Raw genomic sequence first — 106,711 nt, 5'->3', positions numbered from 1 at the left:
CCGGAGGCCATTTTGCACTCTGACCAAGGAATGCACTATACACACCCCAAATTCCGTCTTCTCGTCCGTAAAGCAGGATTTACACAGTCCATGTCCCGTAAAGGTAACTGCTGGGATAACGCCTCCATGGAGACATTCTTCGGCCATATGAAGGATGATTTAGAGTATAGGTCATGTATGACCCTCACGGAGTTACGAGCACAAGTCGATGACTATATCACTTACTATAACTCTGAACGATATCAATGGGCATTAAAAAAGATGACTCCTGATGAATTCAGAAGTCATCTGCTCACTGCCTAAGGAAGGTCTTCTTTTTCAAACTTTCCACAAATACGGTCACAGTTCATAATGGCTCTCGACGGTCGTTATATAGGATTATTCATTTCTACATCATGTCTTGAGACTCTACTATTAACTCAACCTCTGTTGAAGTATAACAGCCAGATCTTCAGCTGTTTCCCAAACAATTGGACGAATATCTTTGATTTGTACAAAAAGCTTATCGGAATCTCTGCTGTTCACGGTCCATATCACTGGGATCTTCAAACCGAGTGCATATCCCGCCGTAAAATACACCTCAGGGGATTGCCCGGTTAAATCTGCGATAATCAGTTTACTGTCCGCGATAAGCTCTAAGGAATACTTTTCGCGATTATGTGTATTCGTATGGGTAAGCAAACGAGGCTGATAACCGCACTGCTCGATTTTAGGCAACAACCTATCCAGCCATGCTGTGTGCAAGTCCTCCTCATCTGAGATGAGAACGACGCATGGTTTTAATTTTTTTCTTCCAGCGCTTGCGGCGGCTTCACGCCATCCCTTTTCCGTAAGCTTAAAGGTCATACCTTCTCTGATAAGAAACTTCTCAGTACTCAGCTTATCAATGATATATACCAGCTCTTGCAGATTGAGAGAATACGTCAGGTTATAGCTTCTAGAGAGTGGCTGAATAACAACCGGCTCCCCCGGTCCTTCGGAATGTCTATACAAATATTGCAGTAGACGGTTTCCTTTATCTTCAATGGTCGCAGGAATGTTCGGAGAATTTGTAATGGATTCCAAGTCGTCGACCGATAAAGTGACCATTTCATCACACTCTGTCAGCTCACGGATATATGCCGATACTAAATGAAGTATGCTGCGTTTCTTTTGGTGAGGGAACGAATTAATAGGTTCGTAGCTGTCTCTCAGTAGGCTATAGAACCCACCTGGTGAACAGGAACAGCCTATATATCTATCGTAATCGCCTTCCGGTTGAATGGAGACAATCTCATCGCAGAACAAACAGTGTTTCTTAATCATGACAACTCATCACCTCTTATCAATTGGTATCCTCTACCTTACCAAGATTTTTTTGAAAAGTAGACAAGAAAATATTTCCTTGAGTTTTCGTATAGATTCCGTCAATGGATTAAGTCTGCTCGCTTGTCATTGATGATTAACATGAATAAAAAGAAAACCCGCAATATTTGCGGGTTGCTGTCGAACATGACAATGCTATATGGCATTGTGATTCTGAAGGGACTGCTTTCGTGCGATGGTGCAGACCATAGTACAAACCAACTGAAAGTAGCGCAATGACTCCTGCGAAAAATACATCATTCGGTAATTCGTAAAGGATGCAATTAGTCCCATGAAGTAAGAACCAACGCCATAACCGAAGTCAAACAACAAGAAAAACGTCGCATTGGCGATCCCTCTGCGGTGTTCGGGAGGCTGTACGATCGCAAGCGCATGGAAACAAGAGAAAAGCGCCCCGTATCCCGCTCCCATAATGAAGCCGGCCACCAAAACTATCGTTCCTGAGTTCGCCTGACTTAATAGGTACATACCGATTGTGAACAACACAATCCCGGGATAGTATACGTAATGTTCGTTATGTTTATCGAATACTTTTCCAACAAGAGGTCGGAATAATACAATCATGATCGCAAACGCTACAAAAAAGATACCCCCCATTTGAGACTGATGGATCTCATTTGTATACGTGGCCATAAATCCAGCTAATGAGCTATAGGATACGGCAAGAAGAAACCCGACTAATGAAATAGGCAACGCCTTAGGCTCGATAAAGTCATTCCAATGCATACCTTTTTTTCGCTTAACAGGTTCGACGTTCAATTCCATCGTTGATTCACCTTGTTTGGGCTGACCTACCCGTATCCACATCGTAAACAGCAGAGAAAGCGCAGCAAGGACACTAACGCTCACAAGCAATAACGTGATATTCTTGTCTTGCCATAGATAAAGTCCACTCCATGATGCTGGCGAGTAAAGGCGCTCCTTATTTCCGTAATCGGTTCCTTATCTTTCTTCATGATGAGTTTAGGAATGAGGTGAATGTAACCCAAGGAATCAACCAAGGGTTAGATGAAGATGTTATCATTAGGTTTGTTGCATCAGCTTATGTAGGGGTAGTGGAATGGTGGTTCACGAATGAGAAGCCTGTACCACATCAAGTGTTCGCCGAACAATTGGGGACATTGTTGGAGAGGAATTTATAAGGAGGTGTAGCATATGGTTTTTGTATTTTTGTTAATTTTTGCTTTTTACGGAGCTACTAATTATTATATTTGCAACAAGATTTTCAAATGGTTACAACATTTATTTCCTAACATAAACAGAATCGTATTTGGAATTATTTATAGCTTATTTGCTTTAACAACAATCCTAAATTTTCTACTACCCTCTTCGACTATTATACTAAATTCAAATATCGTAAATGTAATTGGACAAATAGGGGAATATTGGATGGGAGTATATTTCTATATGCTCTTGCTTTTGATCATTACGAATATCATCTTATTCATAGGTAGAAGGATACACCTACTCCCTGCTCCAGTACCTCATTCTATTGTATTCCATACTAGGTCCTTAGTTATTATCACCGTAATAGGTTTGGTGTTATATGGAACTTATAATGCTAATCAGATAAAAGATGTCTCATATCAGGTTCAAATAGATAAAGATAACTCATTAGATAATCTGAATGTTGTACTGATAAGTGACTTACATTTAGGATACATAAATGATGTAACGTTTATTGCGGAGATCGTTGATCGCATTAATGCTCTACAGCCGGATGTTGTGTTGATGTCTGGTGATATATTTAATGGCAACTACTATGCCCTCTCTGATCCTTCCAAAGCAATCGAAGAATTGAATAGTATTAAGTCAACTTATGGTGTTTATGCTTCCTTAGGTAATCATGATGCAGGACGATCCTATGATAAGATAGTTAATTTTATTGAGAAAAGTAATATTCACCTACTAAATGATGAGCATATCATTATTGATAATAAATTTGTCTTAATTGGAAGAAAGGATTCATCACCCATTGGTGAGCAAGGAACATCAAGAGGAGATATTAGCGAAATATTTAAAAAGATAGATAAAAAGTTGCCAGTTATCGTGATGGATCATCAACCAGCTAATATGATTGAATATGGAAATGAAGTCGATTTGATCGTTAGCGGGCACACGCATCAAGGCCAAATATTCCCGGCCAATCTAATCACAAATGCTATGTTTACTGTAGATTATGGGTACTATCAGCAAGATAAAGATAGTCCTCAAGTGATTGTTACATCGGGTGTGGGTACTTGGGGACCTCCATTACGAATTGGTACACATAGTGAGATTGTGCAGATTACAATCGATTAATGAAATGATCCTTATTTGTTTCATGCTCTATGTGTCATAAATATAATAAACAGTGGCACAAATCCTTATACGGATTTGTGCCACTGTTCTACGTATTAATGTTGTTCTCTTGTTGGACCCATTACTCCAGGAACAGGTAAACCGGCTTGACGTAATAAGACAGTCATTTGACCGCGATGATGTGTCTGATGGTCAACAATTTTTCGCAAAATTTGACTGCGTGTTGTCGTCGTACCAAATGCAGGAACTTCTTCAAATAATGACTCATCGGATAAGCTATTTATCGCAGTTGATAAGTCCTTAGCCATTGTCTCATATGCCTCTACGATTGTCTTAACAGAAGTTGGTACTTCTGCTGGATTGCCAACTGGGGGTATTTCTAGACCCGCAAATTTAGATAAAAATACAGGAGCATTTGTTAAATGCCATGCTAACCAACCAAGTGTACTATGTCCCTCAACGATGGCTTGGTCTAACTTGTTATCTGACATGGCATTAAACACTTTAACAGTCCCAGCAACTGATTCATTCCAGTCTAGGATGAAATCTTCTACTTTACGATACATATTTGTGTATTCCTCCTTATTTTTCTACTTTAATATTACTAAATAATAATAATTTAAAAAGATAAAAAACGCTAATATCGGAGACCATCCCAACCGGGAACAGCACCAATCACCGGGAGTAATCCTAACAAGTTAGCGGACACACGCATCAAGGACAAATATTCCCGGCCAATCTAATCACAAATGCTATGTTTACTGTGGATTATGGGAACTATCAGCAAGATATAGATAGTCCTCAAGTGATCGTTACATCTGGTGTGGGTACTTGGAGACCTCCATTACGAATTGGTACACATAGTGAGATTGTTCAGATTATAATCGATTAATGAAATGATCTTGTTTGATAAAATGAAAGAAATGACCGGAGTAGCATAAGCTATTCCGGTCATTTTAATTAACACTATCAGTTATATTAAGCCATTCTTGCAACAAGGTGAAATCTGTAATTTCGCCCAATATGGCATTACGGATGTGACCCTCTCCATCAATAATAAACGTAGCGGGAAGCGCAGCAACACCATACAAATTGGAGATTCTACCTGTAACATCGATAGCAGCAGGTAACGAAAATTGGTGATCCTTCAGATAATCGGATACTGTTGCTTTAGATTCTCCGACATTTATAAACAAGGTTTCTACTTGAGAATTCGAAGACGTATGAAGGTTATTAAGCAGCGGCATCTCCCGCACGCAGGGTTTACACCAAGAAGCCCAGAAATTGATCAGAACACGCTGACCACGGTAATCCTTTAACTGAACCTTTTCACCAGTCAGGGTAGTGATCTCAAATTCTGGGGCAATAGCATCCACTTCAATCGTTCCAGTTGAGGTGCTGTTCTCATTGTGTATAGAATGGTATAGTACCCACGCCGCCGCAGCGACAGCAGCGATAATAATTAGGAATTCAAATAATCGGCGCATTTTTATTTCAAACCCAAACTATGATTAAAGGCAGCATACAGAGAACCGAATTCGGTACGAATATCTTCGGTAGGACCTGAGCCAACATTCTTTCCATGGCTAAGAAAAACGATCTGATCGGCTATCTTGTCTGCAACCTCCAGCTGATGTGTGGAGAAAACGACCGTGTGTCCTTCTTCCCTGATGCCTTGCAGTAGACTGACAAATTCATTCATCCAGAAAGGGTCAAGCCCGTTAGTAGGCTCGTCCATAATCAGAAGCGGCGGTTTGGCGAGCAACGCTTGACCGAACAAGATACGCTGGCGCATCCCTTTGGAAAAAGTGTTGACCAGATGTTTGCGTTTGTCCTCCAGACCTACTAAAGCAAGAACTTCGCTGACTCTTACCTTTCGCTTAGGAATCCTGCGTAGCGCTGCCCAAAATGTCAGCGCCTCCTCTGCCGTCAGTCCCTGATTGAACTGATAATCATCAGGCATATATCCAATCTGCTGCGAGAATTGTTTACGTGATTTGTTCCAATATAGACCATTCACTGAGATTTCCCCCAAACTGGGCTGGAGAATACCTGCAATCATCCGCAGAACGGTACTTTTCCCGGCTCCGTTGCCGCCGCATAGTGCAAGCACGCTTCCACGTGGAATCTTAAAGCTGATCTCTTCCACCAATATCTGCTTCCTTATGGCCTTGGAGACTCCATTTACATTCACTAATGGGTCATCCACGAGAGCGCCCCCTTTCCCATATTCGATATACAGCCAGAATTGAAATAAGAATCCAAGCCAGACAGACTAACATAAACAACAGACTTCCAGTGGATCTGCCAATCCACTCAACCCACTGATAATATTCAGGACCAAGCACTGAACCTCCTCCTAGCTTAATCACGACGAACAGGCGCACGAGCTCCGCCGGATTGAGGATCGTGAGTGCGACTAGCAAAGGTTTGATCCAAAGATACGGCATTAGACCTAAAATGGCGATTAAAAAGGTTGGCCAGCCAATTATGGTGAAAAACCAAACCGAAACGGAGACGGTCAGCGCTTGCCAGCGGTTACGCGACAACGAACCGATAAACAGAGCGACGGTCAAAAAGAGTAAAACAAGTCCGGCTGAGAAAGCCAAAAGGAGAAAATAAGTAGCGGAATCAAAAGCCATACCGATTAACCCACTTATCATTCCCATCAGACCATAGCCGGTAGCCACAATAATAAGTAGTACAACAGCCAGCCCTGTGTATTTGCCAAGAATAAATGACATGGTTCCTATCGGATAAGTAGATAAGAGTTGCCAGCTGCCCTCTTCCTTCTCAGAGGTCAAGGAGAACGATCCTAGAAATAAGGTCATCAGCGGCAGCAAGTACAGAATCAGACTTAACATAGAGCCTGTAACGGCACTATAGCCTTGAACCACATTTTGTGAATTAATCAGTAGCAGTCCTAGACTAAACGTGCATAACAGTGCCAAAAATGAATATGCCCATGGATTGCGGAACCCCATCTTGATTTCTCTGTGGGCTACTTGTAGCATGTCGGCCATTATCGCTTATCCATCTCTTTGTCTGAATTCATGCCTTCATGATCCTCAGACATATGCTCGTCCATATGACTGTCACCACCATTCATATCCATGTTCATCATATCTGTGTTTTGTTTCCAGTCATGGGAGGAGAGATTACTTGCTGTCAGGACGGTGCCGACACCCTGCTCTTTTATAAAGGCTTCTGTTGAAGCCTTGTCTTTGAAGCTGATGACTCCATAAGCCATAGGTGTACGTAGTGTCTCATCATAGACATAGCTGGCTTTATTGAATTCAATCCACTCTTTGTCGTTATAATCCCGCACATATTCCATCCCAATATTTTCGGTTCCATTCTTTTTCTTCCATTCGTTCATACAGCCAATATCATCAAACTTATAGTTTTTCCCTTCTTTAGTAATCAGCTGGGTGGCAAAAGCATCGTCTTTGACCTGCATGTTACAAATCACGCAAGTATCCACCGCTTCATTAACCGCCAAAGGCTCATACTTCTTCCCGCCACAAGCTGCCAGGACCAACACACTTATCATCAACAGTAACAGTGCAAACCATTTTTTCATAACCGTAATACCCCCATATATATTATTGTGATAACAGAGACAAATAACAGCAGTAAACCTACTAACATCACCAGTCCTTGGCCTCCGCTAGCTTGTCCCTGTGTTGCTTTGTCTAGCTGCAACTGCATAAGCGGCGTAGGATCTGTAGACCATTGCGCTTTTCCGTTCGTATACATATCGCTTAAAAATGTCATGCCTGGGGATTGAAAGAAGAGCTGATACGCAGCATTTTTTGTGATTAATTGCTGGTAGAACGGATTAATCGCATAAGGAAGATCGCTTATGCCATCACCTGTAATATCTAGCCCCTCAAATGAATCCCAATAGTTCCCATTCATCTGATTATTTTTGCTCCCTGTCGCATGCGCCTCAATGACATTCGCGATAAAGCCATTGCGTTGAAACTGGTTACCTCCCGCACCCTCAAATTGAATTCCGATATAATTCCGGAGTACAAGGTTATTCTGGAGGGTATTGTCTGAGGATTGCTGCATATAAATCCCTACCCTATTTCCTTCCACCAGGTTGTTAACAATACTTGAGGTACTTACGTCATAGAGCAGTATCCCTTGGGAATGGACATTCTGACTCTGCTTGCGAAAAGAATTGCCTGAAACCACAACATCCTTTACACCCATTACCATTGCACCTGTAATGTTGTATTCTCCAATGTTATTTGAGATGGAAGAGCCGTTGATATACATACAGTGAATAGCGTATCGCAAATAGTAGAGCCGATTTTGATCTACCTTTGTATTGCGACTGTTTTCCAAGTAGATGCCATCGCGGAGATAAGAGATTTCATTCGCTCTGATATTTGTACCCTGAGAGTTATAGAGATCGATACCGTTGCCTCTTGTTCCTGAAGCAGCGCCTTTGGGAGTAAACCAGCGGATCTTATTATTTGCTATAACACAGTCATTGGCCTCACGAAGCACAATGCCGAAGCCCGCAGTATGAATGGACAAGTCTTCTAAAGTCACCTGATCGGCTTCCACTCGAATCGCTGCAGCTTCTCCCCCGTTATCCTGCTGTATATTCAAACCTTTGAGCTTCGCGTCATCCGCACTGATCAGTACTGCGACCTCGGCATCTGGATAAGAGTTTAATAGTGTTGCCCTGCCCTCTCCGTTAATGGTTAGCCTTTTATCAATGTGGACCGGACCTAGGTAAGTTCCTGGAGCCAGCGTGATCGAATCTCCGTTGTTGGCCGCATCAATAATCGGCTGCAGCGAAATCACTTCCGGATTGGGATTGGCGCTGACAGTACCGCAAGAGGCGGGATACATCAAGAATAGGCTGAATAACATCAGGATTAGAATTCTTAATGTGCCGGTGTTATTGGTATTTATGGATGGAATCATAGTTCACCCCCTTGTGAGTGATTCATTCTCTAATTGTCATTCTTAATTTTGCATGGCTCTCCTTTTATGAATACTTTTTTAGTGTAAAGAAAAGGAAGTAACATGCCTATAGCTCAATGTAGCTATCACGACAAGTAGATGTGTCTGATTTGTGAGTTATATCATATTCATCTATGAATATACTTGGTAGCACACTTATGAAAGAAAAATAAGCAATCCGGTCATCGTAAATTCCCCTGAACTCAAAAAAAAGAACCCTCTTACGAACGATTATAATCGTCCGAAATAAGTCCTTTTTCCAGTGCATACCTTGTAAGCTGCACCCTATTCTGTACCTGTAGCTTTTGCAGGATGTTCTTGAGATGATTCTTCACCGTGTATTCGGAGATGCTATAATTATCTGCAATTTTTTTGTTAGTCCATCCGGTAGCCACCCCATTAAGAATATCCTGCTCTCTGGCAGTTATGCGAACCAGAGGCTCCTTTTTTTCAGTCAAGGATACATCTTTCAAAATCTGATAGGCGACTTCCCGGCTTAAAGGCGCTTCTTCATTGATAATGGAATGTAAATACTGAAGCCAAGTTGAAGGTGCAAGATTCTTTAAGAGATAACCTTGGGCACCGCGTTTTAAGGCTTCCAAGAGATAAATCAGGTCAACCGACACAGTGATCATTACTATTTTTACATAAGGGAACATCAGTTTGATCTTCTGAGTAGCTTCCAGACCATCCATCCCCGGCATTTTGATATCCATTAGGATCAAATCCGGCAGCCACTGTGCCGTGAATTCTATCGCTTCTAGCCCATTAGTCACTACCCCAACCACTTCAAAGCTCGTATCCATGGATAAAATATCACAAATGGCCTCACGGGCATGGGCGTGATCATCGACAACCAGTATACGTGTGTGTGTCATTTTAATTCACCCTCTTTAATTAATTCCACACTCGTATACAAGTGATCGCTATGAAGCTCCATGACCCAATACAATGCCTCTGCCCTTTCCTTCATAATTTTCAAACCATATCGGTCTTTATGCATAAAAGGGTTGTTCACAAATCCTTGCCCATTATCTTTAATCGTAACCTTCCAATTGTCCTTAACTCCTTCTCCCACTATCCAACCGTGTGTAGCATCAGCATGCTTCTCCATATTCATAACAGCCTCACGAATACAGGCTAGCAGCTCGATTTTTTCTTTTGGAGATAAAAAGTTATCTGGTATCGACCAATCCACACTAATAAATATGGGGACATCCTCCACCATTTTTTTCAGCTTAGATTCCATAGATTCATGGGACATCGCACTTTTATCTTCAACGGGTTCATACTTCAAATCTGCTATAGCTTGGCGGACATAACGGTTCACTTCATGGACCGTCTTGCGTATCTGATACACGTCTTGAAGATGCCTCTCTTGATCCACATCCTGTTCTTCCAGTCGGTCTGCCTTAACGGAGAGCAGAAACAATGATTGCGCAATTCCATCATGCAGTTCTTTAGCCAATTGTTCTCTGGCTTCAAGTGCTGCTGTTACGGCACGCTCTACCTCCAGCTCCGTCTGAATGCGTTCCAGCATATCGAACATCTTGTTGAGTAGGGTAATACTGACCAGATAAACGATCAAAGGAGTGAGCCAATTTCCTAAGTCCATTGAAATAAAGGACAGTAAAAACTGATGTCTAATATATTCCCATACGCCCACTGTCAATGTTGGTATGAAAAGAATCATCCATTTAATCTGTTTATAAGTCATTTGTGCTTTCTCCATTCTCTATAAATAGTTGATGCCTTACCGTTTGATAGGATATTTGTCTAAATTTAAGCATACGTTTTTTTTCAGATACTGAACATGACTCTATGGAGCTATGAATCTACGTATATCAAAACGAAATATATCCAATGTATGAACAAATCCAAATTCCCTTTAACCGATAATGCCCCCTAGTCCTACCAAATACAAAATACCGACCTGATCGCTCAGGTCGGTACTTCGATATTGTAAAAAGGATCAGTCAATCCGCGGCATTACAACTTTACCTTTCATGTACAATAACCCCATGAACGCACCAGTGTCTCGGTCTCGTTGCAATCCTGCAAGCAATAATCTATTTGAGAATGAGTTCAAAAGGACTTTCTTATACATCTCCCCACGTTCCTCGTATCATCTCTGCCTCTTTTACCATTCTTTCAATCAACTCGGCGACCGTTGGGATATCATGGATCATGCCAGTCACTTGCCCTGCCCACCCGAAGCCTTCTTCTTTGATACCATCGTGAATCCATCGCTTATTGGCCTCACCACTAATATAGTGTTCTAGTGCTTCATAAGTAGGTGTCACACGTTCAATTTCGAGAATGTTTTCGATGTAGTCACTTCGTAAAACTCTAGCAGGTGCATGAATTGAACGTTTGATCACAGCTGTATCTGATTCTGAACTCTCAATTAAGGCCATTTTATAGGAAGTGGAAGCGTCGACACATTCTTGTGTAGCGATAAAGCGCGTACCCATTTGGATGCCATCTGCTCCAAGTGCATGGGCAGCCATCCATCCTCTGCCATCTCCGATACCACCAGAGGCTATGACGGGAATATTAACGACATCGACCACCCGGGGTACGATCACCATGGTTCCAACATCATCACGTCCCAAGTGCCCGCCACCCTCTTGCCCAACAACAATCACAGCAGATGCACCTAGTTGTTCCGCTTTTTGTGCCTGTCTACATGAGGATACGAGCACCAATGATTTAATATCCGTGGGCTGCAACATCTCCATAACAAGCGTAGGATTCCCGCCAGTAATGCTCACAATGGGTATTTTCTCATCCATTGCGATCTGGACCCACTCCTTAAATTCAACACCGTGAATACCTATGGCAAAGTTAACTCCGAATGGCTTATCAGTTAGGGTACGTGCCCGCTGAATTTCTTGGCGAAGGGCATCTGCATTCGGGAGACTCATAGCTGTGATCTGACCTAGTCCACCAGCATTGGAAACAGCTGCAGCGAGATTAGCATAGCCTAAATATCCAAGCCCTCCTTGAATAATAGGGTACTTTATTTGTAATAATTCAGTGATACGTGTATTCCAATTCATCTTCACCACCCCTTTTTATTCTTCAATACCATGCTGTTCAAAATATATTGGATAATGCGCGGTACATCTATCATTAAAGATTGCCCCGCAATGTAGGCAACTAGTAGTATACATATATTGTTGAATCGTTAACTCCGTGTGACAGCTACCGCAAAGAATGGCCAATTCGTCAAAATACTCTTGCGGCCAACGCTCGATGCTGTGATCTGCATGCTCCTCATGGCATTTATAACATGGATAGTAACGGTTGCAGCATTTAAACTTAATAGCAATAATATCTTTTTCTGTATGATAATGAATACATCGTGTTTCGTTGTCCACGACAGACCCATAAATATCCATCTAAACTCCCCCAATATTTAATAGTATCAGGGACAGTGTGATTATTATGACTATGCCCCCTAATTGATAATCCATTTGCTGAAATTTTAATTGTTTAAAGGTGGTTCTCCCTTTCCCATTACCATACGCACGTGCATCAATCGCGTAAGTTAACTGTTCGGCACGTTGAATGATGGTGAAGAGTAAAGGAATGAGCATTGGAATATATGCAAAAATTCGCTTTGGTAGTGTTAAAGACGTAATATCATAACCTCTAGCTTTTTGTGCCAAGAGAATACGATTAAGCTCCTGTACGAAGGTCGGGATAAACCGAATCGCTATAACGATCATTAATGAAAACTGCTCTACGGGCACATTCAATTTGGATAAGGGTGCTAATAACTTTTCTAGCCCGTGGGCTAATGTTAGCGGTTGTGTGGTTAACGTTAGCATAGAGGACAGTAAGATGAGTAAAATAATTCGCCATACGATAAGTATCCCGTTATGTAGCCCCTCCATTGTTATCTCTATGAATGACCAGGACCAAATGACATTTCCTTTGGTGAATACAACGTGATATAGAAAGGTAAACATCAATACAAACAATACAGGCCTTAACCCGCTCCTGAAGATATGAAATGGGATTTTGGACATCAACACCATGCCTAATACCAAGATCGTAGCAACTACGTAACTGATGAATGTTTCTAGCATTAGGAAGCTCAGCATAATGATAATGATGCTTATAATCTTAGTTCGTGGGTCAAGTCGGTGGAATAATGAATTCGTCTCCCAATATTGTCCCAGAAGTACGGTATTAGCCATTTAGCAACTCCTTGCATGCCAGATTGGCCACACTTTTTCGAATATATCCCGCTCCCTACAACTTGCGACTTCAATCTTTTGGCCGGATAATTCCTCTACTACCTTTAATAGTTGCACGGGTTCTGGCAGAGACATTCCGAGTTTCGCAAGCCATTGTCCTTGTTCTAGAAATAACGTACTCGTATCATAATGCCCTATTAAGTGTCCTTCGTGAAAAGCAATCACCTCATCCGAGTATTCGGCAACATCGTTCATTTGGTGTGATACGTTGAGAATGGTACGATTATCTTGTTGTTGCCATTCTTTAAGTAGTCGCATCAGGCTCAGGCGGCTTACAGGATCTAGACCAGCTGTAGGTTCATCTAGAATTAGTAGTCTCGGATTCATCATCAATACTGAGGCGATAGCTAAGCGGCGTTTATAACCCCCACTTAATTGGAACGGTGCCAATGGAAGAATCTCCTCGGACAGACCCACCTGAGGCAATATGAGTTCAATAGCGTGAGTGATCTGTTGAGATGAATGACCCATCATTTTTGAGGCAAAGGCTAGTTCTTTATAAACGCTCGTTTCAAAACATTGATGCTCCGGATATTGAAAAACGTATCCTATATCAGGAATGACCTTTAGTTGACCTTTGCTATCTCTTTGAACTGGCTGTTGATCAATGCTATAGTCTCCATCAATGCTAGGAATCAACCCCTTCAGCACTTTGACAAATGTAGACTTGCCAGCGCCTGTTTGGCCAATGATGGATATCCATTTACCTTCTTCGATCGTGCAACTGACATTGTGCAATGCCACTCGATCGGTATAGTTCACGCTCACATTGTTTAGTTGATAGACCATTGTATCCGAATCATCTCCTTCCAATCTGCCATTAGTGACGTAGATTGATAGAGCATTTGATACAATCTCACAGCAAAGGGGAGCTCTAATTGATAGTCTTTAACGTCAACTGTTTCAAAAAAGGTCAGCGGATTTCCATCAAATTCAATCCGTCCTTCATGTATGACTAATATGCGCTCTGCAGATAACACTTCTTCCATATGATGAGTAATGTGAATGATGGTCATGCCCAAGCGGTGTAACTCATGCATAATAGAAAGCACATGCTCCCTCCCTAATGGATCAAGCATGGAAGTAGCCTCGTCAAAAATAATGAACTGAGGTCGCATAGCGACAATAGCCGCAATAGCTACACGTTGCTTCTGACCACCTGATAGCTGGTGGGGCATCGAATCTAAGTAATCCTCCATCTGAACAGCTCGGAGTGCATGATCCAATCGGCTTTGTATTTCTTCCCTAGGCACACGAATATTCTCCATTCCAAATACCACCTCATCCATAACGTTAGTAGTAATGAATTGGTCTTCTGGATTCTGGAATACAAAGCCTATATGCTCATGGATCATATCAAGATCCGTAGGTCTTGAAGTATCTAGATTATTAAATGTCACACTGCCTTTCTTGGGTAGCAGCAATCCATCCATCAACTTGGCAATTGTAGACTTGCCGCAACCATTAGATCCGACAATTGCCACAAACTCTCCTGTTCCAATAGTAAAACTCATATTATTGATGACAGGTTGTCCTTTTTTATAATAAAAATGAACGTGATCGAATGTAATCATTTAGTTACTTCCCTTCTGATGTTGCCAGGTTGTGAAGAATGCCTCTATGCTGTGTTCAGAAAAGGCAGGTGCAGGCTTGTGCCACTTCGTGACCCTCGAACCGTTCACACCCAATATTTCACCTGTTAAATCTGCATCCGGTTGTGCAAGTAATGCGAGCACGAAGCGGGCGATATCATCTGCTTCACCCACTCGCCAGAAATCTGGAAATGGTTCATTGCGGCTAGCATACTTTTCCTCAATATGTTCGATTACAGGTCTCGTCATATCCGTTAAGGCAGCTGGTGAAATGGCATTCACCCGAATACGATTGGCCTTAAGTTCTGCGGCTAGCGTCCACACGATACCAAGCATTCCAGCTTTGGCCGCACTGTAATTCATCTGTCCCACAGAACCCGCTAACCCAGCGGTTGAGGTCATTAAGAGAATGTCACCGCCATTTATCTGCATATGAGGCAGTACTCGCTGAATGCAATAAAAAGCCCCATTTAAATGCACATCCAATACAGATGTCCACGCTTCATCCGTCATATGCAGACAGTGTTGGTCATGCAAATTGCCAGCGTTATGGATCAATACATCAGTATGTCCATACTTAGCTATGACATCATCCACCATCGAAGTGACCGCGACTGGATCAGCCACATTGGCACAGTACCCGATAGCCTCACCGCCTGTATGATGAATCTCCTCCACTACTTCGTTGATTAACGCAGGCTTCGTACCATTGACAACCACTTGATAACCGGATTGTCCTAGATGTAAGGCGATGCTGCGTCCAATGCCTCTAGTCGCTCCTGTAATTAAGGCTACCTTTTTCATTTCGACCCCTCTTTCACTGAAAAAGTACCCGAAGCAATCACTTCGCTAAATTCGATTGCCACGATCACATGGATATTGCCATCACAGACCTCATACTCAAAAATCGCTACTGTATCTACTAATAGTGGATTGTGAAATTTCATACTATAGGTCGTGATCCATTGTGTTGGATGATCGGTTAAATACAAAGATTGTGCTAATCCCATAATATACATGCCATGCGCGACAGTCCTCTTATATCCAGCCTTTGCTGCGGCTTCAACATTCAGGTGAATGGCAGCCTTATCGTTAGAGGTAGCGGCATATTGCTGAATAGCTTCAGCGGTTATGTGTTTCTTCATTTTGATCACCTACTCGAATTAATACGGTATCTGCTGTGACGATGAGATCACCGTTACATTTGCAAACAAGGGTATGGGTATATAGAGTCAAATCTCCCTGACTTCCTACTTTTTTCTCCACCTTCGAAAGAGATAATTCACAATCTAAGATCATCTCCGCAATAATGGGTGCCTTGTATGAAAAGTGCTGTGAACCGTGAATAAAAGGGCCTTCCACATTCAACCAAGGAATATCGAATGATTGCCAGAAAATAATCGGCATCGTTGCGGGTGCGATGATATCGCCATGTATCCGTTGCAAGGGAGCTTCGATACTTTGAGCATAGTCCGTAATCCATTCAGCGGTGATATGAAGTCGATGTTGGACGCTGTTCATTCGATAGCCTCCACGAGGGTTGCAAGACCTATCCCGCCACCAATACCTAGGGTGGCAAGACCTCGCTTATAAGGTTTGTGCAGCATTTCCGCACATAAGCGCGTCATTAATATGGCTCCTGAAGCACCATAAGGATGTCCAATGGCTAGTGCGCCTCCTCCACGATTGACCTTTTCCTCTGGAATCTGAAGCTCCTTCAGCGAAGCCAATACTTGCGAGGCAAACGCTTCATTGAACTCCACGATATCCAAATCGGCGACCGTCAGACATTGACGATTTAGCACCTTCTGAACAGCTGGGACAGGACCGATACCTAAATAATTCGGATCTACACCTGCAGCTTGAGCATCAACCACTCGCAGAATAGGTTTTAGGTTAAGCTCCTTACATTTTTCATGGGACATGATGAGAACAAGAGATGCCCCATCATTAAGAGGACACGCATTGCCAGCGGTTACGGTTCCCTCTTCCAGAAAGATTGGTGATAGTCGTTGCAGCTTGTCCAGGCTCGTATCGGCTCTTGGACATTCATCGTGGATAATCCATTGGCCATTCACTTGAACAGGAACAATTTCTTGCAGAAAACGGCCTGTTTGCTGTGCGTGAATCGCTTTTTGATGACTTGTTAAAGAATAACGGTCCTGTTCGTCTCTAGAAATTGCATATTGTTTAGCGACATTCTCCGCTGCAATACCCATATCAGGGTCACCATAGGAACTTGGCGTGAAGTGAGCACGTGTGTATAGCTGCGGTACACCCATTAGAGTCTGTGGCTTGGCCATTTTCCATGGTGCGCGACTTGTGCTCTCAACTCCACCTGCTAAATAAATCTCACCCGCGCCGCTCTGAATTAACCGTGCCGCTATATTGATAGCCTCTAGACCAGAACCGCACTGTCGATCAACAGTGACACCTGGGACCGTGACTGGAAGTCCTGCTTCTAGAGCAGCAACTCGTGCAATATTGCCACCTAGACCTACGACATTACCAATGATGACATCATCGATTAAATCCTCTGGTAAATTCGTTACTGCTACCAGATGTCGAATAAGCGGTGCTAATAAACCTTCTGGCTCAAGAGTACTTAATCTGCCGCCCATCTTGCCGATAGGGGTACGTTTAGCCATTACAATTACAGCCTCAGTCATACCATCACTCTTTTCATGTCGTCTTTCATGGCCTGACGAGCCATTTTCCCACTACTTGTATAGATGAATTGATCTACTGTGATAATCTGCTTCGGGGATTTGTAGCTCGCTAAATGCTGACGGCAGTAATTCTTAATTTCTTCTGTAGACAAGCGCTGTTGACCACTCCATTTCACGAGTGCCGTCACCTGTTCACCCCAGTAGGCATCTGGCACGCCAAGCACCATCACTTCTTGAATTTCTGGAATCTGCTGTAGCACAGACTCTACTTCCTCTGGAAACACATTAAGGCCTCCGGTTACCATCATATTGTTAGAGCGACCAGCCATATATAAGTAGCCATACTGATCTATATACATAAAGTCTCCAGTAATGAGCCACCCATCTCGAAAAACGGAAGTCGTTTCCTCAAGTAATTGATAATAACCTTTAAACATCATTTCACTTCGAATGTATAGCTGCCCGATGCTATCGGTGGGTACTTCTTGAAAATGTTCGTCACGAATAGAGATCTCTACGCCATGGAAAGGCCTGCCTACTGAATTGAGCTTGTTTGCGGCATGAATATCCAAATAACTGATATAACTAGCTTCAGAGGATCCGTAAAATTCGTATAGTTTTACCCCACCAAATACCTCTTTGCACCTATTCTTCGATGTCTCAGTCCACTTCCCACCCGAACTAATCAAAGCTTGTATTTGCGTCGCGCGAGGTATCGTCTCCTGTATCATCGATTCAATCATCGTTGGTACGACATACAAAATCATCTCGGGGATTTGTTTACACAATTGCAGAACCTTACTTGCGTTGAAATCTTTTACAATATGAAAGGTAGCACCAGTGTATAGACTCTGCATGATAGCGAATAACGACAAAGAGTGTACAAATGGACCAGGGGCTAACACATGCGTCATGTTGTTCAGCTGGAAAGCTTCACTCGTAGACTTAAAACTGTTCAACCACGACAAATGTGTGCGCATATACCCCTTTGGTGTTCCTGTTGTGCCTGAAGTAAAACCGATAAATAATAGTTCATTGGTGTTATCTATTTCAGCCTCTGGCTGTAAAGTATCTATCCAGCTTTCATAAAAACCCGCTTCTTCAGCTGCTGAAAAGGTAAGAAGTTGGATTTGTTTGTCGTGTAAGACTAGCTTCTTAGCGAATGCAGTCTCTGCAAAAATCATTTTTGGTTGACACTGCTCTACTATGGCATTCACTTCTTTTGAACTCCATTTTGGATCCAACGGAATAGGCACACACCCTGCATAGATCGCTCCAAGAAAAACCTCCACAAATTCGATACGATTCGTAGATATAATAGCAATCCTGTCGTGGTTTAGACCATTTCGTTGTAAACCCAGTGCAATTTGTTTCATCCTCTGTACTAATGCAGAATAAGTACGGCACTTATTACCATCAGATAAAGCGATTTGGTCAGGTTGCTGCGTTGCATAGTGTAGTAATGGTTCTACTAGATTCATTGCTCATCACACCTATTCTAAATTTCAGTACTATGTGTTATTCACTTTTTCTTCTATCGGACTGACGGCTTTTAACTGTAGTGCAATGATGGCTACGATAATGGCTTTAAGACAATCTCCTGGTAGAAATGCGGTAGCACCCACAAGACCTGCCCACACCGATGTATGTGTAATGATAGCCATGACTGGCGCACCGATTAAACTTATAAGCACAACACCAAATACAAGATTAATGACGATAACTTTCCATGTTCTTAACGAGGACCACACCTTTTCGGTCATATAACCGATACAGAAAGCGGCGACTGGCCAGCTTAGAATGTAACCAACAGATGGTCCTACGAATACAGAGAGACCTCCACGTCCACCCGACAATAAAGGTAAACCTAAAGCGACTAATACGATAAATAAAATCAAACTAAGCGCACCCGTCTTCTTTCCTAAAAAGGATCCTGCTAGCATGACGCCAAGAGTTTGTGCGGTAATTGGAACTGGGATAAAACCCAGTGTAATGGGTGGAATCATGCCTAATACCCCTATGAATGCAGCGAATAATGCTGCAAATACCATCTCTTTTGTTTTCATTTGCGACCTCCATTATTATGATGAACAATTAAATTTCTACTAGAGTCGACATCTATGTATTAGGTAAATGATAACTTGATAGCTCACCATTGTAAACCATTAAATAATTTATGGTTAACAATATAGTTATGATGATACAATAACAACGGATTAGAGAGAATAAACCAATAAGATCGGCAGATATTATTCCGGGAACATATGAGTTAGAACTCTCTTATAATTAAAAGAAGCAGCTCAATTGAGCTGCTTCTTTTAATTATAAATGGGAGATTATCATCTTCATCTCGCTATACTTTATACAATAATCAACATCCATTAATCAGTTTTTTGGGGTTTACGAAAGAATGATGCTATGCTGACTGCGAGTCCAAGAATTATACCAATAGCTAAGAATAAGTAACCTATGGGAATGAGAAAGAATGGTTCCTTTAGTGTTCCATCAGGTGCGACTTCGGATCCGATGATACTATATGTGACAAAACAACCGATTCCTATAATAATTGACATTAAAGCTAGAATATTTTTTTTCATCATTACAACCTCCAAATAAATGATTAAATCCCGTTATTTCTTGTTATTCGTTTATAGCGCATCTTTTGAATACTCCAGTATATCACCTGGTTGACACTCAAGAACTTCGCATATTTTTTCTAAAGTCGAAAAGCGAACAGCCTTCGCCTTTCCATTTTTAAGTATGGATAGGTTCGCCATAGTTATTCCGACTTTTTCAGAAAGTTCAGTGACGCTCATTTTTCTTTTCGCCAACATAACATCGATATTGATTATTATCGCCATATGATCACCTCAGACTGTTAAATCATTTTCTGATTTTATTTCAAGTGCATTTATTAACAGTTCCTGGAGAACAGCTGCAAAAAGTGCTATTGCTAATGCGGCAAAAATAATTATTCCTCCTATAATTGCAATTGAAGGATGTAAGACGTTCTGGAATCCTAATAATGTGAGTCCAATTACATATAATATGATTATTGCAATGGCACAATATTTTAAATACTTCAATGATTCTACAGCTAATTCAGAAAAAGCATTTTTATTTTCAATATGATTTAATAGTTTTAAAGCGTGGTACAGAGCAATAAATAACGGTATCACTGTAGTATAAACACCTATAAGCACAGGATATTTCAAATAGCCATACTCAGGATTCATTTCTACAGTATTTCTAGCAAGCCATGGCAACCAGAATATACATAGACTAAGAAATATACAACCAATGATGACAACAGACAGTTTCAAAAAAGTTGTTTTTCCTCTTTTCATAGAACACCTCACAATTTTATGTTGGTCATATCATATCATATCATTTATCGTTTATCAATAAATTATTATTGTTTAACATCGTATATGTATTGTTAATCATGAAATTCACTGTTTTGATTGGTGAATAAATGCATTCATCCTCATTTCAAAAAAATAACCAATGCTCGATGGATACCGTTGTTGATTTTGAGCTTGGTCATAAAAATATATTAAAAAAGAACTCGAATTAATTATTTCGAGTCCTTGAAGATCACTGGAACCATGATTTCACGAGAATTGGTCATTCCTAACCGTAGTAACCTCCTAATCCTTCGAGTACAACTCTAAAGACTGTGTGTCCATAATCGGATTCGCATACCTCGCAATCGTTATTGTCAGCGGCTGAGGATAATCCTTGGCATTCTCCCCAAACCTATAACGAAGCTCGTTTACCACGGTATTATCCTTCGACGATTGTCCGCCGAAGTTCCCCCCCGAGGTGGTTTTATTCACTCTTACATTGTTATGCACTTGACCTTGCGCATCGGTGAAAGTATTGGAAAACCAAGGATACGTGATCGACATTTGGGCAGTCTCATTCTCAATCTTCTGCCTTAATAGAATTTCCCCCTCTTCTGCATAATTCTCAGGCTCAGGCTCGACAAGTTCAAGATCACTTCCCGGCGCACTAATAATCTGTTTCTGGTTAAGATCGACAACAATTTTCATCTGATCCTTATCGACAGCTGAAATTCCTAATGTTTTCAACGTAATGGAGTCTGGCTGGCTATAATCAAAGTTCTTGTATACTAGCGTGGCCTTGGAAGTATCTGTGTATACTTCTGAATTGAACGATGTAATTAGGTTGGGGTAATATAATTTTTCGGACTTCCCCCCTTTCGTAGCGATCAGAACAGGATTTATTAATTCGAAAATTTGTTTCTCGTTGTCCTTATCATACTCCAAATCCACATAGGTGCTCAGCGGTGTATAAAGCACTTGATGCACGTTAATTTTTTGTCCGTCAATGGTCAGAATACGTTCTACCTTCAACGTATGAGTCTTGTCTTTGAACATGTCAGGGTCAAGCTCGAAGGGAACATCCAGATCAGTCCGGTACTTGCTGTTTCTAGAACCACTAGAAGCGAGAGCCTTATCTGAAGTCTCGGTAAGAGCCATGTTGAATTTCACATCTTTCGGATATGAAACTGAAGGTGAAAGACTATTATTTGAATATACAAAGTATTTGATTTGACCTGGTCGGATCTGATTATCTTCACTCGTTATGTCTAACGATCCTCCTATAGAAGGAGCCTTGAAATCTCCGTAATCAAGAGAGAAATCTGCCGGGACCACTGTTTGATCCGTATTATTTTGTACACTATGTAAGACAAATACTTTCCGACCATCTGTTACAGCACCCATTACTTCAACCTTAAGCCCCCCTATTTCCACGCTTTGATAAACAGGCTTAATGAGGTTTCGTTCAAGTGCGCTCACAAATGACTTATCTTGTACAGATGAAGATCTAAATATTTCAGAATCGCTCCAATTCTTAGTGATGGAACTCCTCACCGCATCCTGAGCAAGTGCAGTCACCGGGACTTCTTTAAAGAATGAGAACGTAATTAGTACTGCAGCCGCTACGGTTACAACCGCACCTATTCCTAAGGAATAGATATGTTTCTTCTCGCGTTTTTTCCCACGCATAATTCCACCTCGCATAGCATTATAAATTTTCATTTCTTGTAAAGTTTCAACACGCTTGTTAACTTCATCAGCATCCTGATGAAGAATACGTTCTTCTCTTTCTATCATTTTCATTCGCCTCCCGTATCTCTACAGATATTTCCGAAGCTGCTTGAGTCCTTCTCGTAGCCAGGTTTTAATCGTCCCCTCTGGTTTTTCTAGCACTTTTGCAATTTCAACAGTTGTCATATCCTGATAGTATTTTAGCATCACAGCATGCCGATATTTGGGCTTCATCCGCACCATTGCCCGTTCCAAGTCGATCCGATCGTTGCTAGTCATTTCCAGAACCGCATTCTCTTCCAACGTTTCTGCTGGAAACACACGCTTTTTACGCCGGAGTTCATCCATGCAACAGTTGATCGTAATTCGGATTACCCAGGACGTAAAGGATTGCTCGTCCTTGAGTTTTTTGCGCTTCATCCATGCCCGACATGACGCTTCTTGCACTACTTCCAGGGCGTCCGTTTCCGTCCTCAGATAACTGAAAGCGATCGCGTACATTTTGCGGTGCTCGACGTACAGGCGTTCAAAAAAGATTTCTTCATCCATTAGCGCAAAGTCTGCTAATCTGACCTCTTCCAAAGTTCCCACTATCCACCACTCCCCTTTCTATTTCTTCGTGTTGGTATTGGGAAGAAGTCATCTAAATTATGTATACAAAGATAAGACGTAGTTGTCCTGAAAAACGATTGATTTTTTTTATACATTTCTCTTATTTCTATTTCTTAATGCCTATTTATCGTGAAACTAGTTGTACACTAGGCTAATGATTAGAGTACTATAACCACAAAAAAAAGACGCCTAAGCGTCTTTAATATCAACCAAGCTGCATTGTTGTGAGACAAGTATCGTCGGTCTCGAACGTTGATATTTCGGACTCCGCCGTCTTTCCGTCATGTTCAACTGTTATGCTATACTTTGTGTCACGTGGTAGCCACAGATCGATAAATCCGTTAGATTGGGATTTCATTTTTTCATCCACAATTACGCTACCATCCTCGTCTTTGATGTTTACGTTAAACTCTTTTTCCACCATTTCTCCTTGGCACCCAGTCAAGCTATGGGTTGCACAAGGGTGTGTTTGATCAACATACGGTGCAATGGAAAGAAAAAACTCATTGTCGGGTAAGTCATAGGTTGACGATTGTTCGTCATTTTCGGTTACGATGAGTTGCTTCGATGTGATTGAAGCGGACTTAGCTGTTAATATGTCTGTACTGTATCCATGCACCATTTTTTTAATACTTTGTGCATCAATTTCTGTAGGCGCATTTTTTTCGACACTTCCCATAAACATAAACGCGCCTATCCCTAACACAACAGCACCCAATCCAGTTGCCACTAAGATTTTTCTTCTCAACTTGTATCAACCCCTTCTCACTTTCAACAACTTCATAAATCTCCCATTCTCATTCTTTAGTATATCTTTTAAAACCAAGTTATCACATATTTAGACATGACGAAACAGTGAAATATATATGCATAAGGGTTGTTTTCTTGTCAATTCCGTCTATACTTCGTCTTGTCTTCTTCCGTAATTTCACGTAGTACTCTACAAGGATTACCTGCAGCTATTACGCCAGATGGAATATTCTTTGTCACAACGCTCCCTGCACCGATGATCGTATCGCCGCCGATTGTTACACCAGCAATAACGGTCACACCACCGCCAATCCAAACGTTATTTCCTACAGTGATTGGGGCTACAATTTCTAATCCCTCATTACGTTGCTCCACGTCAAACGGATGACCCGCTGTATAAAATCCGCAATTTGGCGCTACAAATACATTATCTCCAAATACTATTTTGGCTCCATCTAACATGACACTATTATGATTGCAATAAAAGTTTTCTCCGATTTCAATATTATATCCATAGTCACACACGAAAGGCTGCTCTATTAAGAAACGATCGGTTGTATTACCTAGCAGCGTTTTTATTATTGCTTCTCTTTCATTTACTTTTCCTGGATGGAGCTGATTATAATCGTAGCAAAGTCCTTTAGCATATGAACGTTCTTCAATTAACTCTTGATCATAATTTGCATTATAAAGTAGTCCTTGTTGAGATTTTTCTTTTTCTGTCATAACTTCATATTCCTCCAAATCTATAGTTCTCATGGTATTAACTCCTTTCCGTCGCTTCTCTACTTATCCTTACCAAGTGAGTTCCTTTGCAATCGAGGAATCAATACATAGGCGAACGTGAATAAAGGGCTTAACCATAAGAAAGGTGTATAAAGTGCATATTCTATCACCGGAACACCAAGTGTAGTTGCGAAAAATGCTCCACTCACGCCCCATGGAATCAAAGGATTAACGAGTGTTCCACAATCTTCAAGCGTACGGGATAACGTCTTCGCTGGAATACCTCTGCGGGTATATTCATCCTTGAACATTTGTCCAGATAAAAGGATAGAGAGATACTGTTCGCCGGTCATGCCATTTACCGCAATAGATGATGCACCGGTCATGATAACAATGCTGCTCTTACGTTTCAGTGGTTGAATAAGCTTCTGGAAGAAGGCTTCGATGACGCCACAATGCTGTAACAATCCTCCTAAGGATAGAGCAATTAAGATCAGAGATACGGACCACATCATCGATTGCAAACCGCCTCGGTTAACGATCGAAGCAACCGTTTCGTTAGCGATCGTACCTTTGTATCCGCTTTGCATCACACTAAACCAGACATCGATTGCTGTCTGATGCTGAACGAAAGCAGTCACTAGAAGGCCGCTGCCTATCCCAGTGACTAGCGTTGGAAGTATCGGAATCCGCTTGATAGAGCAAGCAATAACCGCGAGCGGTGATACCAACGTTAACCAGTGAATTTGGAACCCCTCATGCAATGCAAGCTTGATTTCTTGCAACGATGATAAGTCTATCGTATTGGTCTTTGGCGCTAATAGGAAAAATACAGTCGTTACGACTAGAGACGGTAGCGTTGTGTATAGCATGTTGCGAATATGTGTGAATAATGATATACCAGCCACTGCTGGGGCAAAGTTCGTTGTATCTGATAATGGCGACATTTTATCACCAAAACAAGCCCCACAGATAATTGCTCCCGCAGCTAAGGTTGGAGAAATACCCGTTGATAAAGCAATTCCCATCAAAGCGACACCAACCGTACTTACTGTAGTAAATGAGCTGCCAGTGAACATCGAGATGACGATCGTGATGTATAACGCGCTCACTGCAAAATATTGCGGATTAATATAATCCATACCATAGTATAAAATCGTTGGTACCGTACCGCTCATCATCCATACGGCTATCAGAATACCAATGAGTGAGAGGATAAGAATCGGCATAATAGCCGTTTGAATGCCTTTAATAATGGCAGATTCGAGTCTATCCCATGAAAATCCAAAAAAGCGCAATAAGGTGGCGGTGCCAACAGTAGTTGCGAGAAGTGGAATTTGCGGTTCCGCTTTTAATAGAAAGATCGATACAAATAGAAGTGCCAGGATAAAAACGATGATGATGATGCTTTTTGAGAAACTAAGTTGTCTGTTCATGATGTTAGAGCTCCTTATACATTGTTATCGGGAATAAGATTCATATTCCTATTCACTTTTTTACTTTTATGCTGTTTTGCTTTCTAGCATTGAAGTACTGAGGTACTATAAACGATAGATATAAGTAGAGTCAATGTTATATATATACAAAACCGGTTTGTCAGCTAACTGAACTAGATGTTCTTTCGATTGTTGTTTGCTCATTTCTCTTTAAACAATTAAAATTATACCCGTTCATATATTGATGTATGAGAAGGAGTGTACTTACATGATGAAGGCAGCAATATATTATGGTAAGAATGATATTCGCGTGGAAGAACGACCAATTCCTACTGTTGGAACCAAAGATGTCTTAGTACGCAACTTACGTAGTGGTATCTGTGGTACAGATATTAATATCGTGAAGGTTGGAGCAGGTAATATGGGTATCAGTATAGGTTCCGAGTTCGGACACGAAATGGTAGGCGAAATTGTTGAGGTAGGAACAGATGTATCTTCTGATATTGTAGTTGGGATGCGCGTTGGGATAAATCCTATCACAGCAAAGAAGGTTGGGCGTCGTAAATCGCTAGAATGCTCTGGATTTTCACAATTTGTCCTGATTGAAGATGCATCACTGAATCATAACTTATATGAAATGAATCCAAATATCCCTGTAGAAGTAGCGGCATTGATGGAACCGATGAGTGTTGGACGTCATGGTGCTTTTAGTGCAAATCCTGTGCCAACGGATAAAGTAGTTGTATTAGGTGCTGGTCCGATTGGTCTTTCAGCTGCTGCAAGTTTAATTGCGGAAGGAATTACTAATGTATGTGTAGTTGATATTGATGATTGGCGTTTAGAGAAAGCAATCGAACTAGGTGCTGTTACGGTAAATACAACGAAAGAAAGCCTTGAAGAAGGACTCACCAAACATTTTGGTGCAATAAACGTATACGGACAAAACGTGCCAGATGTGGATGTATTTATTGATGCAGCAGGAGCACCTATTCTATTTGATCAAGTCATGAAGATTACCAAACCTCATGCTAGAATTTCGATTATAGCCGTTTATAAAAATGAGGTCCCTATTAGTCTGGCACAAGTCATGTCAAAAGAAGTACAAATTAAAGGTGCTAGTGGTTATACTCACGAGGATATTGCGAAGGTCATTGAACACCTTACAAATATAACTAATCTTTCTACCATCGTTACACAAGTCTATAAACTTGATAATATTCAAGAAGCATTCAATAAAGCAATCGATGCTAAAGAAACAATTAAAGTTGTTATAGATTTAACATAATCATTCAACTAATGTATATTGTATCAGAGCTCATTTTGTTCTATTTCAGTTCAAAATGAGCTCGTTTATTTGATACCTTATTGATTTATCTGTAGATCGGATATGGCATATAATACAGCTGATCCACTGATTTTCACACGATCACCGACTAATTCGCAGTATAATGTTCCCCCACGTTTAGAACGCTGTCTCGCCACCAATTTATTCTTGCCTAGACGGTTAGTCCAAAATGGAATGAAGTTACAATGTGCAGAACCGCATACTGGATCTTCATTCACATTTAACTTTGGAAAAAAGCTTCTAGAAACGAAGTCGTACTTTTGACTCTTCGCTGTAATAGACACACCCAAGCCTGGTAGCTGTTTGAGCTTGGAGAAATCAGGCGATGCATGCTGAACATCTTCTTCATGTTCTAGTACAAACATTAAATCTCTACCCAGATAGGTTTCTACAGGTCTTACACCAAGAGCTTCAACCATTTGTTCGGTTAAGGTGCATTTTTCGGGCATTCTGCTAGGGAAATCCATTTCATAAAGATCCCCTTTCTTCACAACAACAAGTTCCCCGCTCATGGTCTGAAATGTAATCTGGTCGCAATTTATTTCGTAATAGTTAGCAATGACATACGCCGTTGCCAATGTAGCATGTCCGCATAGGTCAAACTCTTCTAATGGAGTAAACCATCTCAAACGATAGCCCTCTGCTTCTTTAACAGCAAACGCGGTTTCAGAAAGATTATTTTCTGCAGCAATGTTTAACATGGTATCATCTGAAATCCAATCATTCATAATACAGACTCCCGCAGGATTCCCTTCGAATAATTGTTCTGCAAATGCATCTACAACATAATATTTCATTGTATTAACCTCCTAAATAAGTTGATAATGAATCACATTTATAACTTTAGCACATTAATTGTATGGTTTAAATGATATAATTGTATGCAAGACAATTTTTCAGGAGGCTTAAGAATGCCCGTAAATTCATTTGAACAATATCCTATGACGTGGAAACCAGATAAAGATCAACTTGTTTCTCCGTTATATCGATCCATAGCCAGCTTATTAGAATATGATATTCTCAACGGTTATCTGCCACCTAATACCAAACTTCCGCCTCAAAGAGAGTTAGCCGATTATCTTGATATTAATCTTAGTACCATAACTAGAGCTTTTAAAGTATGTGAAGTGAAAGGATTAATATATGCGGTTACTGGGAGGGGAACCTTTGTCACTCCCAATGCGAGAAATGCTATCTTTATGGCAGAAAGTAGTGAGGAATTAAATTATATAGAAATGGGCATTGTCAAACCACTCGACTGCACAAACGGATTAGTGGTAGAAACGATTAAAAGTATTGCTAATAAAAATTATTTGGAGCAATTACTTGATTACAGACATCCACTAGGTATGCCCTATCACAAAATGGCAGCTAGGAAGTGGATGCAGCGATTTTCCATGGACGCACCCGTTGATAACATCGCTATCACTTCAGGAGGGCAAAATGCTCTAACTTTGATTTTAATAGCCTTGTTCCATCCTGGGGATAAGATTGCGGTTGATATGTATACGTATCCTAATTTCATTGAGCTCGCTAACATACTCAACATCCAGCTCATACCTATTGCGGCAGACGAATTAGGCATGATGCCGGAAAGATTAGATGCTGCTTGCAATGCAAATCAGCTACAGGGAATTTATTTAGTTCCATCCTGTAATAACCCCACTGCTATCACGATGAATATGAACCGGAGAAAGGATATAGCAGATATTATCAAAAAATACGAACTTATATTAATAGAAGATGACATTTATTCATTCCTTGCTCCAGAAGGCTATTTACCCGTTTCACATTTTGTGCCAGATCGATTTGTTTATGTTCTAAGTATCGCTAAATCACTAAGTTCTGGGATGAGAGTAGCCTTCATAGCTTACGCTAATGTATTTGTAGAGAAAATAACATACGGAATCTTTAATATCAACATCAAAACGTCTGGCTTAAATGCAGAAGTTATAGCAGAGTTGATTAACACAGGCGTTGCTGACAGGATTATTAGAGAAAAGAAAGAAATGGCAAAAGTACGCAATGAACTTTATAACAAATATTTTGAAGTTAATAATCCATCTGAAAATCCGTTTAGTTTTTTCAGATGGCTTCCACTGTCTCATCCTTGTACACTCAAGGAGTTTGAACAAAATGCTTTAACATATGGTATCCATGTATATCATTCCGATCGTTTTTTGGCCAAAAAAGATGAATCAGCTCAGTTTATTCGTATTTCACTAACATCGACTAAAGATGTTGATGAATTGGATAGAGGACTTGTCCTGCTTAAGCGTCTCCTGTTAAATCTAAAGTAGATAGACTACTGATTAAACATTGATAGAAAAATTAGAAGAAACACTGGCTTCATGACCACGGAAATCATAAGAGAGTGTTCAAGATTGGAATGTATTTGTAAATTATAAAAATTGGTTACTTGGAAAGGAGGTCTAAGTGATGTCGAGTACATCGGATGATATAAAAGCATTAGACCATCACTCAAGTGGGTTACAAAGTTACATTGATTCTCCCATAAAACAACGGCAATTATATCGACGGACGCTGCTTATCGTTGTTATTTCACAAATTTTTGGAGGCGCAGGACTTGCTGCAGGTATAACAGTGGGGGCACTACTCGCGCAGGATATGTTAGGAACAGATAGTTTCACAGGTGTTCCTGCAGCGCTGTTCACTCTTGGTTCAGCAGGTGCAGCGCTACTGGTAGGACAACTTTCTCAACGTTTTGGACGCCGTTTAGGACTCGCGACAGGATTCTTACTTGGAGGTATCGGTGCGATTGGCGTAGTAATGTCAGCATTAACTAATAATGTTCTACTACTTTTAGTATCTCTACTCATCTATGGTTCCGGTACTGCAACCAATTTACAGGCTCGCTATGCAGGAACTGACCTAGCAAATTCTAGACAGCGTGCAACTGCTATTAGTATTGCGATGGTTTCAACCACCTTCGGTGCTGTTGCGGGGCCAAATTTGGTTGACGTAATGGGTAGGTTTGCTATGTCAATCGGTGTGCCTGCTCTTGCGGGCCCGTTTATTCTAGCAGCTGCAGCCTACATTATTGCTGGTATGGTACTTCTAGTATTTCTTCGACCAGACCCTCTCATCGTTGCGAAAGCCATTGCAACAGATGTACAGAATCAGAATGAGCGAGATCTATTAGACGCGAATTCCATATCACTAGCAGTAAATAAACGTGGGATCATAGTTGGAGCAACTGTAATGGTCTTAACCCAAATTGTCATGATTGCAATTATGACAATGACACCTGTACATATGGGGCATCATGGACACAATTTGAAAGCAGTAGGACTCGTAATTGGGTTCCATGTAGGTGCAATGTACTTGCCCTCTCTCTTGACGGGTATTCTTGTAGATAAGATTGGACGTAAGCTAATGGCATTGGCTTCTGGTGCCACTCTTCTTGCTGCTGCTATAGTGGCTGCTATTGCACCAGCTGATTCCATACTAGTACTGATTATTGCTCTTTCTTTACTTGGACTTGGCTGGAACTTCGGCTTGATTAGTGGTACTGCACTCATCTTGGATTCAACTCATCCATCCACTCGTGCAAAGACGCAAGGATCTGTCGATGTATTGATCGCTTTGGCAGGAGCATCAGGTGGAGCACTATCTGGCATGGTGTTAGCTTATTCTAGTTATACAACACTCTCACTTGCTGGAGGGATTCTTTCACTACTGCTTATCCCAGTCGTGTTCTGGCGTCATAGCAAGCATAAATAATGTGTGTTTGGAAGAGCAATAAGGATTGAGAAATGACAACTGATGATCAATGAGTATTAAAAAAACAAAGGCAAGATTGAGAGATAATACATCCCTTTATCTTGCCTTTTTTTATGATATTGCTTGCTTTTTTAGGTGCAGTAGACAACACAGTGTATGCTTCTTGTCCTGTTCATGCTCTTATCGCACTTGAGAATCTTGACTTCGTTTATTTTCTAACACTGTCTATTCACCGCTCCTCCTTTTCCATAGTTGTATGTTCTTTCGAATGTAAGACGTGTTATTTTAGTATCTCGCCAAATCCTATTAACATAACGCCAGTAGATTTTTGAAATGTTTTTTTACCATTGTTTCACATGATCTAATAGATACACTACGATCAAAAACCAACCCACTGCTATTGCAGTGAGGATTAAGAATATTACTGAATACTCCTTGTAGATATGATTCCTTACTATGATTGTGCGATAACTTTTCATTAGACACCTGACTATCTTCTGCTTGAACATCCTCTAAATATAAGTGCGCTAAGACCCGTCGCCATCCCGAGTACCGTATATCGTCCCGCTTTTGCGCCGTACAACAATTCACCGTATTCCTCTATCTGCAGTTGATTAGTTTTGAGGTGAATTCTCAAATATTGTTTAGGTGTTAATCCAATCTGTCTTTTTAAATCATCTCCCGCATTACAATCAGATCCTCTTTGCTCCACACCGCCATAAGCATTACTATTTTTTGATTTACAAACCATGATAACAGGAGTCCTTTGAGGGATCGAGTTAGCGGCCAAAAGCCAGCGACCCTTGCTCTGCGATCCGACCATGACTAGAGTCCCCTTGGGACTTAATATGCATTTGCAATCTAAAAGCGAATGGTTCCCCACCGTGTCGAAAATCAGGTCATAAAATTTCCCGCTTTGGGTGAAGTCCTCACGAGTGTAATCGATGACCTGGTCAGCGACAATGGATCGGACCATGTCCGTTTTTCTGGCTGGTGCTGCACACGCTTCTTTATAGATATTCTGTAATAATTAACCATGCCATATTTTTGCATAACCCGTCCAGAGCCAGGATTTGAAGCGAGATATCTCGCACATACTTCGTGATAATGCTTTTCTAAAAAAGCGAACTCAATTATTGTTAAAATTAACTTCATTCGTTTGAATCCATTTAAGGGACCACGAAGATAATATGGTGATTTTATCATGAGCAAATCTTGTAATTTCCGAAATTCCCTTAACGATAATCCGTAATCTGAGTAGTGCGGTCTGCGGTTAATGGTCACATCAACAGCTTCTATATCCATTTAATCGATTCGTTTACACAGCTTTGTGCCCCATTAGTTATTGCATCGGGACTCCGATTCTCCCGGAACTTCATTTTATACTGTAAGAGCAATCAAGTCTTCTTGCAGTATAAATATTGATGCTATCAAAAAAATTTAATTTACCAATTAGACTCTCCCCCAAATCCCTCAACTTAATTTGAATATGATAACTTGAAAGATCAAATGAAGTGCAGCCTAGAGGAGAATTTCTTCATTATGTATATTATGATTATTGATCCTGAACAAATCCCCGTTCCTCCCCCTGTCGAAGGCTTTGTGGAACACTGTATTTAGCAAATTGCTATATAACCATTATTAGTCGACTACGCCCCAACTACCTAAGGAAAGGCATCTTGCCAAAGAAATTATTAGATTAGCCCAAGCTCCTTCTAAGGCAAAAAACTGGCCAAGCAAGCCCAACTAAATGTAACGAGAAAATTTAGTTGGCGAGAAACAGCAATCAAATCAGAAAAGATTTATGCTTCGAAAATTTCCAAGTAGAGGTGTTTCTATGGCGAATCGCGAAAGTACAGTTGGAAGCAAATGGGTCAAAACGAAGGTTCTCTTACTAAACAAAGAACTTAGCGAATTTGTTCCGGAAACAAGAATCTACAGTCAAACGAACTTGCTTCATATGTTGAAAAAGCACACGATGGTTTATGTCAAGCCTATCAATGGCTCTTTCGGACAAGGCGTTATTCGTGTGGAGAAGAATGATAAATACCGATTTCAATCCGGTAAAGTTTCTAGGTCATTTAGAACGTTTCTAGACTTATACACTGCTCTGAACAAAGCCAAGTTAAATAGACCCTATCTGGTGCAACAGGGCATTCATCTCTTAACCCATCAAAATCGAATATTCGATACACGCATCATGGTACAAAAAAGCCCAAAGAAAACTTGGGAAGCTACTGGTTATATTGGTCGAGTTGCTCATCCGAATAAAATAGTGACGAACTTTCATAATAGCGGCAAACCGCTACCCTTAGAATTATTACTTGGTTCCTATTTAAAGAAACAGGAGAAACATGATTATATCAACAGCTTGCGACATTTAGGATATAAAATTGCTACACACTACCAGAAGAGTTATCCTGGATTTAAAGAAATTGGTGTTGACATCGGAATCGATAAAAAATTGAAGCCATGGGTATTAGAAGTAAACACAGCACCTGACCCATTTATATTCAATCAATTAAAAGATAAGAAAATGTTCTTCAAAGTTCTGCATTATGCGAGAGTAAACGGCCGGTTTTTATCCATAAAACGCAAGTGATTTGTTTTTCCATAAGTTAGTTAAAAAACCTCCAATCCTGTTTAACCAGTGGGATTGGAGGTTTTGGTATTAGTAAGAGAATCGACGCCGACGGACCATCATCTTAGCTATTAATAGGCCCAGCCCCCTCTGGTAATTGAACAATACTGCCAATGGTTTTTACTATAGTCGTGGCAGAAATTATCGGGATTACTGAACTCTCCGTTGTATTCGTGTATTCTCAAACACCTACAATTGTTAGGAAGCACCCGTAACTCTTGTTGCTCCCTCACCTCTTGCTACAAGCAATTCGCAAGATATAATACGGTGAGCTTCACTAACTTATCCATTGAATCTTTACCCAGAGTGAAACTTGAGTCTGATCTTCTGCAACACTTTCAGTGGTAAAAACAGATTCAAATCAATTAAACTCAGCATATAATCTTTTGTAATCAGTTGTGAAAAACCAACTACAGATTGCCCGCCTACTTTTAACGGTTTATCCCTTGACTTGCACGCGATTGACTTGATGTTACGGTCTTCTGTTGTGCTCTCTCACCTCAAAGAAATTCAGATTCCCCCTCTTATATAACGAGCTTGCTTTACTTTTTATTCCACTATTTATTGATGCAGCAGGGAACCTATTCTATTTAATCAAGTCATGTCAAAAGAAGTACAAATTAAAGGCGCAAGGGCTATACGCATGAGGATATTACGAAGGTTATCGAACACCTTACAAATATAACTAATCTTTCTAGCATCGTTACACAAATCTATAAACTTGATGATATTCAAGAAGCATTAAATAAAGCAATCGATGCTAAAGAAACTATTAAAGTTGTTGTAGATTTAACATATTCATTCAAAATTAGTAATACTTAATTAAAAAAAACAGTAATCCACCATTAGCAATAATTTGGTGGATTACTGTTTTTTAGATCGTTTAATAGAGTTAAATAACTGTTTTCACTCCAAATCCTATTAACATTACGCCAGTAGATTTTTGAAAGACTTTCTGAAACTTAGGCTTTTTTAGCCATTGTTCCACATGATCTAATAGATACACTACGATCAGAAACCAACCTACTGCTATGGCAGTTAGGATTAATCCTAATGCAATCAGCTGTTGATTTGTATTTCCATTCAGATCAATGAATTGAGGCATGAAAGTGATATAGACCAAAATGGTCTTAGGATTAAGAATATTACTGAATACGCCTTGTAGATAGGATTCCTTATAATGATGGTTCGATAATTTTTCAATAGAACCCTGACTATCTTCTGTTTGAACATTCTCTACTAAAAGTGTGCTTTTAGCAAAAAATGCTCTTATACCTAAGTAGAACAAGTAGGCAGCTCCCAAATACTTGATTGTATTGAATAGAAATACGGATTGGGCAATGACTACTGATAAACCAAGTACGACAACAATAGTCCAAAAAGTTAGCCCCGTCGCCATGCCAAGTATCGTATACCGTCCCGCTTTTGCGCCGTGCATAAGTGTATTTTTCATAATAAGTACCGTATCTGTACCAGGTAACATAGACATCATAAGGGCCATCAGACTAAATGCAATTAAGTTATTCACTGTTCCTTAATTCCTCCTCATAAAGTAGTTCATCGGCTAGTGATCATGCGTTGAGGTAAATTCTCATATATTGTTTGGGCGTTAACCCAATCTGTCTTTTAAAGAATTTAGTCAAATGACTTTGATCGCTAAATCCTGTTAAAAAACACACTTCAATGGGCTTAACCCCTTGTTCCAAGAGATTTTTCGCATGATTTACTCGAATCGTTTCCAAATAGCTGTAAGGTGATAGTCCTTTTTGTTTCGTGAATGATCTAAGCAAATGATACTTACTCCATCCTGTTAGAGCACTTAAATCATTTAGTGTAATCGTTTTTGTGTAATTCTCCTCCAAATAGCTACACACCGTTTGGATTTCAATAGAGGGTTCATATGCTGTTGGAAGGATTGTCAGGTCAGAATGTGTCTGAATGAGCTCTTCCATGAAGTATAAGAATAACTCTTCCTTCTTAAAATCACGTTCCTCCAGCGAAATCCTTATATGTAGTTCTTTTAAATTAGATACAAGCTCACTTTGGTATACAACACTTGGTTTGAAGCATGGTAGATTGTCGTTACCGTTTATCTCTAGAACTACCTTTTTCATAACTTCTGGTGTCACGTTAATGCACCGATAATCTAGGGTTTTGCCGTCGATCTGCTCGCAACTGTGCGTATCATAAGGGTTGAACAATAATAAGTCCCCTGGATTAATGATGTATTCTTCGCCTTTGCACACTAAATAACGTTGCCCTTCTTCTATAAAGCCAATCACATAATATTCATGAAAGTGAGTAGGAAATTTTTGCATGATTCCTTTGAATCGGTAGGCTTCTATGTTCAAATCAGAATCCAAATAAATCGTTCGAATTTCATTTAGCATCCAAGCTGACCTCCTTATCATGATGACAACTTTAAGACTAACATGTATTAATAAACTTTTCTTGTATGATATTGCTCTTTTTCAAGCCATTTGCTTAATCATCCCCCGTGAATAACAGAAAAACAACCCAAGACTGTATGGTTCCAGTTTTGGGTTGTTTTCTGTTAGTACGACGCCGGCCTAAGCTAGCACTGGAATTTCGCCGAGATCACGGTATACCTTTTTCCCTTTGACCTCAGCATTTCTTACCATTTCATTGGCACCCTCGGATGGCCCTCCTACTCTAAGAACCGCGTCGCAAAGGGATAACAGTCGAACGGCGGATGGGTGAAACATACGCTCGAATATCTCATCTCCTAGTTCGCGCGATCCGGCCGTTTCCATCAGCGGTAGGGCGTACCACTCACCGAGGACCGGCATATGACCCATCTCATAAACGCGCAGCGCCGTTTCATTCATCAGCCGCATATTGGCCCCTATTAGTTCCTTATCGTCTCCCGTATTGGAACGATAAGGCCCCGCTATAAGGATATGTTGAGGTTTGCTCTCAGGCTGAACCAACCCGTTGAGCTGGGCATATTGCAGTAGCATTATTGTTTTCGCATCACGAATTTCACCGTTCTTCACCATGTTCAGCGCTTGCTCGATGGGTAACTCCAGCACTTCAATCTCCTCTTGTTCTTTTTCTACGCCTCCGCCCCGTCCCGTTTGCATATGCGGACTATATTCTGCCACGAAGAAATATAAAATTTCCGTAACCGATCCCGGGGACATATAAGCCTCCCAAACCTTGTGAACATTGGTTATCCGGTATCCGGTTTCCTCTTCCGTTTCACGGCGAATGCAGTCCTCCGGCGAGTCCTTATCCAGCAGCCCAGCGCAAGCCTCGATAAGCATCCCAGTTTCATTTCCGTTCATATATGTCGGCATGCGAAATTGCTGGGTAAGTATAACCGTTTGCTGTTTCCGGTTATACAATAGAATCACAGCACCATTGCCACGATCATACGCTTCTCTAGCTTGCGTTTCCCAACTGCCGTCACGTTTTTGGTACTTGAACGTCATTTTTTTTAACAGGTACCAATTGTTCGATAATACCTCTTCTTTCACCATTTCAATTTTTGGATTCATATGTATCGCTCCTTATCCTTTTTTTCTGGCCAAAAAGAATCCCGAATCCTTCGTGATGTAGATCTTCTCGTTATCAGTTATCTTGGAGCGCAAATAAGTTGTAAATTGGTCGAGCTTCGCGCCAATAAGAATCTTCCGCGCGTTCATCGGCGTTGAAGTAATGTAATGAATGAGCGGTTGCTCATCGTCAATCATCATGTAATCCTCAAACCTGATCTGCTCGATCTCCGTAAACGAGGCCTGCAGTGTTTCTTTGCCGTTATCTAGTTCGAAACGCTCCATCACAGGGTCAAGCACCTGAATTTGTGGATCGAAAGCTTGGGTCAACTGCTCGATTTCTTTCAGATGACTTTTGCTCATTGTTGAGGCGTACAAGCAACCACCCGGCTTCAGTACACGATGCATCTCAGATACGGCTTGGTTAATATTGAGCACATGGTATAGCATGTGATTGGCTATCACGATATCGAACTCATTTTCGTGGAAAGGAATCTCTTGCGCGTCGGCAATCTGAAATCTAAACCGCTCGCTGTGCATACCCAGACTCATCCGGGCTTCCTCAAGCATACCTACCGACAGATCCGTAAGCGTAATGTTCCAAGTTTCTGGAATGAGGTTCGCATTCCTTCTCCATAAGGCCGCATCACCGCATCCGAGCTCAAGGACCTTTAGATTGGGAACCGTACCCAGATGTTCAAAGAACCAAGAGTGCCATCCTTTCCTGTTCCAACTAAACTGGTCGTACAGCCTTATTCTCGCCTGCAGCCGAACCGCATTATGATACTGCTCACCCCAGTCCTTTTCCTTATGAATCGTCTGGATAATGTCCGCTAAACCTTTCCAATCTACTTCCTGTCCCTGTTCATCCACCATTCCCAGCGCTTCTTCAATGGCTTTGGATACATACTGCATATGAGAGATTTTGTATTGGATGATTTCTCTTTGCAGCTTCAAAGAACTTCTCAGATCTTGTTCGGGGGCGGTGTCGTCTAAGATGAATTGTCTGATCTCGGTTAGGGAGAGCCCGATGTACTTAAGCATCTGGATCTTTTGTAACTGTGCCACATCTTCTTTACTGTAGTGGCGGACGGAAGCATGGTTGTACTGTGTTGGCTTTAGTAAACCGATCTTGTCGTAATAGCGAAGTGTTCTCAGAGTTACCCCCGTTTGCTTCGCGAGCTGACCCGTTGTTAAGTAGTGGCATTCCTCAGGCTTCAAGCACTCGTCCTCCTCTTGATTCCTATTATATTGGGTGACGTTACGTCACCTTCAAGCTTTATTTAAGAATTTTCTGTTCATTGTGGGTCCTGACCTTAATTTGGTTTCCCACAATAAAAAAAACGAAGGCATCATTTACTGCTGCTTTCGTTTTTGTATGACCCAAATAAACCACCACAAGTGGGTCTCTTTTCTGAAATTATTCCTCTCATGGGTCATAACATCACTTTTTTTCCAACACAATTTCTTTCTCCATGATATTATCGTCCATCACAAATCCATTTCCTATATCAGCCACCTGAGTACGTACTGTTCTGAACCCTTTTTTCTCATAAACAGCAATAGTGGTATCATTGTAACGATTTACCGTAAGCCATATAATACCTAGCCCTCGATCTTTGCATAACCCTACCAAGAACTCCATAGCCTGACTAGCATAACCTTTTCCTCGATGTTCTTTCTGTATATAAAATTTGCTTAAAAATAGCTTTCCTTCTTCTTCTTTCATCCCTAAATAACCGATATTATTGCCATTTACATTCATGAAATAATATTCATAACCCTGTTGTTTAATTTGATCATTAATCGCATGAAAGGATTGGAATTTTTCAACCATATACTCGATTTGTTCATTTGATATAATGCTTACAAAATATTCATGCCAAATTCCCGATGCCAATTGAGCTAATAATGATACTTCTTCTTCTGTCTCTACTTTTGGAAATATAAGTTCCATGAAATTTACACACCACTTTCTAGAGATACCTCGTTGAAAATTTTCAACAAACCTCTTCGTTTTATAACCATTCATTTCATAATAAAACATTGCAATCATTTATAGCAAATAAAGCTATATATAATCATTAACATATATTGTTTGAAACAAATTCTTGACATTGCCTAATGATAATAATCCGTTTCAATAATATAAAAAAACAGCGCGCGCCGATTGAGTATCGGCACGCGCTGTCTGCATAGCTGTTATCATCTGTCTACCTGAAAGGGATATGACCAATAGAACAATACATTCTCATTGCTTCACTAGGCATTGTCCAATGAGATTTAGTTCTGAACTCGTCGGGCAAAGTCGACGAACTGAAACTTATCCAGTCGATGTCGCGATTCCGTATACTGAAACAGTGTCGTGTCTACCAGATACACATAGTTGCGAACCACAACAATATGCTGATAATCATGTAAGTCAAGCAGTTGCTTGTCTTCAGGGGTTACTTCTTCGACAGAGATTTCTTTTTTTGCGTAGCTAATTGGCAGATGCAACTTCTGCTCCAGATATTCGTAGATAGAATTGGTGGCTGCTTCAATAGATAGGGAAGGCACATATGTGGTCAGAAAATAATCTTTATCCAGAATAATCTTCTCCCCTTCAATCTCGCGCGCACGGACCACCTTCCACACCGGACCTAGGTCCTTCAGTTGTAAACATCTTGCAATCTCTGCAGTGCTAGGTACGCATTCGTTCTCGTACACAATTGTACGTACCGAACGTCCCAATCGCTCAGACACTTCTTTGAAGGTGACTAATCCGGAAACGGGAAAGCTCATCCTTTGTGTATCAAGAACAAATGAGCCCTTACCCTTAATCTTATGGATATATCCATTCTCAGAGAGCATATGCAGCGCCTTGCGTACTGTCTCCCTTGATGTTCCGTAAGCTTCGGCAAGTTCGTTCTCAGAAGGTAACTTTTGACCTGCAGAGAGCGATCCGGATTGGATCTGGGCAGAATAGTCATTATAGATATGCATATATATATTTTTATTCAATATTAATCACCATGCTCATATTACCATAATTATTAACCTTGAAGATAGATCTTTAGAATAGGAGCAGAGTGTCCTTGTTCCGAGTTTGAATTCACAATTTCCTCTACCCGTTCTATGACATCTTGCCCATCAGGAACTATAATCGGAGAAATCAGCGGGTAACCCGCAGCCAAGATGGCCTCACGGTCGAATTCGAGCAGTAGTTGACCCGATTTCACTTGATCACCAGTGGCTACATGGGCGGTAAATCCACTACCCTTAAGCGAGACCGTATTTATTCCGATATGGATAAGAATTTGTACACCCGAGGCATGCTCCAGAATAATGGCATGTTTGCTCTTGATGACATGTGCTACAGTAGCGTCAAAAGGTGCAACAACTTTCCCTTCGGACGGCTCAATAGCAACGCCTTTCCCCATTTGTCTTTCAGCGAATGCAGGGTCAGGTACTTGCTCTAATGGCACAACCTTACCTTTTACAGGCAACAGTACCTCCACCACATTGACGGCTGTAGCAGGACTGGAGACTTGGTCGGAGTCGGACTGAGTGAGAACCGGAGCAACTATACTTCCAGTGTTGTTTACGTTTTCACTTTCCGGATCTGTGGCTCTCTTGCCAGCATCAGGCGTATTGTCTTCACTGTTCAAATCATTGGTTCCACGGTTGCGGAATTTTCCGAATAATACGGTAGCGCCGAATGGAACAACGAGCACAATCGCCATGCCGATAAAGAATACACCCCACTGATTCGGAAAGATGGATAAGAATCCGGGGATACCACCTACGCCAATGGAAGACGCGAGCACATTATTCACCGCAAGTAGCACACCTGCAATGGCCGAACCAATCATCCCGAAGATAAACGGATATTTGAAGCGTATGTTAACTCCGAAAATAGCGGGTTCAGTAACGCCAAGGAAGGCGGAAATGGATGAAGTGACGGCCAGTCCTTTCGTTTTTTCCTGTTTGGCCACAAACATCATACCTAGTGCGGCAGCTCCTTGTGCAATGTTGGACAGAGCTAGCATCGGCCACAGGAAGGTTCCTCCTTCTGACCCGATAAGCTGGATATCGACTGCCAGGAAAGTATGGTGCATCCCTGTAATAACAAGTAGCGAATATAGTCCCCCATAGATTAATCCACCTAGCGCGGGGAAGCTGCCAAAGATACTAACTAGCCCCGATGTAATGGCATTAGCTATAACAAAGGTGATAGGACCAATAACCGTAAAGGCAAGAAATCCAGTAATTAGAAGTGCTACTGGAGCAACAATCAGCAGCTTAAATGAGTCAGGTACTTTTTTGTTCAGCCAGCGTTCCAGTCTGGCAAGTAAATAGGCAGAGACCAGAACTGGCAACACCTGCCCCTGGTAGCCGATCTTGTTGACATGCCAACCGAATAGATCCCATACCGGAACCGTACCTTCTACCTTGGCATTTGCATAACCATAAGCACTGAGCAGATCAGGATGTACAAGAATAAGTCCCAGAACGATACCGAGTAGCGGACTGCCGCCGAAGCGTGTTACCGCCGACCAACCGATAAGGGCAGGCAGGAAGGTAAAAGCCGTACTGGCTATCGTATTAATAATAGACGCGAAGTCTTTCCACTGAGGATAGACATCGACAAGGGATTTACTATCGAAAAAGATGCCAGGACCCGTTAGGATATTATTGATCCCCAGTAATAGACCCGCCATAACGATCGCTGGCAGGATCGGAATGAAAATATCTGCCAGCATCTTAATTGCTCGCTGAAGTGGATTCTGTTTCTTGCTAGCAGCCGTCTTCACCTCATCTTTGGTAGCTCGGTCCCCACCGGTGATGGTAATCATTTCTTCATAAACCTTATCCACCAGGCCAGGACCGATAATAACCTGAAATTGACCCTGTGAAGAGAAATGGCCTTTGACCAGAGGATTGTCCTCAAGCGCCTTCGTATCGACTTTGCTCTCGTCGTTGAGAGCAAGTCGGAGCCGTGTCACACAATGTGTTGCGGCTTCAATATTGTCTTTTCCTCCGATAGCCTTCACTATCTGTTCTACATCTTGCCTATTAATAGCCATATTTACACTCCTTCACTTCGTTGTTTTGTTCTATCGGATAATCCACATATAAGACGCATAAGGCATGAGTTCAAGCGTCTTTCCCCAGGAAGGAGTATGGCGGGTATTCCCGATTAGTAACTCCGTATCTCTGCCTTCTGCACGGGCGCTCCAGAAATCCTCTGCAAAAGTAAATGCTGTCTGCTCGCTACTAAAATTGGAGACGATAATAAGTGTTTCTGCATCCGTGATTCGTGCATAGGCGAAAACTTCAGGGTGCTGATCATCCAGTCTCTTGAAGATGCCATCGGTTATAACAGGCTCCTGCTTACGTAGTTGGATCAGTTTTTTATAATGGAAAAGAATTGAATCAGCATTAGCCTGCTCTCTTTGAACATTAATCTCCCGGTATCTTCCATCCAATTTGAGCCAAGGTTTACCATTTGTAAATCCGGCATTTTCAGTATCATCCCACTGCATGGGGGTTCGGGAATTGTCGCGTGAGCGCTCCCGTATGACTTCAAGTGCTTCTACACTGGTAAGTCCTCGTTCCTGTAAAATTCGGTACATATTCGTTGATTCAATATCATTGAATTCGCTGATATCATGCCAGTCAGGATTGGGCATCCCAATCTCTTCTCCTTGGTATACATAAGGAGTACCCTGTAGTCCATGCAGCGTAGTAGCTAGCATCTTAGCGCTTTCTGAGCGGTATTCTCCATCATCAGCGAACCGAGATAATGCACGCGGTTGGTCATGATTATTCCAGAAGAGAGCGTTCCAGCCGCCTGCACGCTGCATTCCGGTCTGCCACTTGGAGAACAATTCTTTCAGTTCTTCAAAATCATACGGCTTCAGCTCCCACTTCTGTCCATTCTTATAATCCACCTTCAGGTGATGGAAATTGAAGGTCATCGAGAACTCTTTCTCCTGCGGATTGGAATAACGTATGCAATGTTCCAGGGTAGTTGAAGACATTTCACCTACAGTTACAAGGTTGTACGGTCCGAAAACCTTCGAATACAGCTCCTTAATATACTCATGGACCCTTGAACCATCTGTATAGAACTTCCGGCCGTCACCGGGAGCAATACTTCCGTCATCATCAGGAAAGGTCTGATCCTTGGAGATCAGGTTGATTACATCCATCCGAAACCCTTTGACCCCCTTCTCCGCCCAAAAAATCATCAGATCTGCGACTTCCTGTCTAACTTTCTCATATTCCCAGTTCAGATCCGCTTGTGTCTTGTCAAATAGGGTAAGAAAATACTGACCTGTAGTCTCCTCGAATTGCCATGCTGACCCACCGAACTTCGACTGCCAATTATTAGGTACGCCACCACCCGGAGCAGGATCTCTCCAAATATAATAGTTGCGATAAGGGTTGTCCTTCGATTTCTTAGCCTCCTGAAACCACTGATGTTCTGTTGAAGAATGGTTAACAACGATATCTGTCATCAGGTGCATACCGCGTTTCTTCAATTCTTTCATCAGTTCCTCAAAATCTTCCATCGTCCCGAAGTTAGGATCGATCCGACGGTAATCCGCAACATCGTAACCGTTATCATTTTGCGGCGATACGTAGATCGGTTGCAGCCATACAATATCAATTCCCAGCTCCTGCAGATAATCGAGTTTTCCGATTAGACCGTTGATATCCCCTGTACCGTTACCGGTAGTATCTTTGAAGCTCTTGGGATACACCTGATATACTGTTGATTTCCGCCACCATTGTTCTTCCGGCGTATTTACCATTTTTTGTCCCTCCTAGTTGTTATGTAAACGTGTACATGTGAAATAATAAATTTGCCGATCTTCAGCAATGAATGCATAATGGTTTGTTTACAACCTGTATATACAAGATTGGATTTTACACCTGTATATACAGGTTTGTCAAACCTAGAGGTGGTTTTTTAATCTCTGCCTTTTTAATAGCTTTATTTAGTTTGTTACAAAAAAGTACAGCTATACCATTTACTTAAACAATATCAATTGGTTATAAACTTAGAGTGTGTTTGAAGTCCGGCAATTTATCGTATAGTGCCTCTTCACCAGAGCGTAAATATTAAGACGTTTTTTTGAGCATATCTTTCGATAAATCGTGCGCTTTTAAGGATTTGCATATCTCCATAATAGACAAATGTTGTTCTTTCTCTTTATATGAAAAGAGTCGAACGATTCACTATACACTGTGAATTGTTCGACTCTTTAAATTTATAAAATCTACTTGTCTGATTCTACTTTTTCCATAAAGCTCCTAAAATTTTCAACGATTTCTTTTGATTTAGTATGGTGCAAATAATGTTCCCCTTCAAGTTCGATTAATTTTCCATTCACAGAATCCTTTATCTGTTCTTCATGCAGTGGTATCCATCCTTCAACATCCGTATTACTTTTTTGTAAAAAGAATATAACAGGAAGTTTGTTAGGGAATTTGAAATTTTCGGCAGCTTTAAAATTATGTTGGAAATTTTCCCCTTCACTTATGATATTTGGGTTCATCGCGTTCTTAAGAGAAATTATTCTAATTTGCTCTCTTGTTGCATCATCAACTGCTGGTGCAATAAGTTGGTCAGGAGTTAGTTTCATGATCAACCTGTAGAAACCTGATTTTTTGAGTGTTTGATAGATTTCTGTTGGAAACTCATCATCATTACCACCCTGCGTTGGAACACTGCTATCGATCCCGACAAATGCATTCACTTCGCTTTCATATTTGTTCACATATTCTAATCCGTAAATTCCGGCAATGGAGTGACCCATCAGCGTGTATCGGTTAATATTAAGTTTTTGTAAACATTCATGAATTTCAGCTACAATATTTTCAATGGTTCGCTCTTTGTCTGATACATCACTTAATCCATAACCAAAAGGCTCAATCACGACTACTTTGTAAAATGGGGATAGCTCTTCTACGAGTGGCTTAAAATCAATACCTGGCGCTCCTGTTCCAAAACCTGGTATTAGTACAACAGTTTCTTCGCCTTTGCCTTGAATCGTAACATTCATATTTTTTCCATCTACGGGTACAAGCTGACCATAAGATTCTATTTTACCGTTCTCCACTTTGTTGCAGACAATATTAACTGTATATACAATGGCTAGAAAAACACCTATTGCTACAAGGATTGCTCCTATTGATATAAGTATAAATTTAAGCGCTTTTTTCATAATTGAATTCCCTCCTGATGTTTGCTTCGTTTGTTTCACTTCATCCATTAATGAGCTTCGTGCTGATTAATTTATTCATAAAATTATTCGGCCTTTACAATCTCTCCCTGCACAGGAGTGATCCCTTCCTTCCAATTAATATTAATCGAACGAGACTTGAATAGTTCTGCACCGTCTGACACCTGATAATGAAGATGCGCTTCGCTAGAATTGCCTGAATTGCCAAGCAAACCGATTTCCTCACCACCACTCACCTTATCCCCTACTTTAACTTTAACGGAGCCTTTCTTCAGATGAGCCAGTACGCTATATTCACCGCCATGATCAATAACAACCTCATTACCAGCAGGTACTTTCTCGTTCATCACGCCAACGGGCTCATTATCCGGAATATCATTTACGATCGAGACCACGGTTCCGTCTGCTGGTGCAAGAACGGGCTGACCGAAGGCGTAATAGCTTTCATTTTTCAATGGATCTCCTTTATAGGAATAACCGTCCTTGCTCTGTACAATATCATACGCATATCGCTGACTTTCATGTTCGTAGTGATAATTAACAAGGACATTCGTTCCACCCCAGATAATATACCACTCCCCACTTAAAGGCCAATCGTATTTAATTTTGGTCAAACGATTGTCCGTTTCCGGAAAAGTAGTAAGTTCCTTGGTCTGAAGTCCTAATATAGTTCCTTTCTCATCAAAAACAGTAGTCAGCCCCATTTTCCCAGAATCGCTTATCCATGAACGTTGATCGCCACCATTATGCTGCATGATCGAAGCCTGCTTAAACGAATGAACACCCTTTAGTGAATCGGGAGCCATGCTTACAAAATCAGCTTCGCTCAACTGTTGTTTAAACTCATCGCTAAAATGGGCATACACCTTCGCATACTTTCCTTCAAGTAGTGCCGCAGGCACTTCCTCAGGCTTCATCGTTTGCACCTCGACATTCGTTGTTTCAGCTGGTTTGTCTATAGTTACTGCCGCATTTTTTCCTCCGCATGCCGTTATGATAGCTGCCAGTGTACCAACTGCCAGTACTATTTTGCTATAGTGGATGAGATCCAACCTGTTCTTTCTAGTCATTTTGTTCAACTCCAGCACCCCCACATTTTTAAATATCATTGCCTTTGACTCCCTAATTCTAACAAACCAATCTTAGGTCCCGTATAACGCAGACTTAACTATGTCTTAACTCTCATCCATGACTTCAGTGGACAATTAAGCTTCCGTTAAGGTAACGCCTCGTTCACGTCTAAGAAATCATGATATGATGGAATGAACGACTATGGTGAAGAAAGGAATGAGAACATGAACACTGCGGCAATTTTACTTGTCGATGACGAGCAATCCATTCTTGAACTCATGTTGACTGTCCTTCGTAAGGAAGGATATACGAATGTAGATACGGTCATGACTGGTGAAGCAGCAATTGCTGCCTGCGAAGCGAAAATCTATGATTTGATCATATTAGATGTCCTCTTACCTGGACGTAGCGGAATCGAAATTTGTCCATTTCTCCGTCAAACGACGGATGCTCCAATCTTGTTTCTAACTGCACGCGAATCTGACTTTGATAAGCTGACTGGATTTGCTGTAGGCGGCGATGATTACATTACCAAGCCTTTTAATCCGATGGAAGTTGTTGCACGCATACGCTCGCACTTAAGGCGTTACCTAGGAGCAAAGCATGCAGCCAAAGTACAGCCTTCTGACAAAATAAACGCGATGTATGACTATGGACATTTCCAGGTTGATGAAACAGCCGGTATGCTTCGCGTTGAGCAAACGGTAGTAGCCTGTCCAGCGCTAGTCTTTCAGTTGTTGCTCTTCTTATGCAAAAACCCTAATAGGCTTTTCAGTAAAAGCGAGCTATATGAAAGCGTCTGGGGGGAAGAAGCACTGCACGATGACAACACTGTCATGGTTCATATTCATCGCATCAGGGAAAGAATTGAGCCTGACCCTGCTAACCCGATCTTTATCGTAAACGTTAGAGGACTTGGGTATAAGCTTGTACAAGCGGAAACTTGGAGTCCTCAACAATTATGAACATCAAACGAAAATTAACGATACGATTCGTGCTTCAACTAGCTACCGCCGGCGCATTCGTGCTTCTTATTACTGCAGTTACGCTTTTTTGGATATTTGGTCGCTTAAACGATACCCTCATCTCCCGAGATTTTGCTTCTGTTGGATTAGCTCAGCTTGTAGCATCCTCCGAATTGGGTAAGGAGGGCATTCGCTTTGCTCCGCATTTGCTTGAACAGGTAAAGAAAAACGGCGGATGGCTGCAAAGTCTTGATGAGAACGGTCAAGTGGAGCAATCCTACAATACACCAAAGGATGTGCCAAAGAAATATGCACCCGGCGAGTTCCTCTCCTATTGGACAGGCGCCAAGCCTTTCCCCTATCAGATATATCTTTGGATCCAAGAGAAAGACGGTCGAACATTTACATTGTTATATGGCGTGTCTAATGATATGGGCACGTTATTAGAACAAGTAAGCAGTCAGGGGTCATTATCTTCTAATGGAATACTGATGTTACCTAATGATGTAACCACGCGTCTTAAGCATCTTGACGGTTACGTTCAATTACTAGATGCAAATGGCTCTGAACTAGCTGCATTCAATCGACCTGCATCTGCACCGAACACCTATACACTTCAGGAGCTTGCTCTACGCACAATGTACAATGAAAGATACGGCTTCCATCTATCCTCCGTATATGTTAATGAAAGCGAACTTACCTGGGTCGTCAGTCTTCCAAATTCTTTTGGCAAGCCAATAAGCGATAGTTGGCTTTTATCTGCTGAAGCGAGAACAATATTCATCGGTATATTTGTAATGTTCTCAGCTATATTGTTATCATTTCTGTTGCTTTCACTATGGCAGGCACATCGGTTCGGCGTCCCATTGCTTCATATCCTCACATGGCTCGATGAGCTCGGTAATGCTGTATACCAAGAGCCATTAGATCATAGAGGCATTCACCGCAGCCGGATGCGTTCAGGAAAATGGAAGCGTCGTTACCGCATTTTTGCTGATGTAATGTATTCAATAGACAAGCTCTCAGGCACCCTACAAAGAGATCAGGTATTGCGTCAGCAAACGGATAATATGAGGGAAGAATGGATCGCTGGAATAACCCATGATCTGAAAACGCCACTTGTTTCGATTAAAGGCTATGCGCACTTGCTTGCTGAACCGCAATATGATTGGACGGCGGAAGAGATTCGTAAGTTCTCAGGTACAATGTTGGAAAAATCTGCACATATGGACATGCTGATTAATGACCTTGCAATGAGTTATCGATTGAAGAGCGGTGTCCGACCGCCAGAATCCGAGGAGATTGAGCTCAATAACTGGTTACAGGAAGCGTTAAAGCAAGCGGCAACCAACCCTTTTTACAAGAAAGAATCCATTGTATATAAGCCTTCTCCTATCGATATAACCGTTAAACTGTATACCCCTTGGTTGGAGCGGATCATTAACAATTTAGTAGCCAACGCCCTGCTCCATAATCCGCCAGATACGACACTTACTGTCTCGGTTATCCCAGACAAAGGTTGTAAAGGATATACTATTCAATTCGCTGACAACGGTACGGGTATGGATGAAAGTACAGCAAATCGATTGTTTGAGCGATACTACAGGGGAACCAATACCTCTTCGACACCGAACGGAACAGGTCTTGGTATGGCCGTATCCAAAGGGTTGATCGAATCCTTGGGTGGTCAAATTATCGTAGATACGGCTTTGGGAAAAGGCACTGTCATTCGCCTTATTTGGAGTAAAGATGAAGTTGCCATTGGGAACTGAATGAAACGTAACATTCTAATAACAACATTAAAGCTCATATAAATAAAAAAGAACACCGGTAACTTTGAGCAACCTCAAATTCACCGGTGTTCTTTATATAAAATAGCCTTTGATACAATCAAACCAACAATTCAACGAATGATCTACTTCTTCAACGAAATGTTAAATGAAGAGCCAGCCTTACCAGCAAATACAATCGTTCCATTCTCAGGGAGAACAACTTCATTATTTCCGCTAATCAAGGAGTAATTCACGCATGTTCCTTTTCCGTCATATACCGCAAAAGCGCTATTCTCGGGCATCACAACTGTCATCTTCTTGCCAACAACTGCTTTAGACACGCTATACCATCTGGCGTTGCCATCCGGTTGCATAGTTACTGTAGATTGTTTCCCATTATAGAGTGGCAATACTTTATCCTCACTGACATACAAGCTTCCAGCTGCCTCGAGGTAGTCAATACCGTCCTTCGTGTAAAAATGATATTCAGCCGTATCCCGGCTTCCCATGGCAGGAATTTGATGCTGGCTCTCAGCCGTATCGGGGCCTGTAATTTTCTTATCCCCTAGATAACCTTTCAAATCTTGGGTACGGGTAATCTGGATTGTTGGCTTAATAATCATGTACATAAGAGAACTGAACTTCTCACTCACAGGGTAATACGTTTTACCTTCTCTCTTTGCCCATACAGCTTCCGTCTCTTGAGATAGCGTATTGCTCTCCAACTTCTCAACTAAGTACTGAGATAAAGCCAATTGTCCCAACTCCGGAACGGATGCATATTCTCTACTCCACAGGTAAGTTCGACCATTCTTTTCAGTTACAACACTGATCTTCGAGGTTCCTTCTTGGTTAACAAAAGATCCTTCAGAGGTGTAGATAAACTTTTGTTCAGGATATTCGGGAATACTAGGTACCGATAATGATAGCTCTCCATTTTTTATAGCAACTTTAACTTGTTGATTGGTAGTCCCATAATAGCCCGAGTACTTTGTGATGTCGTTCGGCATGTCAGCCTTGACCGGCTTGCCGAATGATTTCTCCGGATTGATGTCTTTGATCGCGCCCTTCTCTTTCAATGCTTCTAGAAGAAGTTCGTTGGCCAGAAGCTCGTTCGTCGAACTACTACCGCCTGACGATAGAACTGCAGCAGCCATGTTCTGCTCTGGAAGCACTACAAGAGAAGCATGATACAGAATCGTGTCTCCTCCCTTGCTGAGACCTTTTATTTTATAATCGTTAAACGGAAACAACCTTACACTATCCCAGCCAAGCCCGAAGTCAAACAAATTATCCGCTTCGTTGGGCCATAATCCCTTTTTGTATTCCTCTTGTTCCATTGCCCGTAACGCCTTGTCTGATAAGATACCGTCCTCTTGTCCTGTGAATATTTGTGAGAATTGTACCATATCCTCAGCTGTGGAATAGATTCCGCCCGTTCCAATCACGTTAACAGTCTCATTTGGAAGCTGTTTTTGATTTGTTGGATAATAAAGACCAGCAAGTTTATTTGATTCTAATATGTCTTGCGATGTCTTTGTATGCTTCATTTCTAACGGTTCAGTAAAATATTGATGAATGAATGCGGTGAATTTCATACCACTAACTCGTTCTACGAGAATTTCAGCCAACGTGAACCCATCGTTGCAATATACAGAGAATGCCCCAGGATCAGCCTTCAAACCCTGTGTAGACAAATGCTCTAGCAGCTTATCGTGTGCGTACGTGTCATTATCATCGAACAGAAAAGCATTACCCAAGCTTGACCCTTGAAGCCCCGAAGAATGATTCAACAGCATACGAGGCGTAATTTTCTTATAACGTTCATCTATCATTTTGAAATCCGTTATGTACTCTACCAAGGGGGTATCCAGGTTGATTTTCCCTGAATCTACTAATTTCATGACGGCAACAGTCGTAAACATCTTACTCGTCGATCCGATACCATACATGGTTTCTGTGGTGAGAGGGATCTTCCCTTCCATGTCATTTATGCCTGTCTGACCCGACACTTTAATCTTGCCATTGTCGATCAAAGCATACTGTACGCTGATCGTACCGTACTTCTCGGTAAGTAGCGCCGCTTTCTCAGAAGCGATCTTCGCCAGTCCCTGATTTGAAGTTACAACATCGCTAACTGATGCTAGTGCCGCTGTCGGGACAAGCGGTGTTAATGCAATGGCAGTACTCAGCATCCATATCAACCTTTTTTTCATTAAAAAACCTCCTTAATTATCAAACTATGATTTATTACGTTCAATATGATAAAATGGTTCATTTTTCCATAAAAAAACCAATTTCTCCGTAATTGAATAGAGAAATTGGGCATTTAAGAATAGCAAAAAACTCATCTGCCATTCATTGCAAATGAGTTTTCTTTACTGACTGACATCTAATTATTGTGCTCAAGGAATTGATGAATTGCCATCATTTCTTGTTTATTCAACTCACGAATACGATTGAAAATTGGAATATCTGCAACTGCATCAAGATTCAAGCTTTCAGTAACAACATCACTTACTTTGCCAGTTAGCCATGTTTGCACGTCTATGCCTTCAACGATTTCCTTACGTCCTTCATCATTGATGCCACTTGCATAACAACTAACACATGGAATCGTTAATTTATATACACCATCATGGAGTCCATCTTCCGAAATGACTTTCTTCCCTTTACAGAATGGACATGGATGACTTGCTTTAATCTTATTAATTAGGGTGACAATTTTTTTGTAACCAAACGCTTCATAGACATAAGTTAGTTTTTTGTATTTGCCATTGGTGAAATACTTATCAATGATCGTTTCTCTCGTTTCGGTGATATTGGCAAAATCACAGATAGTGATCTGATTATTCATACTGATGGATTCGATACTGGAAGCTATTCTGCCCCAGAATGGCAGGACATTGTATAAGACCATTTCATAGTGCGCAAAGCTTGCCAGCTCAAGTTCAAGCATTTTCAGAGCAACTTGTGTTTCCCTAGGCATTAGAGAGACATCTTCTGTCAAGATCATATCGCTGCCGACAATGTCCATCATTTTTTCTAATACCTGTAATTCACCAACAGTTCTCATGACTTGATCAAGAGGCTGCCTAATAATCTCACGAATATCTGTGTCGCCAAATTTTAACTTTTTATGATGATTTAGCACGGTTCCTTGACAGATTGGACAAGTAATCATTTTTTTGGACTCTTTGATATGCTCTTTAATAATCGATTTCGATACAACCATATACATCCCAATGATGTGATTAAAGCCTTCCCAGGTCCTTGATGCCTTGCCTGCTTTATCATAGAATGACTTTTCCCAATACCCGTATAAAAAGGTATGCTTTTCAGCTTCTGTCATCTCATTAATACTTTTGCTTATATCCTGACCCAGCTCATTCTTAATCTCATAAAAGATGAATTGTAATTTTTCAAATTTATAGAATTTCAAAATATCCATCGCATCTGGATGCAATAAGCCATCCCAGAATGGCACGGTTTTGTCCTGAACAACAATATCAAAATCAAATTGTTCAATCACCCCACGGCCCTTGCAGCTTGGACAATGATTGTCTTGATGATAGAAATCAAAGCTCTTCGTATCTTTATTGGTTGGATGCTCCGCTACAATATGGTTGATCAAGCCACCAATCTCATAGAAAAATGTATATTGACTATACAAGTGCCGTTCCATATCGATCGCGATGACGGGTGCTATTGTTTCGGACTCGTATTCACCATAAATCAGACGGGCCATGGAAGATAAGCTTTTTAAGATGCCTCCCTTATAGATGTTCTCTGCATTTTTAAAATAGGCAATCTGATTTTCTTTTAAGTAGGTAATTCCATTTTGTAGATGGAGTGTTGAAGAAATTTGTGATGGAGCCACACTGTCTGCACTGTTTTGTTGGCGAATATAATCATCATAACTGACAACATCAAGATGCTCCACAGGTGCAGGCTGTCTTTTACCAAAGTCAACGATAAAATCAGAGTTATCCAGCATATACGAATGATGTTCGATCATTATTATAGAGACAGATTCATCCTGAAGAATGCCCCTAATACTATCAATAAATTGATTTAAAATATTTTGTGATAAACCTTTGGAAGGCTCATCAAAAATAAATAGCGTATTTGGGTTTCTTGAGCCCGCAAACAGCTCAGAGACTAAATGGACACATTGAAATTCACCCGTCGATAAAGTCTGTGTTTTTCTTTCCAACGTCAAATAACCAAGTCCAAGTTTGATTAATAAGCTTAAGCGTTTATGAGCGATGTCATCATTTGGCAGTTCATCAATAATATCTTCAATCGAACGCTCAAAAATATCATCAATATCTTCACTATATTTTGTAAGCTTCCTTTTAATATCAAGAAATGTCGCAACGGTTGACCGGCTGGTAATCGATTGGTTTCGATCTTGCCCGACGATGACTAATTTATCTTTAGGATATCGCTTCAGAAAATCTTTGGCCATACATTCATTGACCAGTGTAGATTTACCACATCCAGACTCACCCGTAAAGGTTACAAGTCTATTTTGGGGAATCTTAATTTCTGCCATTTGAATATTACGACAGTAAAGATCATGAAATTGATAGTATTCTGTTGGCATTGCCTGATTTCGTTCCCAAGTGATTGGCCCAGGACGTGGTGATTCTTCAACAATTTTCCCGCCGTATTTACCACTACCAGGTCCAAAGAACAAGTGCTTATCTGTTGTGTCGAGCACCGTATCAGAATGGTCAATGAGCCAAATTTGATTCTTATATCCCAATTGCTTAATCTCCGCTAAAATTTTCAATAGGGTTTGGTGATCAAGACCAACGGAGATTTCATCAATGATAATAACCGTATTTTCACTTGTTGCCATGAATTCCGCCAAGTAAAGTCGCGTTAATTCTCCACCTGACAATGTACCCATAATACGATTTAATGTTAAGTAACCAATATTCATGTTAATTATATTTGATAGAATTCGTAGTTTACCTTCACTAATCTTTAATACTTCTGCTAGTGAGACAATGGATTCAATGCTTAAGTCGTTGATATCGGAAATACTGTGTGCTTGATCAAACAATTCAATTTTATATTGTTCAACTTCTTGATTATAGCGATTCCCCTTACACTTTTTACATTCGACATTTTTAGTCGTTCCGCGACCTTTACAATCTGGACACCAGCCTAATTCATTATTAAATGAAAACACTTCAGGAGAAAGATTATATTTGTCAGCAAGAGTAACACGAATCTCTGTAAACACACCCGTATGTGTGCCGATGGTTGAACGTGGATTTGAAGAAATAGATGCTCTACCTAGAAACAGTACAAGTGGCATTTCTTCCATCTTGATAGCACTGAAATTGGTTTCCATAATATTGGGGAATAAATACTGATATTCAGCTTTTGGCAATAGGGACACGAGACGTTTCTTGGATTCTTCACCAATGGTTTGACAAAAAGTTGTTTTACCCGATCCAGACAAACCAGCAATGCCTAACGATTTATCTACGGGTAGTACGGCATCTAACTTATTAATATTGTTCGCAATTAATTGATTTATTCTCATAGTGGTATCCTCTCCCATCTCTAACTGAATTTGATAACGGATTCCCTTATACCATTAAAAATGACGCTTTCCGTGTTCCAGAAAAGCGTCATATTGTTGAAGAATGGATAATTTGTATCAACGATTAATATAAGTCATTATCGAGGATGAAGAAATCATTCTTACAGATCTGCTAACACTTTTTCGAGCTGACCACCCATATTCATCCAAGCATATTTAGCTCCTTCAATGGCTCCCTGGCGTGCTTTTGTTGCTTCACTAAATCCAGTTTGATCGAAATGTAGATGAGTAGTTCCATCTGAACCTTTTTTCAAAGTCCATGTAACCGTTGTACTTTCTCCAGCACTTACCCAAGTGTAAGATAATGTATGAGGCTCGTCCACTACGAGTACCTCGGAATCTACGATTCCATCCCACCATTCATTTGGCTCAGCTCGGAATTGAAATTTATGTCCTACGATTGCTTTAAAGTCATTGCTCCATATCCATTTCGCAAGCGTATCTGAATCAGTTAAAGCGTTCCACACCTGCTCGATTGAACTTGTAAATTGATAATCTAATGATACATCTGGTTTCATTGTTTTTCCTCCAATAATAGTTTTAGTTTACCAAATCTTTCTTTCCAAAATCCTTCGTAAAAAGATACCCAATCTTGAATTTCTTGGAGCGGAGTGGCATTCAACCGATACCTCGTTTCTCTACCAACCTTTCGAGTCATTACGAGATCAGCATCTTTAAGGATAGCCAAATGCTTAGACACTGCTGTACGTCCCATTTGAAAATGAACCGTTATCTCATGTAGAGGTAATTCTTCAACATCAGCTAACATTTGAAGCAATTTTCGCCTTGTTGGATCGGCAATAGCGTCATAAACGTCCCGCACTTGACTTTTTTCGTTCACAATCACCCCCACCTTTTCATTATTATTTCCTGTATGTCACTGATTAAACTTCATATCCACCTAATAAGACACCTTTCGGTGTCCTAATGATTATAGGACACCGAAAGGTGTCGTGTCAACTCTTAACCCTGGGGTCCAGAAGCAGCAATTTCAGCGATGCGCTTATTCACGTCTGGCCGATCATACAATCCGCCATGGTAACAAATTACTTTTTCGATATCATAAGCAGAGAGCTTACTTAAAGATCGGTAGGCTTCTTCCATATCTGGTGTTTGCTTTGGATTAGGTCCTTCCAACTGTCCCTCATTGTTAGTCAGCGCATCGCCAGCAATGAGTGTTTTCGTAGCAGGATGATATAGACTGATGTGCCCCGGTGTATGGCCTGGTGTATGTACCGCGATGATACCACCGGCACAATCTATTATGTCCTCATCTGAGATCATATGATTGACTATTTCTCTAGCATGGACTATATAGTTAGCTTCGATTTTTTTGACAAGCGTCTCATGGAGAGCCTTGAAGGGAGGAAGATCTCCTTCGATATATGGCTTGTCTTGCGGATGGGCATAAATATCGATTTCCGGATGAATGTTCATAATTTGAGTAACGCTTCCGACATGGTCGATATCTTGATGTGTAAGCACAATCCCGGTTAATTGTTCAATAGAAAATCCAGCGGCTTCCATCTGTGATGCTATTTCTTCTATCATGCCTGGCATACCTGTGTCGATAAGAATAAGAGAATCTTCGCTACTTAGCAACGTCGGAGTAATAGTCCAGAGCTTGCCCGGCATACTTGGTAGTGGGATGCTTATATTAATGGGTACAATATTAAGTATTTTCATTTGATTGGTCTCCATTTCGTTATCAATTTTGTTCTACTTCATTGTTCATCATTTCAGATAGTTTTTCTAAAGCTTCATTATTGTCACACCTTGATCGTATTTGTTCAACTTGTTGAACCCGACGATATCATATTATTCTCCTAATATTAACTGAGTATAAACAACTAAGTAAAATCGAACTTTTATGTCAAGAACAAAAAAGCAACTTGAACTTTTCAGATCGAGTTGCACCTTCAGATAGGCAGAATCAGTTTCGGAAGGTTGGCGAACCTTAATTTACCAAAACAACTTCAATATTCCCCTTGTCTGTTTCAACTTCTTTAAAATTGTCCCCTTCACCTAGTGAGAATTTTGCAATTGCAGAAACTTCACAAATCCCTGGATTATCTATCCTGTATTCATAGCGCTCAGTGATAATCCCTTTACTTTGAATAGGATGTTGTATTCCTACCTCTTTCATAACAAAAGTATTAACGCCCTTGCCGTTACTATCTTTAATGGAGAAATAAAACACACCTGATGCATGTAAAATGGTTAAATCTCTATCAGATACGTTCTTTAGCGTTGCCTCAAGTATGAACACTTCATTTGATTTTATTTGCTTTGGGACAGAAATACTTGCTGTAAAATGTTCTTTTGCAGGAAGAGGAACCGATGTTATCATCGCTTGTTCCTTGGGGAGACTGCGATCAATAGTAAATTGTTGTCTAGATTGTGAAGACTGTTCACATGCAACTAAGCTCATCAAGGTGAGAATAATAATGATTAATTTCTTCATTTCAGCACCTCCTAACAATCAAACGCAATCCCTTCTAGTTTTGTTGCAACGAATTCACATGTTACTGCTCGTAGACGAGAAAAGGACTACCTCGCGGTAGCCCTCATGATATTCTCTCCCCGTCTTTACTTAACACCCACATATTCTTTAATTCCATCTACAATAGCTTGAGCTGCTTTATTCTGCATGTCATCTGATTGCAAAATCATTTCTTCCGCGCTATTACTTAGGAATCCAATTTCTAAAAGTACTGCAGGCATGGTAGTCTCTCTAATCACTTGGAAACTCTCATTTTTAACGCCACGGTCTCTTAAACCTATAGCTTTAACTAAATATTTATGAATGACATTTGCAAGGTCTTTGCTACTGCTTCGTTGGTAATAATACGTTTCCGTACCATTTGCTTGTGGTGAATTAAGAAGGCTATTCCCATGTATCGATACAAACACATCGGCTTTTAATTGATTAGCCAACTGAACCCGTTTAGGACGGGTAGGGTATACGTCACTATCACGGGTCATCACTACCGCTATATTGGGCTCCTTAAGTAAAAGTGCTTGTACTTTCAGAGATAGAGGCAAAGTAAAGTCCTTCTCGTGTTTATTCGTAATACTAGTTGTACCTGGATCACTTCCGCCATGCCCAGGATCGATTACAACAATCTTCCGCCCTGATCCGACAACCGGAGGAACATACGTTGTACTGTCTTCTGTAACATTCAAATCAATTATAAGCATATTTGAATCCAGACCTGGAATTAATTGATACGCATTTGCTTGCTTCAGAGCAATGACTACTCTGACCTGGTAGGGATCACGAGTAAACAACGAATACCTTACTTCCGATATATTCGGATATCCACTAACATCTAATATTCCTTTCAATCCAGCATCCAATGGTTGCACCGATCCAAAGGAATCAGCGAAAGTCGTATTTGGTAAGTCCACGACAATTCGATCGGGATTTGTTAATCTAGAAATATTAGGAGTTACTGCTCCATCTGAAGATATAATGAGTTGGTTATTTACAAAGTTCAATCTATTAACATGATTTAATAGATTCGTTGTCTGACCACTTCCATTTGAAGCAATCGGGTCTGTATCGACTTCTGTGACTTCAGGTGCATCCGTTGTAGGTAGTACCGTTTCTACTGTGCCTGCTTGTCCATCCTTGATAGACTCCTTGTTACTACTCGTCAGGTACACTGTTTTATCAAGATTATCCCAGCTTACTGAGATCCCCATTTGTTCACTCACGAATCGAATGGGAACTAGCACGGTTTCGTTCTTTACTTGAGGTGCTGCCGTTAATACAACTTGTTTGCCATCCACCGTGGCTTCTTGTTGATTGACCGTTAAGGAGATGATCTTTGCATCTTGTTGAATCTTGACGCCTTGTGACTTTTGATCCCAGTCTACCTTAAACTTCAGATTCTCAACTACGATACGGATCGGGATCATAACATTCTCATTTACGACATGAACCTGGACATTAGCAGGCATACTTATTTCCTTGCTATCAAGAATGATCTTCGACTGAACCGCAGCAGCTTCCCCTTTACTCGGACAACTGATAATAAAGAATGCACACAACAGGATTAACAAGCTAAATTTCTTCATGATTCACCTCGATTTGTCATTTTCTTCATAAAATCTATCTCACCAATCCGATTCACTCAATAATAACAATATTCTACATATAGGTACCAATATCCTGTTTTATTTACATTTTTAGCAATACAACCATTTGTTGATTGTAATCATCAGCTACCCTAATATTAGTGAAAATGTATTTTATCTAACAACTCACTCACAATGCTTATAAATAAAAAAACGGATGATCATTAACATATAATGATCATCCGTTTCGTTGTTATCTATTAGTATTTTCTTTGTACATCCGTGGCTCAATTCTTCCATTCCCTACGGTCTTTGCAACTAATTCAGATTGTCATTAGTAGCATCAAGCAAAGCGGCATTGATGCCGTTCAGGAAGGCCATAGCACTTGCTTTACTAATATCGGTATCCAAAGCGCGTCCAGCGTATATTTTGCCTTGGTATTCGATCCGAAGGTTTACCCGACCAATGGCTTCTTTCCCCCTAGATAGACTGTTGATTTTATAATCCTTCAATTCAACTTCTAACCCAACTAAGGTTTTGATGACACTAAATAGGGCATCGATCGGACCATCACCTACAGCACTGTCTTTAAATGTCTCAGATCCCTTTTTCAATTTGATGGTTGCAGTAGGATAGAGATCGTTGGTTACGACTTGGAACGACACCAACTCGTAAAGCTGACTGCTACTCGCCTCAATGGAGCGATGATTGGTCACTAAGTAAAATACGTCGTGATCATAGACTTCTTTTTTAGTATCAGCTAATGTAATGAATTTTTCGAATAACGATTCAAAGTCTTCTCCATCGCTCATGTCAAAACCCATTTTTTCAACCGCATTTTTGAAGGCATGTCGACCTGAACGTGCAGTGAGGATCAATTCCATACTCTCTGCTCCGACCTCTTCAGGAGACATAATTTCATATACTTGTTTATTTTTCAATAAACCATCCTGATGGATCCCAGATGAATGTGCAAAAGCATTCTCTCCAGTAATCGCCTTGTTAACTTGCACATCCAAACCGGTCAAATGAGTTAGTAACCTGGATGTTTTGAGTATTTCTTTTGTATTGATGTCCGTGGAGCATTTAAAATGGTTCTCACGTACTTTGATCCCCATTACAACTTCCTCTAAGGATGTGTTACCCGCCCGCTCACCTAAACCGTTAATCGTAACCTCGATTTTCTCGGCGCCATTTTTGATCGCACTTAGCGTATTCGCCGTTGCGAGTCCAAGATCATTATGGCAATGTACACTAAGGATCACTTTCTCATCCAAATTTTTAAGTCGTTCGTTTATTTTGCGGATCAGCTCTCCAAATTCCTCAGGAACGGCGTAGCCTACTGTATCCGGTACATTAATCATGGTAGCTCCTGCTTTGACAACAGATTCGATCGTTTTCCACAAATATTCGAATTCCGATCTCGATGCATCCTCTGTGGAGTATTGGACATGCGGAAGCAGTGTTTTAGCATACTTAACGGCGTCTACCCCCATCTGCATCACAGCTTCTTTGGAGCGATTAAATTTCTTCTCTACATGGACGTTTGAAGTTCCAAGCACGATATGAATGAGCGGATTTTGTGCAAGTTTGATGCTTTCATAGACGGCATCAATGTCACTTTTCACAGCCCTTGCAAGCGCTGTAATCGATACAGAGTCTCCTACACTTCTTACAATTTCCTGCACCGCTTGAAAATCTCCAGCGGAAGAAGCAGGGAATCCTGCTTCGATGATATCTACGTTAAGTCGTTCTAATTGATGAGCAAACTCTATTTTTTGAAGTACATTCAATTTTGCACCTGGCACTTGTTCACCGTCGCGTAATGTAGTATCTAATACGATAATTTTGCGGTTCATTTGAATTTCCCCCTAGATAAGTTTGGTATGCTATATATGAAGCGGGGTTGATTAAATCCGGAATTTAATCAACATTCGTAAACGGATGTCTCCACAATGTGGAAGAATAAACGCATTCACGCTGTATTCCAAAAGGCGTATAAGTGTATATCTCATACTATTTTAGAACACAAAAAAACCCCGTCTCTACGTATAGAGACGGGGGCTAACCCGCGGTACCACTCTAATTCATTTCTTACGAAATGATCTTCTTCGATGGCAATTACCATCTATCCCTGTAACGGTGGAATTCCGTCTAACCCTACTTATCGGGCAGCTGTTCATAGACGAGTTCAAAGCGATCGACACTACCGTTTCCCACCACCCAACGGCTCTCTGAAAGGTCATTTCACTTCTACTATTTCTAATCCTAACATTTGATTTATTAATTATTGATTATATTAGGGCACTCAGATAATTTTGTCAACGGATTAATCTAATCGTAATAATATTTATTTATCATCCACCCATGATAGCCAGACCAAGTTCAGAAAGAATTGCGCTACCCACATACGTTCCTAGGAAGACGAATACAGCAACAATCGCCACACGCCAAGAAGTACGTCGAAGGTCAATAAGACGGTCGGCTACAGATATACCAGCGAATGTAAGTACAGGTGTTGTAATGGACAAGAAGTCAACAGCCTGGATCGCTCGAATAGGGAAATCAAACATTAAACAGAATATTAAGGATACGATCGATACCCACCCTAATACAGGGAAATCTTGCAGAAAGCGAACCTTAGTTTTTTTCATTACGTCAGAAAATAACACGCCAGCAAAGGAAAAAGTCCATAACACGATTAAACCATAGATGGTCATCATACTAATTGGTGTAGCAGTCTCACCGTTGAACCAGACTTTAACCTGTTGAGTAAACAAGACCAAGCAAACACTAAGAAAGAGTACAAGTCCGAATTTAAGGTATTTATTCATATTCTTATCCATTATTTACTCCCCCGCTTCATCATCTTGTTGTACATGAATCGCTGTAATGGCACAGCAAGGAATACCATCGTATAAGTGCCAAGGAAGCTTGTCAACAGTTGACTTGCAGAGGCATACGCTCGGATTGTCTCTGCTTTTTCAGGGACTTGAGCAACCAGTGCAGAAGATGCCGCTGTCATCATACTGGCTGACCCCACACCAGAGGACATTGCAAGTGCTTCAACACTGAATCCTAGTCCTAACAGGAGAGGAGCAAGTATACTGAAAATAATGGTACCGAACAACGTACCGATAATATACAAAGATAACACGCCGCGCCCTTCATCGGAATCCAATGTATATTTCTCAGAAATATAAGCAAGTTCCCCTTCACGGCCAATACCAAGTGTTGCCCCAATGGCTTCGCGCTTAAGTCCAATCAGAATAGCTATTGGCAATCCAATCAATACAGTTCCCAGATTACCTATTTCCTGAATAATAAATACCCATCCAACGGATAAAATCTCACGAATCTTTGGTGCAACATCTGCTCCATATCGTGCCATAAGTGGAAGCATTATAAATATGAGATACTTCCCAGCGAAGTTAACATTGAACTCGCTGTAAACACGTTTTAAGATCCCTTTTCGACATAGCTTGATACCAAGTAACATTGTGATAAGGATCGCAAATACGAGCGGCAATAATCCAATCTTGAATGATCCAAGTGCGAAAGATTGATAACCGATCCGTTCTGCGATGGCAATGACCACTAATACAAAGATCAGAAATAATGCAAAATTCACTACTTTCTTGGTGTCCTTCATAGCGTTGATCTCAGTCTCCTCTTATATGTTGTGTTGTTCGTGTTGCTAGATTTGGGCTATGGAATGGATTAATGACTCATATCCTTCATAGGTACGTTTATAAAGCTTTGTCTTATCAAGTTGACCATTCATTTGCTCCAATACTTGCAGCAAATATCGTGGGAATACCTCTAAGATGAAGTTCGGATCAATATCTTTGAAATCATCTCCATGGATGGTACCTGTGAAGCCGCTGTGACCGATCTGTATGCAAGGAATCATATAAGATAGGTCCCCAATATCTCCTGCAGCACTGATCGCGTTGTTATTTAAAAAGGCTGGAATCTCATCATTGATATCAAAGGCTCGCATTGCAAACTCAGATAAATAACGATCCTGCACAAACGGTAAATAGCCCATTTGTGTATCAATATTCACTTCACCTTGTAAAGCCAAGGCACTTCCCTTTGCAGCATCATCAAGGCGTGTTGCTACTTGCTGCATATAGTCTACGGATTGCGTCCGAAGATCCGTTCCAACCGTAATCCAGTTAGGAATGACATTGGTAGACATGTCACTTTCCATAATAATGGGATTCAAGCGTACCATCTCGTTATCTTTCAATTGCTGGCGACTTAGACCGACAGCCGTATTGAACAAAGTTGACATGCTGTACGCATTATGGGCTGAGAATGGATCGAACCCAGCGTGTGTAGCTTTTCCTTTGAAGGTATATTTCTTATACAAGAAGCCTGCAAGATTGCAATTGAATTCAACGGTACGTTCTTTGAATTCACCTCCCATGGCATGGACACAGATTCCAATATCAATATCGTCAAATATGCCAAGCTTCATTGCTTCTGGCTTACCGCCGTAATAAGTAATGACGTTATCTCGCTTCAACTCTTCACGATATTTCAGATCTAAATACTCTTCTGCTGGAATAAATACGAAGGTTAACGTATAGTCGAAGGCTTCATATTGTTTTGTTTCAAATAAGACTTTGTAAAGGGCGAGGGCAATGGCTACCTGAGTGTAATGTCCACAATTGTGAGCCGCACCTGTATTCGCATCTGCATTCCAATGTGTAGGCGCATATACCGCATCCAGTTCTGCAATGAATGCAACATTCAAAGCTTTACCGCCACCAAGCACAGTCTTCATTCCAGTTGTGCTGAATTCCTGAATATCAATATCAGGGTTGACCTTGAGAAGAAATTGAAGGATAGTCTCCTTCGTGAAATGTTCCTTGTACCCAAGCTCTGGTTGATTAAAAATCGTCTGTGAGACATGTAAGATCTCTTCATATTGCTTCTTAAAATTCATGAATTATCGGTCCTCGCTTCTCAGAAGTATATATTTTATAGCAGCCTAACCAATAGACAAAATTTCATATTCCTTATATATTACCTATTTTTAGTTTGATTCGTCAATAAAATATGTCCAAACACATACATTAATCATAATTATATAATAATTCTACGGATATTACTTATGAAGTTTTTGATCTCACTTCACGTGTAACACCATGTGTCATCTATACCCTTACTCGTATGAAAACATACTAAAAAGCCGGCCAAGTATCTTGGCCGGCCTTTAATGTTTCTCATCTATTGTTATCTTCTAGCTCTTGATCTATAACGTCCTTAATCTTGTTATAGTCAAAAGGATCATCCATTACGATGCCGTTGATTATAATTGTTGGCGTAAGTTGAACCTTATATTGTTCAACCAATGTAGAGTCGATATTAAGTTCAGGTAAAGATTTACTAGCTTTAACATCCTCTTCTAACTTGGTTAGATCAATTTGTGGAATATTGGCTTTCGCCATTTCCAATAAAGATTGCTGAGTTATCCAAGTTTCATCATGGTTAGCCTGAGCAGGTTGAGCAGCGTAAAGGGCCTTATGATACGTCCAAAATGCTTTGGGATCTTGAGTAAACACAGATTCAGCCGCAAGCGATGCTAATTGGGATTCCTCCCCATGAAATAACACATTGATGTATGCAAATTTGATCTTACCCGCGTCTATATAATCCTTCATCAATTGAGGATAAATCCGTGCGCTCCAGGATTTACAAGAAGGACATTTATAATCACCGAATTCAATCACAGTAACCGGTGCATTATCCTTCCCTAATGTAGGTTGATTAAGAAGTGAGGGTTGCTCACTGAAACGAGCCGGTTCTTGTGCCTTCTCTTCTTGTTTTGTTGTGATTACAAACAATGCAACAATTAAAATTACAACAATAAGTGTAATTAGAACAAGTGGTTTAGCTTTATTACTACTATGTACAGGTTCTTTATTATGTTTAACCATATACCTTATCCCCTTAAATATATTCTTGAGCCAATCGCTAGGATGAACGTCCTGCTAATTCCTTAATGCGTGTTATACGTTCAGGTTCATTTGCTACAAGATTGGATTCGAGTATTAAGCGATCATAGCACAATGAAAAGTATTGTTGTGCTTCTTGCGCTTTGTTAAGAGACAGCAGACATTCCGCTAACTCCTCATATACATACCCATCGGGTACGGTGTTTTGTTCGGTTTCAGCAAGTAATTCCTTCTGAATTACGATAGAATCCTCAACCTGGCCCAATAAACGAAGTATCTTTGCTACGCTCCATTTAGCTATAAACACTGACATGGGGTTACCTTGCTCTTTGCGAAACGCCAACGCTAACTTGAACAGTTCAAGCGCTTCCTCAAGGTTTCCATTATCAACCTGTGCCCACGCGATGTTGTTATATAATGAACCTAACCAACGGCTGGCTTTAGGGTTTCTCTCGACATAATCTAACGCCTTCAGATTCCATTCCATTCGTTTCTCCGGTGTCGATTCAACGATGCCTAACATATGCGCTGCATCTACAGCGTAATGATCTTCACCGGACTGAATTCCTAATTCCCATGCATTTAGGAATAGAGGAAGAGCATCCATTAATCTGGATGTGGAATTGAAGACCCTGCCCCGTTCCAGAAGATATCGGACTTGTGCCACAACTAAATCTTTGGTCAATAATTTCTCGACACGATCCAACGTTACATGCGCTATGTCGTATTTCCCCTGTAATCCCTGCGAACGTGCAACTTGAGTCAAGAGTTCAGCTAAGTATCCATTGTTTCCGGATTCCTCTGCCTGCGTTAGCAAACTGATAAATTTCTGCTCAGTTTCTTTAGGATGACTGTAATCCCAAAGCGTATCGAAGTCTATCAAAATAATTCACTCTCCAAATCGTACTATTTATGTATGAGTAGCATAGACGAATATTATAGCAGTCGCTGTTCATTATTACCAACCAGTATATTATCGTCCTGCACAATATTCCCTTTTTATTATACAACAAAAAAAACGGTTGATCATTACCATATGATCAACCGTCCTATGAGATATTCTTACAGACCTAGCTTATGACCTTTTTCCAACCGCTGAATTTGTTTCTCTCCCCCATCAGCCAATTCTCTGAACTGATTGATTGTTTCACGCATTCTAGGCAAAGCTTCTTGCTTATAAGTGCTTATAGAATCCAAGGCTGATAATACATCCGTAAATGCTTCTTTCATGGTGTCTACTGAGATACTCGCTTCAAGCGATTGCTTTTGAATCTCTACCCCTTGATTCTTCAACATTTTGGACGTACTGGAGATGAGATCGTTCGTCGTTTGGTTCAATAGCTCTATCTTTTTCAAGACAATCTTCTGATTATAAAGAGCACTAGCAACCGTTACTGAAATCTTCAAAGCTGAAATAGTCACATTCTTAGCCCGATCTACGCCACGAATCAACTCTTTGTTATTCCTAATGACAACTTCGATTGCCATAATCCCTTGTTGATTGACTACCAACATCTGTTGCAGGTCCATCACTCTCTGACGCAGAGGGAACAGCACTTCTTCGGTGATGAACCGGATTTTGTCAGGATCTTCATTACGAAGTTTGGCTGCTTCAATTTGCAACTCAATAGATTCGTCCATCAACATCCCCAGCTGAATTTCCTTCTGAAGTTTTTTGGTCAAATCCCGGAGCATCTGTTGTTCTATCTCAAGTGTCGTATTGTCATTCTTGAGGGTTGACTTCCCCTTATCTAAAGAGACAACAATATCCGCAATCACAACATCGGCTTTTTGATACTTGAGAAAGTATGCACGGAGTGGATTAAACAGCTTGCCGAGGAATCCTCTTTTTGCAAAGTCTATTGCGCTTGGATCTAGATCTTTCAGTTGTGTATGCAGTTCAGACAGGCCTTTGGCAACCTGACCACCCTCGTCTCCCGTTTTTGAGAGATTGCCTACTGAAACTTGAAGCAATGTATTTTTATCTGAAGATGATTTCATTGTATTCATACCGAAATTGTCTATGGATTGAAGTATTTCTTTACGTTTCTCAAGCGATTCGAAATCCAGTGTCATGATTGCCGCGACATTATTATCTGCTACCTCTTTAAGCTGCGCCACTTCCGCTGGAACGGGCTTAACCTGCTCTTCGATCGCAACTTTGATCTCTTCTTGACTGGGTAATTCCATCGTGAATGACATGTGAACCCTCCCCTAATTTAAGTTACATTTGAACGTTAAACAAGTTTCCGATCTTGTAGACAACATCATCAGTATCTGCATTAATACTAGCCGCCTCATTGATACTTGAGATACTTTGAAGCGCCTTAATATTGGCATTATATCCAATCGTGTAAATTGGAATTTTATAGGTCTCAATCAATCCTTTAATATCCTTGAGTGAATAACCCTCATTCGTCTCTCCATCACTTAAGACAAAGATGATAGGTTTCACATTAGGGTTAAGTGCGATCTCATCTTGAAGCATTTTCAATGCCACAACAATGCCATCAAAAGTAGCAGTACCCCCACTGGCTTGAAGGTTGTTAACTGTACCAACAAACATGGACTGCTGATTCGTGTCGTATTTTCCAATAGGAAGATTAATGGTTACATCACTTGAATAAGAGACAAGACCGATGCTATTATCTTTCCCTAGATATTTTTGACCTTTCAATAGGGACTCTTTCAAGCGATTAAGCGGTTCCCCTGCCATACTCCCTGAGACATCGGTTACGAATACCGCAGAAATTGGTTTACTTCCGTTCTTCTTTTCTTTCCATATCTTCTGTGCAGATGATAGAAGATTACCATCGACAACTGCAAGTTCTGACTTATATTCATCGAGATTATTGAAGCCTTTGTCCTTCGCTGATTTCTGATATTGTGCTTGTTCGACGAACTCAGCAAATTTCTTGATGATGTCTAACTTATCTTGAGGAACATCACCTAATGCATATAACGGACTGTCATGTCTTACACCAAACGGAGTGAACACATAACTATCCTTTAAGTCTGCGGCATTAATATAGGTTTGGTATTCCAAAACAAATCCGTCAAGCATACCCGACTTCGCTGCATCACGCATTTGTATCGTTGTAGACGCAATGAATGGTACATTGGCCTGAAATTTCTCAAATCCTTGAACAGCTTTATCTCCTAAAATATTAGTGCTATCGAATGTATTAAGCGCTGTTACAAGAAAATTTAACCCTGTAGAACTAGCGAACGGGTCGGTATACCCCATAGAGAACTCGTTATTTGCAATCGCTTCAGTTACTGTTTTGACATTCACCGAGCCGTATTTTTCTACTAGTGCATCATATTTAGCTTTTGCTATGACAATACCAGGAACATTCCCTACTAGTCTCTTCGTTACAAGTTCCGTCTTAACACCACTCGCCTTGACCATTTCACCCCATAACTCATTAGAAGGTGTGAAAGCGTCTGGTATATATTTGCCGGATTTAATATAATCTGCAGCAGTACCGGAAGCAATATTTCGAATCTTAACAGAAGCAGGTTTGCCGTTTACGGAGATATTAGCTTTATTGAACTCAGTCGCTACATCAGTCAACCAACCGTCGACACCCGTACCCCCTTTTTCAGGAGAAGAGAAGATTTCCACAAAATGATCGTTCGTATTCTCTACGGTTATAGGGAACTTCGAGATATCTGGCAAAGACTCAGCAACATCAGCAGGATTAAGATCGATCTGACCTTTGACCGGCGTCTCAGTCTTAACCGCGATATTGGAGTACAATTTGCTTAATTCCTTAGCTGCATCTTCTGAAGATACTTGTGTTTTTGTTTTGCCCAAATCTGAAGTTAGGTTTATCCCGAAATATACAAGTGCAAATACTAATACCACAAGAAAACCTGAAATCAGGAAAAATTTACTTTTCTTCGTCATGCTTCCCACCCCTTACTGTTTATAATATTTAGTCTGTTTGATCAAGGAATCAATTTCCTGCATACAAGGCATATTCTCAATATCTCCGGGCTCAAAACTATCTAAGCGAGATATTTCTAACAGTAATTTATCTAGCTTCAACAAGATTTCCTCATTACTAGCTATTGAACTTTTCATGAATGACAGATACTCGTTGTACAGGTTTGTCTTTTCTTGAAGAAGCTTCTGAGAAAACGATGTTGATTTGTTATTCATGACACTATCGTACTCCGACTCGTCAAATACATTAAGCCTATTCAGGATACTTCTAACATTAAGGTAGAACAGTTTTTCTACCTCTTGAATTATGGAAGCAAACTTCTTATAACTTAATTCCGTTGGCTCAAACCTCTGATTAAGGACATTTAATAAGGTGTCTTTCTTCTTGACTATTCGGTCCAGCTGCCCTAAGGCTAGCGTAATATCATTTCCTAGTGGTTTTACTCGTCGGAACTGATTCAAAGCCTCCACATAGTCCTCATGCGTTCTGATTTGTTTAACAGGAATAACAACAGGCTGCTTAAACAGAAGTGCATAACTCCCGTAAATCAACACAAGCGCACTTGCGAACAGAAGTGTTACTCCAAATGCTGTAGCGAGAGCAGTACCGCCTATTTCTACTCCTAACAGTCCGGGTGAAAGCACTATGATATTCACAGCCACCACACCAATAATTATTCCTAATAGCTTTATGTATTTTGTGACCGCCATGCGTGTACCTCCTCTAGCTCCTTTAGGAATACGATGATTATAAATAAGTGAAGATCAGTTCATTACGAGACCAAAAATCAACTCCTTTAGAATAAGATAAATGACGTGCTGTTAAAAAGTAAATAATTAGCGTGTAGTCCTTGTTATCTGTGATCTCTATCCAGTGTCTTTCTATTTACGTTATTTAGCTTAAAAAGGTGACAAAACTGAACTTATCAGTTCTCGTCTGGATGGTATTATTTCTGTTTCACACGATCTGAACCGCTTTTTCTTCAAATCACATAATGACACTATATCATGAAAATTTTACCACATGTCACATTTTCGTTACAATAATGGATTAAGAAGTAACCTTAATCTTATTTACCATCAATACGATTCATTCGCAATTACAGAGAAATAGCCCGAAACCCTTCATGGTTTCAGGCTACACTGATCATTTCAACCACTTCCGTTCATACCCCGTTAACCGACGCTCCAAATGATTTGTAGACCCAATTTTGCAACCGCAGCTCCCTTCAGAAGACAGACGGTCAGCTTTATAGTTACAGCTTGAGACATCATCATTTAGTTAGGTTTTTTTCCTGCTCTATAGGCAAAAATACGATAACCTCCGTACCCACTCCCTCCTTACTTTCAATATGGATTGTTCCATCATGTTCAGTGACAATGGATTGAGCAATCGGGAGGCCTAATCCTGTTCCCCCAGTTTTACGATCACGTGACGTATCGACGCGGTAAAAGCGTTCGAATACATGCTGGATTTCTTCCTCAGCAATACCAATACCGAAATCTTTAACCTTTATCACTACATTCGTTGAATCTTTAGTTATGTGTATTTCAATGGAACGGCTACTGTATTTCAAAGCGTTATCTATTAGAATGAGAAGAAGCTGCTTAATCTTAGTTAGATCGGCGACCATCCAGATCTCTCCGTCCTCTGAGTGGACCACAATACTCTGAGATTGTAGTTTCTTTACATGCGAAGAAACCTGTTCACAGCATGCGACTAGATCAAATTTCTCTATGTTAAGACTATGGTTCTGCTGCGAAGATGCTAGATCAAGCAACTGCCTCGTCATTTTCCTCATTTGCTTAGATTCCTCATAAATCGCTTCAATCGACTCCAGTTGGATTTTCTGATCATTAGTACCCCAACGACGAAGCATATTGGCATATCCTTCAATGATGGTTATCGTTGTATTTAACTCATGCGATGCATCTGAAACGAATTGCTGCTGTTTATGAAAGTTTTCCTCCAATCGATCCATCATCCGATTAAAGGTTTCCGTCATATGGAAGAGCTCGTCATTCGTTTGACCGCGAGAAGGGATTTTCTTGAATATGAGACTGCTTTCAATTTCCCGCATTGTTACGATACTGTCCGATATCGGTTTTAATAATGTTCTGGATAGAAATGACGCTCCGATTACGCTAAGAAGCACGGCGCCCCCGGTTGAGAAAAGAAGAAGCGTAACGAGTAGGTTTATGTTAGATTCGAGAGTATCCATTTTCTCGACAATCTCAAATACGCCGATGACATTGTCATCAGTTTGTATAGGCACTCTAACGACTAGGATTTTTTGATCATTAATATCGAGCAATTTGGAGTCGTTCCAGGAAGAAAGATTAATTTGATTGAGATCGATATCCTGTTCTTCTTGGTAACTTTGAACAACTTTTAAGTCTGAATTGAATATCCTGATCATCGAATCCTCGGGTAGATAACCCAAAATCTGGTTTTTTTGATCAGTATCCATAATAGCAAGTGGCCCGATCTTCTCGATGATTTGTTCTGATTTATTTCGTAGTAATTCGATTTCATTGCGGGTTGCAATATTAATGAATAATAAATAGATAACAAAATCCACGCTCAATAATATTAATATGACGAGCGCGGAAGTGAGCAACGTGAATTTAGTTCTGAGCTTCAACTGTTCTCCTCCCTTACACAGTAACCCACTCCCCATATCGTATGAATTAGATTAACATCAAATTCATGATCGATCTTTTTTCGGATATAACGGATATAGACATCAACTACATTCGTATCTCCGACAAAATCATAGCCCCAGACATGATTAATGATCTGTTCCCTGCTCATTGCATGATTTTTATTTTCCAATAAAAACACGAATAGATCGTACTCCTTGGGAGTGAGCTCTATCCTTCTTCCTTCCCGTATTATTTCTCTAGACACCTTATTCACGGTTAGGTTGTTAATCTGAAGCTGACTTAAAGTCGCCTTATTTGATGAATCTTCCGATCGGCTGCGCATCGAGGATCTCATTCTGGCCAGAAGCTCTTCAATTTCAAATGGTTTAGTAATGTAGTCGTTCGCTCCCTGATCGAGTCCCGATATCTTCTCCGGTGTGGTATTCCGCGCGGACACTACGATAACCGGCGTTTGGATATCAACCTTCCTCAATCTTCTTAATACTTCGATTCCGTTTAATTCGGGAAGCATAATATCTAGAATAATGAGCCCCCACTCTTTCGCTAAGGCTTTATCCAGCCCTTCTCTCCCGTTATTGGCTATCATTACGGAATAACCTTCATGGGTTAGCTCCAATTCGAGCAGCCGGGCTATTTTATTCTCATCCTCTACGATCAACACATCTTTAGACAATGGAAAAACCTCCTTACTTTTGCTTATTATGAGTAAAAAGTGTCTAAATAAGACAGGTCGTTAGAAAAAAATTTTAAAAAAAGCCTAAGCATAAGCTTAGGCCGTTTAAGAAGGGATGTCTTAGTCGTTTTCCGGAATGATCTTACCTGTTGTCGCGTCAATTGTATGTTCATGTTCTTTACTTGCCGCATCTTTGATCGTTACGGTATACGCGGTTACTCCATCTTCCGTTTCAAGCTTCACGCTAGTCACGTCACCTGGCGTTTGCTTAACAGCAATATCGATGCTCTGTTGCTTACTAATTACAGGCGCTTGTGCAGCGTCGTCATTCACTTCTTTGTCGTTGTCTTGTTGACCTTTCACATCGTCGTCATTTACTTCTTTGTCGTTGTCTTGGTCACCTTTCACATCGTCGTCGTTTACTTCTTTGTCGTTGTCTTGGTCACCTTTCACGCCGTCATCGTTCACTTCTTTGTCGTTGTCTTGTTGTACTTGATCCTTCTGAACAGGAGCCGTCGTATTTGCTGTTTCCGGAGTTGCTGCACTCGTGGAAGGCAATAAGGCTGCTCCCGCAATCCCCCCACCAACAAGCGCAAGAGTAAGAGCACCGACCATTATTTTTTTGTTCATTATTAATTCCTCCTAGTTAATATTTGATTACAGACCCAATTGTAGTACAGGGTTCTGAGATCAATAAGTGATTACTATGAGAAATTGATGAGAAATACTCAACCGCGTACTTTGGCACTTCGTTTATCAAGCATCCGTTGATATATCCAAATAGAAACAGCTAACCATGTGCCGCTCGCCAGATACCCACCTACAACATCGCTAGGATAATGGACTCCCAAATATATTCGACTAACACCGATCGCTAAAATCATAATAGAACCAATAATGATAAGAAGAAAGCGAGTAAACGCACCTCGAGCATGTTTCCACAACAGAAAACACAAGACACCGTAAAGGGTAAAAGCTGCCATGGAGTGCCCGCTGGGAAAACTATAGCCATTCGCTTCCACGATTCGATGTATAGTTGGGCGAGCGCGGTGAAAAATCAGTTTCAATACGACATTCAATAGCGCAGAACCCGCGATTACACCAACAAAGAAAAGCAATTCCCAGCGAAACTTCAATACGGAATAAAGCACAACCATGATTATTATCGTAATTATCGTAATCGGAAGACCCGATCCAATAAAGGTAAAAAACTTCATGATAGGTGTTAAAACAACGTTCTCCTGTCCTTGGATAAGAGAAATCAACCTGTTATCGAACCATGCAATATTCTGCTCGCCAACTAAGATTGCGATTACCGCAAATCCGGTAGCACAAACAAGGCTTATAATGAAGGATTGGGTAAAGACGAGTTTCAAGTTCATTTGGAAGCTCCTTGGTAAGGTTATTATAACGACGGTTGTTCAACACTCGTAGGTAAATGCTACCCGCGGGTAATTCTCAACTAATCGCTAAGCCTTAGCACTCTTATACTTTTGCATCAATCGAAATATCTCCAGTAAAATAACATTTAAGCTAATCCATGTTCCACCGAATAAGTATCCGGCAGAGACATCGCTTGGATACTGAATGTTAAGAAAAATAGAACTAATACCTACTAATAGACAAATGACAATAACAACTAAACTTAATGTAATGTGGGTTTTCACATCTCCAAAATGACGGCCCAGCAAATACGCTGTAAAACCATAAACTGTAAGGGCGTTGAAGGTTTGCTCACTAGGGAAATTGAAGGTCGTTGGACTTATTCTAAGAAACAACAAATGCAAACCCTCAATTAGTGCTTTACCTCCGACAATGACAACTACCAAAAAAGTCATTTCAAGCAAGCGGACCTTACTTCTCATCCACATACACCCAATAGCCAGAACAACTATTGGCACGAAAACATAATAGGATCCCAAAAGTGCGAAGCGATTCATGAGATCCGTCCAGCTTGAATTAAATATTTGATGGATCATATAAGAACCGACTTCGTCAAATAAAGCAAACTCATGAGCTAAAAAATCTTCAATCACTCCGATCAACAAGGTGAAAAATAAAACAAAACCGGCAAATGCGCAAATGATGATTACCTTTATCTTGCGAATGGAATCATAACGCACTAGGCCGTTACTCAGGATACTTAACAACTTGTCCTTGATTTGATTCCTATAGTTCCGGTACATGTATATGCCAATAAAAATAACGGCTAATATCACTCCAAAAAAAATCATATACATATTAATCTTATGATGGTATGGCTCCCACTTTGGACCTAATAATTCTCCAAGCAAAATGAAGACACTTACCCAAAAGAAAGCGCCTGAATAGGCGAAAATGGCATACTTTCGAAAAGAGAGCTTCGTTGTACCTGAGAAATAACCCGTAATATGACGGACACCCGGAATGAAATAAGCTATAATTAGAACTTTGTACCCGTATTTTTGGTACCACTTGGACACCATATCAAGCTTATCAGGGCCTAAATGAACACGGGTGCCGTATTTTTCAAAAAATGGAGTGCCTAATCGATATCCAATCCAATAGGATAAGGTAATCCCTAGAGATGTCCCTGTACCAGCAGCAACAATACATAACAACCAATTCAGTTTTCCCTCAAAGACGGCAAGCCCTGCATAACTCATCAAAAGCTCCCCGGGGAGAGGTAGTGCAAGCATTTCAAGCAAAAGGGCAAAAAAGAGTACCCAATATCCGTAATGTTCCAATAAGTTGATTAACATACCTAATAGGTTACCCCATTTCACTGCTACATATTTAAGCGCATATAATTTCATAAGGTATTCTCGGATACCAACTTCACTGCATACTGCCGAAAGTTATTGTTTCGGGCAACTACTCGGCTACCCGCTATGAGATAACTGTCACCGACAGTCCAAGTGTGACTTAGCTTGTTCTTTCTTCTAATTGCCACATAATTATGTGGTGAGGATGCGTAAATCCGAAATCCTTCAGCTCGGCACTTTGATAAAAAGTTCACGTCTTCTCCCAATGAAACGTTAGCGAAGTGTACACGCTCGAAAACCTTTCTTTTGAATAATAACGTCCCACCTGAAACTGAACCTATAAATCTATGTTGCTGTCTAGGAAACCGCATAAGGAGCAGCTTCCTACCTTCAAGATAAGTTAAGTATGCCTTCTTCCCTATAACGTCTGCTCCCGTTTGTTTGATGTACTTTATCTGCTCGAGCAAATAATAGGGTGAATAATAATCGTCATCATCAAACTTGGCGATATAGGGATATTTTGATTTGTTAATCCCATAGTTTAAGCATTTACCCAATGAAGCTTTCTCCGAAACTTTATATATTGAAATGTTCTTATAGGCTTGCGTTTGTTTTCGATATTTGTCCAACACCATGCTATCTTTATTCAAAACTATAATCAACTCTTTCATCTGATAGCGCTGAGTTTTGAAATTCGCAATGATATCTTTGAAATATTTGGGCCGGTTCGTGCAAGTAATAATGGAAACTCCTCTTAGACCTTTAGACATAACCCTCTTCAACTCCCTATTATCATCTCATATAAAGTATGAATAGGATTTGATAAAGGAGCGGCTTATTACATAGAATAAACATCTATATTTGAACGAGCTTTGCCTCTTAAATGTGAAATCGATAGACCTCACCCCATACGGTTACGATAAATGGTAGATTTGATGAATCCAAGTCTGGTATTCTAGGTTTTCTGACCATGATTGTCACTGAAAACCCTTTCGTTGTGATTGTACCCAGGTTGTCCTATAATGAGTACGCAACAATCCAATAGGAGAATGGAGACTCAATCATGAAGAACTGTAAGCAGCGAATCTTTTCAATATTTATACTTGTGTTCATTCTCTCTTCTACAATCCCGTTTAGAATGACAAGTCACGCTGCAGTAAATCCGGTTTCAAAAAAGTACAAAGTCGATCATATTGTCGTGATCGTGGAAGAAAATCATTCGTATCGGGAAATCTATAATAATTCTAACGCTCCATATATGAATCAATTGATGAACAATGGTGCAAACCTGGTCAACCATTACGCGATTGAGCACCCAAGCCAACCAAACTATTTAGATTTATTTTCCGGAAACAACCAAGGCGTTACTAATGATAAAACACCGAAACATCTATTCAAAACAGATAATCTCGCTTCCGAGTTAATTGCAAAGGGTCTCACATTCGGAGGATACTCTGAGGGTTTACCGAATATTGGATTTTCGGGGCCTTATGATCTGAAAACAAACTATGCTCGAAAACATAATCCATGGGTAAATTTCACTAATATTCCTACGAGCGTTAATATGCCTTTTACCAGCTTCCCTAAAGACTATTCCAAGCTTCCTACCATTTCCTTTGTCATTCCGAATATGGATCACGATATTCACGATGGAACAGTAAAGGAAGCCGATCTTTGGTTAAAAGAGAATCTTTCCGCTTACATAAAATGGGCAGAAAAGCACAATAGTCTTCTTATCCTTACTTGGGATGAGGACGATATGAGCGCTAAAAATAAAATTCCAACAGTACTCTTTGGCCCAATGGTGAAAAAAGGAACCTACAATGTGAAATCGAATCATTATTCGCTTCTACGCACGATTGAAGATATTTACGGCTTACAACAATTGGGTAAAAGTAAACAAGCGAAGCCACTCGAAATTTGGAAATAATTAAACCCTCATTATGTTATCCCTCCTTTTATAAATTATTAATTTCAGAAAAAACTATGCTGCGACTTTCCCTCGGTTAAGTACCGAGAAATGGTCGCAGCTTAGTTTTACGTATACTTTATATGGACGATGTTCTTGTCCTCCGACATATCTGTAACCTTATGAACACTACTCCCTTGGGGGGAGTGAGAGCGGGTTCTCATCTCTTCTCGTCTTGGTCAGGTATATGACTATGATTAAGATCGTTACGAGAAAGATCGCACTTGTTACTACTGTGCCCAGTTCAAGGCCACCCTCATCGCGGGGCTGTAACAGGTAATCGCCAAGAGAGGCGCCCAGAGGACGGGTCAAAATGTAGGCCATCCAGAAGGCAAGCACTGCATTCAGCTTGAAGAAGTAGTGGGCGAAAGTCACCACCCCGATCAGTGCAGCAAACATGAGCGCTGACACCAAGTATCCCAAATTGAGACCCTCCGCTACGAGGTCACCGGCTGCAGTACCCAAGGCAAAGGTGAACAGGATAGTCAACCAGTAAAACGCTTCTCGCTTGGTCGTGTAGATGGAGTGAATGGAGAGTGTCTTCTCACTCGCGTACCAAGCGACAAAGGTCGCCAGTAGCGCGATGGTGAAGATGATGGTGGTCGTCTCCAGACTGACCCCGAGGTTGTCCACGAGGTTGTCGGTGACCAGCGTGCCGACAACGCTGATCAGCACGACCGCGAGCCAATAGATCCCCGGCACGTACTTCTTCGTCCTGAACTGATAAAATAACGTGATGAGTAAAAGGCAACTCATGACGAAGGTCGTAATGGTCAAGCCCAAGTTCAGGTTTACATTCAGAAAGTCTGCGGCCGTCTCGCCCACCGTGGTTGCCAAGATCTTGATGATCCAGAAGAAGATTGTGACTTCTGGAACCTTGTTCAACAACTGTAAGTCTCGTGGTTGGGCGATCGCGACTTTTTCATGATTTTCCATTTATGAATCCTCCATATTCCCCTCTTTTTAGACCACATTCGACTAACTAACTGTACACGCTTCACATTAAAAAATAATGTGAATTACATCGTTGTTATAAAAAGAAGTTTCCCTATATCAAAGAAAATATTCATTTTTTGTTGACGAATAGCCCTAGAGTTACTTCCGTAACTGAAAATGAGCTAACGTCAATAAGAGATTCATGTGGATTTTCTCATAGATTTATAATAATCGGCGAAATGCCATTGGGTGACAAGCGTTGCAGCCCTTACTAGAAAGTGTTGGGTAAAAATGATGTGTTATGGTTATTTCAGGTGATCAGCACCTTCTCAATTAGCACACTCAAGGGAGGCCCATTATGAATACGAATCCTAAAAGACGTTTTAGTAAGTCGTTGGTCGGTGCCACGTTAAGCCTTTCGATCGTTTTGTCGGCAGGCACGATGTTTACAAATACGCATTCGGCTTATGCCGCAAGTTCTTCTATCGCTGACAACGTGATTACGACTGGTAAGCAGTTCTTAGGTGTTCCTTATCAATTCGGAGCCAAATCGAACAACACCAGCGCGTTTGACTGTTCTTCGTTCACACAATACGTATTCAAACAAGGCGGGATCAACATCCCTCGCTCGTCTAAACAACAATCCAACGTAGGTATATTCGTGTCTAGAGACCAATTGCAACCAGGTGATTTGATTTTCTCGGATACCAATCGAGACGGCATTATTAACCACGTAAGTCTCTATATCGGTAACGGACAACTTCTGCACACATACAGGGCCGGTATCGGTGTTACGATTTCGAATTTCGCAGGCAGCACATGGGACCGAACTTACGTTACAGCACGCAGAGTGCTTCCGTAAGAAAGACAACCTATCGTGAAGACTTCGGCCGACAACCATTACGAATCCTCAGCCCAGTAAACCGTCTAAACTGTCTAGCACAAAGAGATAACTAAGAAGTAAATCCACTATTGACTGTACGTTAAAGTGGATTTACTTACTTAATGTCCAAAAAATAATCTGACGTATAATCAAAAAAAGCCCATGGAGTCCTAACATATTCGTTAGTACCCCATAGGCTTGTTCATTGTTATTTAAAATACTTTACTTTCGTCGTCCAAGACTCGCAATTCCAGAAATCTGTTGCAATATCCTGATAGAATTCAGGTTCGTGAGAGATCATCAGGATGGTTCCCTTGAATGCTTTCAAAGCACGCTTAAGTTCTTCCTTCGCATCTATATCCAAATGGTTCGTAGGTTCATCTAATACGAGTATATTTGTCTCCGTATTAATGAGTTTACATAGACGCACTTTGGCTTTTTCTCCACCACTCAGAACAGCGATCTTGCTCTCAATATGCTTCGTAGTTAGTCCGCAATTCGCAAGGGCAGCACGTACTTCATATTGTGAAAGAGACGGGAACGTTTCCTGGATTGTACCGACTTCTTCAAGTAGCTTCTCGATTTCTTCTGGTGTTCTGTCATACATATCGTTCATTTCTTTCTCGATGTCAAACAAGTATTGGAATGCACATCGCAATACATCTTGAATCGTTAACCCTTGCGTCAACGATAGGCTTTATTGAAATTGCGTGAATAAATGTCGAAATCATAGTTTTCCTGCGATTACCCAAGAAATAATTTAAAATAGGAGGAATCTATAAGTGTTTCTTTACTAGAATGATTTCGATGATAACAAGTATGGCCATGAACAGGCACATTCCAATTGAGAATGGCATGACCTTAATTCCTGATCCCTCCAATTTTCTTATGTAAAAGCTTCCTACTAACCCTATAACGGGTATAATTACTGCTAGTAATGCGATTATTCTTTTCGCTCTCTTCATTTGTCGTTTTCCTCTTATTCAAATCACCTTAATTTACTATATTATACTTTTATAACCACCATACATTTTAAACCCCTAAATTCATATAATTCTTTAGTGTAATTTTGTAGATATAGGTGCATTCCAACGTATACTAGCCCGACCATATATCATATTTAAATATTAGTAAAATAAAAAAAGCCCATGGACTCCTAACATAATCGTTAGCACGCCATAGGCTCGTTTATTAAAATACTTTCGTTGTCCAAGACTCGCAATTCCAGATATCTGTTGCAATATCCTGATAAAATTCAGGTTCGTGAGAGATCATCAGGATGGTTCCCTTGAATGCTTTCAAAGCACGCTTAAGTTCTTCCTTCGCATCTATATCCAAATGGTTCGTAGGTTCATCTAATACGAGTATATTGGTCTCCGTATTAATGAGTTTACATAGACGCACTTTGGCCTTTTCTCCACCACTCAGAACAGCGATCTTGCTCTCAATATGCTTCGTGGTTAGTCCGCATTTCGCAAGGGCAGCACGTACTTCATATTGTGAAAGAGACGGGAACGTTTCCCATATTTCCTCGATACAAGTATTATAATTGCCTTCTTTCATCTCTTGCTCAAAATAACCAATCTCCTGGTTATAGCCAAGCTCTACTGAACCAGACAAGGCCTGAATTTCACCAAGAATACTACGTAACAAGGTTGTTTTCCCAATCCCATTAGCACCAACAAGTGCAATCTTCTGTCCACGTTCCATAATCAAATCCAATGGACGAGATAAAGGCTCATCATAACCGATTACGAGACCTTTTGCTTCAAATATAACTTTTCCGGCAGTTTTGCCTTCTTTGAAATTAAACTGTGGCTTCGGTTTGTCCTTCGAAAGTTCGATGACATCCATCTTGTCGAGCTTTTTCTGTCTGGACATCGCCATATTACGGGTAGCCACACTCGCTTTGTTACGAGCAACGAAGTCTTTCAGTTCTGAAATTTCTTGTTGTTGCCGGTTAAATGCAGATTCAAGCTGAGTTTTTCTCATTTCATAGACCTGCTGGAATTGTTCATAATCACCAACATATCGAGTCAGCTTTTGATTTTCCATATGATAAATCAGGTTAATAACACTATTCAAGAATGGCATATCATGTGAGATCAGAATAAAAGCATTCTCATACTCTTGCAGATAACGTCTCAACCATTCAATATGTTGCTCATCCAGATAGTTCGTCGGCTCATCCAGGAGCAAAATATCTGGCTTCTCTAGTAGCAACTTCGCAAGTAAAATTTTGGTACGTTGTCCTCCACTGAGGTCGTTCACGTCGCGATCTAATCCAATGTCAGTGATCCCAAGTCCACGTGCCGTCTCTTGCACCTTCGCATCAATCATATAGAAATCTTGACTTGTTAGCGTGTCTTGGATTGTTCCAACTTCTTCAAGTAACTTCTCCAGTTCTTCAGGTGTTACATCACCCATCTTGCCATACATATCATTCATTTCTTGCTCAAGGTCGAACAAGTATTGGAACGCACTACGTAATACATCTTGAATTGTTAGCCCTTTCGTTAGAACAGCATGCTGATCAAGATAACCGACACGCACCCGTTTGGACCATTCAACCTTGCCTTCATCGGGCTGCAACTTGCCTGTAACAATATTCATAAAAGTAGATTTACCTTCGCCGTTCGCACCGAATAATCCAATATGCTCGCCTTTGAGAAGACGGAATGCAACATCCTTGAAGATTGCGCGATCTCCAAAGCCATGACTTAATCCTTCAACATTTAATATGCTCATGTATAGACACCTTTTTCATATATTTTATCGTTATATTATAAGCAGGATTAAGTAAAAACTCAATGGAGAAACTTTTTTTGATCATATTAATGATGGATAAGTTGTTGTGTACAATCTTCACAATTAAACATTAACTAACAATATTAAAGTTACTTGACAATATACATACGATTCAGTATTATTATCTCAAATAGAAGATACTGTAAAAAATGACACCCTAGAGAAACATTTTTATTTGCAATATATTTATGCCTTATAGATTTTATTGGTGGTCTAGTTCATGAGTTTTTGTGGGGAATATTTGGTAAAACAACTACTGAGGAGGAAATAACATGTCAAAATTAAATATCGGAATTATCTTGGGAAGTACTCGTCAAGGTCGTGTAAGTCCACAAGTGGGAGAATGGGTAAAACGTGTCGCTGATCAACGTGGCGATGCGAACTATGAAATAGTAGATATTGCGGAATTTAAACTTCCACTATTAGGGGAAGCGGATGCTACAGAACAAGCAACAGCATGGAATACAAAGCTTGCTAGCTTGGATGGGTTCGTATTTATCGTCTCAGAATACAACCACAGCATAACAGCGTCATTGAAAAATGCACTTGATTATGCACGTGATGCTTGGAACAATAAAGCAGCAGGTATCGTAAGTTATGGTTCTGTAGGTGGCGCTCGTGCAGCTGAACATCTACGCGGTATCTTGGGTGAATTGTCCGTAGCGGACGTTCGTGTTCATCCAGCCTTGTCCCTATTCACTGATTTCGAGAACGGAACTGTGTTCAAACCGGCAGATATGCATCTTACCAATGTAAACGGCATGCTTGATCAAGTACTTGCTTGGAGCGGTGCATTAAAAACGTTGCGTTAATAGCAATCTCCCAACACCTCTTTCATAAGAGGTGTTTTTTTATTTCAAAAAAGGTTACTTCTCCTCTAACTCGAAACAATTCATCTAACAATATATTAATTCAATATACAAATCATCACATTGGAGAAAACGGGTATAGATTCCCTTTCAAACTAAACGATGCTTGTCCTGTTTCTTCCGATACGATAATGACAAGCGCATCGCATATTTCAGATAAACCAAGTCCTGCTCGATGTCTCGTTCCCAGTTTCTTCTGTTCAGTCTCCCTCTGAGTTAAAGGCAAAACGTTTGCTGCAGAAATAATTTTGTCGCCTTGTATTAGGACTGCGCCATCATGTAGAGGGCCACCAGGAGTGAAAATGGATTCTAGCAACGAATATGTCAACGTCGCAGAAATCATTACGCCCGGCGTAATAAAATTATCGATGTCATCTGATCTTTCTACTACAATAAGTGCTCCATGACGCTGTTGTGATAAGTGGGTAATCGCTTGAGATAACTCATCGTATCTAGCTGTATAAGGGGCGAGAAAACATTTCAAATAAAAGGTTGAGGCAAGCGATTCCGTATCTACAAATTGTTCTTTCATATTATGGAACTCGTTCAACAAACAGTTACCAGCTTCGTGTTCTAATCCGTGGATCAATGCATCGATGGATAAGCTTAATTGTAGAAGTCTATTCTTCACTTCAACTTGCATTGGAGAGACGTCACATTGTATATCATCCATTCTTCCACCCCGCTTAAATGTTTGAGTCGTGCTTAAAACGACGAATAATACTTCTATTTTGCTTACCAACCTTTTCTTCTATACATCATCAGTTATATGAGCACCGAGGAGACGGACTACAACGGTTGCACACAAATGCCCGTTAAAAATTCATCTTAGTCGATGACATCAGTAACAAAGGCTAAGCCCAAATAAACAATCGCAGCCAGAAGCATGCCCACAGCCGCGACTTCCATCTTTCCGAAATTAGCTACTATGTTACTCTGCAATAAAACTAACTAAATGATAGTTACTTGACAAAACTCATTAATTTGATTATGATTATCTCAAGTCAAAGATACTTCAAATAGAGTCATCTAAGAATACGACTTATATTAATTGTTTAAATATAGTATTAAGCTTTATAAATTTAATTGGTGGTGTGGTTAATGGGTTTTTGGGGGAAAATATTTGGAAGTACAACTACTAAGGAGGAAACAACAATGTCAAAATTAAATATCGGAATTATCTTAGGAAGTACTCGTCAAGGTCGTGTAAGTCCACAAGTCGGAGAATGGGTAAAACGTGTCGCTGATCAACGTGGTGATGCGAACTATGAAATCGTAGATATTGCCGACTTTAAACTTCCACTATTAGGGGAAGCGGATGCTACAGAACAAGCAACAGCATGGAATACAAAGCTTGCTAGCTTGGATGGGTTCGTATTTATCGTTTCTGAATACAATCACAGCATAACAGCGTCATTGAAAAATGCACTTGATTATGCACGTGATGCTTGGAACAATAAAGCAGCAGGTATCGTAAGTTATGGTTCTGTAGGTGGCGCTCGTGCAGCTGAACATCTACGCGGTATCCTGGGTGAATTGTCCGTAGCGGACGTTCGTGTTCATCCAGCCTTGTCCCTATTCACTGATTTCGAGAACGGAACTGTGTTCAAACCGGCAGATATGCATCTTACCAATGTAAACGGCATGCTTGATCAAGTACTTGCTTGGAGCGGTGCATTGAAAACGTTGCGTTAATATTAAATTCCAACACCTCTTCTATTAAGAGGTGTTTTTTTGTTTCAGTAATATGGAGATCGCCTCGATTCAGATGTACAGGTGTAAAGATTGAACGTTGCCCCCACACAAATGCCCTGCAAGTTACGCTTCATTAGAAGCGCTTACATGCAGGGCATTTTGTTTCTGCTTATTTGCCTTCGTTACGCTTGCTTACCAAGTCAGCTGAGAGCTGCAACGTACGTTTTTTATTCAACGGATAGACAAAGACCAATAGTGCGAGAATTATAAGGTACACGAGGCCGGGCACTAATGTGCTTAAACGATATAAGCCATGCAATGTTTCTTCCGTTTGAACGGTATTCACCGAATTGTAGCCAATGACTGCAATGGCAAATCCGCCAATACCACCTGCAATCGCCTGGCCCAACTTTCGAGCAAATGAGTATACAGCGTAGACTGTCCCATCTTCCCGAAGACCCGTTAGAAATTCATGGTAATCGATGACATCCGTAACAAAGGCCCACACGACGAGATTGAAGAAGCCGACTCCAAAGGTGCCAATCGTGGAGATGGCAATGAATTGAATAGCTGTTAAATCTGGAATGAAGGCTAAGCTCAAATAAACAATGGCAGCCAGAAGCATGCCCACAGCCGCGACTTCCTTCTTTCCGAATTTAGCTACCAAAGGCTTAGCCATCGGAATCGCAATAATCATCGCTGAAATTTGAATAAGTCCGACGACACTTAGTAATGAAGCGCTTCCAAAGTAGTCTTTGTACAAATACACGTTAACCGCGCCTGAAAGCATGGTGAGCATCATGGAACCGAGCGAAACGATTAGCATGGCGATCAGCGGTTTATTTTTCAGCAAGCCTTTCAAGGTCAGCTTAAAGTTTGTTTTGTTTTCTTGTGAATCAGATGCGATAAGTCGCTCCGTTGACATTTTGTAGCAGGCAATATAACTAGAGAGAGAAAGAATTCCGAACACAATCGCTCCCATCATGAAGTGATTGGCATCTGCTTTGTTGTCAACGAACAGAATCAATGGTCCCAAGACGTTAACAAGTAACCCCGCAATCACCCCTCCCATCGTTCTAAAGGTAGATAACGTCGTACGCTCAACTGGATCACTCGTGATGGAAGAAGCCATGGAGCCGTAAGGAATATTGACCGTGCTATATAAGGTTCCCCATAGAATATAGGTAATGAACGCATAGACCAGATAGAATCCGTTGGACATCCCGGGAATTTGCACGAACATTAAGATACCGAAAAAAACAAGCGGGAAGGACATTCTGAGAATCCATGGCTTGAATTTCCCATGCCGACTTGCCTTCCTCGTATCAATGAATCTACCCCATGTCACATCTGCGACCGCATCCCAAACACGCGCAACTAAGAAGAGAATCCCTACCGAAGCGGCACTGATATGAAAAATATCAGTGTAATAAACCATTAAGAATGAGCTAACGATAAGAAAAAAGAAGTCGTTACCTAAATCCCCACACAAATAACCTATTTTATCTCGTATCCCAAATTTTCTAAATTCCTTTGATCTAACTTCTGGTTGCGTAGTCTGGAAATCGGTCACAGAACTCATATATTAATCTTCCTCTCTATCATTTACCAATCTGTGTAAGTTCTTTATTTAAGATGTAAATGAGCTTTTCATTGAAGATATCAGATGCTAGCGATGCTAGCGTATCCACTTTCATCCCACTGGCCATTCCAAACATCGGATTCTCGGAAAGATTGCCTAAATAGCTCTCAAGCACAGCGCGGGCAGCGTCATTCTCCATAATTGCACCCAACGTGCAACGAGTGGAATACACATCGTCTGTAATGATAAGGGGTTCAATCTTGACATCTTCTAGAACCGGAACCTGGAACCAGTTCTTGACGATACCGCCCTCTTCTACCGGTGCCGTATAGCTTGGATTAGCTTCCGCTACTTGATTGAAGTGCGCCGTATCCTCGTAAGTCTGTCCATCTTGCTGTGAGACTACTTTGATAGCATTGAATCCTTTCAATAAAGCCACGTTTTCAAAGGTGAAAATATGATTTTCACTACTAGAAGTCGCAAGTTCTACGCCATTCGCATAGAGGGTAACGTTATCGCAATTGGAGTACACTTTTACCTGGATAGCCTCATCCGCTCGATCGATGTAGCGTTTGCTCGTAATATGTACAAACTTCTCATTGGACCAATTCGCTTTATACATATAGAAGGCATCCTTCTTGATCTTCCTATCGTAGGTGATTAGACCTTTGTTGTTTCTGCCCAACACGCCGCCTTCATCACGAATATTTGCGCCGAAATCAAACATATTCCATACATATGTTGCCCAAAGGAAAGGTCTCTTCGCGAAGATATTCCACACGATTTCATGGTAAAGCGCATGATACTCTTCTGTGTAATCTTTAACCGCAGGCTGATTGTTGTGATATTGTAAAATGCCCTCTGCACCGTATTCGGAGATGCATAATTTCGCCGTTGGGTTCGTTTGGTGGAAACCATCAAGCCAATCTGCGAAATCTTCGGCTTTACCATTGTACCAACCATAATATTTGTTATAGCCAATAACATCCGTAACTTTGTTATAGTCGTCGTCATCTTCAACGAACATTACGTTGGCCATCGTTGTTAATCGTGTAGGGTCTTCCTGCTTAGTTAATGCATTCAATTCGCTAACAAGCTTTCGAAGTGCTGGCGTCTCTCCACCGATTTGAATTTCATTTTGGATACCCCAGAACATAATGGATGGATGATTGAAATTTTGTCTGATCAATTCAATCATCTGCTGCTTGGCATTGATACCTTCCAATTCGGTCTTGGACATCACTGAAATAAACGGAATTTCAGCCCAGATCACCATGCCTTCTTGATCACATAGATCGTAGAAGTACTGGTCATGCTGATAATGTGCCAGACGAATCGATGTGGCGCCAACTTCTTTTATTAAGGCCATATCTTCTTCATGTTCTTTAGGTGTAATAGCCCACCCCATATCTTTACGATCTTGGTGACGGGACACACCATGGAGATCAAGATGCTCACCGTTTAAGAAGAAGCCTTTATCCGCATCCACTTCGAAAAAGCGGACTCCGAATGGGATGGAGAGTTCATCGATGGTATCGTTAAAGCTATTTAAAGATATATTCACCTTATACATATAGGCATTTTGCATGCCATTCCATAGCGTAGGGTTTTGAATAATAACGGGTAGTTCTACCTCTTGCGTTTCCCCTGCTGTCAGCACCACTTCTTTCGCTGCATAAGCAACAGTTCGACCGTCTGCATCGAGAATATCTGCCCATAGTCTGACCTTCTTATCTTCCTCATCATTCGTTAGCTTCGATTTAATCGTAAGCGCAGCCTTCTCATGACTCACGTCGTCTTGAATGACATATACACCTGTGGAGCCATAATCCATCAAGTCAAAATGAACAGGATTCGCAATAATCAGGTTGACATTACGGTAGATCCCGCCGAAGAACGTGAAATCCGCCATCTGAGGATATACATCATCGACCACAGTGTTATCGACCTGAACACTTAACGTGTTCTCTGTGCCGTATTCGATAGCATCGGTCATGTCAAAGCGGAATGTGGAATATCCACCACGATGTTGTCCCAAATGCTGACCGTTGATATACACATCCGTAATGCTGTTTGAGCCTTCAAATTCTATGAATACGCGGTTTCCTTTGGCAATAGGATCGAGTACAAATGATTTACGATACCAGCAAGCGCCTTTATAGAAATCAAATCCATTAGCACCATCGATGGCGTTCCAAGTGTGTGGAAGAGTTATTGCTTCCCAACTGCTGTCATTATGTGTTCTTTCCATAGCGCTTATATCTGCTTGCTTGCTAAACTTCCATGAATAATTCATCTGGATTTTCTTTCTCATGAGTAAGAGTCCTTCTTTCTTAAGTGTTATTTTTAAATATTTGTAATCGCTTACAAACCAATTATAATTGATATTTCAGTTGCAAGATCGCACAATATTGATTACACTAGCACAAATATTGCTTTTTCCATAAATAGTAATAGAGAGGATGATCACCGCTGGAAGAGTTAGAATTTGATTGGCGCCATTTCAACAAAACAGTGCAATTGCTGCATACGTATACGAGAATGGATACAAGATTTGTGGATAAGCAAGATCGCATCATGTTGCAATTGGTGGATCATCACATGCCTCCCGCCCTGCAACAATCAGACCATGTATATTCATCGATCAACGAGGCCCTGCAGACAGCGAAGCCGAACAACTTCTTGTACTATATAAATACATTTGGACTAGAATATATCGTCGTTGGTGTAAGGAGAAATCAGACTTATTGTGGGTTCGTCCTCACCGGTCCCTTTCTTTCCAGTATTCCTGATACGGATTTCATCAGTGATATCATTGCGAGAAACAACCTACCTGTCAGTGAACGCAAGCAGCTTCAAGAGTTCTATCGCTCTTTATCTGTCATTAGCAGCAATGATTCAAATAGTCTAGGAGAATTGATCGTTAATTTATGTCTACATCCGCATACCGATTCCCAAATCATAACACCAGAAATTGTTAAGCCCGTTCTCGATAAATTACAACAAGACACCAAGATTGCGGAAAGTCAAACAACAATCGAGTTCAGATATGAATTTGAGAGGAGATTGATGGAGGCCATTGCGAGAGGAGATAAAGTTGAGTTAGCCAAAATACTCAATGAAGGGAACAGCTTCTCGAATGTTTCTGATCGGATTCCAGAAAGCCCTATTCGTTCGGCCAAAAACTTACTTATTACCCTAAATACGTTGTGCAGAGTTGCTGCAGAAAGGGGCGGTTTACATCCTGTTTACCTGGATACGATTTCTGAGAGATTCTCGATAACGATCGAAAGAGCTACCAATTTGCCGAACATCAAAAAATTAAACTTTGTAATCATACAAGAATATTGTGAAGCCGTACAGGCATACTCTACCCGAAAGTATAGCGTTATTGTCAAAAATGCGGTGAACTATATAGATCTGAACTTGGAAAAGCCTTTGACGCTACAAGATATTGCTGCAGATATCCATGTGAACCCCTCGCATCTGTCACGCAAATTCAAGCAGGAAGTTCAGATGACGATGATGGATTATATCAATCAGAAGCGAGTCGAAGAATCAAAGCTTCATTTGCAAAGAGGGAAGATATCTATTACCGATATCGCATTTATGGTCGGTTTCAACGATCTTAATTACTTCACCCGGGTGTTTAAAAAGTATATGTCGATGACACCATCTCAATATGTGAAGAATGCCAAAAGCTGAAGGCTGATAAGGCATCTCGTTGAAAAAAATACCATTCTAGCTAGTCAAATGGTGAGAAATATAGAATTCCGCATTAAACAAAGAAGACTGTAGGCAAACTAGATTAAGTTAGTTTGTCTACAGTCTGAAACGCCATCTCCTAAGGATGGTGTTTTTTTAACATTATGCTTAGTTTCGAGTAATAAATTTATACTTTGGAAGTCTTCGCATATTGCTCGCAGATGATACGGTAATCTTCGCTGCCCTCAGCAAATCCGGTAACAGAGGATACAACAGCTTCAATGCCTTTCTCTGCAATTTCCCCTTGTAACTCTTTGGACTGTAGGTCTTGTGAGTTATCATAATGGAATGCGGCTGCAATACCTTTCAAAAGCGCTTCATGTGGTAAACCATAGTCAATGGCAATATTGGCGGGACCTACAAGGCGGTCTGCTGGACCCAGCTTACGCAGAGGTTCTCGACCTACACGAATCACTTCATCGCGAATATATGGATTCTTAAAACGTTTTTCAATTTTGTCGATGTATTTGTAATGTTCTTCTTTGTCAAAACCATGCTTCTTGATGAGCGCATCGCCACTCTCTTCCATAGCTTGTCGAACCACTTTTCGTATGGAATCGTTATTGATGGCTTCTTCAATCGTTTCAATACCATCTAGATAACCAAGATAAGCAGTAATCGCATGACCGGTATTTAAAGTAAATAACTTACGCTGTACATAAGCAAGCAGATTATCCGTCAGCTTCATTCCTGGAATTTGAGGTGCTTCACCTTTAAGCGAAGGTTCTTCAACGATCCACTCGTAAAAGGACTCAACGCCAACATCAAGAATGTTATCACCTTGATAAGGAGGTACAATTCGGTCCACTGAACAGTTAGCAAACCCAACATTGTCTTTAGCATACGATTTACCCTCTTCAGATAGATGACTGTATACCTGTTCTTCCAAGTGCTTACTTCCACCGACCATATTCTCACAAGCAATGATATTAAGAATCCCTCTACCCGCTTCTCTACGCGCTTCGATACCTTTTGCAATGGTAGATGCAATGATTTTAAGGACATTTGGACCTACCGCAGTAGTTACGAAATCTGCTTCAGCCAATTCATTTATTATATCTGGACCATTCGAGAGTACACCGGAAACGTTAGTGATCGTTTCTTGTCTTTGCTCCAGATCAAGAATATGGATCTGGTAGCTTTTTTTCTCGTTCAGTTCATTTATCATTTGCTCATTAATATCTGCGAATACGACATGGTAAGATGCTTGGGAGAGAAGGGCACCGATAAAACCACGCCCGATGTTCCCTGCTCCAAATTGAATTGCTTTTTTCATATGATAAACCTGCTTTCGTAATGAAGATTAGAGTATCCTTTATTCTCCGAAGATGCTGTAAATTTCGTTAGGATCCTTAGATTGTGCCAGTCTATGCACTGTCGATTCGTCTTCGATCGCTTCCGCAATTTTGGTAAGAATCCGCATATGTTCTCTACCTGCGCCAGCAATACCAATGACTAGATAAGCGCGTCCACCTTCGAATTCAACACCTTCTGGATATTGGTGAACGACGATACCGCTCGTCTCTATCTCCTTCTTCGCGGCGCCTACTCCATGAGGAATCGCTACCCCATTACCAATATAAGTGGTTGCTATACCTTCACGTTCAATCATGGCATCCACATAGTGTGGTTTTACGTAGCCAGCTGCAACAAGAGATTCACCCGCACGGCGTATGGCATCTTCCTTACTTACGGATGGAAGATGAAGTGTGATGTTCTCTTTACGTAGAACCTCGCTACCCTTCGTTTCATCAGAAAGATGCTTCACGACTTCAGGAACTGTTTTTTCAATTGCGCCTGAAAAATCTTCTTTCGCGTAGTCAGCAACAGGTGACGGATTTTGCCCCTGTTTTGCTTTTAAATCTTCAATCAACTTGTCATAAATCGGATTGTTCACGAAATTATCAATTGAAATATGAATCGCATTTGGAGCTTTTGCTTGTGCCCGAGGTGTCAGGTTCTGCTGAGTAACAACGATATCTGCATCATTTGGAATATTCTCAATTGCTGTGTTCGTTACATCGATCGGCAGACCGGCTGTTTTTACTTTTTTACGGAATGAAGTAGCACCCATCGCACTAGAACCCATACCTGCATCACAAGCAAAGATGATTTTGTTAATTGTTGTTTTATTCTCCAAGTTAGCTACTGGAGCTGTGGCAGTACCTTTACTGCTACTCTTCATATCTGCAACTGCTTCTCTTGCTTTCTCCAAGTCTTCTTCATTTGTAGAAGATCTGCGTAAGAATAGAGAAGACAACAAGAACGATACAACGGTTGCTACAAGAACCCCCGCAAGAACAGGAATATATGCTCCTTTTGGCGTCAATGCCATGATGGCAATAATACTACCTGGGGATGATGCTGCAATCAGACCTGCATCCAGCAAGTTAAATGTGAATACACCTGCCATACCGGAGACAATGACCGATACGAGCATAATTGGTTTCATCAGGACATAAGGGAAGTAAACCTCATGAATACCACCAAAGAAATGGATTATTGCTGCGCCCGGTGCAGAACCCTTGATGGAACCTTTACCAAAAATCGAGTAAGCGAGCAACACTCCAAGACCAGGTCCTGGATTTGCTTCAAGCAAGAACATGATGGATTTCCCAGTGGTCTCTGCTTGCTGAATTCCAATAGGACTTAAGATTCCGTGATTAATTGCATTGTTCAAGAACAAAATTTTGGCCGGCTCAATAAAGATGGATACGAGTGGGAGAACTCCCCAAGCCAGCATTGTATCCACACCTGAAGCGAGAAGGTTGGTAAATGACTCTACAATGGGACCGATACCGTAAAGTCCTCCAATGGCTAGAACCATACCAATTATCCCGGCAGAGAAGTTATTTACGAGCATTTCAAAACCAGAAGGTGTTTTACTTCCAATATATTTATCGAACTGTTTGATTACCCATCCAGCAAGCGGACCCATGATCATGGCACCGATAAACATTGGAATATCGGCTCCTACAATAACTCCCATTGCAGCAATGGTCCCTATTACTCCACCTCTGTGATCGTGAACGGCTTTACCGCCGCTGTAGGCGATCAGTAGAGGAAGAAGATATTTAATCATTGGATCCACAAGGGATGCCAGTGTAGCATTTGGGAAATATCCTGCTTCAATAAAGAGCGCAGTCAATAGACCCCAAGCAATGAAAGCACCGATATTCGGCATAACCATTGCACTTAGGAAACGACCAAATTTTTGGGTTGCTTGCTTGATGTTTCCTGTTTTTTTAGTGACGGATCCACTAGTAGCTTCTAGCGTACTCATATTTGTTCTACCTCCATTGTGTATTGTTCCATTTTTCGTAAATATAAGTCTTTCAAAATACCCTGAATTTCTTTCGTTAAGGCATCTTGCCGAGCTACACTTAAACGAATAGCAAAACCTGGACGGTCAATCAGCGATTTGCTGACTTCACTTGCCGCTTCAAGATACGTACGTTCGCTTTGTTTAGGAGCTAATAGTATGATGGCAGCATAGAGATTAGCATCATCCTCTGTTCCGTATGTCATCGGTTCCTTAAAGCGGATAATGCCTAGCGTTAGACGATGAATCACTGTCGACCTGCAATGTAATAAAAAAATTCCCTCGGTAGAAAGAATGGTTTTCCCAAGTCGTTCCCTATCATGTAGTTCACGAATCAACGTAGATGCATCATCCTCTTGAGCGGTGAACTGCTTCGCAACCTTAAAGATCAACTCAGTGATGGTCCTTGAGTGTACCTGATCTTCAATCACCAGATTATTCATGAGATCTTGAATGCCTTGGATCAAATTTTTTTGTTTCTCCAACGTATCAGGTAAATAAGCTATTTCTTCACTCAAAGCAGGCTGAAGTTCCGGTAAAGGTTCAAGCTGTTCAAGAGCTGTTCTTACTTTCTTCATATCTGTTTCCCCAAGCAAAGGAGATACTCTAACGACCTGCCTCTTACTCGTCAGATCTACTGTTGTGATGACAAGATCGACTTGTTCATCAAGTTCGCTAACCTCTGCAGCAGAGATTACATCGACAATTTGTAGCGATGGAAATTCTTTTCTTATTCTTGTTTGCAGGAGACTCGAAGTACCCATACCACTTGCACATACAATTAAGACTCGGATGGATCGTTGTCTGTACTTGACCCCTGCATACTCAGACATCGCAGCGATGTGCAAAGCAATGTAACCGATTTCTGCCTCTGGTACAGGCTTTTCTAAATATTCCTCAATAACATTCGCGCACTCCCTTGCGATCTCATAGGTAATGGCATATTGCTCTTTGATCTGTGAGAGAAGGGGATTTCTAATATCAAGCCCAAGCTTTAAACGCTCAAGGGCAGGACCCAAATGGCTAATAAAAGCATAGAAAAGTTTACTGTTACTTTTCAACTCAAAGCCAGTTTTCGATTCTGCTTTTTTGAGAATTTGGCGCGCAAGCCGAACCAGTTCAAAACTGACATTCTCATAGGCTACATCCGATACTGCTTCTTCGATTTGAATCCTTGTCTGTGCACCCTTTAAATGCATCGTAATATAGCCAATCTCATCTTCGGGGATTGTCAGTCCAAGAGCTTCTTCCAAGCTTTGTACAAGCATCTGAGCAGCATTGAAATCAGGGTGTAGTCGCAGTTCGCTAAGTACGCTTGGGGGAATCTTAATATGCTGTCCTATTCTTATTCGCTCGATAGCAAGAGCAAGGTGAACGGCCAGTCCAATAAAGGCACTGTCTGTCAGCTTCATTCCCGTTTTTTCTTCAAGCTCTGTCAAATACTTTTCAATGATAATGATCGTGTTATCTTCAACAAGATTCAGAAGACGGCTGCGAATATGATGATGAATCTGCCCAATCACTTGTCCGCTTTCATTCATCGGATCTCTAACCAGGCGAATCAGTTCATATTCATCCACACTCTCATGAAGCAGATGAATAAGTGCGGCCCGATAATCCTTTTCCGTCCCTTCTACGTAGATACCATATCCTGGCTTACGCATTAGCTTAATATGAAAAGCCTCGAGCCATCCTTCTATAAGATCAAGATCATGACTGAGCATACCTTCGGTCACTTTAAATCTAGAAGCAAAGGCGAAAATCTTGATGGGTTCAGAACTTAGCAAAAGCTCACTAATGATAAAATAGCTGCGTTCATCTCGGGAATAGCTGGTTGGTGCTTTGAAACTTTCTAACGCGTCTTGAACAGAGTCGAAAGCTGCAGGCTCTCCTTCAAGCATAAGACCAGCTCCAGGTTTGCGGTTTAGCGTAAGTGCATAACCACTAAGCCATTTTTCCATAGCTGATAGCTCGCGTTTGATCGTCTTTTCACTTACATCCAATTCATCTGATAGCTCACGTACGGTTACAAAGCGGCCTGGCGATGCAAGAAGAAACCGGGTCATTTGGACTATTCTTTCACTAGGTTTCTTCATGATTCTACGCTCCTTGTAAAAAAGTAGCCGAAAACCAAGCTGGCCGAAATTTTGGAAAACGATATCCAATTGCGGTTTTGAAATATATAAGGTTTTTACTACTTGATATTATTTAAAATTGTAATCAAAGCCCTTGACAAATTCAAAAGAAAGATAGTGGGGTTTGTCCCCTACACACTAGGGACATATCTAATTAGAACAGCGGTAGCATTCTTCAAGAGGTAATGAATTATTCATATCAAGGGTATAGATTATAATGAGATGATGTAATCATTCTATTAAAATGATCTACTTTCTGTTAGATTGCGAACAATTCAATTACTGAAAATTAAAGATTGGTATTATCATAGAAAGTACTCGTCAAGGTCGTGTAAGTCCGCAAGTGGGAGAAAGGGTAAACCGTATCGCTGATAACGTGGAGATGCTAATAAGGAATCGTAGATATCGCAGATTTTAAGCTTTAGCTTTTAGGAGAAGTGTTTCTTTATGAAATCTTTCCTTCCGAATTTCATAGAATCAAAAAAACAAACGGCTAATTGAACCTAAAAAATAGATTCAACTTGCCGTTTGTTATTTGAAGCACTGCTGTCACGAGTATCGCAGTAGTGCCTTCGATTTAGGTTTCTTTTATCCAATTTTTGATCTTCAGTTAAAAGTCATATTCCGTATCTTTCGCTTTACGAATACCTGCGTATGCTTCCACTAATAACACTGTATCTTCCACTAAACGCTCCATACGGAAAAGTACATCATCATTGATAATTTCTTTTCTATGGAAATCCTTCTCTTCGATAAATACGTACTTTGGTACGATATGTGCCTTCATATAGGCTAAAATGGGTTTTAGCTGCTGTTCCACCATTAAGTAATGTCTCGTTGTTCCAGCGGTAACAAGCATACTCACGACTTTATCTCGGAAAGCGTTAACAGGCAATAAATCGAATATATTCTTTAATGTCGCTGGGATAGAGGCTTGAAAAGTTGGAGTACCGATAATAATAGCATCTGCCGCCATGATGGTTTTCGTTACAACCTTAGTATCCCCTTCATATTCCATATAATTACGTCCATCACTAAACACCACGTTATATTCAGCAAGATCTAGTAATGTAATCTCTGCATCAGGATATTTCTCACGAGCTATATTCAAGGTATAATCTATCGCTGTTCTTGTTTTAGACCCTACAATAGAACCTGCAATGGCAACAATCTTCATCCTACTCACTCCTTATTTCTTCGCTGTATGTTTCTTAATCGCAGGCATAATTTCTGTTGCAATCAACTCAATGTTTTTAGCAATCTTATCAAACGGCACACCACCGAAATCAATTTGAGCCATAAAGCGTTGTTGACCATACAATTCATATTGGTAAAGCATTTTCTCGATCATTTGTTGCGGACTACCGATCATTAACGCATCACGATAATCTGTAGATTGTGCAAATTGTTGTTTGGGATAACCGCCACCACGTAATGCCTGCATACCATAATTGATATGAGGATAGTACTCACGAAGTGCATCCTGAGAATTTGCTGCTGTATAAAATAAACTTGTTGTCGCAACCGGAAGCGTTGCTGGATCAAATCCCCGCTTAGCCGCGGTCTCACGATACGCATCAACGGATCCCTTGAAATTGATAGCAGGACCTCCAAGCGTTGTCAGCATCATGGGTACTCCTGCATAACCAGCCTTAATCGCACTAGAAGGTGGACCACCGACTGCACGCCAAATTGGCAATTGACCCGTTAGCGGTTGCGGCAAGATGGTAGCATTGTTCAACGGTGCGCGGAATTGACCATTCCAAGTTACTGATTTCTCGTTATTCAACTTCAACAGAAGTTCCATCTTTTCTTCAAACAATTCTTCATAATCATGTACATCATATCCAAGTAAACTATATGCCCCTACGCGTGAACCACGCCCAGCAACAATTTCAGCTCGACCATTAGAGATCAAATCAATTGTTGCGAAATCTTCGTACACACGAACAGGATCAGATGTACTTAACACGGTTGCCGAACTTGCAATTTTGATATTCTTTGTGGCTTGTGCAATAGCTCCTAAAATGACCGTATGTGCTTGTGTTGTGAAATCTTCTTGATGACTTTCACCTACTGCAAATACATCAAGACCTGCCTCATCCGCTAACTTACTTGCCTCAATTAATTCTTGGATACGTTGTTCAGGACTAATCTTTGTTCCTGTATGTGGATTAGCTAAATAGTCTCCTATCGAATATAAGCCGAATTCAAGCCCTTTACTTGCATCAATACGATATTTCTCCATGTTTACTCTCTCCTTTTGGTTTAATCAAGTGGTGTTAGATTCGCTTCTATTTCAGCACGTCGTTCTTCTAGAAATGGTGGTAGATCTAGTCCAATACCAAGCGCTTCGATGCTTGAGTCTTTGGTGAACCCTGGCCCATCGGTTGCAATTTCAAATAAAATACCGTTAGATTCACGGAAGTACAAGCTTTGGAAGTAATAACGATCTATAATCCCCGATGAGTGGAAGCCACGTTTCTTAACGACCTGATCCCAATAACGTAACTCCGCTTCGTTCTGAACTCGAATGGCTAAATGATGAATACTACCTCTTCCAGGTTTCTCACTAGCTCCTTCTTGTTGCTTGATGACAATCTCTCCAAATGACTTCCCTGCAACAGATTGATAAATCGCTTCATCAGCAGATCGGGATACTTCTATATAACCAAACATGTCCGTTAATGTTGTGGCTAAGCGATCTAAGTGACGTACCATTATTTCAATTGGGCCCATTCCTATGATTCGATGCTGTTGCGGGACAACGGATTCTTCCCATGATGACCAATCTTCTGGAACTTCTTCGCCATTATTATTTATCAAGATCATTCGCAATCCTTCTGAGTCTTCAAAGTGTAAAGCATCTCTGCCCGCATAACTTGTAATTTCACCTTGCTGTACAGCGAATGATTCAAAACGTTCTTTCCAAAATACTAGACTTTCAAATGACGGAACAAGTAAGCCAATTTGTGTGATTGCATTCGTGCCACGAACCGTACTTCCTGCATTGATCATTTCAAAAAAAGACAATTCCGTTCCTGCACTACCGCTTAAATCTCCGTAGAATAAGTGATACATCTTAGGATCATCTTGATTCACCGTCTTTTTCACTCTGCGTAGTCCTAGTATGGTTTGATAAAATTGATTATTGATTTGAGCGTCTTTGGTAATCATTGAAATATGATGATGTCCTGGAATAGTATACATTTTTCAATTCCTCCCTCTTCTAGCTTGACTAATCAATTGATATTGTAAAAAAAATTACTCAGGCGGTAATTCTTTCTTTTGGCTATGTTTATGAACACGTGTCATCAATGTGTATAGTGTTGTTTGTTCTTCTTCATTCAATACATCATCAAAAAATGAAGTCTGAAATGCAAGTTGTTCAGGCATCGCCTGCTCTAAAATAGAAACAGCTTTCGCTGTGAGGCTAATCGTCTTTGTCTTCCAATCTTGCTTACGAACGATATACCCTTCGTTCTCGAGACGTACGAGCATACGCGAAATACCTCCTTGCGTAACGGTCACTTTCTCAGCTAATTCCATTTGCGTTAGCGGCTGATAGATGCTTATTTGCATGAGTACATCAAATTGAGCAGTCGTTAAATCAAATCGTTTCAGAAAATCATTCGACATCTGGTTACTTTGGTTCGTAAAACGCATTAAACGTAACCAGATTAACGATCCTAACGTATTATTACGCATTTCGTTTCCCCCCATCGCTAACCTTAATGTCACTTTACTACGCAAGTGAATAAAAAGCAAGGGGAAATGCTCATGAATCAAATTAATGCAACCGACTTTTATTCGAAACTCGAGTAATAATCTACCGTTTCATTGAATCAAATCCGGTTGCACAACTTACATGTGACGACTTACTTCATCATGAATGTAGGCATATATTATACTTTTCAAAACACGGAATTTATATGGGTGTAAAATGCGTGATTTTGTCGAAATAGACTGCTTTAATTTTCATCGAAACTCAATAGAAAAAAGGAGCTACCACATAGGAAGCTCCCCCGCTATCATTTCTATCAGATCTGTTGTTACTTTATTCACGGATATAAATTCGCTCTCCCGTATCCGGGTTGTAATAAACTCGTTGCTTCTCATGCGTAACGGGATCTACGTTAACTTCCTCCGTACGGATAAACCCATTGGGAATAACCTCAGACTTTCTTTTTTTATAGCGTTTGTCATAGAAAAGCACAGATAAGATAATGATCACCACAACGATAACCAACTGAACGCCATAATAGCCAAGAATCCAACTCATTCTTTGTCTTTTTCAACCACTACGGCGGTGCCGTATGCTACAATTTCGCCCATCGTATTTCCAATTTCTCCTGAATCAAAGCGGACCATCACAATGGCGTTCGCCCCCATGGCCTGAGCATTTTGTACTAAGCGGTCCATCGATTCTTTCCGAAGATCTTCTAGCAATGAAGTGAACTGTTTGATTTCGCCTCCTACTAAACCTTTGAATGCTGCTTTGATGTCAGCACCAAGGCCTCGACTCCTAACAATCAGTCCAAAGCACATCCCTTTGACTTCTTTGACTTTATATCCCGGAATGTTTTCGGTCGTAACGACGATCATATGTATACTCCACCTTTCGATTTTTTCTATATAATAACACATTCACTCTGAAATTAATTACAAGCTTTATTGCTTGTTAGTTGAAAAAGTTTTACGTACAGAACAGCACTTATCAGTGTAACTAGAAAAATGAAGCCAAACACCCCTATAGGGGCAAGCCAAGAAGAAAGAAAAATCGTCAGTGGGGCAATTAATCGGCCCATCGTATATTGTAGGTTAGATGCTCCGATATACTGCCCTCTTGCATGCACAGGTGCATACTCACTAACAAAGCTCTGAGTCACCGGGGAGCGGGATAGTTCCCCAATTGTAAATATAAAAGTGAATATAAATAATAACCATACGTTGGTGGTTAATCCGACTAAAAACATGCCTAACCCGAACAATATCGAGGAAGTAATAAATATATTTCGGTCACTCCAATGTTCGAACCACTTCGTCACAGGAATGACTAACAGAACAAACATTAGACCGTTTAAGCCAAGCATCCATCCGAAAATCTCCGTATTACTAAGAGTGAAAGACCAATTCTTGAACGCAAGCAATGTCTGAGCAGGTACGTATTCTATGACATACGTTGCAAGATACATATCGAGCTGCATGAATGCAATAGTGACCAGAATACCTGCCACAATATAGAGAGCAAAGACTTTATCCCGTAATATTACCCCGTAGTTATGCCATTGCTCCTTAAATACCATGCTCATTGTATATGTTTCTTGCGACAGCTTTGACGTCTTAGGTACTGTCTCCCGAATCTTCCATAAGATCACCAGGGAATACAGCAACGTGACGATTGTACAGATCCACAGAAGTTCTGTTCGATAATGAATGAAGAAAATGGACCCAAGTAACGGTCCAAATACGGCACCTATATTCTTACCGGTTACAAAAGTAGCGAATACCATTCTCCTATCCTTCTCAGGTGTAATGTCAGCAACCATCGCTGAACTCGCAGGTGAGTAAATCGATCCGCCAAGCCCAACTCCGATATATGCGAAATAATCAAGCCAGTGTGACGAAGACAGGGCGAATAACCCAAACATAGCTGCTTGCATGAATGATCCTAACAACATAGCGGGACGACGACCTAGGCGGTCAGATATATAACCTCCGAACAAGCCCCCTATAATCCCTATAAGTGGTGGCACAGTCATTAACAGGCTGGCTACGGTTTTTCCAAATGCATCACTAAAGAATAAGATCATGAAAGGGAAATACATCCAGAAAAGCATGTTAAACAGCGTTTCCCCCATCAGCCTGATTTTCAAATTAAGATCCCATTTAAGCCAGCGCAACTAGGTAGTCCTCCTGTTTATTATTTTCAAGCTACTACTTCCCACGAACAAGCTTCATCCGCTCTGTGATTAAAACCATATAATGGGAGGGTTTCTAATATACCATACTTATCACATCTTACAAGAATCTTATGATCTGAAATTACATCCAACGCCCTTTGCGCGGTATGGTCTATTAAGATTGCTTGTTTCATATACATAGACAGGCTATTTTAAATACGCTTATCGGCCAATTATTTTTGAAAAGGATGTGAGTTTCACGATATGATTATGGAGCACCTATTACCGCAGAAATTAGAATTTCTTCTGATGTTTGGGATTTCTCTATTTTGGACTATTGCCTATGTACTCATTATTTATAAAGGGTTTAAGAATCAAACTTACGGCGTGCCCTTTGCCGCTATATGTTTAAATATTTCTTGGGAATTTCTATTAACTTTTATACTTCCATTTCATCCACTTCAGCAAATTATTACTTTAGTATGGTTTCTATTAGACTGTATCATCTTACTCCAATACCTCTACTATTCCACAAAAATATTACCAAAACGGACGCTTTATCTTTCTGTCTTTTCCTTAATTATCATAGCTTTTCTGGTGCAGTATGGCATGGCAATCGAATTTCACGATACGATGTCTCTTTATTCGGCCTTTGGTATTAATCTAGTCATGTCCATATTCTTCATTAAAATGCTACTGACCAAAGAGCTACAAGGTCAATCCATATCTATCGCTTTCTTCAAAATGATTGGAACGCTTTGTGCTTCCATTCTCAGCTATTCATTTTTCCCGCAATCCGTGTTATTGACGATATTGTATATTCTGATCTTTATAGTGGACGCAGTGTATATCCTATTGATCCATAACAAATCAATCACAACCGTTCATAGGTCGCCTATCTATAGGAGTATCAAAAAGGTTGATCTATAATAAATATCAGATCAACGCAGACCACGTATATCAAAATCCCTCACCTCTTTCGAATAAGAGGTAAGGGATTTTTGTGTATAGCGATCTATGTTTAGTACATCCGTAAGTTAAATGAACATCTCTACGATTAGGAATAAGTTCAACGAGACAACAATGGCTGCAATGATCCAGGCCACTACTTTAGTGAAAGAATGATTGGCCAAATCCCCCATTAACTTTTTATTATTTGTAAATATAATGAGTGGAATCAAGGCAAAAGCAATACCAAATGATAGTACAACTTGGCTCATAACTAGGGCTTTCGTAGCGTCGACACCGCTCCATATGATGACAAGAGGAGGTATCGTCGTAATGGCTCTGCGTAGATATAAATTAATACGTTTGTTGATAAAGCCCTGCATTACCACATCTCCTGCCATCGTTCCTACAGAAGCGCTAGCCAGACCCGCAATAAGTAGACTAAGTCCGAACAGGATGGCCGCAGAAGGGCCAATTAATTGTCCGAACTGATTAAAGGCTACCTCTAGATCCTCTACAACTAGACCATTTTTGAAAAATAATGCGGCAGCGATAACCACCATAGCCAGATTAACAGCTCCAGCTATTGCCATAGCAATGACAATATCGAATAATTCCATTTTATAAATACGTTTCTTCTCACGCGGATTTCGTCCAACAATTCTATTTTGTGTGAGAGATGAATGAAGGTAAATGGCATGAGGCATGACCGTCGCGCCAAGAATTCCAGCAGCTAGTAAAATACTGTCTACCCCTTGAAACTTAGGTGTAACCATACCTAAAGCAACAGCACCGATATCAGGCTTAGCAAGGATGACTTGAAAGGCAAAGGCTAATGCAACAATGAGGATCATGGCACTAATCCCTGCTTCAAATGTACGGACGCCTCGGCGTTGTAACTCCAGAATAGCAAACGAGCCTACGGCTGTAATAAAAGCTGCTAGCAGCATAGGAATGTCAAACAATAAGTAAAGTCCTAATGACGCTCCTATAAATTCTGCTAAGTCCGTTGCAATGATCACTATTTCACTCTGGATCCATAGAAATAAGGACACTTTCTTCGGGAAGCGTTCACGCGCAACTTCGGGAAGGTTCTTTCCAGTGGCAATTCCTAGTTTGGCTGATAAAGATTGAATTAATACCGCCATTAAATTGGAGAAGACGATGACCCATAACAAAAGATAGCCATATCGCGAACCCGCAGTAATATTGGTGGCAAAGTTACCTGGATCTAGATAGGCAACAGAAGCTATAAAAGCAGGACCTAAGAATGGAAGCAGTTTGGATATGCCTTTTCCCTTCATTATGGTCTCAGTATTCAGTCTATCCCTTTGCTTTTGGATTATGGATTGATTTTCACGTTGAATGTTTATTTGTTCAGACATAGTTGCTCCTCCGAAATTAGTTTGACATGATACAAATATGTTTACCCAAGGCAACTTTTATCTAATTGTATTCCTATTCATTTAAATTGTAAATACCTAATACTCAATATTACTTTTCGCTCTCATTCAATCTTGTGGTCTATATTCTACTTTGGTGCATGGCGTGGTAATGGGAATTATTAAATGACCCTCCAATAACTGACTGTTGTCTCATTGTATGAGTGAATCTATAATATTTGGAGAATAGGAGGCTACTATGATTAGAACAAAATTATTTACAATGTTGCTTCTTTTGGGTCTTATAAGCATGGCTTCTACGATGAATTCAGCAAGTGCAGCACCCGTATTGAATTCAGGGAGTTCTTCAGGAGACGTATGGGATCTGCAATATCGATTGAAAACACATGGTTTCTATACTCAGGAATTAGATGGGAAGTATGGTGCACACACTAAATCAGCTGTGTATGGTTTTCAAAAGGAATATGGATTGAGCGCAGATGGAATCACTGGTTCTAGAACTTGGAGTGTGTTGAAAAAACACTCTTTAAATATCAATGAAATGGATATTATGGCTAGAACGATATACTCCGAATCTCGCGGGGAATCTTATACTGGACAAGTGGCTGTTGGTGCTGTTGTCATGAACCGCATACAATCTAACCAATTTCCAAATACCATTAAAGGTGTCGTATTTGAAAAGGGAGCTTTTACAGCCGTTGATGATGGGCAGTACTGGCTTACTCCAAACCGAACCGCTTATTTAGCTGCATTAGATGCCGTTCGTGGATGGGACCCAAGCAAGAATTCGCTCTATTATTTCAATCCAGATACAGCTACCAGTGCTTGGATCTGGACACGCCCTCAAAATTTAAAAATTGGGAAACATATATTTGCGAGTTAATTTTTATTGGAATACCTTGAAACACAAATAACCGGCCAACCTTAGGTTGCCGGTTATTTCTTATGCTGCCACAACTTTTTTAATGTGACTAAACTTCAGTCATTAGGATCATAACCCGAACTATTATCTGCCTCCGTAATCTAATAATACTCATTTATCCATTTCGAGAGTTTCTTTAATTTGTGGGATAGATAATCCGTTTGATTTCAATTCTTTAATTAAAAGAATACGTGCAACGGTTGTCTGTCTTTTAAACTTTCGTGTCAGATTCTCTTCCGCCTGTTCAAAAGATAGCATACCTTCTTCTGTGTAAAACTTCAGTGTACTATAGCGAGATTCCGTTAGCCGTACTAGTTCTCCTATAGATACGAACTCAGAGGCTAATATAGTCTCCATGGAACGTTGTCTAGACATAATTCCACGACTCCTTTAACTTGGGTGTATCGGGAGAAGACGTACACCATGAATGGGCACTCTCCCGTATGTGGCATATGGAATCGCTTCATATACAGTATTATCTATTTTAATTATTGGAATCGTGCCATCCCCTAAGACCTTAACCGCATGGCCCATGGACTCTAACCGCATCCTCACATCGTGTAATCTTTTCGTTGAATTAGAAAACATCGCCTCCGTATCAATGAACACCGATTGCGAACGTTCAAGGATTGGAAATAGAAAATTCAAACCGCTGCCCACAGGTGTTTTGACTGCCACTTTTTTCATGCGGAGGAATTGTTTTATCGCTAACTCGATTCCGCGATGGATTCGAATTCTATACAATGCCTTGCCCAGTGGATTAGCTTGATGTAACCGATACATTCTTGCACTCACCTGTTCTAACTCATTCCTCGAAAAAAAATCATGCATACATCCGCTTTCACGAAGAAGCCAAAGCATACAAATTGTCTCATCTGTTACCGTGCCATCTTCCAGAATCTCTGCTCGAATATGCTCTGTGATTATTGTATATTCCTGAATGTGGCTACGGTATCCTTTGATCTCAACACCTGCAGAATGGAAGTACAGGTCACACCCTAGAATATGGGGAATTTCCTCTAGTAAACTCATTTCCTTTAGAGTATCGGATATAGCGTGTTCAAACTCTATTAGTTTTCTTTTGGATAACAAGGAAGCTTGTTTCAGCCATCCACTAAGATCACCTATTGTGTGACCTAAAGGTTGTAGAATCGTTTCTCGGTAACGTATTGAATGAGAATGGTTAAGTACATCTTTCTTCAAAACTAATTTATTCTTGTCTTGTGTAAAACCGCTGTCTAAATACACCTCTAAAATAACCGCTACTGCCATGCAACGAAGAGCTACTTTCTTTGCGTTAGTCATCTCAAGACTTCTCTGCGCATTTAGCGCAATCATTGTAAATTGTTGTGTTAAAGTTAGATCCGGCATAGTAATCCTCCCCTATTACACGTCTACTGAAGTGTTCTTATGTTTACATTGTATGAGGTATAATTTAGTTCCTACTTACTACTTATCACTTACTACTTAATATGAATTGTTTGTTAATGTTTGTCAATAATTTACTTGTCAATTTATAATTGTTTGAACAAAAAAGGACAACGACTTCATTGTCATTGTCCTTTTTGCTATACTTTGCGACATTTCCAGAGAAATATATAGCCCTGCGGTGGAATATCAGATGTTATGCCAATAGAACGTATAATGTGAATGCTGATGGAATCCTAAAGATTTGTAGAAAGAATTATCAGATATAACGTAAGCCTTCTTTGCACCTAAGGAGTAGCTTCTCTTTAAGCCTTCCAATACCACCGCATGGCCAAGTCCCTTACCCCGATACTCCGGAATTGTACATACAGGTTCAACATACGCATAATCAGTGTTCTGACTAAACCAAACACCGCAATATGCAACATACTCCCCCTCTTCATTTTCTGCAGCTATATGTAGGGAGGAATTCAAATTCGTTGCTGCCAGCATTGTCTTTTGCTTATTAAGCGTAGTTTCATCAACAGGCACCTGTCCTTCGTTCTCAAACCCCTTCCATAGCACATTCTGATGCCTATACAAGTCCTTTTTTATATCAATATTGTTTACTGTTATACCTTCAGGAGTTATATAATCAAGACTCACATTCTCGAGTGTAAATTCAAGTATGTTTTCAGTCTGATCATTCTTCACAAATCCCCTATTTTGTAATAAGTCTAACGTGTATGTATCCGTATCGTTCACCGCAATCCCAAGGCCATTATCATTACTGAAAGTAGCAATGGCATATTCTAATAACTCTTTGTCTAATTCTCCAAAACCTGTTTTTGTTGCAAAAAATGCTTCGCCAAAATAGTGATCAAAGGTTGCTATACCTACTAAATCGTCATTACAATACCACAATCCAATGGTATCCATTAAGTCACGATTAAATTCAGGATGGAAAAACATCCACTCCCACCTAGACCAATTCCAATGTATATGTTTTCGGTCATCTTGTGATAATTTGATCAGAAAATCAGTCACTTCATCATAACAAGAAATATCAAAATTCCTGAAATCAATTTTCATTTGGAACCTCCATCAGTAATAACTATTCTTTAAATTTAATGAAATATGGAGAAATTGCTAATATTGTGATTACCCAAGCAGCGAACCATAATAAGGCTACAGCAAATAACGGAGGGTCTGGGAAAATATATTGAACCATGACTATAGGAAAGGCTATTATCGAAGTAGATATTAAGAATTTAGAAAATAAGGTGATCTTATGATCCCTTCCACAGTAATTACAGGAGACAATTTTCCATTTAAACTGACCTACAATGGAGCTCAATACTTGTGTGTACTTAAAC

99 protein-coding genes, 2 pseudogenes and 1 other annotated feature (1 of these 102 cut by a window edge) are annotated in these 106,711 nt (G+C 40.6%); of the genes and pseudogenes, 17 read left to right on the top strand and 84 right to left on the bottom strand.

The genetic code is table 11. From position 1 onward, the window contains the following. On the top strand, positions 1-303 hold a 303-nt coding region (locus BW961_RS05635; protein WP_139331539.1), incomplete at its 5' end, for an IS3 family transposase. Between the two features lie 111 nt (positions 304-414). Here BW961_RS05635 and BW961_RS05630 read toward each other — a convergent pair. After that, complete coding sequence (locus BW961_RS05630) at positions 415-1,305, bottom strand: hypothetical protein (RefSeq protein WP_068581848.1); 891 nt, start codon at positions 1,303-1,305, stop codon at positions 415-417. A 195-nt stretch (positions 1,306-1,500) separates the two neighbouring features. Next, entirely contained in the window at positions 1,501-2,229 is a 729-nt protein-coding gene (locus BW961_RS05625; RefSeq protein ID WP_139331538.1) for an MFS transporter, read from the bottom strand. Between the two features lie 32 nt (positions 2,230-2,261). On the opposite strand from BW961_RS05625, the gene BW961_RS05620 reads away from it, so the two are divergent. Beyond that, positions 2,262-2,507: a TetR-like C-terminal domain-containing protein gene (locus BW961_RS05620; protein ID WP_082867373.1), complete on the top strand. Its 246-nt coding sequence runs from the start codon at positions 2,262-2,264 to the stop codon at positions 2,505-2,507. Between the two features lie 247 nt (positions 2,508-2,754). Continuing rightward, on the top strand, positions 2,755-3,666 hold the full coding sequence (locus tag BW961_RS05615) for a metallophosphoesterase (RefSeq protein ID WP_211269754.1): 912 nt from the start codon (positions 2,755-2,757) through the stop codon (positions 3,664-3,666). A 95-nt stretch (positions 3,667-3,761) separates the two neighbouring features. Here the strand turns inward: BW961_RS05615 and BW961_RS05610 are convergent, their stop codons facing one another. The 27 genes from BW961_RS05610 to nhaC form a co-directional block, all read right to left on the bottom strand. Continuing rightward, complete coding sequence (locus BW961_RS05610; protein ID WP_068581839.1) at positions 3,762-4,232, bottom strand: DinB family protein; 471 nt, start codon at positions 4,230-4,232, stop codon at positions 3,762-3,764. 390 nt (positions 4,233-4,622) lie between these two features. Further along, positions 4,623-5,153, bottom strand: coding sequence for a redoxin domain-containing protein (locus BW961_RS05605; protein WP_068581836.1), 531 nt, complete (start codon positions 5,151-5,153; stop codon positions 4,623-4,625). A 2-nt stretch (positions 5,154-5,155) separates the two neighbouring features. After that, complete coding sequence (locus BW961_RS05600; protein ID WP_068581833.1) at positions 5,156-5,875, bottom strand: ABC transporter ATP-binding protein; 720 nt, start codon at positions 5,873-5,875, stop codon at positions 5,156-5,158. Then, complete coding sequence (locus BW961_RS05595; protein WP_068581830.1) at positions 5,868-6,689, bottom strand: ABC transporter permease; 822 nt, start codon at positions 6,687-6,689, stop codon at positions 5,868-5,870. Before BW961_RS05595 ends, BW961_RS05600 begins: the two co-directional genes overlap by 8 nt. After that, on the bottom strand, positions 6,689-7,249 hold the full coding sequence (locus tag BW961_RS05590) for a nitrous oxide reductase accessory protein NosL (RefSeq protein ID WP_068581827.1): 561 nt from the start codon (positions 7,247-7,249) through the stop codon (positions 6,689-6,691). Before BW961_RS05590 ends, BW961_RS05595 begins: the two co-directional genes overlap by 1 nt. Continuing rightward, positions 7,246-8,613, bottom strand: coding sequence for a right-handed parallel beta-helix repeat-containing protein (locus BW961_RS05585; protein ID WP_082867372.1), 1,368 nt, complete (start codon positions 8,611-8,613; stop codon positions 7,246-7,248). Before BW961_RS05585 ends, BW961_RS05590 begins: the two co-directional genes overlap by 4 nt. A 260-nt stretch (positions 8,614-8,873) precedes the next feature. Beyond that, positions 8,874-9,530, bottom strand: coding sequence for a response regulator (locus BW961_RS05580; protein ID WP_068581824.1), 657 nt, complete (start codon positions 9,528-9,530; stop codon positions 8,874-8,876). Further along, a complete protein-coding gene (locus tag BW961_RS05575) occupies positions 9,527-10,369 on the bottom strand; it encodes a sensor histidine kinase (protein ID WP_068581821.1) in 843 nt (280 codons plus the stop codon). Before BW961_RS05575 ends, BW961_RS05580 begins: the two co-directional genes overlap by 4 nt. A gap of 382 nt (positions 10,370-10,751) precedes the next feature. Beyond that, positions 10,752-11,714 (bottom strand): NAD(P)H-dependent flavin oxidoreductase, encoded by a 963-nt coding sequence (locus tag BW961_RS05570; RefSeq protein WP_068581818.1) that lies wholly within the window; start codon positions 11,712-11,714, stop codon positions 10,752-10,754. 15 nt (positions 11,715-11,729) lie between these two features. Beyond that, entirely contained in the window at positions 11,730-12,056 is a 327-nt protein-coding gene (locus BW961_RS05565) for a CHY zinc finger protein (RefSeq protein WP_068581815.1), read from the bottom strand. Continuing rightward, positions 12,057-12,860: an energy-coupling factor transporter transmembrane component T family protein gene (locus BW961_RS05560; protein ID WP_068581812.1), complete on the bottom strand. Its 804-nt coding sequence runs from the start codon at positions 12,858-12,860 to the stop codon at positions 12,057-12,059. Beyond that, complete coding sequence (locus BW961_RS05555) at positions 12,861-13,709, bottom strand: ATP-binding cassette domain-containing protein (protein ID WP_068581809.1); 849 nt, start codon at positions 13,707-13,709, stop codon at positions 12,861-12,863. It abuts the gene before it with no gap. Continuing rightward, positions 13,694-14,494, bottom strand: a complete 801-nt coding sequence (locus BW961_RS05550; RefSeq protein ID WP_068581807.1) for an energy-coupling factor transporter ATPase — start codon at positions 14,492-14,494, stop codon at positions 13,694-13,696. The genes BW961_RS05555 and BW961_RS05550 overlap by 16 nt, the downstream gene beginning before the upstream one ends. Beyond that, positions 14,495-15,316 carry an SDR family NAD(P)-dependent oxidoreductase gene (locus tag BW961_RS05545; RefSeq protein WP_068581805.1) on the bottom strand — a complete coding sequence of 274 codons (822 nt, stop codon included), beginning with the start codon at positions 15,314-15,316 and terminating at the stop codon, positions 14,495-14,497. Beyond that, positions 15,313-15,657, bottom strand: a complete 345-nt coding sequence (locus BW961_RS05540; protein ID WP_068581802.1) for a MaoC family dehydratase — start codon at positions 15,655-15,657, stop codon at positions 15,313-15,315. Before BW961_RS05540 ends, BW961_RS05545 begins: the two co-directional genes overlap by 4 nt. Next, on the bottom strand, positions 15,635-16,033 hold the full coding sequence (locus BW961_RS05535; protein ID WP_068581799.1) for a hotdog family protein: 399 nt from the start codon (positions 16,031-16,033) through the stop codon (positions 15,635-15,637). Before BW961_RS05535 ends, BW961_RS05540 begins: the two co-directional genes overlap by 23 nt. After that, positions 16,030-17,181, bottom strand: a complete 1,152-nt coding sequence (locus BW961_RS05530; RefSeq protein WP_068581796.1) for a thiolase family protein — start codon at positions 17,179-17,181, stop codon at positions 16,030-16,032. The genes BW961_RS05535 and BW961_RS05530 overlap by 4 nt, the downstream gene beginning before the upstream one ends. Beyond that, entirely contained in the window at positions 17,178-18,662 is a 1,485-nt protein-coding gene (locus tag BW961_RS05525) for an AMP-binding protein (protein ID WP_068581793.1), read from the bottom strand. The genes BW961_RS05530 and BW961_RS05525 overlap by 4 nt, the downstream gene beginning before the upstream one ends. 30 nt (positions 18,663-18,692) lie before the next feature. Then, positions 18,693-19,247: a biotin transporter BioY gene (locus tag BW961_RS05520; RefSeq protein ID WP_068581786.1), complete on the bottom strand. Its 555-nt coding sequence runs from the start codon at positions 19,245-19,247 to the stop codon at positions 18,693-18,695. 315 nt (positions 19,248-19,562) lie between these two features. Beyond that, complete coding sequence (locus BW961_RS05515) at positions 19,563-19,781, bottom strand: DUF3955 domain-containing protein (RefSeq protein ID WP_170878529.1); 219 nt, start codon at positions 19,779-19,781, stop codon at positions 19,563-19,565. Between the two features lie 48 nt (positions 19,782-19,829). Beyond that, positions 19,830-20,042, bottom strand: coding sequence for a helix-turn-helix domain-containing protein (locus tag BW961_RS05510; RefSeq protein ID WP_068581780.1), 213 nt, complete (start codon positions 20,040-20,042; stop codon positions 19,830-19,832). Between the two features lie 9 nt (positions 20,043-20,051). Then, a complete protein-coding gene (locus BW961_RS05505; RefSeq protein WP_068581776.1) occupies positions 20,052-20,528 on the bottom strand; it encodes a DUF2975 domain-containing protein in 477 nt (158 codons plus the stop codon). A gap of 303 nt (positions 20,529-20,831) precedes the next feature. Next, the gene (locus BW961_RS05500; RefSeq protein ID WP_068581773.1) at positions 20,832-22,325 is read right to left on the bottom strand and encodes a DUF4179 domain-containing protein; all 1,494 of its coding nucleotides are present in this window, start codon (positions 22,323-22,325) and stop codon (positions 20,832-20,834) included. Positions 22,326-22,346: 21 nt separating this feature from the next. Beyond that, positions 22,347-22,841 (bottom strand): RNA polymerase sigma factor, encoded by a 495-nt coding sequence (locus BW961_RS05495; RefSeq protein WP_394327600.1) that lies wholly within the window; start codon positions 22,839-22,841, stop codon positions 22,347-22,349. Positions 22,842-23,076: 235 nt separating this feature from the next. Further along, positions 23,077-23,619 carry a CueP family metal-binding protein gene (locus BW961_RS05490; protein WP_068581770.1) on the bottom strand — a complete coding sequence of 181 codons (543 nt, stop codon included), beginning with the start codon at positions 23,617-23,619 and terminating at the stop codon, positions 23,077-23,079. 140 nt (positions 23,620-23,759) lie between these two features. Continuing rightward, a complete protein-coding gene (locus BW961_RS05485) occupies positions 23,760-24,347 on the bottom strand; it encodes a sugar O-acetyltransferase (RefSeq protein WP_068581964.1) in 588 nt (195 codons plus the stop codon). A gap of 59 nt (positions 24,348-24,406) precedes the next feature. Then, entirely contained in the window at positions 24,407-25,783 is a 1,377-nt protein-coding gene (gene nhaC / locus BW961_RS05480) for a Na+/H+ antiporter NhaC (protein ID WP_068581767.1), read from the bottom strand. Positions 25,784-26,051: 268 nt separating this feature from the next. Here nhaC and BW961_RS05475 point away from each other — a divergent pair, with 268 nt between their 5' ends. After that, entirely contained in the window at positions 26,052-27,068 is a 1,017-nt protein-coding gene (locus BW961_RS05475) for a zinc-dependent alcohol dehydrogenase (protein ID WP_244555879.1), read from the top strand. A 77-nt stretch (positions 27,069-27,145) separates the two neighbouring features. Here the strand turns inward: BW961_RS05475 and BW961_RS05470 are convergent, their stop codons facing one another. Continuing rightward, positions 27,146-27,925 (bottom strand): PhzF family phenazine biosynthesis protein, encoded by a 780-nt coding sequence (locus tag BW961_RS05470; RefSeq protein WP_068581763.1) that lies wholly within the window; start codon positions 27,923-27,925, stop codon positions 27,146-27,148. A 114-nt stretch (positions 27,926-28,039) separates the two neighbouring features. Between BW961_RS05470 and BW961_RS05465 the strand changes: the two genes are divergently transcribed. Further along, a complete protein-coding gene (locus BW961_RS05465; protein WP_068581761.1) occupies positions 28,040-29,428 on the top strand; it encodes an aminotransferase-like domain-containing protein in 1,389 nt (462 codons plus the stop codon). A gap of 139 nt (positions 29,429-29,567) precedes the next feature. Continuing rightward, positions 29,568-30,872: an MFS transporter gene (locus BW961_RS05460; protein WP_068581758.1), complete on the top strand. Its 1,305-nt coding sequence runs from the start codon at positions 29,568-29,570 to the stop codon at positions 30,870-30,872. 490 nt (positions 30,873-31,362) lie between these two features. Here the strand turns inward: BW961_RS05460 and BW961_RS29465 are convergent, their stop codons facing one another. Further along, the gene (locus BW961_RS29465; RefSeq protein WP_082867370.1) at positions 31,363-31,848 is read right to left on the bottom strand and encodes a zinc-binding dehydrogenase; all 486 of its coding nucleotides are present in this window, start codon (positions 31,846-31,848) and stop codon (positions 31,363-31,365) included. A gap of 861 nt (positions 31,849-32,709) precedes the next feature. Here BW961_RS29465 and BW961_RS05450 point away from each other — a divergent pair. Then, the gene (locus BW961_RS05450; RefSeq protein ID WP_068581750.1) at positions 32,710-33,474 is read left to right on the top strand and encodes a YheC/YheD family protein; all 765 of its coding nucleotides are present in this window, start codon (positions 32,710-32,712) and stop codon (positions 33,472-33,474) included. Positions 33,475-34,405: 931 nt separating this feature from the next. On the opposite strand, the gene BW961_RS05445 is transcribed toward BW961_RS05450, so the two are convergent. The 10 genes from BW961_RS05445 to BW961_RS05400 form a co-directional block, all read right to left on the bottom strand. Continuing rightward, the gene (locus BW961_RS05445; protein WP_394327599.1) at positions 34,406-35,014 is read right to left on the bottom strand and encodes a LysE family transporter; all 609 of its coding nucleotides are present in this window, start codon (positions 35,012-35,014) and stop codon (positions 34,406-34,408) included. Between the two features lie 70 nt (positions 35,015-35,084). Further along, a complete protein-coding gene (locus BW961_RS05440) occupies positions 35,085-35,903 on the bottom strand; it encodes an AraC family ligand binding domain-containing protein (protein WP_068581740.1) in 819 nt (272 codons plus the stop codon). Between the two features lie 180 nt (positions 35,904-36,083). Continuing rightward, positions 36,084-37,034, bottom strand: coding sequence for a GDP-mannose pyrophosphatase NudK (gene nudK / locus BW961_RS05435; RefSeq protein ID WP_068581737.1), 951 nt, complete (start codon positions 37,032-37,034; stop codon positions 36,084-36,086). A 12-nt stretch (positions 37,035-37,046) separates the two neighbouring features. Continuing rightward, positions 37,047-38,252 (bottom strand): MerR family transcriptional regulator, encoded by a 1,206-nt coding sequence (locus BW961_RS05430; RefSeq protein ID WP_068581735.1) that lies wholly within the window; start codon positions 38,250-38,252, stop codon positions 37,047-37,049. 223 nt (positions 38,253-38,475) lie between these two features. Continuing rightward, on the bottom strand, positions 38,476-38,988 hold the full coding sequence (locus BW961_RS05425) for a GNAT family N-acetyltransferase (protein ID WP_068581732.1): 513 nt from the start codon (positions 38,986-38,988) through the stop codon (positions 38,476-38,478). Positions 38,989-39,314: 326 nt separating this feature from the next. Then, on the bottom strand, positions 39,315-40,034 hold the full coding sequence (gene treR, locus BW961_RS05420; protein ID WP_068581727.1) for a trehalose operon repressor: 720 nt from the start codon (positions 40,032-40,034) through the stop codon (positions 39,315-39,317). Between the two features lie 32 nt (positions 40,035-40,066). Next, positions 40,067-42,100 carry a PTS system trehalose-specific EIIBC component gene (treP, locus tag BW961_RS05415; protein ID WP_068581724.1) on the bottom strand — a complete coding sequence of 678 codons (2,034 nt, stop codon included), beginning with the start codon at positions 42,098-42,100 and terminating at the stop codon, positions 40,067-40,069. A 30-nt stretch (positions 42,101-42,130) separates the two neighbouring features. Continuing rightward, the gene (treC, locus tag BW961_RS05410; RefSeq protein WP_068581721.1) at positions 42,131-43,834 is read right to left on the bottom strand and encodes an alpha,alpha-phosphotrehalase; all 1,704 of its coding nucleotides are present in this window, start codon (positions 43,832-43,834) and stop codon (positions 42,131-42,133) included. A gap of 468 nt (positions 43,835-44,302) precedes the next feature. Continuing rightward, a complete protein-coding gene (locus BW961_RS05405) occupies positions 44,303-45,250 on the bottom strand; it encodes an alpha/beta fold hydrolase (protein WP_068581717.1) in 948 nt (315 codons plus the stop codon). Positions 45,251-45,333: 83 nt separating this feature from the next. Further along, the gene (locus BW961_RS05400) at positions 45,334-46,377 is read right to left on the bottom strand and encodes a peptidoglycan DD-metalloendopeptidase family protein (protein WP_244555878.1); all 1,044 of its coding nucleotides are present in this window, start codon (positions 46,375-46,377) and stop codon (positions 45,334-45,336) included. A gap of 186 nt (positions 46,378-46,563) precedes the next feature. Here BW961_RS05400 and BW961_RS05395 point away from each other — a divergent pair, with 186 nt between their 5' ends. Continuing rightward, positions 46,564-47,304: a response regulator transcription factor gene (locus BW961_RS05395; protein ID WP_068581954.1), complete on the top strand. Its 741-nt coding sequence runs from the start codon at positions 46,564-46,566 to the stop codon at positions 47,302-47,304. Continuing rightward, complete coding sequence (locus BW961_RS05390; RefSeq protein WP_068581712.1) at positions 47,301-49,076, top strand: sensor histidine kinase; 1,776 nt, start codon at positions 47,301-47,303, stop codon at positions 49,074-49,076. Before BW961_RS05395 ends, BW961_RS05390 begins: the two co-directional genes overlap by 4 nt. Before the next feature lie 143 nt (positions 49,077-49,219). Here BW961_RS05390 and BW961_RS05385 read toward each other — a convergent pair whose 3' ends face one another. From BW961_RS05385 to BW961_RS05280, 22 genes are all read right to left on the bottom strand, one after another. Next, on the bottom strand, positions 49,220-51,292 hold the full coding sequence (locus tag BW961_RS05385) for a serine hydrolase domain-containing protein (protein WP_068581709.1): 2,073 nt from the start codon (positions 51,290-51,292) through the stop codon (positions 49,220-49,222). Positions 51,293-51,468: 176 nt separating this feature from the next. Beyond that, entirely contained in the window at positions 51,469-54,639 is a 3,171-nt protein-coding gene (locus BW961_RS05380) for an ATP-binding cassette domain-containing protein (protein ID WP_068581705.1), read from the bottom strand. Positions 54,640-54,800: 161 nt separating this feature from the next. Beyond that, a complete protein-coding gene (locus BW961_RS05375; RefSeq protein WP_068581702.1) occupies positions 54,801-55,217 on the bottom strand; it encodes an SRPBCC family protein in 417 nt (138 codons plus the stop codon). Further along, positions 55,214-55,540, bottom strand: a complete 327-nt coding sequence (locus BW961_RS05370; protein WP_068581699.1) for an ArsR/SmtB family transcription factor — start codon at positions 55,538-55,540, stop codon at positions 55,214-55,216. The genes BW961_RS05375 and BW961_RS05370 overlap by 4 nt, the downstream gene beginning before the upstream one ends. 122 nt (positions 55,541-55,662) lie before the next feature. Next, the gene (locus BW961_RS05365; RefSeq protein ID WP_068581696.1) at positions 55,663-56,385 is read right to left on the bottom strand and encodes an MBL fold metallo-hydrolase; all 723 of its coding nucleotides are present in this window, start codon (positions 56,383-56,385) and stop codon (positions 55,663-55,665) included. Positions 56,386-56,656: 271 nt separating this feature from the next. Next, positions 56,657-57,163 (bottom strand): putative periplasmic lipoprotein, encoded by a 507-nt coding sequence (locus BW961_RS05360; protein ID WP_068581694.1) that lies wholly within the window; start codon positions 57,161-57,163, stop codon positions 56,657-56,659. Between the two features lie 125 nt (positions 57,164-57,288). After that, on the bottom strand, positions 57,289-58,782 hold the full coding sequence (locus tag BW961_RS05355; protein ID WP_068581691.1) for an N-acetylmuramoyl-L-alanine amidase family protein: 1,494 nt from the start codon (positions 58,780-58,782) through the stop codon (positions 57,289-57,291). A gap of 318 nt (positions 58,783-59,100) precedes the next feature. After that, complete coding sequence (locus BW961_RS05350) at positions 59,101-60,642, bottom strand: 2-isopropylmalate synthase (RefSeq protein ID WP_068581688.1); 1,542 nt, start codon at positions 60,640-60,642, stop codon at positions 59,101-59,103. A 191-nt stretch (positions 60,643-60,833) separates the two neighbouring features. Continuing rightward, positions 60,834-61,062: a binding site (T-box leader), on the bottom strand. A gap of 78 nt (positions 61,063-61,140) precedes the next feature. Further along, positions 61,141-61,629 (bottom strand): hypothetical protein, encoded by a 489-nt coding sequence (locus tag BW961_RS05345; RefSeq protein WP_068581686.1) that lies wholly within the window; start codon positions 61,627-61,629, stop codon positions 61,141-61,143. Beyond that, positions 61,629-62,435 carry a DUF3100 domain-containing protein gene (locus BW961_RS05340; RefSeq protein WP_068581682.1) on the bottom strand — a complete coding sequence of 269 codons (807 nt, stop codon included), beginning with the start codon at positions 62,433-62,435 and terminating at the stop codon, positions 61,629-61,631. Before BW961_RS05340 ends, BW961_RS05345 begins: the two co-directional genes overlap by 1 nt. Before the next feature lie 45 nt (positions 62,436-62,480). Further along, positions 62,481-63,740 (bottom strand): M20/M25/M40 family metallo-hydrolase, encoded by a 1,260-nt coding sequence (locus BW961_RS05335; RefSeq protein WP_068581679.1) that lies wholly within the window; start codon positions 63,738-63,740, stop codon positions 62,481-62,483. A 280-nt stretch (positions 63,741-64,020) separates the two neighbouring features. Then, positions 64,021-64,734, bottom strand: coding sequence for a DsbA family protein (locus BW961_RS05330; protein WP_068581676.1), 714 nt, complete (start codon positions 64,732-64,734; stop codon positions 64,021-64,023). 37 nt (positions 64,735-64,771) lie between these two features. After that, positions 64,772-65,635: a tetratricopeptide repeat protein gene (locus tag BW961_RS05325; RefSeq protein WP_082867369.1), complete on the bottom strand. Its 864-nt coding sequence runs from the start codon at positions 65,633-65,635 to the stop codon at positions 64,772-64,774. 179 nt (positions 65,636-65,814) lie between these two features. After that, on the bottom strand, positions 65,815-66,954 hold the full coding sequence (locus tag BW961_RS05320) for a toxic anion resistance protein (protein WP_068581670.1): 1,140 nt from the start codon (positions 66,952-66,954) through the stop codon (positions 65,815-65,817). Between the two features lie 22 nt (positions 66,955-66,976). After that, the gene (locus BW961_RS05315; RefSeq protein WP_068581668.1) at positions 66,977-68,665 is read right to left on the bottom strand and encodes a vWA domain-containing protein; all 1,689 of its coding nucleotides are present in this window, start codon (positions 68,663-68,665) and stop codon (positions 66,977-66,979) included. A 12-nt stretch (positions 68,666-68,677) separates the two neighbouring features. Continuing rightward, positions 68,678-69,415: a hypothetical protein gene (locus BW961_RS05310; RefSeq protein ID WP_068581664.1), complete on the bottom strand. Its 738-nt coding sequence runs from the start codon at positions 69,413-69,415 to the stop codon at positions 68,678-68,680. Between the two features lie 563 nt (positions 69,416-69,978). Then, complete coding sequence (locus tag BW961_RS05305) at positions 69,979-71,349, bottom strand: HAMP domain-containing sensor histidine kinase (RefSeq protein WP_068581662.1); 1,371 nt, start codon at positions 71,347-71,349, stop codon at positions 69,979-69,981. Then, the gene (locus BW961_RS05300) at positions 71,346-72,044 is read right to left on the bottom strand and encodes a response regulator transcription factor (protein ID WP_068581660.1); all 699 of its coding nucleotides are present in this window, start codon (positions 72,042-72,044) and stop codon (positions 71,346-71,348) included. The genes BW961_RS05305 and BW961_RS05300 overlap by 4 nt, the downstream gene beginning before the upstream one ends. A 120-nt stretch (positions 72,045-72,164) precedes the next feature. Continuing rightward, entirely contained in the window at positions 72,165-72,674 is a 510-nt protein-coding gene (locus tag BW961_RS05295; protein WP_068581657.1) for a PepSY domain-containing protein, read from the bottom strand. Positions 72,675-72,772: 98 nt separating this feature from the next. Beyond that, positions 72,773-73,426 (bottom strand): phosphatase PAP2 family protein, encoded by a 654-nt coding sequence (locus BW961_RS05290; RefSeq protein WP_068581654.1) that lies wholly within the window; start codon positions 73,424-73,426, stop codon positions 72,773-72,775. Between the two features lie 87 nt (positions 73,427-73,513). After that, complete coding sequence (locus BW961_RS05285) at positions 73,514-74,839, bottom strand: bifunctional DedA family/phosphatase PAP2 family protein (protein WP_244555877.1); 1,326 nt, start codon at positions 74,837-74,839, stop codon at positions 73,514-73,516. Beyond that, the gene (locus BW961_RS05280) at positions 74,836-75,558 is read right to left on the bottom strand and encodes a glycosyltransferase family 2 protein (RefSeq protein ID WP_068581652.1); all 723 of its coding nucleotides are present in this window, start codon (positions 75,556-75,558) and stop codon (positions 74,836-74,838) included. The genes BW961_RS05285 and BW961_RS05280 overlap by 4 nt, the downstream gene beginning before the upstream one ends. Before the next feature lie 293 nt (positions 75,559-75,851). Here BW961_RS05280 and BW961_RS05275 point away from each other — a divergent pair, with 293 nt between their 5' ends. Then, positions 75,852-76,718, top strand: a complete 867-nt coding sequence (locus tag BW961_RS05275) for an alkaline phosphatase family protein (RefSeq protein ID WP_068581649.1) — start codon at positions 75,852-75,854, stop codon at positions 76,716-76,718. A gap of 168 nt (positions 76,719-76,886) precedes the next feature. Here BW961_RS05275 and BW961_RS05270 read toward each other — a convergent pair whose 3' ends face one another. After that, entirely contained in the window at positions 76,887-77,693 is an 807-nt protein-coding gene (locus BW961_RS05270) for a COG4705 family protein (RefSeq protein ID WP_068581646.1), read from the bottom strand. 358 nt (positions 77,694-78,051) lie between these two features. Between BW961_RS05270 and BW961_RS05265 the strand changes: the two genes are divergently transcribed. Beyond that, complete coding sequence (locus BW961_RS05265; protein WP_068581643.1) at positions 78,052-78,555, top strand: C40 family peptidase; 504 nt, start codon at positions 78,052-78,054, stop codon at positions 78,553-78,555. A gap of 229 nt (positions 78,556-78,784) precedes the next feature. Here BW961_RS05265 and BW961_RS05260 read toward each other — a convergent pair. Together BW961_RS05260 and BW961_RS05250 are read right to left on the bottom strand one after the other, a co-directional pair. Next, positions 78,785-79,117, bottom strand: a pseudogene (locus tag BW961_RS05260) (ATP-binding cassette domain-containing protein); the annotation flags it as partial. Positions 79,118-79,767: 650 nt separating this feature from the next. Further along, positions 79,768-81,324: an ABC-F family ATP-binding cassette domain-containing protein gene (locus BW961_RS05250; RefSeq protein WP_068581634.1), complete on the bottom strand. Its 1,557-nt coding sequence runs from the start codon at positions 81,322-81,324 to the stop codon at positions 79,768-79,770. A 332-nt stretch (positions 81,325-81,656) separates the two neighbouring features. Between BW961_RS05250 and BW961_RS05245 the strand changes: the two genes are divergently transcribed. After that, entirely contained in the window at positions 81,657-82,196 is a 540-nt protein-coding gene (locus tag BW961_RS05245; RefSeq protein WP_068581630.1) for an NADPH-dependent FMN reductase, read from the top strand. Between the two features lie 115 nt (positions 82,197-82,311). On the opposite strand, the gene cdaS is transcribed toward BW961_RS05245, so the two are convergent. Next, complete coding sequence (cdaS, locus tag BW961_RS05240) at positions 82,312-82,926, bottom strand: sporulation-specific diadenylate cyclase CdaS (RefSeq protein ID WP_068581627.1); 615 nt, start codon at positions 82,924-82,926, stop codon at positions 82,312-82,314. 482 nt (positions 82,927-83,408) lie between these two features. Between cdaS and BW961_RS05235 the strand changes: the two genes are divergently transcribed. Further along, positions 83,409-83,948 (top strand): NADPH-dependent FMN reductase, encoded by a 540-nt coding sequence (locus BW961_RS05235; protein WP_068581624.1) that lies wholly within the window; start codon positions 83,409-83,411, stop codon positions 83,946-83,948. A 169-nt stretch (positions 83,949-84,117) separates the two neighbouring features. Here the strand turns inward: BW961_RS05235 and BW961_RS05230 are convergent, their stop codons facing one another. Further along, positions 84,118-85,530, bottom strand: a complete 1,413-nt coding sequence (locus BW961_RS05230; RefSeq protein ID WP_068581621.1) for an MFS transporter — start codon at positions 85,528-85,530, stop codon at positions 84,118-84,120. 19 nt (positions 85,531-85,549) lie between these two features. Then, positions 85,550-87,844: a glycoside hydrolase family 2 protein gene (locus tag BW961_RS05225; protein ID WP_068581617.1), complete on the bottom strand. Its 2,295-nt coding sequence runs from the start codon at positions 87,842-87,844 to the stop codon at positions 85,550-85,552. Positions 87,845-88,086: 242 nt separating this feature from the next. Between BW961_RS05225 and BW961_RS05220 the strand changes: the two genes are divergently transcribed. Then, positions 88,087-89,235: a helix-turn-helix domain-containing protein gene (locus BW961_RS05220; protein ID WP_244555876.1), complete on the top strand. Its 1,149-nt coding sequence runs from the start codon at positions 88,087-88,089 to the stop codon at positions 89,233-89,235. A 187-nt stretch (positions 89,236-89,422) separates the two neighbouring features. Here BW961_RS05220 and BW961_RS05215 read toward each other — a convergent pair whose 3' ends face one another. Genes BW961_RS05215 through BW961_RS05205 form a run of 3 tightly spaced genes read right to left on the bottom strand, consistent with a single transcriptional unit; the run spans position 89,423 to position 94,713 of the window. Further along, on the bottom strand, positions 89,423-90,571 hold the full coding sequence (locus BW961_RS05215) for a mannitol-1-phosphate 5-dehydrogenase (protein WP_068581611.1): 1,149 nt from the start codon (positions 90,569-90,571) through the stop codon (positions 89,423-89,425). A gap of 39 nt (positions 90,572-90,610) precedes the next feature. Continuing rightward, positions 90,611-92,578, bottom strand: coding sequence for a PTS mannitol transporter subunit IICBA (locus BW961_RS05210; RefSeq protein ID WP_068581608.1), 1,968 nt, complete (start codon positions 92,576-92,578; stop codon positions 90,611-90,613). After that, positions 92,575-94,713: a BglG family transcription antiterminator gene (locus BW961_RS05205; protein WP_068581603.1), complete on the bottom strand. Its 2,139-nt coding sequence runs from the start codon at positions 94,711-94,713 to the stop codon at positions 92,575-92,577. Before BW961_RS05205 ends, BW961_RS05210 begins: the two co-directional genes overlap by 4 nt. A gap of 334 nt (positions 94,714-95,047) precedes the next feature. Between BW961_RS05205 and BW961_RS31085 the strand changes: the two are divergent. Continuing rightward, a pseudogene (locus BW961_RS31085) lies at positions 95,048-95,174 on the top strand (NADPH-dependent oxidoreductase); the annotation flags it as partial. A gap of 188 nt (positions 95,175-95,362) precedes the next feature. Here BW961_RS31085 and BW961_RS05200 read toward each other — a convergent pair. The 7 genes from BW961_RS05200 to BW961_RS05170 form a co-directional block, all read right to left on the bottom strand. Beyond that, on the bottom strand, positions 95,363-95,929 hold the full coding sequence (locus BW961_RS05200; RefSeq protein ID WP_068581601.1) for an NADPH-dependent FMN reductase: 567 nt from the start codon (positions 95,927-95,929) through the stop codon (positions 95,363-95,365). A gap of 12 nt (positions 95,930-95,941) precedes the next feature. After that, positions 95,942-97,000, bottom strand: a complete 1,059-nt coding sequence (locus BW961_RS05195; protein ID WP_068581599.1) for an LLM class flavin-dependent oxidoreductase — start codon at positions 96,998-97,000, stop codon at positions 95,942-95,944. Positions 97,001-97,020: 20 nt separating this feature from the next. Next, complete coding sequence (locus BW961_RS05190) at positions 97,021-97,962, bottom strand: ring-cleaving dioxygenase (protein WP_068581596.1); 942 nt, start codon at positions 97,960-97,962, stop codon at positions 97,021-97,023. 54 nt (positions 97,963-98,016) lie between these two features. Beyond that, entirely contained in the window at positions 98,017-98,460 is a 444-nt protein-coding gene (locus BW961_RS05185) for a MarR family winged helix-turn-helix transcriptional regulator (protein WP_068581594.1), read from the bottom strand. A 349-nt stretch (positions 98,461-98,809) separates the two neighbouring features. Then, positions 98,810-99,034, bottom strand: coding sequence for a hypothetical protein (locus BW961_RS05180; protein ID WP_068581591.1), 225 nt, complete (start codon positions 99,032-99,034; stop codon positions 98,810-98,812). Next, complete coding sequence (locus BW961_RS05175) at positions 99,031-99,357, bottom strand: YbjQ family protein (RefSeq protein WP_068581586.1); 327 nt, start codon at positions 99,355-99,357, stop codon at positions 99,031-99,033. The genes BW961_RS05180 and BW961_RS05175 overlap by 4 nt, the downstream gene beginning before the upstream one ends. A gap of 53 nt (positions 99,358-99,410) precedes the next feature. Next, positions 99,411-100,655 carry an MDR family MFS transporter gene (locus BW961_RS05170; protein ID WP_068581583.1) on the bottom strand — a complete coding sequence of 415 codons (1,245 nt, stop codon included), beginning with the start codon at positions 100,653-100,655 and terminating at the stop codon, positions 99,411-99,413. A 264-nt stretch (positions 100,656-100,919) separates the two neighbouring features. Here BW961_RS05170 and BW961_RS32115 point away from each other — a divergent pair, with 264 nt between their 5' ends. Next, positions 100,920-101,585, top strand: coding sequence for a transmembrane-type terpene cyclase (locus BW961_RS32115; protein WP_068581582.1), 666 nt, complete (start codon positions 100,920-100,922; stop codon positions 101,583-101,585). 107 nt (positions 101,586-101,692) lie between these two features. Here the strand turns inward: BW961_RS32115 and BW961_RS05160 are convergent, their stop codons facing one another. Continuing rightward, complete coding sequence (locus BW961_RS05160; protein ID WP_280175184.1) at positions 101,693-102,949, bottom strand: Nramp family divalent metal transporter; 1,257 nt, start codon at positions 102,947-102,949, stop codon at positions 101,693-101,695. A 346-nt stretch (positions 102,950-103,295) separates the two neighbouring features. On the opposite strand from BW961_RS05160, the gene sleB reads away from it, so the two are divergent. Continuing rightward, positions 103,296-103,889: a spore cortex-lytic enzyme gene (sleB, locus tag BW961_RS05155; RefSeq protein WP_244555885.1), complete on the top strand. Its 594-nt coding sequence runs from the start codon at positions 103,296-103,298 to the stop codon at positions 103,887-103,889. A 150-nt stretch (positions 103,890-104,039) separates the two neighbouring features. Here the strand turns inward: sleB and BW961_RS05150 are convergent, their stop codons facing one another. From BW961_RS05150 to BW961_RS31860, 4 genes are all read right to left on the bottom strand, one after another. Beyond that, on the bottom strand, positions 104,040-104,303 hold the full coding sequence (locus tag BW961_RS05150; RefSeq protein ID WP_068581575.1) for a helix-turn-helix domain-containing protein: 264 nt from the start codon (positions 104,301-104,303) through the stop codon (positions 104,040-104,042). Between the two features lie 15 nt (positions 104,304-104,318). Further along, complete coding sequence (locus tag BW961_RS05145) at positions 104,319-105,299, bottom strand: hypothetical protein (protein WP_068581570.1); 981 nt, start codon at positions 105,297-105,299, stop codon at positions 104,319-104,321. 246 nt (positions 105,300-105,545) lie between these two features. After that, positions 105,546-106,427 carry a GNAT family N-acetyltransferase gene (locus BW961_RS05140; RefSeq protein WP_068581567.1) on the bottom strand — a complete coding sequence of 294 codons (882 nt, stop codon included), beginning with the start codon at positions 106,425-106,427 and terminating at the stop codon, positions 105,546-105,548. A gap of 22 nt (positions 106,428-106,449) precedes the next feature. Further along, positions 106,450-106,711: the 3' portion of a TIGR04104 family putative zinc finger protein gene (locus tag BW961_RS31860; RefSeq protein WP_068581564.1), read on the bottom strand. 29 nt of this gene lie beyond the right edge of the window; 262 of the gene's 291 nt are visible here — the last part of the coding sequence; its start codon lies beyond the right edge, outside the window; its stop codon occupies positions 106,450-106,452.

This window comes from Paenibacillus macquariensis, assembly GCF_900156375.1.
Classification (GTDB): domain Bacteria; phylum Bacillota; class Bacilli; order Paenibacillales; family Paenibacillaceae; genus Paenibacillus_AQ; species Paenibacillus_AQ macquariensis.
Note: the sequence above shows the minus strand (reverse complement) of the source record. Positions and strands in the feature narration are given on the sequence as shown.

Coding starts and splice junctions, on each gene's coding strand:
- BW961_RS05195 (WP_068581599.1), bottom strand. CDS start 97,000: ATGGAGAAATATCGTATTGATGCAAGTAAAGGGCTTGAATTCGGCTTA.
- BW961_RS05175 (WP_068581586.1), bottom strand. CDS start 99,357: ATGATCGTCGTTACGACCGAAAACATTCCGGGATATAAAGTCAAAGAA.
- BW961_RS05530 (WP_068581796.1), bottom strand. CDS start 17,181: ATGACTGAGGCTGTAATTGTAATGGCTAAACGTACCCCTATCGGCAAG.
- BW961_RS05465 (WP_068581761.1), top strand. CDS start 28,040: ATGCCCGTAAATTCATTTGAACAATATCCTATGACGTGGAAACCAGAT.
- BW961_RS05555 (WP_068581809.1), bottom strand. CDS start 13,709: ATGGTCTATCAACTAAACAATGTGAGCGTGAACTATACCGATCGAGTG.
- BW961_RS05485 (WP_068581964.1), bottom strand. CDS start 24,347: ATGACAGAAAAAGAAAAATCTCAACAAGGACTACTTTATAATGCAAAT.
- BW961_RS05330 (WP_068581676.1), bottom strand. CDS start 64,734: ATGGTTAAACATAATAAAGAACCTGTACATAGTAGTAATAAAGCTAAA.
- cdaS (WP_068581627.1), bottom strand. CDS start 82,926: ATGGATGATATACAATGTGACGTCTCTCCAATGCAAGTTGAAGTGAAG.
- BW961_RS05345 (WP_068581686.1), bottom strand. CDS start 61,629: ATGGATAAGAATATGAATAAATACCTTAAATTCGGACTTGTACTCTTT.
- BW961_RS05620 (WP_082867373.1), top strand. CDS start 2,262: ATGATGCTGGCGAGTAAAGGCGCTCCTTATTTCCGTAATCGGTTCCTT.
- BW961_RS05295 (WP_068581657.1), bottom strand. CDS start 72,674: ATGAACAAAAAAATAATGGTCGGTGCTCTTACTCTTGCGCTTGTTGGT.
- BW961_RS05270 (WP_068581646.1), bottom strand. CDS start 77,693: ATGGAAAATCATGAAAAAGTCGCGATCGCCCAACCACGAGACTTACAG.
- BW961_RS05445 (WP_394327599.1), bottom strand. CDS start 35,014: ATGGCCCTTATGATGTCTATGTTACCTGGTACAGATACGGTACTTATT.
- BW961_RS05610 (WP_068581839.1), bottom strand. CDS start 4,232: ATGTATCGTAAAGTAGAAGATTTCATCCTAGACTGGAATGAATCAGTT.
- BW961_RS05560 (WP_068581812.1), bottom strand. CDS start 12,860: ATGGCTAATACCGTACTTCTGGGACAATATTGGGAGACGAATTCATTA.
- BW961_RS05585 (WP_082867372.1), bottom strand. CDS start 8,613: ATGATTCCATCCATAAATACCAATAACACCGGCACATTAAGAATTCTA.
- BW961_RS05380 (WP_068581705.1), bottom strand. CDS start 54,639: ATGAGAATAAATCAATTAATTGCGAACAATATTAATAAGTTAGATGCC.
- BW961_RS05310 (WP_068581664.1), bottom strand. CDS start 69,415: ATGGCGGTCACAAAATACATAAAGCTATTAGGAATAATTATTGGTGTG.
- BW961_RS05520 (WP_068581786.1), bottom strand. CDS start 19,247: ATGAAAACAAAAGAGATGGTATTTGCAGCATTATTCGCTGCATTCATA.
- BW961_RS05505 (WP_068581776.1), bottom strand. CDS start 20,528: ATGAAAAGAGGAAAAACAACTTTTTTGAAACTGTCTGTTGTCATCATT.
- BW961_RS05460 (WP_068581758.1), top strand. CDS start 29,568: ATGTCGAGTACATCGGATGATATAAAAGCATTAGACCATCACTCAAGT.
- BW961_RS05350 (WP_068581688.1), bottom strand. CDS start 60,642: ATGAACCGCAAAATTATCGTATTAGATACTACATTACGCGACGGTGAA.
- BW961_RS05390 (WP_068581712.1), top strand. CDS start 47,301: ATGAACATCAAACGAAAATTAACGATACGATTCGTGCTTCAACTAGCT.
- BW961_RS05405 (WP_068581717.1), bottom strand. CDS start 45,250: ATGAAAAAAGCGCTTAAATTTATACTTATATCAATAGGAGCAATCCTT.
- BW961_RS05290 (WP_068581654.1), bottom strand. CDS start 73,426: ATGAACTTGAAACTCGTCTTTACCCAATCCTTCATTATAAGCCTTGTT.
- BW961_RS05545 (WP_068581805.1), bottom strand. CDS start 15,316: ATGAAAAAGGTAGCCTTAATTACAGGAGCGACTAGAGGCATTGGACGC.
- BW961_RS05525 (WP_068581793.1), bottom strand. CDS start 18,662: ATGAATCTAGTAGAACCATTACTACACTATGCAACGCAGCAACCTGAC.
- BW961_RS29465 (WP_082867370.1), bottom strand. CDS start 31,848: ATGGTCCGATCCATTGTCGCTGACCAGGTCATCGATTACACTCGTGAG.
- BW961_RS05475 (WP_244555879.1), top strand. CDS start 26,052: ATGATGAAGGCAGCAATATATTATGGTAAGAATGATATTCGCGTGGAA.
- BW961_RS05500 (WP_068581773.1), bottom strand. CDS start 22,325: ATGATAGAAAGAGAAGAACGTATTCTTCATCAGGATGCTGATGAAGTT.
- BW961_RS05605 (WP_068581836.1), bottom strand. CDS start 5,153: ATGCGCCGATTATTTGAATTCCTAATTATTATCGCTGCTGTCGCTGCG.
- BW961_RS32115 (WP_068581582.1), top strand. CDS start 100,920: ATGATTATGGAGCACCTATTACCGCAGAAATTAGAATTTCTTCTGATG.
- BW961_RS05205 (WP_068581603.1), bottom strand. CDS start 94,713: ATGAAGAAACCTAGTGAAAGAATAGTCCAAATGACCCGGTTTCTTCTT.
- BW961_RS05185 (WP_068581594.1), bottom strand. CDS start 98,460: ATGCGTAATAATACGTTAGGATCGTTAATCTGGTTACGTTTAATGCGT.
- BW961_RS05615 (WP_211269754.1), top strand. CDS start 2,755: ATGGGAGTATATTTCTATATGCTCTTGCTTTTGATCATTACGAATATC.
- BW961_RS05570 (WP_068581818.1), bottom strand. CDS start 11,714: ATGAATTGGAATACACGTATCACTGAATTATTACAAATAAAGTACCCT.
- BW961_RS05235 (WP_068581624.1), top strand. CDS start 83,409: ATGTCAAAATTAAATATCGGAATTATCTTAGGAAGTACTCGTCAAGGT.
- BW961_RS05250 (WP_068581634.1), bottom strand. CDS start 81,324: ATGAGCATATTAAATGTTGAAGGATTAAGTCATGGCTTTGGAGATCGC.
- BW961_RS05280 (WP_068581652.1), bottom strand. CDS start 75,558: ATGTCTAAAGGTCTAAGAGGAGTTTCCATTATTACTTGCACGAACCGG.
- BW961_RS05470 (WP_068581763.1), bottom strand. CDS start 27,925: ATGAAATATTATGTTGTAGATGCATTTGCAGAACAATTATTCGAAGGG.
- BW961_RS05515 (WP_170878529.1), bottom strand. CDS start 19,781: ATGATGAAAAAAAATATTCTAGCTTTAATGTCAATTATTATAGGAATC.
- BW961_RS05590 (WP_068581827.1), bottom strand. CDS start 7,249: ATGAAAAAATGGTTTGCACTGTTACTGTTGATGATAAGTGTGTTGGTC.
- BW961_RS05395 (WP_068581954.1), top strand. CDS start 46,564: ATGAACACTGCGGCAATTTTACTTGTCGATGACGAGCAATCCATTCTT.
- nudK (WP_068581737.1), bottom strand. CDS start 37,034: ATGAATCCAAAAATTGAAATGGTGAAAGAAGAGGTATTATCGAACAAT.
- BW961_RS05340 (WP_068581682.1), bottom strand. CDS start 62,435: ATGAAGGACACCAAGAAAGTAGTGAATTTTGCATTATTTCTGATCTTT.
- BW961_RS05355 (WP_068581691.1), bottom strand. CDS start 58,782: ATGAAGAAATTTAGCTTGTTAATCCTGTTGTGTGCATTCTTTATTATC.
- BW961_RS05285 (WP_244555877.1), bottom strand. CDS start 74,839: ATGAAATTATATGCGCTTAAATATGTAGCAGTGAAATGGGGTAACCTA.
- BW961_RS05150 (WP_068581575.1), bottom strand. CDS start 104,303: ATGTCTAGACAACGTTCCATGGAGACTATATTAGCCTCTGAGTTCGTA.
- BW961_RS05450 (WP_068581750.1), top strand. CDS start 32,710: ATGGCGAATCGCGAAAGTACAGTTGGAAGCAAATGGGTCAAAACGAAG.
- BW961_RS05145 (WP_068581570.1), bottom strand. CDS start 105,299: ATGCCGGATCTAACTTTAACACAACAATTTACAATGATTGCGCTAAAT.
- treC (WP_068581721.1), bottom strand. CDS start 43,834: ATGGTAAATACGCCGGAAGAACAATGGTGGCGGAAATCAACAGTATAT.
- BW961_RS05180 (WP_068581591.1), bottom strand. CDS start 99,034: ATGAGTTGGATTCTTGGCTATTATGGCGTTCAGTTGGTTATCGTTGTG.
- BW961_RS05315 (WP_068581668.1), bottom strand. CDS start 68,665: ATGACGAAGAAAAGTAAATTTTTCCTGATTTCAGGTTTTCTTGTGGTA.
- BW961_RS05400 (WP_244555878.1), bottom strand. CDS start 46,377: ATGATATTTAAAAATGTGGGGGTGCTGGAGTTGAACAAAATGACTAGA.
- BW961_RS05140 (WP_068581567.1), bottom strand. CDS start 106,427: ATGAAAATTGATTTCAGGAATTTTGATATTTCTTGTTATGATGAAGTG.
- BW961_RS05510 (WP_068581780.1), bottom strand. CDS start 20,042: ATGGCGATAATAATCAATATCGATGTTATGTTGGCGAAAAGAAAAATG.
- sleB (WP_244555885.1), top strand. CDS start 103,296: ATGGCTTCTACGATGAATTCAGCAAGTGCAGCACCCGTATTGAATTCA.
- BW961_RS05200 (WP_068581601.1), bottom strand. CDS start 95,929: ATGAAGATTGTTGCCATTGCAGGTTCTATTGTAGGGTCTAAAACAAGA.
- BW961_RS05265 (WP_068581643.1), top strand. CDS start 78,052: ATGAATACGAATCCTAAAAGACGTTTTAGTAAGTCGTTGGTCGGTGCC.
- BW961_RS05440 (WP_068581740.1), bottom strand. CDS start 35,903: ATGCTAAATGAAATTCGAACGATTTATTTGGATTCTGATTTGAACATA.
- BW961_RS05190 (WP_068581596.1), bottom strand. CDS start 97,962: ATGTATACTATTCCAGGACATCATCATATTTCAATGATTACCAAAGAC.
- BW961_RS05630 (WP_068581848.1), bottom strand. CDS start 1,305: ATGATTAAGAAACACTGTTTGTTCTGCGATGAGATTGTCTCCATTCAA.
- BW961_RS05335 (WP_068581679.1), bottom strand. CDS start 63,740: ATGAATTTTAAGAAGCAATATGAAGAGATCTTACATGTCTCACAGACG.
- BW961_RS05215 (WP_068581611.1), bottom strand. CDS start 90,571: ATGAAAAAAGCAATTCAATTTGGAGCAGGGAACATCGGGCGTGGTTTT.
- BW961_RS05595 (WP_068581830.1), bottom strand. CDS start 6,689: ATGGCCGACATGCTACAAGTAGCCCACAGAGAAATCAAGATGGGGTTC.
- BW961_RS05540 (WP_068581802.1), bottom strand. CDS start 15,657: ATGAAGAAACACATAACCGCTGAAGCTATTCAGCAATATGCCGCTACC.
- BW961_RS05550 (WP_068581807.1), bottom strand. CDS start 14,494: ATGATTACATTCGATCACGTTCATTTTTATTATAAAAAAGGACAACCT.
- BW961_RS05385 (WP_068581709.1), bottom strand. CDS start 51,292: ATGAAAAAAAGGTTGATATGGATGCTGAGTACTGCCATTGCATTAACA.
- BW961_RS05425 (WP_068581732.1), bottom strand. CDS start 38,988: ATGGAACTTATATTTCCAAAAGTAGAGACAGAAGAAGAAGTATCATTA.
- nhaC (WP_068581767.1), bottom strand. CDS start 25,783: ATGAACAGACAACTTAGTTTCTCAAAAAGCATCATCATCATCGTTTTT.
- BW961_RS05245 (WP_068581630.1), top strand. CDS start 81,657: ATGTCAAAATTAAATATCGGAATTATCTTGGGAAGTACTCGTCAAGGT.
- BW961_RS05210 (WP_068581608.1), bottom strand. CDS start 92,578: ATGAGTACGCTAGAAGCTACTAGTGGATCCGTCACTAAAAAAACAGGA.
- BW961_RS05575 (WP_068581821.1), bottom strand. CDS start 10,369: ATGACTTATAAACAGATTAAATGGATGATTCTTTTCATACCAACATTG.
- BW961_RS05275 (WP_068581649.1), top strand. CDS start 75,852: ATGAAGAACTGTAAGCAGCGAATCTTTTCAATATTTATACTTGTGTTC.
- treP (WP_068581724.1), bottom strand. CDS start 42,100: ATGGCTATTAATAGGCAAGATGTAGAACAGATAGTGAAGGCTATCGGA.
- BW961_RS05320 (WP_068581670.1), bottom strand. CDS start 66,954: ATGTCATTCACGATGGAATTACCCAGTCAAGAAGAGATCAAAGTTGCG.
- BW961_RS05535 (WP_068581799.1), bottom strand. CDS start 16,033: ATGAACAGCGTCCAACATCGACTTCATATCACCGCTGAATGGATTACG.
- BW961_RS05580 (WP_068581824.1), bottom strand. CDS start 9,530: ATGACACACACACGTATACTGGTTGTCGATGATCACGCCCATGCCCGT.
- BW961_RS05360 (WP_068581694.1), bottom strand. CDS start 57,163: ATGAAGAAATTAATCATTATTATTCTCACCTTGATGAGCTTAGTTGCA.
- BW961_RS05375 (WP_068581702.1), bottom strand. CDS start 55,217: ATGAAACCAGATGTATCATTAGATTATCAATTTACAAGTTCAATCGAG.
- BW961_RS05365 (WP_068581696.1), bottom strand. CDS start 56,385: ATGAAAATACTTAATATTGTACCCATTAATATAAGCATCCCACTACCA.
- BW961_RS05565 (WP_068581815.1), bottom strand. CDS start 12,056: ATGGATATTTATGGGTCTGTCGTGGACAACGAAACACGATGTATTCAT.
- BW961_RS05225 (WP_068581617.1), bottom strand. CDS start 87,844: ATGAGAAAGAAAATCCAGATGAATTATTCATGGAAGTTTAGCAAGCAA.
- BW961_RS05230 (WP_068581621.1), bottom strand. CDS start 85,530: ATGAGTTCTGTGACCGATTTCCAGACTACGCAACCAGAAGTTAGATCA.